This window comes from Pseudomonas sp. Mb7 (assembly GCF_054790525.1).
The window spans coordinates 5,831,721-5,946,121 of sequence record NZ_CP186501.1; the positions used below are offsets into that span (position 1 = coordinate 5,831,721).

102 protein-coding genes, 1 tRNA gene and 1 pseudogene (2 of these 104 cut by a window edge) are annotated in these 114,401 nt (G+C 59.2%); 56 read left to right on the plus strand and 48 right to left on the minus strand.

Annotated elements, in window-relative coordinates:
• The 3 genes in view from pgaB to pgaD are tightly spaced (at most 1 nt apart) and all read left to right on the plus strand, a layout consistent with a single transcriptional unit that may run on beyond the window.
• Positions 1–1,785: the 3' portion of a poly-beta-1,6-N-acetyl-D-glucosamine N-deacetylase PgaB gene (gene pgaB, locus ACOYXH_RS26355; protein WP_460410047.1), read on the plus strand. Its footprint begins 213 nt before the window's first position; only the last 1,785 of its 1,998 coding nucleotides appear in the window; its start codon lies off the left edge, out of view; its stop codon occupies positions 1,783–1,785.
• 1 nt (position 1,786) lies between these two features.
• Positions 1,787–3,142, plus strand: coding sequence for a poly-beta-1,6-N-acetyl-D-glucosamine synthase (gene pgaC, locus ACOYXH_RS26360; protein ID WP_460410048.1), 1,356 nt, complete (start codon positions 1,787–1,789; stop codon positions 3,140–3,142).
• A complete protein-coding gene (gene pgaD / locus ACOYXH_RS26365; RefSeq protein WP_095047043.1) occupies positions 3,139–3,666 on the plus strand; it encodes a poly-beta-1,6-N-acetyl-D-glucosamine biosynthesis protein PgaD in 528 nt (175 codons plus the stop codon). The genes pgaC and pgaD overlap by 4 nt, the downstream gene beginning before the upstream one ends.
• A gap of 102 nt (positions 3,667–3,768) precedes the next feature.
• On the opposite strand, the gene ACOYXH_RS26370 is transcribed toward pgaD, so the two are convergent.
• Positions 3,769–5,298: an FAD-dependent oxidoreductase gene (locus ACOYXH_RS26370; RefSeq protein ID WP_460410049.1), complete on the minus strand. Its 1,530-nt coding sequence runs from the start codon at positions 5,296–5,298 to the stop codon at positions 3,769–3,771.
• A gap of 139 nt (positions 5,299–5,437) precedes the next feature.
• On the opposite strand from ACOYXH_RS26370, the gene ACOYXH_RS26375 reads away from it, so the two are divergent.
• From ACOYXH_RS26375 to ACOYXH_RS26395, 5 genes are all read left to right on the plus strand, one after another.
• Positions 5,438–5,998 (plus strand): YbhB/YbcL family Raf kinase inhibitor-like protein, encoded by a 561-nt coding sequence (locus tag ACOYXH_RS26375; protein WP_102899649.1) that lies wholly within the window; start codon positions 5,438–5,440, stop codon positions 5,996–5,998.
• A gap of 87 nt (positions 5,999–6,085) precedes the next feature.
• Positions 6,086–7,765, plus strand: a complete 1,680-nt coding sequence (locus ACOYXH_RS26380) for a vWA domain-containing protein (protein ID WP_095125237.1) — start codon at positions 6,086–6,088, stop codon at positions 7,763–7,765.
• 30 nt (positions 7,766–7,795) lie between these two features.
• Positions 7,796–8,377, plus strand: coding sequence for an RNA polymerase sigma factor (locus ACOYXH_RS26385; RefSeq protein WP_176471279.1), 582 nt, complete (start codon positions 7,796–7,798; stop codon positions 8,375–8,377).
• Positions 8,374–8,970 (plus strand): hypothetical protein, encoded by a 597-nt coding sequence (locus ACOYXH_RS26390; RefSeq protein WP_449123121.1) that lies wholly within the window; start codon positions 8,374–8,376, stop codon positions 8,968–8,970. Before ACOYXH_RS26385 ends, ACOYXH_RS26390 begins: the two co-directional genes overlap by 4 nt.
• 20 nt (positions 8,971–8,990) lie before the next feature.
• Positions 8,991–9,260 (plus strand): hypothetical protein, encoded by a 270-nt coding sequence (locus tag ACOYXH_RS26395; RefSeq protein ID WP_245398013.1) that lies wholly within the window; start codon positions 8,991–8,993, stop codon positions 9,258–9,260.
• A gap of 76 nt (positions 9,261–9,336) precedes the next feature.
• On the opposite strand, the gene ACOYXH_RS26400 is transcribed toward ACOYXH_RS26395, so the two are convergent.
• Positions 9,337–9,413 (minus strand) — tRNA-Arg (locus tag ACOYXH_RS26400).
• 442 nt (positions 9,414–9,855) lie between these two features.
• On the opposite strand from ACOYXH_RS26400, the gene gabD reads away from it, so the two are divergent.
• From gabD to ACOYXH_RS26415, 3 genes are all read left to right on the plus strand, one after another.
• The gene (gene gabD, locus ACOYXH_RS26405; RefSeq protein ID WP_007917688.1) at positions 9,856–11,298 is read left to right on the plus strand and encodes an NADP-dependent succinate-semialdehyde dehydrogenase; all 1,443 of its coding nucleotides are present in this window, start codon (positions 9,856–9,858) and stop codon (positions 11,296–11,298) included.
• Positions 11,299–11,483: 185 nt separating this feature from the next.
• A complete protein-coding gene (gabT, locus tag ACOYXH_RS26410) occupies positions 11,484–12,761 on the plus strand; it encodes a 4-aminobutyrate--2-oxoglutarate transaminase (protein ID WP_095047049.1) in 1,278 nt (425 codons plus the stop codon).
• A 140-nt stretch (positions 12,762–12,901) separates the two neighbouring features.
• Entirely contained in the window at positions 12,902–14,113 is a 1,212-nt protein-coding gene (locus tag ACOYXH_RS26415) for a response regulator (protein WP_095047050.1), read from the plus strand.
• A 136-nt stretch (positions 14,114–14,249) separates the two neighbouring features.
• Here the strand turns inward: ACOYXH_RS26415 and ACOYXH_RS26420 are convergent, their stop codons facing one another.
• Together ACOYXH_RS26420 and desA are read right to left on the minus strand one after the other, a co-directional pair.
• Positions 14,250–15,239: a GGDEF domain-containing protein gene (locus ACOYXH_RS26420; RefSeq protein WP_095047051.1), complete on the minus strand. Its 990-nt coding sequence runs from the start codon at positions 15,237–15,239 to the stop codon at positions 14,250–14,252.
• Positions 15,240–15,382: 143 nt separating this feature from the next.
• Positions 15,383–16,567: a delta-9 fatty acid desaturase DesA gene (desA, locus tag ACOYXH_RS26425; RefSeq protein ID WP_034151820.1), complete on the minus strand. Its 1,185-nt coding sequence runs from the start codon at positions 16,565–16,567 to the stop codon at positions 15,383–15,385.
• A 146-nt stretch (positions 16,568–16,713) separates the two neighbouring features.
• Between desA and dibA the strand changes: the two genes are divergently transcribed.
• The 6 genes from dibA (at position 16,714) to ACOYXH_RS26455 (ending at position 23,073) form a co-directional block, all read left to right on the plus strand.
• Positions 16,714–18,645: a phosphodiesterase DibA gene (dibA, locus tag ACOYXH_RS26430; RefSeq protein WP_460410050.1), complete on the plus strand. Its 1,932-nt coding sequence runs from the start codon at positions 16,714–16,716 to the stop codon at positions 18,643–18,645.
• 226 nt (positions 18,646–18,871) lie between these two features.
• Positions 18,872–19,054, plus strand: a complete 183-nt coding sequence (gene oscA / locus ACOYXH_RS26435) for a sulfur starvation response protein OscA (protein WP_034151822.1) — start codon at positions 18,872–18,874, stop codon at positions 19,052–19,054.
• A gap of 135 nt (positions 19,055–19,189) precedes the next feature.
• Positions 19,190–20,203 (plus strand): sulfate ABC transporter substrate-binding protein, encoded by a 1,014-nt coding sequence (locus tag ACOYXH_RS26440; RefSeq protein ID WP_320413729.1) that lies wholly within the window; start codon positions 19,190–19,192, stop codon positions 20,201–20,203.
• Positions 20,204–20,376: 173 nt separating this feature from the next.
• Positions 20,377–21,195 carry a sulfate ABC transporter permease subunit CysT gene (gene cysT, locus ACOYXH_RS26445; protein WP_038367238.1) on the plus strand — a complete coding sequence of 273 codons (819 nt, stop codon included), beginning with the start codon at positions 20,377–20,379 and terminating at the stop codon, positions 21,193–21,195.
• A 12-nt stretch (positions 21,196–21,207) separates the two neighbouring features.
• Entirely contained in the window at positions 21,208–22,080 is an 873-nt protein-coding gene (gene cysW / locus ACOYXH_RS26450) for a sulfate ABC transporter permease subunit CysW (protein ID WP_038367233.1), read from the plus strand.
• 3 nt (positions 22,081–22,083) lie between these two features.
• Entirely contained in the window at positions 22,084–23,073 is a 990-nt protein-coding gene (locus ACOYXH_RS26455) for a sulfate/molybdate ABC transporter ATP-binding protein (protein WP_034151825.1), read from the plus strand.
• Positions 23,074–23,190: 117 nt separating this feature from the next.
• Here ACOYXH_RS26455 and ACOYXH_RS26460 read toward each other — a convergent pair whose 3' ends face one another.
• Positions 23,191–23,715, minus strand: a complete 525-nt coding sequence (locus tag ACOYXH_RS26460; protein WP_220557281.1) for an Mpo1 family 2-hydroxy fatty acid dioxygenase — start codon at positions 23,713–23,715, stop codon at positions 23,191–23,193.
• Positions 23,716–23,799: 84 nt separating this feature from the next.
• Between ACOYXH_RS26460 and ACOYXH_RS26465 the strand changes: the two genes are divergently transcribed.
• On the plus strand, positions 23,800–24,477 hold the full coding sequence (locus ACOYXH_RS26465) for a Crp/Fnr family transcriptional regulator (protein ID WP_258709067.1): 678 nt from the start codon (positions 23,800–23,802) through the stop codon (positions 24,475–24,477).
• Between the two features lie 125 nt (positions 24,478–24,602).
• Here the strand turns inward: ACOYXH_RS26465 and uraH are convergent, their stop codons facing one another.
• Together uraH and ACOYXH_RS26475 are read right to left on the minus strand one after the other, a co-directional pair.
• Positions 24,603–25,013, minus strand: a complete 411-nt coding sequence (uraH, locus tag ACOYXH_RS26470) for a hydroxyisourate hydrolase (protein WP_093440416.1) — start codon at positions 25,011–25,013, stop codon at positions 24,603–24,605.
• Between the two features lie 12 nt (positions 25,014–25,025).
• Entirely contained in the window at positions 25,026–25,511 is a 486-nt protein-coding gene (locus ACOYXH_RS26475) for a GlcG/HbpS family heme-binding protein (protein ID WP_095125242.1), read from the minus strand.
• Positions 25,512–25,647: 136 nt separating this feature from the next.
• Between ACOYXH_RS26475 and ACOYXH_RS26480 the strand changes: the two genes are divergently transcribed.
• From ACOYXH_RS26480 to ACOYXH_RS26495, 4 genes are all read left to right on the plus strand, one after another.
• Entirely contained in the window at positions 25,648–26,328 is a 681-nt protein-coding gene (locus ACOYXH_RS26480; protein WP_320413731.1) for a heavy metal response regulator transcription factor, read from the plus strand.
• The gene (locus ACOYXH_RS26485) at positions 26,318–27,706 is read left to right on the plus strand and encodes a heavy metal sensor histidine kinase (RefSeq protein WP_460410051.1); all 1,389 of its coding nucleotides are present in this window, start codon (positions 26,318–26,320) and stop codon (positions 27,704–27,706) included. Before ACOYXH_RS26480 ends, ACOYXH_RS26485 begins: the two co-directional genes overlap by 11 nt.
• 110 nt (positions 27,707–27,816) lie before the next feature.
• A complete protein-coding gene (locus ACOYXH_RS26490; protein ID WP_095125245.1) occupies positions 27,817–28,065 on the plus strand; it encodes a helix-turn-helix domain-containing protein in 249 nt (82 codons plus the stop codon).
• Positions 28,058–29,281, plus strand: a complete 1,224-nt coding sequence (locus ACOYXH_RS26495; RefSeq protein ID WP_460410052.1) for a type II toxin-antitoxin system HipA family toxin — start codon at positions 28,058–28,060, stop codon at positions 29,279–29,281. Before ACOYXH_RS26490 ends, ACOYXH_RS26495 begins: the two co-directional genes overlap by 8 nt.
• Before the next feature lie 3 nt (positions 29,282–29,284).
• On the opposite strand, the gene ACOYXH_RS26500 is transcribed toward ACOYXH_RS26495, so the two are convergent.
• Positions 29,285–30,289, minus strand: a complete 1,005-nt coding sequence (locus ACOYXH_RS26500; protein WP_095125247.1) for an AraC family transcriptional regulator — start codon at positions 30,287–30,289, stop codon at positions 29,285–29,287.
• A gap of 100 nt (positions 30,290–30,389) precedes the next feature.
• Between ACOYXH_RS26500 and ACOYXH_RS26505 the strand changes: the two genes are divergently transcribed.
• Positions 30,390–31,460, plus strand: a complete 1,071-nt coding sequence (locus ACOYXH_RS26505) for a fatty acid desaturase (protein ID WP_095047059.1) — start codon at positions 30,390–30,392, stop codon at positions 31,458–31,460.
• A 216-nt stretch (positions 31,461–31,676) separates the two neighbouring features.
• On the opposite strand, the gene ACOYXH_RS26510 is transcribed toward ACOYXH_RS26505, so the two are convergent.
• The 3 genes and pseudogenes from ACOYXH_RS26510 to ACOYXH_RS26520 form a co-directional block, all read right to left on the minus strand.
• The gene (locus tag ACOYXH_RS26510; protein ID WP_220557284.1) at positions 31,677–33,287 is read right to left on the minus strand and encodes an arylsulfatase; all 1,611 of its coding nucleotides are present in this window, start codon (positions 33,285–33,287) and stop codon (positions 31,677–31,679) included.
• A 14-nt stretch (positions 33,288–33,301) separates the two neighbouring features.
• Positions 33,302–34,117, minus strand: a complete 816-nt coding sequence (locus ACOYXH_RS26515; RefSeq protein WP_038359705.1) for an ABC transporter ATP-binding protein — start codon at positions 34,115–34,117, stop codon at positions 33,302–33,304.
• Positions 34,114–35,713: pseudogene (locus ACOYXH_RS26520) on the minus strand (ABC transporter permease). The gene ACOYXH_RS26515 and the pseudogene ACOYXH_RS26520 overlap by 4 nt, the downstream one beginning before the upstream one ends.
• 396 nt (positions 35,714–36,109) lie before the next feature.
• Here ACOYXH_RS26520 and ACOYXH_RS26525 point away from each other — a divergent pair.
• On the plus strand, positions 36,110–37,123 hold the full coding sequence (locus ACOYXH_RS26525) for an ABC transporter substrate-binding protein (protein WP_095047062.1): 1,014 nt from the start codon (positions 36,110–36,112) through the stop codon (positions 37,121–37,123).
• A gap of 117 nt (positions 37,124–37,240) precedes the next feature.
• Here ACOYXH_RS26525 and ACOYXH_RS26530 read toward each other — a convergent pair whose 3' ends face one another.
• Positions 37,241–38,161 carry a LysR family transcriptional regulator gene (locus ACOYXH_RS26530; RefSeq protein WP_093440454.1) on the minus strand — a complete coding sequence of 307 codons (921 nt, stop codon included), beginning with the start codon at positions 38,159–38,161 and terminating at the stop codon, positions 37,241–37,243.
• Positions 38,162–38,344: 183 nt separating this feature from the next.
• Here ACOYXH_RS26530 and ACOYXH_RS26535 point away from each other — a divergent pair, with 183 nt between their 5' ends.
• Positions 38,345–39,253, plus strand: coding sequence for a TauD/TfdA dioxygenase family protein (locus ACOYXH_RS26535; RefSeq protein ID WP_095047063.1), 909 nt, complete (start codon positions 38,345–38,347; stop codon positions 39,251–39,253).
• Positions 39,254–39,464: 211 nt separating this feature from the next.
• Here ACOYXH_RS26535 and ACOYXH_RS26540 read toward each other — a convergent pair whose 3' ends face one another.
• Together ACOYXH_RS26540 and ACOYXH_RS26545 are read right to left on the minus strand one after the other, a co-directional pair.
• Positions 39,465–41,081 carry an alkaline phosphatase family protein gene (locus ACOYXH_RS26540; RefSeq protein ID WP_095047064.1) on the minus strand — a complete coding sequence of 539 codons (1,617 nt, stop codon included), beginning with the start codon at positions 41,079–41,081 and terminating at the stop codon, positions 39,465–39,467.
• A 215-nt stretch (positions 41,082–41,296) separates the two neighbouring features.
• Positions 41,297–42,241: a LysR family transcriptional regulator gene (locus tag ACOYXH_RS26545; protein ID WP_258709071.1), complete on the minus strand. Its 945-nt coding sequence runs from the start codon at positions 42,239–42,241 to the stop codon at positions 41,297–41,299.
• A gap of 165 nt (positions 42,242–42,406) precedes the next feature.
• Between ACOYXH_RS26545 and ACOYXH_RS26550 the strand changes: the two genes are divergently transcribed.
• The 13 genes from ACOYXH_RS26550 to ACOYXH_RS26610 all read left to right on the plus strand — a co-directional run bounded on the left by ACOYXH_RS26550 (position 42,407) and on the right by ACOYXH_RS26610 (position 55,525).
• Positions 42,407–44,767, plus strand: coding sequence for a TonB-dependent receptor (locus ACOYXH_RS26550; RefSeq protein ID WP_460410054.1), 2,361 nt, complete (start codon positions 42,407–42,409; stop codon positions 44,765–44,767).
• Between the two features lie 23 nt (positions 44,768–44,790).
• Positions 44,791–46,134 carry an aryl-sulfate sulfotransferase gene (locus tag ACOYXH_RS26555; protein WP_460410055.1) on the plus strand — a complete coding sequence of 448 codons (1,344 nt, stop codon included), beginning with the start codon at positions 44,791–44,793 and terminating at the stop codon, positions 46,132–46,134.
• A gap of 189 nt (positions 46,135–46,323) precedes the next feature.
• Positions 46,324–46,650 carry a hypothetical protein gene (locus ACOYXH_RS26560; protein ID WP_034151843.1) on the plus strand — a complete coding sequence of 109 codons (327 nt, stop codon included), beginning with the start codon at positions 46,324–46,326 and terminating at the stop codon, positions 46,648–46,650.
• A gap of 377 nt (positions 46,651–47,027) precedes the next feature.
• Entirely contained in the window at positions 47,028–47,837 is an 810-nt protein-coding gene (locus ACOYXH_RS26565; protein ID WP_449123108.1) for an energy transducer TonB, read from the plus strand.
• A gap of 44 nt (positions 47,838–47,881) precedes the next feature.
• Entirely contained in the window at positions 47,882–48,607 is a 726-nt protein-coding gene (locus tag ACOYXH_RS26570) for a MotA/TolQ/ExbB proton channel family protein (RefSeq protein WP_258709075.1), read from the plus strand.
• Between the two features lies 1 nt (position 48,608).
• Positions 48,609–49,010 carry an ExbD/TolR family protein gene (locus ACOYXH_RS26575; RefSeq protein WP_003220570.1) on the plus strand — a complete coding sequence of 134 codons (402 nt, stop codon included), beginning with the start codon at positions 48,609–48,611 and terminating at the stop codon, positions 49,008–49,010.
• Positions 49,011–49,365: 355 nt separating this feature from the next.
• On the plus strand, positions 49,366–49,947 hold the full coding sequence (locus tag ACOYXH_RS26580) for an alpha/beta hydrolase (RefSeq protein ID WP_095047070.1): 582 nt from the start codon (positions 49,366–49,368) through the stop codon (positions 49,945–49,947).
• 53 nt (positions 49,948–50,000) lie between these two features.
• On the plus strand, positions 50,001–50,933 hold the full coding sequence (locus tag ACOYXH_RS26585) for a sigma 54-interacting transcriptional regulator (RefSeq protein ID WP_460410056.1): 933 nt from the start codon (positions 50,001–50,003) through the stop codon (positions 50,931–50,933).
• Positions 50,934–51,099: 166 nt separating this feature from the next.
• Complete coding sequence (locus ACOYXH_RS26590) at positions 51,100–51,897, plus strand: MetQ/NlpA family ABC transporter substrate-binding protein (protein ID WP_007918708.1); 798 nt, start codon at positions 51,100–51,102, stop codon at positions 51,895–51,897.
• A gap of 674 nt (positions 51,898–52,571) precedes the next feature.
• A complete protein-coding gene (locus ACOYXH_RS26595; protein WP_095047072.1) occupies positions 52,572–53,237 on the plus strand; it encodes an amino acid ABC transporter permease in 666 nt (221 codons plus the stop codon).
• A complete protein-coding gene (locus ACOYXH_RS26600) occupies positions 53,218–53,877 on the plus strand; it encodes an amino acid ABC transporter permease (RefSeq protein ID WP_095047073.1) in 660 nt (219 codons plus the stop codon). The genes ACOYXH_RS26595 and ACOYXH_RS26600 overlap by 20 nt, the downstream gene beginning before the upstream one ends.
• Complete coding sequence (locus ACOYXH_RS26605; protein WP_095047074.1) at positions 53,874–54,656, plus strand: amino acid ABC transporter ATP-binding protein; 783 nt, start codon at positions 53,874–53,876, stop codon at positions 54,654–54,656. The genes ACOYXH_RS26600 and ACOYXH_RS26605 overlap by 4 nt, the downstream gene beginning before the upstream one ends.
• Positions 54,653–55,525, plus strand: coding sequence for a transporter substrate-binding domain-containing protein (locus ACOYXH_RS26610; protein WP_095047075.1), 873 nt, complete (start codon positions 54,653–54,655; stop codon positions 55,523–55,525). Before ACOYXH_RS26605 ends, ACOYXH_RS26610 begins: the two co-directional genes overlap by 4 nt.
• A gap of 378 nt (positions 55,526–55,903) precedes the next feature.
• Here ACOYXH_RS26610 and ACOYXH_RS26615 read toward each other — a convergent pair whose 3' ends face one another.
• Complete coding sequence (locus tag ACOYXH_RS26615) at positions 55,904–57,100, minus strand: AAA family ATPase (protein WP_414927310.1); 1,197 nt, start codon at positions 57,098–57,100, stop codon at positions 55,904–55,906.
• Between the two features lie 200 nt (positions 57,101–57,300).
• Here ACOYXH_RS26615 and ACOYXH_RS26620 point away from each other — a divergent pair, with 200 nt between their 5' ends.
• The 4 genes from ACOYXH_RS26620 to ACOYXH_RS26635 all read left to right on the plus strand — a co-directional run bounded on the left by ACOYXH_RS26620 (position 57,301) and on the right by ACOYXH_RS26635 (position 63,934).
• Positions 57,301–58,404 (plus strand): efflux RND transporter periplasmic adaptor subunit, encoded by a 1,104-nt coding sequence (locus tag ACOYXH_RS26620; protein ID WP_220557296.1) that lies wholly within the window; start codon positions 57,301–57,303, stop codon positions 58,402–58,404.
• On the plus strand, positions 58,401–59,465 hold the full coding sequence (locus ACOYXH_RS26625) for an efflux RND transporter periplasmic adaptor subunit (protein WP_095047077.1): 1,065 nt from the start codon (positions 58,401–58,403) through the stop codon (positions 59,463–59,465). The genes ACOYXH_RS26620 and ACOYXH_RS26625 overlap by 4 nt, the downstream gene beginning before the upstream one ends.
• Complete coding sequence (locus ACOYXH_RS26630; RefSeq protein ID WP_095125259.1) at positions 59,462–62,509, plus strand: efflux RND transporter permease subunit; 3,048 nt, start codon at positions 59,462–59,464, stop codon at positions 62,507–62,509. Before ACOYXH_RS26625 ends, ACOYXH_RS26630 begins: the two co-directional genes overlap by 4 nt.
• A gap of 279 nt (positions 62,510–62,788) precedes the next feature.
• Positions 62,789–63,934: an integrase core domain-containing protein gene (locus ACOYXH_RS26635; protein ID WP_460063314.1), complete on the plus strand. Its 1,146-nt coding sequence runs from the start codon at positions 62,789–62,791 to the stop codon at positions 63,932–63,934.
• Positions 63,935–64,013: 79 nt separating this feature from the next.
• On the opposite strand, the gene ACOYXH_RS26640 is transcribed toward ACOYXH_RS26635, so the two are convergent.
• From ACOYXH_RS26640 to ACOYXH_RS26695, 12 genes are all read right to left on the minus strand, one after another.
• Positions 64,014–64,640 carry a class I SAM-dependent methyltransferase gene (locus tag ACOYXH_RS26640; RefSeq protein ID WP_095047079.1) on the minus strand — a complete coding sequence of 209 codons (627 nt, stop codon included), beginning with the start codon at positions 64,638–64,640 and terminating at the stop codon, positions 64,014–64,016.
• 170 nt (positions 64,641–64,810) lie between these two features.
• Complete coding sequence (locus ACOYXH_RS26645) at positions 64,811–65,455, minus strand: methionine ABC transporter permease (RefSeq protein WP_034151854.1); 645 nt, start codon at positions 65,453–65,455, stop codon at positions 64,811–64,813.
• Positions 65,445–66,566 (minus strand): methionine ABC transporter ATP-binding protein, encoded by a 1,122-nt coding sequence (locus ACOYXH_RS26650; protein WP_460066687.1) that lies wholly within the window; start codon positions 66,564–66,566, stop codon positions 65,445–65,447. The genes ACOYXH_RS26645 and ACOYXH_RS26650 overlap by 11 nt, the downstream gene beginning before the upstream one ends.
• Positions 66,567–66,568: 2 nt before the next feature.
• On the minus strand, positions 66,569–67,378 hold the full coding sequence (locus tag ACOYXH_RS26655) for a MetQ/NlpA family ABC transporter substrate-binding protein (RefSeq protein WP_220557298.1): 810 nt from the start codon (positions 67,376–67,378) through the stop codon (positions 66,569–66,571).
• 126 nt (positions 67,379–67,504) lie between these two features.
• Entirely contained in the window at positions 67,505–68,863 is a 1,359-nt protein-coding gene (locus ACOYXH_RS26660; RefSeq protein WP_095047082.1) for an LLM class flavin-dependent oxidoreductase, read from the minus strand.
• Complete coding sequence (locus tag ACOYXH_RS26665) at positions 68,863–70,056, minus strand: SfnB family sulfur acquisition oxidoreductase (protein WP_460066691.1); 1,194 nt, start codon at positions 70,054–70,056, stop codon at positions 68,863–68,865. Before ACOYXH_RS26665 ends, ACOYXH_RS26660 begins: the two co-directional genes overlap by 1 nt.
• Positions 70,057–70,079: 23 nt before the next feature.
• On the minus strand, positions 70,080–71,321 hold the full coding sequence (locus tag ACOYXH_RS26670) for an SfnB family sulfur acquisition oxidoreductase (protein WP_095047084.1): 1,242 nt from the start codon (positions 71,319–71,321) through the stop codon (positions 70,080–70,082).
• Positions 71,322–71,611: 290 nt separating this feature from the next.
• Positions 71,612–72,376 carry a hypothetical protein gene (locus ACOYXH_RS26675; RefSeq protein WP_095047085.1) on the minus strand — a complete coding sequence of 255 codons (765 nt, stop codon included), beginning with the start codon at positions 72,374–72,376 and terminating at the stop codon, positions 71,612–71,614.
• A gap of 470 nt (positions 72,377–72,846) precedes the next feature.
• Entirely contained in the window at positions 72,847–73,596 is a 750-nt protein-coding gene (gene tcyN, locus ACOYXH_RS26680; protein WP_095125265.1) for an L-cystine ABC transporter ATP-binding protein TcyN, read from the minus strand.
• A gap of 4 nt (positions 73,597–73,600) precedes the next feature.
• Positions 73,601–74,266: a cystine ABC transporter permease gene (tcyL, locus tag ACOYXH_RS26685; RefSeq protein WP_095047087.1), complete on the minus strand. Its 666-nt coding sequence runs from the start codon at positions 74,264–74,266 to the stop codon at positions 73,601–73,603.
• Entirely contained in the window at positions 74,266–75,066 is an 801-nt protein-coding gene (tcyJ, locus tag ACOYXH_RS26690; protein ID WP_095047088.1) for a cystine ABC transporter substrate-binding protein, read from the minus strand. Before tcyJ ends, tcyL begins: the two co-directional genes overlap by 1 nt.
• A 273-nt stretch (positions 75,067–75,339) precedes the next feature.
• Entirely contained in the window at positions 75,340–76,332 is a 993-nt protein-coding gene (locus ACOYXH_RS26695) for a D-cysteine desulfhydrase (RefSeq protein ID WP_320413742.1), read from the minus strand.
• 190 nt (positions 76,333–76,522) lie between these two features.
• Here ACOYXH_RS26695 and epsC point away from each other — a divergent pair, with 190 nt between their 5' ends.
• Both epsC and betT read left to right on the plus strand, forming a co-directional pair.
• Entirely contained in the window at positions 76,523–77,449 is a 927-nt protein-coding gene (gene epsC, locus ACOYXH_RS26700; RefSeq protein ID WP_016983653.1) for a serine O-acetyltransferase EpsC, read from the plus strand.
• Between the two features lie 400 nt (positions 77,450–77,849).
• Positions 77,850–79,811, plus strand: coding sequence for a choline transporter BetT (gene betT / locus ACOYXH_RS26705; RefSeq protein WP_163030199.1), 1,962 nt, complete (start codon positions 77,850–77,852; stop codon positions 79,809–79,811).
• A 24-nt stretch (positions 79,812–79,835) separates the two neighbouring features.
• Here betT and ACOYXH_RS26710 read toward each other — a convergent pair whose 3' ends face one another.
• Positions 79,836–80,096, minus strand: a complete 261-nt coding sequence (locus tag ACOYXH_RS26710; RefSeq protein WP_095125269.1) for a hypothetical protein — start codon at positions 80,094–80,096, stop codon at positions 79,836–79,838.
• 189 nt (positions 80,097–80,285) lie between these two features.
• A complete protein-coding gene (locus ACOYXH_RS26715) occupies positions 80,286–81,323 on the minus strand; it encodes a LacI family DNA-binding transcriptional regulator (RefSeq protein WP_095047092.1) in 1,038 nt (345 codons plus the stop codon).
• Between the two features lie 205 nt (positions 81,324–81,528).
• Between ACOYXH_RS26715 and ACOYXH_RS26720 the strand changes: the two genes are divergently transcribed.
• From ACOYXH_RS26720 to mgrA, 3 genes are all read left to right on the plus strand, one after another.
• Positions 81,529–83,754, plus strand: coding sequence for a TonB-dependent receptor (locus tag ACOYXH_RS26720; RefSeq protein WP_460410057.1), 2,226 nt, complete (start codon positions 81,529–81,531; stop codon positions 83,752–83,754).
• A 1-nt stretch (position 83,755) separates the two neighbouring features.
• Positions 83,756–85,075, plus strand: a complete 1,320-nt coding sequence (locus tag ACOYXH_RS26725) for an LLM class flavin-dependent oxidoreductase (RefSeq protein WP_460410058.1) — start codon at positions 83,756–83,758, stop codon at positions 85,073–85,075.
• Between the two features lie 109 nt (positions 85,076–85,184).
• The gene (gene mgrA / locus ACOYXH_RS26730; RefSeq protein WP_095047095.1) at positions 85,185–86,222 is read left to right on the plus strand and encodes an L-glyceraldehyde 3-phosphate reductase; all 1,038 of its coding nucleotides are present in this window, start codon (positions 85,185–85,187) and stop codon (positions 86,220–86,222) included.
• Positions 86,223–86,439: 217 nt separating this feature from the next.
• Here mgrA and tauD read toward each other — a convergent pair whose 3' ends face one another.
• The 7 genes from tauD to ACOYXH_RS26765 all read right to left on the minus strand — a co-directional run bounded on the left by tauD (position 86,440) and on the right by ACOYXH_RS26765 (position 95,037).
• Positions 86,440–87,282, minus strand: coding sequence for a taurine dioxygenase (gene tauD, locus ACOYXH_RS26735; protein ID WP_095047096.1), 843 nt, complete (start codon positions 87,280–87,282; stop codon positions 86,440–86,442).
• A 143-nt stretch (positions 87,283–87,425) separates the two neighbouring features.
• Positions 87,426–88,265 carry a taurine ABC transporter permease TauC gene (gene tauC, locus ACOYXH_RS26740; RefSeq protein WP_095047097.1) on the minus strand — a complete coding sequence of 280 codons (840 nt, stop codon included), beginning with the start codon at positions 88,263–88,265 and terminating at the stop codon, positions 87,426–87,428.
• Positions 88,262–89,056 carry a taurine ABC transporter ATP-binding subunit gene (gene tauB, locus ACOYXH_RS26745; protein WP_095125274.1) on the minus strand — a complete coding sequence of 265 codons (795 nt, stop codon included), beginning with the start codon at positions 89,054–89,056 and terminating at the stop codon, positions 88,262–88,264. The genes tauC and tauB overlap by 4 nt, the downstream gene beginning before the upstream one ends.
• Positions 89,057–89,072: 16 nt before the next feature.
• The gene (tauA, locus tag ACOYXH_RS26750; protein WP_460066703.1) at positions 89,073–90,050 is read right to left on the minus strand and encodes a taurine ABC transporter substrate-binding protein; all 978 of its coding nucleotides are present in this window, start codon (positions 90,048–90,050) and stop codon (positions 89,073–89,075) included.
• Between the two features lie 449 nt (positions 90,051–90,499).
• On the minus strand, positions 90,500–92,083 hold the full coding sequence (gshA, locus tag ACOYXH_RS26755) for a glutamate--cysteine ligase (RefSeq protein ID WP_095047100.1): 1,584 nt from the start codon (positions 92,081–92,083) through the stop codon (positions 90,500–90,502).
• Between the two features lie 246 nt (positions 92,084–92,329).
• Positions 92,330–92,713, minus strand: a complete 384-nt coding sequence (locus ACOYXH_RS26760) for a PaaI family thioesterase (protein WP_053116527.1) — start codon at positions 92,711–92,713, stop codon at positions 92,330–92,332.
• The gene (locus tag ACOYXH_RS26765; protein WP_460410059.1) at positions 92,713–95,037 is read right to left on the minus strand and encodes a Tex family protein; all 2,325 of its coding nucleotides are present in this window, start codon (positions 95,035–95,037) and stop codon (positions 92,713–92,715) included. The genes ACOYXH_RS26760 and ACOYXH_RS26765 overlap by 1 nt, the downstream gene beginning before the upstream one ends.
• 358 nt (positions 95,038–95,395) lie before the next feature.
• Here ACOYXH_RS26765 and ompR point away from each other — a divergent pair, with 358 nt between their 5' ends.
• Together ompR and ACOYXH_RS26775 are read left to right on the plus strand one after the other, a co-directional pair.
• Positions 95,396–96,136 (plus strand): osmolarity response regulator transcription factor OmpR, encoded by a 741-nt coding sequence (ompR, locus tag ACOYXH_RS26770; protein ID WP_095047102.1) that lies wholly within the window; start codon positions 95,396–95,398, stop codon positions 96,134–96,136.
• A 113-nt stretch (positions 96,137–96,249) separates the two neighbouring features.
• On the plus strand, positions 96,250–97,563 hold the full coding sequence (locus ACOYXH_RS26775) for an ATP-binding protein (protein WP_095047103.1): 1,314 nt from the start codon (positions 96,250–96,252) through the stop codon (positions 97,561–97,563).
• 228 nt (positions 97,564–97,791) lie between these two features.
• On the opposite strand, the gene rimK is transcribed toward ACOYXH_RS26775, so the two are convergent.
• The 3 genes from rimK to rimA are packed head-to-tail and all read right to left on the minus strand — an operon-like array spanning position 97,792 to position 99,969.
• Positions 97,792–98,697 (minus strand): 30S ribosomal protein S6--L-glutamate ligase, encoded by a 906-nt coding sequence (gene rimK, locus ACOYXH_RS26780; protein WP_007949201.1) that lies wholly within the window; start codon positions 98,695–98,697, stop codon positions 97,792–97,794.
• A complete protein-coding gene (gene rimB / locus ACOYXH_RS26785; RefSeq protein ID WP_095047104.1) occupies positions 98,694–99,173 on the minus strand; it encodes a retropepsin-like aspartic endopeptidase RimB in 480 nt (159 codons plus the stop codon). Before rimB ends, rimK begins: the two co-directional genes overlap by 4 nt.
• 16 nt (positions 99,174–99,189) lie before the next feature.
• Positions 99,190–99,969 carry a S6 modification regulatory phosphodiesterase RimA gene (gene rimA, locus ACOYXH_RS26790; RefSeq protein ID WP_460410060.1) on the minus strand — a complete coding sequence of 260 codons (780 nt, stop codon included), beginning with the start codon at positions 99,967–99,969 and terminating at the stop codon, positions 99,190–99,192.
• A 117-nt stretch (positions 99,970–100,086) separates the two neighbouring features.
• Between rimA and ACOYXH_RS26795 the strand changes: the two genes are divergently transcribed.
• Positions 100,087–100,494 carry an RNA-binding S4 domain-containing protein gene (locus ACOYXH_RS26795; protein WP_007917939.1) on the plus strand — a complete coding sequence of 136 codons (408 nt, stop codon included), beginning with the start codon at positions 100,087–100,089 and terminating at the stop codon, positions 100,492–100,494.
• Between the two features lie 151 nt (positions 100,495–100,645).
• Here the strand turns inward: ACOYXH_RS26795 and ACOYXH_RS26800 are convergent, their stop codons facing one another.
• Entirely contained in the window at positions 100,646–101,446 is an 801-nt protein-coding gene (locus ACOYXH_RS26800) for a phosphatase PAP2 family protein (RefSeq protein ID WP_460410061.1), read from the minus strand.
• A 105-nt stretch (positions 101,447–101,551) separates the two neighbouring features.
• On the opposite strand from ACOYXH_RS26800, the gene hslO reads away from it, so the two are divergent.
• Both hslO and ACOYXH_RS26810 read left to right on the plus strand, forming a co-directional pair.
• Entirely contained in the window at positions 101,552–102,454 is a 903-nt protein-coding gene (gene hslO, locus ACOYXH_RS26805) for an Hsp33 family molecular chaperone HslO (protein ID WP_093429984.1), read from the plus strand.
• A 181-nt stretch (positions 102,455–102,635) separates the two neighbouring features.
• Positions 102,636–104,177: a phosphoenolpyruvate carboxykinase gene (locus ACOYXH_RS26810; RefSeq protein WP_025110978.1), complete on the plus strand. Its 1,542-nt coding sequence runs from the start codon at positions 102,636–102,638 to the stop codon at positions 104,175–104,177.
• Between the two features lie 56 nt (positions 104,178–104,233).
• On the opposite strand, the gene ACOYXH_RS26815 is transcribed toward ACOYXH_RS26810, so the two are convergent.
• The 6 genes from ACOYXH_RS26815 to ACOYXH_RS26840 form a co-directional block, all read right to left on the minus strand.
• Complete coding sequence (locus ACOYXH_RS26815) at positions 104,234–105,499, minus strand: type II toxin-antitoxin system HipA family toxin (protein ID WP_460410062.1); 1,266 nt, start codon at positions 105,497–105,499, stop codon at positions 104,234–104,236.
• Entirely contained in the window at positions 105,496–105,990 is a 495-nt protein-coding gene (locus ACOYXH_RS26820; protein WP_460410063.1) for a helix-turn-helix domain-containing protein, read from the minus strand. The genes ACOYXH_RS26815 and ACOYXH_RS26820 overlap by 4 nt, the downstream gene beginning before the upstream one ends.
• Before the next feature lie 171 nt (positions 105,991–106,161).
• The gene (locus ACOYXH_RS26825) at positions 106,162–106,323 is read right to left on the minus strand and encodes a YhfG family protein (protein ID WP_225919987.1); all 162 of its coding nucleotides are present in this window, start codon (positions 106,321–106,323) and stop codon (positions 106,162–106,164) included.
• Between the two features lie 176 nt (positions 106,324–106,499).
• On the minus strand, positions 106,500–106,799 hold the full coding sequence (locus ACOYXH_RS26830; RefSeq protein ID WP_116256372.1) for a hypothetical protein: 300 nt from the start codon (positions 106,797–106,799) through the stop codon (positions 106,500–106,502).
• 312 nt (positions 106,800–107,111) lie between these two features.
• Positions 107,112–107,294 carry an antitoxin PaaA2 family protein gene (locus ACOYXH_RS26835; protein ID WP_116256371.1) on the minus strand — a complete coding sequence of 61 codons (183 nt, stop codon included), beginning with the start codon at positions 107,292–107,294 and terminating at the stop codon, positions 107,112–107,114.
• Positions 107,295–107,339: 45 nt separating this feature from the next.
• Complete coding sequence (locus ACOYXH_RS26840) at positions 107,340–107,615, minus strand: hypothetical protein (RefSeq protein ID WP_116256370.1); 276 nt, start codon at positions 107,613–107,615, stop codon at positions 107,340–107,342.
• Between the two features lie 303 nt (positions 107,616–107,918).
• Here ACOYXH_RS26840 and ACOYXH_RS26845 point away from each other — a divergent pair, with 303 nt between their 5' ends.
• From ACOYXH_RS26845 to ACOYXH_RS26860, 4 genes are all read left to right on the plus strand, one after another.
• Positions 107,919–108,422, plus strand: coding sequence for a polysaccharide deacetylase (locus ACOYXH_RS26845; RefSeq protein ID WP_220557316.1), 504 nt, complete (start codon positions 107,919–107,921; stop codon positions 108,420–108,422).
• Between the two features lie 182 nt (positions 108,423–108,604).
• Positions 108,605–110,533, plus strand: coding sequence for a RecQ family ATP-dependent DNA helicase (locus ACOYXH_RS26850; RefSeq protein ID WP_258709090.1), 1,929 nt, complete (start codon positions 108,605–108,607; stop codon positions 110,531–110,533).
• Between the two features lie 212 nt (positions 110,534–110,745).
• Positions 110,746–111,972 (plus strand): 3-hydroxyacyl-CoA dehydrogenase, encoded by a 1,227-nt coding sequence (locus ACOYXH_RS26855; RefSeq protein ID WP_460410064.1) that lies wholly within the window; start codon positions 110,746–110,748, stop codon positions 111,970–111,972.
• 235 nt (positions 111,973–112,207) lie between these two features.
• Positions 112,208–112,633, plus strand: a complete 426-nt coding sequence (locus ACOYXH_RS26860) for an acyl-CoA thioesterase (RefSeq protein WP_220557320.1) — start codon at positions 112,208–112,210, stop codon at positions 112,631–112,633.
• A gap of 67 nt (positions 112,634–112,700) precedes the next feature.
• Here the strand turns inward: ACOYXH_RS26860 and ACOYXH_RS26865 are convergent, their stop codons facing one another.
• Positions 112,701–113,183: a glycine zipper domain-containing protein gene (locus ACOYXH_RS26865; RefSeq protein WP_095047118.1), complete on the minus strand. Its 483-nt coding sequence runs from the start codon at positions 113,181–113,183 to the stop codon at positions 112,701–112,703.
• Positions 113,184–113,473: 290 nt separating this feature from the next.
• On the minus strand, positions 113,474–114,401 hold the end of the coding sequence (locus ACOYXH_RS26870) for an FdhF/YdeP family oxidoreductase (RefSeq protein ID WP_095047119.1). 1,421 nt of this gene lie beyond the right edge of the window; the window shows 928 of its 2,349 coding nt (coding positions 1,422–2,349); its start codon lies off the right edge, out of view; the stop codon is at positions 113,474–113,476.

The following is a 114,401-nucleotide window of genomic DNA, read 5'->3' on the forward strand; positions in this document are numbered from 1 at the left end:
ATCGAGCAGCTCGCGTGGTTGCGCGAGAACGGCTACAAACCGGTCACCGTCGACCAGATCATGGCCGCGCGCAAGGGCGGCCCGGAGCTGCCGGCGAAAGCGATCCTGCTCAGCTTCGACGACGGCTATTCGAGCTTTTACACCCGCGTACTGCCGGTGCTGCGCGCCTATAACTGGCACGCGCTGCTGGCACCGGTCGGCAGCTGGATCGACACGCCGCTCAATCAACCGGTGGATTTTGCCGGTGCGCCGCGTGCGCGTTCCGACTTCCTGACCTGGGATCAGATTCGCGAAATCTCGCAATCCGGTCTGGTGGAAATTGCCGCGCACACCGACGCCAACCACAAAGGGATCCTGGCCAACCCGCAGGGCAACCTGCAGCCTGCTGCCGCGACCCGGCGCTATGATCCGCTGACCAAACGTTATGAGTCCGAGGCCGAATTCCAAGCACGGATTCGCACCGACGTGAACAACATCTCGGAAAAAATCCGCAAGGTCACCGGCAAGAAACCACGCGTCTGGGTCTGGCCGTATGGCGCGGCGGACGGCACATCGCTGACGGTGGTTGGCGAGGAGGGCTACGAAATGGCCCTGACCCTCGAAGACGGTCTCGACGCCCTCGACAACCTGATGAGCAGCCCGCGCTTTCTCGTTGCTTCGGATCCTGACGGCGAGCGTTTCGCCAACAGTATCGTCGACGTGCAGTCGGATTTCGTCATGCGCGTTGTGCATGTTGATCTGGACAACGTTTACGACCCGGATCCGGCGCAGCAGGACATCAACCTCGGAAAACTGGTGCAGCGCATCGCTGACTTGGGCGCCAACACGGTGTTCCTGCAAGCCTTCGCCGATCCCAAGGGCGATGGCCTGGTGCATTCGCTGTACTTCCCCAACCGTCACTTGCCGGTGCGTGCGGATATTTTTAACCGCGTCGCCTGGCAACTACGTACCCGCGCTAACGTGAAGGTCTTCGCGTGGATGCCGGTGCTGAGTTTTGGTCTCGACTCGAAACTGCCGCGCGTGACCCGTTGGGACCCGAAAACCGGCATCACCTCGGTGGATCCGGATCAGTACCAACGCTTGTCGCCGTTCGATCCTGAAGTGCGACGGATCATCGGTGAAATCTACGAAGACGTGGCGCGCCTGACCTCGGTCAACGGCATTCTTTACCACGACGACGCGGTACTGTCGGATTTCGAAGATGCCGGCCCTGAAGCCCTGAAAGCCTACGCTGCCCACGGCTTGCCGGGTTCGATTGCAGCATTGCGCGACGATCCGGCAGCGATGCAGCGCTGGACGCGCTTCAAGAGCCAATACCTCATTGACTTCACCAACGAGCTGACCGCCAAAGTCCGTGCGATCCGCGGCCCGCAGGTGCTGACCGCACGCAATATTTTCGCCGAGCCAATGCTCAATCCCGAGAGCGAAGCATGGTACGCACAGAACCTCGATGACTTCTTGCAGACCTACGACTGGACCGCGCCGATGGCCATGCCGCTGATGGAAAAACAGACCCAGGCAGAGTCCGGCCCGTGGCTGGAAGCGTTGGTGGCTACAGTCAGGAAACGCCCCGGCGCGCTGGATCGTACGGTGTTCGAATTGCAGGCACGCGACTGGACGAAAAAGGATCAGGCCGACATCGATGGCGCGCATCTGGCGGACTGGATGAGCCGCCTCAAGCGCCAGGGCGCGACCAGTTTCGGTTACTACCCGGACAACTTCCTCGACAACCTGCCGGACCTGAAAACCGTAAGGCCTGCACTCTCCAACAAATGGAATCCATAACATGCTGGATAGACTGTTAGCCCTGCTTGTTCTGGCGCTCGTCCTCGGCGTGCCGCTGGGGCTGATCTTCCTGGTCACCGGGCAGTTCCTGATGGACTTCGTGTTCTTCTACCCGCTGTTCATGTCCGGGTTGTGGATTGCCGGCGGCCTGTATTTCTGGCTGCACTGGGAGCGCCACTGGCCATGGCAGGACGACACCCTGCCGCCGCCACTGGAAGGCGAGCCGCTGATCTCGATCCTGATTCCTTGCTACAACGAAGGTGACAACGCTGCCGACACCATCCATGCGGCGCTGGCCCAGCATTATCCGAACATCGAAGTCATCGCGATCAACGACGGCTCGAAGGACAACACCGCGCAAGTGCTCGACGCGCTGGCCAAGGAAGATCCACGTTTGCGCGTGTTGCATCTGGCGGAAAACCAGGGCAAGGCTGTGGCCCTGCGTATGGGGGCGATCGCTGCGCGTAGTGAGTATCTGGTGTGCATCGATGGTGATGCGTTGCTGGCGCCGAACACCGCGGCGTATCTGGTCGCGCCGATGCTGGATAACGCACGCCTTGGCGCGGTGACCGGTAACCCGCGGATCCGAACGCGCTCGACGCTGGTCGGGCGGGTGCAGGTCGGTGAGTTCTCATCGATCATCGGCTTGATCAAGCGCACGCAACGGGTATTCGGGCGGATTTTTACCGTCTCCGGGGTGATCGTCGCGTTCCGCCGTACCGCGTTGAACCGCGTCGGTTACTGGAGCCCGGACATGATCACCGAAGACATCGATATCAGCTGGAAGCTGCAACTGGATCACTGGAGCATCTTCTACGAGCCACGCGCGCTGTGCTGGATCCTCATGCCGGAAACCCTCGGCGGTCTGTGGAAGCAACGACTGCGCTGGGCGCAGGGCGGCGCCGAAGTGCTGTTCAAGAATATTCGTGGCATCTGGCAGTACCGCCATCGTTACCTGTGGCCGCTGCTCTTCGAATACTGCCTGTCGACCGGTTGGGCGTTCACCTTCCTGTTGTCGGTGATCTTCTGGGCCGTTGGCAAATTTGTGGTCATGCCGGAGGCGATCGCGGTGGATCACCTGATGCCGCCGGCATTTACCGGGTTGCTGCTGGCCTTCGTCTGCCTGGTGCAGTTCGCGGTAAGCATCGTCATCGATCGGCGCTATGAGCCGGGATTGGGCCGCACGATGTTCTGGGTGGTCTGGTATCCGTTGGTGTTCTGGCTAATCAGCCTGCTGACCACGTTGGTCAGCTTCCCCAAAGTGCTGTTCGGTCAACATCAGAAACGTGCGCGTTGGGTCAGTCCTGATCGGGGCATCAAACCGATCGGCGACGACGAAGAGGAGGTCATCAAATGAAAATCATCCGGACTCGCCAGCGGCCCTTTCTGGTAGTGATCGATGTGATCCTCACCGTGGTGGCCTGGGTTGGCCTGCTGTTTCTGCTGATCCGTGGCTTATGGCCGCTGATCGAAACTCACGCGGGCGGGCCGCTGCTCGATAAATCGGCGTTCGACGCGCTGGGCACCCTGCAGATTTATCTGTGGATTGCCTTGGTCAACGCGGTGATTCTGATTTCCTGGGCGCGCTATCAGCAGCGCAAAAGCCGCAGCTTCGCCCAGCGCCGCTTGCCATCGCCGGTGATTGACGATGAAGGGCTGAGCAAGAGTTTCAAACTCTGCGATGACCGCTTTCAGAAGTTGCGCACGCCAGGGGTGATGACCATTCATAACGATCAGGAGGGTGACATCAGCCATGTGGTGACACATTTCTGGCCGGTTCAGCCGCAGGAACTGCCACCGCCGCTGGCACCACTGGAGCATCCGCGGGTGATCTTTCTGCATGCTGAAGATGACGATAATCGCGAACCCCTTCCCCGTTAACTAATCGTTCCCACGCTCCGCGTGGAAATGCCTCTAGGGACGCTCTGCGTCCAGTGACGCGGAGCGTCACGGGCTGCATTCCCACGCAGAGCGTGGGAACGATCAAGCGTAATCGCGGACCAGTGTCCAAGCCTCTTCCATTGCCAGCGGTTGCTTCATTCGCTCGGCCAGCAGCGCCATCGCCCGTTCCTTCTCGCAAGCGACTGCAGCGACCAGAATGCCGTTTCTGCCGAACAGACCAATAAATGGCGGATGTTCAGGCTCGCCGAGAAACTCGACCTCATCCCAGTGTTCGGCATGGCCGAGGTAGTCGTAATTCTTGCCGAAGTGCCAGGTCCAGAAAAACGGCACGTCGAGGTAATGCTCCTCGCCACCCAGCATATTGGCAGCCGCGATTCGCGCATGCTGCTGGGCCAGGCGCCAGTGTTCGATGCGTTGCGGCTGGCCGTGAAGCGGGAAAGTAGCGATGTCGCCGATCGCCCACAGGCCGTCCGTAACGCGCATACCGTCATCGACGCGCAATGACTGATCTTTTTCCCTCGGCAGTGACGCGAAGGCCTCGGTGGCCGGGTGCACACCGATCCCGGCCAGTACCAGATCCGCCGAAAGACGCAGGCCATTGTCCAGCAATACGGCCTCGACTTTGCCATCGCCGATGATCTCGGTGGCTGCGTGTTCGGTGATGAACTTCACCCCGTTCTGTTCGTGCAGCGCGCGGATCGCCTTGCCCACGGCTTCACCGAATTGCGCAGCGAAGGGCATCGCGTGGCGAGCCAGTACCGTGACGTCGAGGCCATATTGGCGTAGGGCCGATGCGCATTCGAGGGCGATGAAGCTGTCGCCGATGATCACCGCGCGTTGCTCCGGTCTGGCTGAGCTCATGATCTGCTCTGCCTGAGTTTTTGAGCGCAAAACGAACACCTGAGGCAGGTCGGCGCCGGGTAACTTCAGCGAGTTGGGCTCACCGCCAGTGGCCAGCACCGCGGCGTCATAACTCAGCGTCTGGCCGTCGATAAGGTGCAAGGTTTTGTTCGGCGCGTCGATTGCGCTAATTTCGCCTCGTTGACGTTCAATGCGCTGCTCTTTATAGAAGTCATCTTCACGCAGCGGCGGTGTTTCTTGCGGGGTCATCTCCCCGGCTAGGACAAATTTGCTCAACACGGTACGGTCGTAACCGGCATCCGCCTCGCGATCGATCATCACAATCCGCCCACCGAAACCCTTTTCCCGCAACGCCGCCGCGCACGCTGTACCTGCCGCGCCGGCACCGACAATCACGAAAGTGCGCGAATCGTCCGCCGGCGGCGTATGCGGGTCGGGCAACGGCTGATCATCGACCCAAACCTCGTCGCCACGCAGTTCCAGCGTATAGCGCTTGAGGCTGTCGAGCGCCGGGGGCTCGCACAGTGCGCCGTCCTCCGCGCGAAACGCAGCTTTATGCCACGGGCAGATCAGGCGTCCGTGACACAACGCACCATCAGCCAACGGCGCGCCGGCATGTGGGCATTCGCCCTGAAAGGCACGTAACTGGTCGTTGGTGCGCAACAGCACAATCTTGCATTCGCCGATTTCAACCTGCAGGCCACGGTCTTCAGGGACATCGGCGAATCGGGCGACACGGTGCAGGGGCATGATCGGCTTCCTCGCGGGCATTTCTCTTGTGAGTTTGCGCGGTAGTGCGAGGTTCAGCCATTTGCCACTGCCACGGCGCGAACGGTACAGCTATAGTTTGCAAGCCGACGACGGCCCCACTGCACAAGGTGCTCCCGGAATGACCCGATTGACCTCTCTCAACCCCTGGCTGGCGGCCCTCGCTGTCACCCTTTGCGTGCAGTTTCCGGCGCAGGCCCAGGAGCGTTTCACCCTGAGCATCCCGGGTGTTTCCGATAACCGCCTGTTCACCTCGGCAGCGGCCAGCGATGCGCCCGGTTGCGGTGGCAAGAACCAGTCGCCGGCCCTGAGCTGGAACGCCGGGCCTGCCGGCACCCAGAGTTACGCGATCGTCATGCACGACCCGGACGGCCAGAAAGGCCTGGGCGTCGATCACTGGATTCATTACGGCATCAAAGCCACCACGCACCAGATCGCGGCGGGCGTCGGCGCCAAATCCGCGTTCGAAGGTGTCGGCGGCACCAACAGCAAGGGCAACACCCATTACATGGGGCCGTGCCCGCCAGTGGGCGACAGTGCGCACCATTACATCATCCAGATCTACGCACTGGATCTGGCGCCGGACGCCTTGCCCGCCGGTCTGACCCGCGCCGAGCTGATGGAAAAAATCAAAGGCCATGTGCTGCGCAACAGCAGTGCGGTGCGCCGTTATCACCGCTGAAAATATTTTTAGCGGCGTTTAACCCTAACTGAAAGGGCTGCCCGTCTCAGGGGATGAATGATCAAATTCATCCCGAGGTCAGCCCCCATGTCTCATTCTCTCTTGCGTCCTGTTGCGGTTGGTGTGCTGCTGGCGCTCGCCGGTTGCGGTGCTTCGTCCACACCCGATTCCGCTGCTGTGCCAGCGCCGGCGCAGCCTGAGGTGCTGGTTCAACAGGAAGCCGTGATGGCTGACAGCTCAATGGCCAAACGCGCGCTGTACAGGATGCCCAATGCGGGCAGCGCGCCGATGCCGTTGAGTGAAAGTTATCCACAGAGCTATCGCGACGAGCAGCGCGAGCAGTATCAGACGTTGGCCGATAACCCGATCCACAGCGTCGCCGAGACACCGGTTTCGACTTTCAGTGCCGACGTCGATACGGGCGCTTATGCCAACGTCCGCCGCTTGCTCAATCAGGGCCGACTGCCGCCGGAAGGCGCGGTGAGGCTGGAGGAACTGGTCAATTACTTCCCCTACGACTACGCGCTGCCCAGTGATGGCTCGCCCTTCGGCGTGACCACCGAACTGGCCGCTTCACCGTGGAACCCGCACACGCGCTTGCTGCGCATCGGCATCAAGGCCTCGGACCGCGCCGTGGCGGAACTGGCCCCGGCCAATCTGGTATTTCTGGTCGACGTGTCCGGCTCGATGGATCGCCGCGAAGGCCTGCCGATGGTCAAAAGCACGCTGAAATTGCTGGTCGATCAGTTGCGCGATCAGGATCGCGTTTCGTTGGTGGTGTATGCCGGCGAATCGAGAGTGGTGCTGGAGCCGACTTCTGGACGTGAAAAAGCGAAAATTCGTACAGCCATTGAGCAATTGACTGCGGGCGGTTCGACCGCCGGCGCTTCAGGCATCGAATTGGCCTACCAAATGGCACAGCAAGCCTTCATCCCCAAAGGCATCAACCGCATCCTCCTGGCCACTGATGGTGACTTCAATGTCGGCGTCAGTGACTTCGACAGCCTCAAACAAATGGCTGTGGATAAACGCAAAACCGGGATTTCGCTGACGACCCTGGGTTTCGGTGTGGATAACTACAATGAACACTTGATGGAACAACTGGCCGACGCTGGCGATGGTAACTACGCCTATATCGACAACCTGCGCGAGGCACGCAAAGTATTGGTGGATCAGTTGAGTTCGACCCTCGCCGTGGTGGCGCAAAACGTCAAACTGCAGGTGGAATTCAACCCGGCGCAGGTCAGCGAATATCGCCTGCTCGGCTACGAGAACCGTGCGTTGAAGCGTGAGGATTTCAGCAATGACAAAGTCGATGCCGGCGAAATCGGCGCAGGACACACGGTGACCGCGCTGTACGAAATTGTTCCGGCGGGCGAGCAGGGCTGGCTGGAGCCGCTGCGTTACGGCAAATCCGACGCTGTTGTTTCGGCAAAGAGCGGAGAATTAGCAATGCTGCGTGTGCGTTATCAGCGTGCCGAAGGTGGGAAAAGTCTGCTGATCGAACGGCCCATCGCCAATCAGGTTGCAACCGCCAGCGAAGATCTGCGTTTTGCCGCCGCCGTGGCCGCGTTCTCCCAGCAGCTCAAAGACGGCCGTTATACCGGCGACTTCAGCTTGAAGGACACCGAGGCATTGGCCCGTGGCGCTCGCGGCGATGATCGCTTCGGTCTGCGCAACGAGTTCGTGCAACTGGTCGAACTGGCGCAGAGCTTGCGCAGCTCAACCGCATCGAACGCGTTGGCCACTGAACAACGGATCAAATAAGTGAGTCGTCTGAAAGGCTTCATCAGTCAGCTGTTTGCCTCGGCAGACAGCTCAACCGCCAGCAGCGATGAATCGTTGCTGGCGCGTTATCGCCAGGGCGACAGCGCGGCGTTCGAGACCTTGTACGCGCGCCATCGTCAGGGTTTGTACCGGTTTCTGCTCGGATTGAGCGGCAAACCGGAACTGGCCGACGAGGTGTTTCAGGAAACCTGGTTGAGCCTGATCCGCAGCAGCAGTCAGCCACAAGGGCTGGCGACATTTCGGACGTGGTTGTTCCAGATTGCCCGTAATCGCCTGATCGACCACTGGCGCAAACACGGCGCCCGGCAACCGTTGCACGACAGCTACGACGAGCAACATCACGCGGTCAGCGATGAAACCAACGATCCCGAACAACTGCTCAGCCTCAGTCGCGACAGCCAGCGCCTGGAAAGCGCCCTGCAAACCCTGCCCGCCGACCAGCGCGAGGTGTTCTTGCTGCGTGCCCACGGCGACCTCGACCTGGCACAAATCGCCAGCCTCACCGAAACACCGCTGGAAACCGTCAAAAGCCGCTTGCGCTATGCCCAGCAAAAACTGCGTCGGCTGCTGGCCGAGGAGGTACTGACATGACTGACGCCCGCCAGACACCGGAAGATTCGGTGATTAAACATGTTCGCGAACAGCACAACGCTGAACCGCCAGCGCATCTGGATGCGTTCATCCTCAACGCTGCGCAGCGTCAAACCCCTGCGCCGAAACCAAGCCTGTGGCAACGCTGGCTGGATGCTTGCCGTAAACCACGCTGGCAGGTTGCATTCGCCAGCCTCGTCGGCGTGGCATTGATGTTGTCACTGGTACAGCGCGCTCCTGAGCCGCTGCGTCATTACGACTACGCCCCAGCCCCCGAACTTGCCGTACCTATGACCGAAACGGACTCAGCGCAACTGCACCGATTGTCCGCCCCGGCCGGCGCCATGACTGCACCTGTGCCGATGATGGAAATGGCCGCACCGATGCAGGATCAAGCCATCAGCGCCGATGAAGCCAAATTCAGCAAACGCGCCGCCGCCCCGGCCAACGGCCTCGACGCACAACTGCGCGAAGTCCTGCGCCTTCGCGAATCCGGCCAATCGCAAGCCGCCGACAGCCTGTTCAACAACCTGCACAAACGCTACCCGAACGCCGATCTCGACGCCCAACTCGAACAGTTGCAGAAAAAATGACCGCCTGAACCCCCAGCCATTTGGCATTGCCCCGCAAAAACGCGCACTATCGGGCTATTGCCAATGCGCTGGAGGACAACGTGGCAGCAAAAATTGACCGCATCGCCCAACTGCTCAACTGCCCGGAGAAGGGCGAAGAGATGCGGCGAGCGATTACCGAGACGCGTAAGGAATTTCTGCTGAATCAGCCGGAAGAAGATGTCGTTGATGAAGACGACGTTTTCGAAGAGGAGGTTGAGGAGGAAGAAGACGACGATGATTACGACGAGTTCGACTGGACGACGGAGTGACGTCGTTCAGGTGCCTTTGCATCGTCCACAAAAAAGCCCCGGACCATGACAGTCCGGGGCTTTCTCGTTAAATCAATGGTGCACCAGGCGGGATTCGAACCCACGACCCCTGCCTTCGGAGGGCAGTACTCTATCCAGCTGAGCTACTGGTGCAGCGGGCGACATCATACCTAGGTCGACTCGGGGCGTCCATGCCGGGTTTTGGCGGGTATTGTCAGTGCGCATGTCCGCGCAAATCGCGGTATTCCATAAAGCGGTAACGTCCTGCAAAACCCTCGCTTGGCGCTTTCGTGGGACTGTTCTATGGTTTTGCTGCGGCTGAGGCTTTAGGCTCGTTGATCTGAAAAATTCCACAAACGCGGCGTTTTTGTTCTTTTTTTCGAACGACCTATTGTCCTTTAACCCCTTTGATCCTACGATCCGTTTGAGATTTCAAACGCTCGTTGACCGGGCGTTGAAGCGCCGGTGTTTCGAATCGTGCACTGTCGATGCGCCACACCCGGTCACTGATTTCCCTGACGGCAGCCTTGCGAGGCGCCTTTCTACAATCATAATTTGCTCCGCGCAGGCCGCGGTGCTGTTAAGGAAAGCCGACATGCAGCTTAAAGACACCCTGTTGTTCCGCCAGCAAGCCTTCATTGATGGCGCTTGGGTCGATGCGGACAACGGTCAGACGATCAAGGTCAACAACCCGGCCACCGGCGAAATCCTCGGTACCGTGCCAAAAATGGGCGCTGCCGAAACCCGCCGTGCCATCGAAGCCGCAGACAAAGCGCTGCCGGCCTGGCGTGCCCTGACCGCCAAAGAGCGTGCCGGCAAGCTGCGTCGCTGGTTCGAGCTGATGATCGAGAACCAGGACGACCTCGCGCGTCTGATGACCCTCGAGCAGGGCAAGCCGCTGGCCGAAGCCAAGGGCGAAATCGTTTACGCCGCGTCGTTCATCGAGTGGTTTGCCGAAGAAGCCAAGCGCATCTACGGTGACGTGATTCCGGGCCACCAGCCAGACAAGCGCCTGATCGTGATCAAGCAGCCAATCGGCGTGACCGCGGCGATTACCCCGTGGAACTTCCCGGCGGCGATGATCACCCGCAAGGCCGGTCCAGCACTGGCTGCCGGTTGCACCATGGTGCTCAAGCCAGCTTCGCAAACTCCGTTTTCCGCTTTCGCGTTGGCCGAACTGGCCCAGCGCGCGGGCATTCCTGCGGGCGTGTTCAGCGTGGTCTCCGGCAGCGCCGGCGACATCGGCAGCGAGCTGACCAGCAACCCGATCGTGCGCAAACTGTCCTTCACCGGTTCGACCGAAATCGGTCGTCAACTGATGTCGGAATGCGCCAAGGACATCAAGAAAGTCTCGCTGGAACTGGGCGGCAACGCGCCGTTTATCGTGTTCGACGACGCGGACCTGGATAAGGCCGTTGAAGGCGCGATCATTTCCAAATACCGCAACAACGGCCAGACCTGCGTCTGCGCCAACCGTCTGTACATTCAGGATTCGGTCTACGACGCATTCGCCGAGAAGCTGAAAGTGGCTGTGGCGAAACTGAAGATCGGCAACGGTCTGGAAGACGGCACCACCACTGGCCCGCTGATCGACGAAAAAGCCGTGGCAAAGGTGCAAGAACACATCGCTGACGCTGTAGCCAAAGGCGCCACCGTGCTGGCTGGCGGCAAGGCGATGGAAGGCAACTTCTTCGAGCCGACCATCCTGACCAACGTGCCGAAAAATGCCGCCGTGGCCAAGGAAGAAACCTTCGGTCCACTGGCGCCGCTGTTCCGCTTTAAAGACGAAGCCGAAGTGATCGCGATGTCCAACGACACCGAGTTCGGCCTGGCCTCCTACTTCTACGCTCGCGACCTCGGTCGTGTGTTCCGTGTCGCGGAAGCGCTGGAATACGGCATGGTTGGCGTCAACACTGGGCTGATCTCCAACGAAGTCGCGCCATTTGGTGGCATCAAGGCCTCGGGCCTGGGCCGTGAAGGCTCCAAGTACGGCATCGAAGATTACCTGGAAATCAAATACCTCTGCCTGGGCATCTAAGCTCGGACAAGGATTGCTGCAAACGCAAAGGGCACGAGAGCGCTGTCCCTTTGCGTGGTTTCAAACCGGAATTTTCTCTGCGGCCAGGAACGCCGTGGCAGTCGATCATCGCATGCTGCCACCGTCGATTTCTCCCGCTTAATCCTTGAACCACGCCGCCCGATGAGCGGCGAATGAGGACTGTAATGAGCAAGACTAACGCTGAACTGATGGCCCGTCGTACCGCAGCTGTTCCACGTGGTGTCGGCCAGATTCACCCGATCTTCGCTGAGTCGGCGAAGAACGCCACCGTGACGGACGTTGAAGGTCGCGAATTCATCGACTTCGCCGGCGGCATCGCGGTACTGAACACCGGCCACGTGCACCCGAAAATCATCGCCGCCGTGACCGAACAGCTGAACAAGCTGACCCACACCTGCTTCCAGGTGCTGGCTTACGAGCCGTACGTTGAGCTGTGCGAGAAAATCAACGCCAAGGTGCCAGGTGATTTCGCCAAGAAAACCCTGCTGGTCACCACCGGTTCCGAAGCCGTTGAAAACGCCGTGAAAATCGCCCGTGCCGCCACTGGCCGCGCTGGCGTGATCGCCTTCACCGGCGCTTACCACGGTCGCACCATGATGACCCTGGGCCTGACCGGTAAAGTCGTGCCGTACTCGGCCGGCATGGGCCTGATGCCAGGCGGCATCTTCCGCGCGCTGTACCCGAACGAACTGCACGGCGTGAGCATCGATGATTCGATCGCTTCCATCGAACGCATCTTCAAGAACGACGCTGAGCCGAAAGACATCGCCGCGATCATCATCGAACCTGTGCAGGGTGAAGGGGGTTTCTACGTTGCGCCGAAAGAGTTCATGAAGCGTCTGCGTGCCCTGTGCGACCAGCACGGCATCCTGCTGATCGCTGACGAAGTACAGACTGGCGCTGGCCGTACCGGCACCTTCTTCGCCATGGAGCAGATGGGCGTTTCTGCCGACTTGACCACCTTCGCCAAATCCATCGCAGGCGGCTTCCCGCTGGCCGGTGTGTGCGGCAAGGCCGAATACATGGACGCCATCGCCCCGGGTGGCCTGGGCGGCACTTACGCCGGTAGCCCGATCGCTTGCGCCGCTGCGCTGGCGGTGATGGAAGTGTTCGAAGAAGAGCAACTGCTGGACCGCTGCAAGGCTGTCGGCGAGCGTCTGGTTACTGGCTTGAAAGCTATCCAGGCCAAGTATCCGGTGATCGGCGAAGTCCGTGCTCTGGGCGCGATGATCGCGGTCGAGCTGTTCGAAAATGGCGACAGCCACAAGCCGAACGCCGCCGCTGTAGCGTCCGTTGTGGCCAAGGCGCGCGACAAGGGCCTGATCCTGCTGTCCTGCGGCACCTACGGCAACGTTCTGCGCGTCCTCGTACCGCTGACCTCGCCGGACGAGCAACTGGACAAAGGTCTGGCGATCATCGAAGAGTGCTTCTCGGAGCTGTAAGCCGCGCACTGTGTGATCGGATAGACAAAAGAACCCGCTTCGGCGGGTTTTTTTTCGCCCCGTGAACATATCAATTGCTTTAGCGCTGTATCGAATGGCCAGCATTGGCTAAGGTTCAGGCATTGCAAGGGAGAGCGCGCATGACTGCCGTTGATTTACCCGCCGTACCCCGAGTGCTGATTGCCGAGGCCGATCCGTGGTCCCGGGACCTGCTCAAACAAGTGCTCCTGAACGTGCGTTGCGATGCGCGGATAGACTTGTGCGCCGACGGGCAGCAAGCCCTGTCATTGCTCAGTGAAGTGCCGTATGACCTGGCGATCGTTGATTGGGAGTTGCCCGGCATCGATGGTTTGAGCGTGCTGCGCAGCGTGCGCCAGCGCAAACGCAACCCGCCGTTGCCGTTCATCCTGATGAGCAGCCGTAACGACAGCGCCAGCGTGCGCGAAGCGATTCCGTTGGCACCGACGGCCTATCTGACCAAACCACTGAACATGGAAAGCCTGACCGAGCGTTTGCAGGGTTTGCTGCTGAATGCCGGTGAAGAGGTTTTCTGTGACGTACCGGCATTGGCGCCGGGCATGACCTTGTCGGTGTTTCTCGAGCGACGTCGTGAGCAGGCTGACGGTGCGCCGTTGATGACCGATGTGCAGGTGGCGGTGAAGCGCAGCCTCAACCCCAATGGCCTCGATCTGAAGCTGTTGGAAGATGAGATCAAGACCGACCCACAAATCACGGCGGTGCTGATCGCTGCGGCCAACAGCGCGGCGCAGCACCATGGCGCGCCGGTGCAGACACTGGCGCAAGCCCTGCATCGGTTGGGCACCGGGCAGAGCATGAACCTGATTCTGGGGCTGGCACTCAAGCGCAGCGCAAGGCTCAGTGATCCGTGTCTGGCGGACTATGCCGAACGTTACTGGGGGTTGTCGCTGCACACCGCTGAATATGCGCGCACCCTCGCGCGGCTGCTCGATCTCGATCAGGAGCGCTGTTACTGCGCGGGTATGCTGCATCGCTTGGGCGATCTGGCGTTGCTGCGTTGTCTGCAGGAATGGCAGCAGGCGGGTGGTGAGCTGGATGAACTGGAGGAAGTCGGCGAGGCGTTGGCCGAGTTTGGCGCGGCTTATGGTTCGGCGTTGCGTACCCGATGGCGATTGCCGCTGGAATTGCGGGAGCTGATTGCGTCGGTCTACCAACTCGGCGGCGGGGTGTATTCCCGTGAGGCGCTGGTGATGAACATGGCGGCGCAGATGGCCCGCTTGACCGAGCATGAGGGCGTTGAGGAGTTGGCGAAGAGCCGCACGGCGCGGTTGCTGAAGATCGGGCTGCCGGAGTTGATGCGGATGCGCAAATAACCTGACTCACCCAATTCCAATGTAGGAGTGAGCCTGCTCGCGATAGCGGTATGTCAGTAAATTCTGTGTGTCCGACACACCGCTATCGCGAGCAGGCTCACTCCTACAATGGATCTCTGTGTAGCTGAGATACGGGTCAAGCAGAAATGATGCGGTTCTTGCCCTGTCGCTTGGCCTCATACATCGCCGCATCCGCGCGGGCGAACAGGCTGTCGAGGCTGTCGTCTGTCTCGTTCAGACTGGTCAACCCCTGGCTGACGGTGATGCCGAACGTCTGGCCATCATGGCTGAAACTCAACCGCTGAATCTCCTGCTGCAGCCGTTCCGCCACTTGCATGGCCATGTCCGGCGCACAACCGGGAAATACCGCTGCAAACTCTTCGCCGCCAATCCGCCCGAACAGATCCCCTCGACGTAATGACCCGCGCCCGCACTCGGCAATCCGCTGCAACACGTTGTCGCCTTCGGGATGACCGTAGGTGTCGTTGATCATTTTGAAGTCATCGATATCCAGCAGCAGAAAGGCCATTTGTGCGCCCTGTACACGCGCTACTTCGAACTCGCGATTGGCGCACTCGAAGAAGTGCCGGCGATTGCTGCTTTGTGTCAGCACGTCGGTAGTCGCCAAACGGTGCAGCTCGGTTTCCATCTGCTTCTTGTCGGTGATGTCCTCGGCGATGCCGACGATGATTACCGGCTGACCGGGCTCGTCCTGACGATTGATGAAGCATTTGTCGCTGAGCCAGCGCACCTGGCCGTCGGCGGCGATAATCCGGTATTCGCGATCTTCCACCGCGCCTTTGTGCAGGACTTCGGCAAGGCTGCGTTCGGCGTATTCCAGGTCGTCGGGGTAGATGCTGTCGCGCCACTGGTTGTAGTCGGCGAGTAGCAGGCCTGCAGAGCGGCCGAAAATCCGTTCGTAGGCGGGGCTGACGTACAGCACCTGCCGGGTTTCCCAGTTGAAGGCCCAGAGCACGGCGTTGACGCTGACCAGCAAGGAGCTGAACAGCTGTTCGCGTTCGCTCAAGCGGGCGACCTCGCCTTGAGCGTGCATCAACGCCATCAGGGTTTGCGCGGCCTCGGGCCACTGCGGGAAGGATGAGTCTTTTTGATTGTTGTTGACCATCGGCACAGATCTCAAAGGACGTGCCGCAATTCGACAACGGCCACAGTACAGCCCGCCGGGATGGCGAAGTGTCTTTGAGATAGGCGATTTTTAGCGAAGTTCCGAAGGGTGCACCCGGGAGCCGGGTGCACCGATCAACGGTCTCAGACCGCTGCAGGACGCAACGAGTAGGTTTTCAACTGATCAGCAAATTCGCGCAGGGACTGGATGCCGCTGGCTTCTGCCTCGTGAATCCACTCTTTGATGGCCGCGAGCATGTCGTGGCCATTTGCGCTGGTCTTGACCCAGATCTGCTGCAGTGCCAAGCGTTTTTCGTAAATTACCTTCAATGCCTGGCTGTGCTCGAGCATGGTCTGGATGCGCAAGTGATGGCGATCTTCCAGCAGGCTAGTCTCCCGCGACAACAAACGCTTGGCGCGGTGGAACTGGTGGCGCACCGAATGATCGACCTTGGCCAGCTCTTGCTTGACCAGCGGGCCGATCACTAATTTGCGGTACTGGGCCATGATCTGAAAGCGGTTGTTGAGGATGGCCATGGCGGTGTCCATGTCCAGATTGCCCTTGCCTTCAACGCGGTGGGCGATCGGCGCCACGCGCTGAACCTTGGCCAGACGCAGGAAGCAGAAGACTTTGATCCACGCCCAACCGAGGTCGAACTCCCACTTCTTCACCGATAGCTTGGCCGAGTTAGGGTAGGTGTGATGGTTGTTGTGCAGTTCTTCGCCGCCGATCAGGATGCCCCAAGGCACCAGATTGGTCGCCGCATCGCGGCATTCGAAGTTGCGATAGCCGACGGCATGGCCAAGGCCATTGATCACGCCAGCGGCCCACACCGGGATCCACATCATCTGGATCGCCCAGATGGTGATGCCGATGGTGCCGAACAGCAGCAGGTCGATAACGCCCATGATCGCCACGCCCAACAGCGGGTAGCGGCTGTAGACGTTGCGTTCGATCCAGTCTTCGGGGCAGTTCTTGCCGTAGATGCGCAGGGTTTCCGGGTTCTGCGCTTCGGCACGATACAGCTCGGCGCCGGTGCGAAGTACGGTGGAAAGGCCTTTGATGACCGGGCTGTGCGGGTCATCTTCGGTTTCGCACTTGGCGTGATGCTTACGGTGGATGGCGGTCCACTCGCGGGTGTTCTGCGCCGTGGTCAGCCACAGCCAGAAACGGAAAAAGTGCTTCAGGCCAGCATTCAGCTCCAGCGAGCGATGGGCCGAGTAACGGTGCAGATAGACCGTGACGGCAACAATCGTCACGTGGGTCATCAGCAGGGTGACCGCGACCAGAGACCAGGCCGACAAGCCAAGAAAACCTTCGTACCACATAGGCTATAGGGCCCTCGATAAAGATAAAAACAGCCGTTGCATTATCACCAAGCACACAGATAAAACCAGTCGCCCTTTCAGATAAGAGTCGCTGGATGTTTCTTGACCTATAATTCCAACCTTTTTGTAGGGACATGGACAGCCGAATGCGTGCCACTTACCGCGATGCTTTGCGTGCAGCGCTGCTCTATCTCGTGCTTGCCGCTGTCTGGCTGCAAGGTACTGATCATTTATTAAACAATTTCTTCGATAACTCCGTCGATCTTGCCCGATGGCAACTGATCAACGGTTACGTTTTAGCGGCGTTCAGCGCCGGGCTGATTTTCCTGGCGCGGGCGCGCTTGTGCGAGTTTCTCGGAATCGGTGCGCGGTTGCGCGAGCGCCACGCCGATCGCGAACGCCTGCGTCAAGCGGCGGCCGTCTTCGATTGCACCCGCGAAGGGGTGTTGGTCAGCAACCACCAAGGGTTGATCGTGCACGTCAATCGCGCGTTCATCGAGATCACCGGTTATCAGCGTGAAGAAGTCCTCGGGCAGCAGCCGAGCCTGTTCAAGTCCGGCCATCATCCGCCGGGTTTCTACCAAGCGATGTTCGCCACCCTGGAGTCGCAGGGCGAGTGGAGCGGCGAGATCTGGAACCGGCGTAAAAGCGGCGAGATTTATCCACAGTGGCAAACCATCCGGGTCATTCACGATGATCAGGGCCGGCTCAGCCATTACGTTGCGGTGTTTTCCGATATCAGCGCCATCAAGGATTCCGAGCATGAACTCAAACACTTGGCGCACCACGATCCACTGACCGATCTGCCCAATCGCCTGCTGTTCAGCGACCGCGCCGAACAGGCGCTGGCTTCGGCGCAGATCCACAAGCGCGGCTGCGCGTTACTGATGCTTGATCTCGATCATTTCAAAATGATCAACGACAGCCTTGGCCATAACGTCGGCGATCGCTTGCTCAAGGCAGTAGCGGCGCGCCTGCAAGAACTGTTTGGCCCCGGTATTACCCTGGCGCGCCTGGGCGGCGACGAGTTCGCGGTGTTGGCAGAGAGTTGTCCACAGCCGGTGCAGGCAGCGGCGCTGGCGCAACGGATTCTCGATGCGCTGAAGGAGCCGTTCAGCATTGATGGCAATCAGTTGTTCATCAACGCCAGTCTCGGCATCAGCCTGTTCCCCAGTGACGCGTTGAGCGCCGAGCAACTGTTGCGTAATGCCGACGCGGCGCTGTTCAAGGCCAAAAGTAGCGGTCGCAACGGTTACGCCTTGTATACCGAAGAACTCACCGCGCACGCTCAGCAACGGGTGGAAATCGCTTTCGAACTGCGCCGGGCGCTGGAGCAACGGGAACTGCGGGTGTTCTACCAACCTGTACATGACTTGAAGACCAGTCGCTTGATCGGTGTTGAAGCCTTGGTGCGTTGGCAGCATCCACAGCGCGGTCTGGTGTCGCCGGCGGAATTCATCCCGATTGCCGAGCGCACTGGGCTGATCGCCGAAATCGACGCGTGGGTGATGCAGCAGGCATGTCGGCAGATGTGTGAGTGGCAGCAGGCCGGGGTCGTGCTGTCGTTTGTCGCGGTGAATGTTTCGTCACGATTGTTCGCCCGGCGTGAGTTGTATCAACAAGTCGCGCAGGTGCTGCATGACACCGGTCTGGATCCGGCGTATCTGGAGCTGGAGGTGACGGAAAGCGCGGTGATGGATGATCCGGAGGTGGCGCTGGAGCAGATGCATCGTTTGCGTGAATTGGGCATTCGTCTGGCGATTGATGATTTCGGTACCGGTTATTCGTCGCTGTTGCGGCTCAAGCGCTTGCCGGTGCAGAAGCTGAAGATCGATCAGGGTTTTGTCGCAGGGTTGCCGTGGGATGAGGATGATGCGGCGATTGTCCGGGTGATTATCGCGCTGGCCCGGAGTATGGGCATGCAGGTGCATGCCGAGGGCATCGAGCAGGTTGAGCAGGCGGCGTTTTTGCTGGAGCAGGAATGTGATCTGGGGCAGGGGTATTGGTTTGGGCGGCCGGTTCCGGCACAGGAGATTGACTGGGCGAGAATTCCGGTGATTGGTTTAAAGATCAAATGATCGCAGCCTGCGGCAGCTCCTACACCGATCCCTGTAGGAGCTGCCGAAGGCTGCGATCTTTTGCTTCAACAGGCTGCAAGCCCTTGCCCCGCCACATAATGTTTTCTAGTTATATAAACATTCTTAAATAGTCTTTTTAAGAATATCCGCGCCTCTCTTATATTGCTCCCACGCCGAACGCAGTGCCGCCCACTGCCAGGCAAATCCCATTCAAAGGAGCAGCACCATGAGCGCATCCCTTCGCAGCGTTGACGGTCAGGACGAAACCACCATCTTGCGTGAAATCCAGAGCGCCCTGCGCGATCTGCGTTTCGGCGCGGTGGAGATCACTGTGCACAACGCCCAGGTTGTACAGATCGAACGCAAAGAGAAATTCCGTTTGCAGCAACCGGGCAAACAACCGGGCTAAAAGATCGCAGCCTGCGGCAGCTCCTACAGGGGGCTGTGCGTAGGAGCTGTCGAAGGCTGCGATCTTTGAACCGACAACACGATTCCCGAAATACATAAGAAAAAGCCACCACCCAGAATTCCAGGAGCTTTCACCATGTCGTCGATTCGCCGTTACGCTTTGGCCGCCCTGGCCAGTGCTGTGTTTGCCGGTTCCGCCGTTGCCAAGGATTACGAACTGCTCAACGTGTCGTATGACCCGACGCGCGAGCTGTATCAGGACTACAACGCTGAATTCATCAAGTTCTGGCAGAAAGATCACGCCGGCGACACCGTGAAAATCCAGCAATCCCACGGTGGTTCGGGCAAGCAGGGCCGTGCGGTGATCGACGGTCTGCGCGCTGACGTCGTGACCCTGGCCTTGGCTGGCGACATCGACGAAATCGCCAAACTCGGCAAGACCCTGCCCGCCGACTGGCAGAAGCGTCTGCCGGAAGCGAGCACGCCGTACACCTCGACCATCGTCTTCCTGGTGCGCAAGGGCAACCCGAAAGGCATCAAGGACTGGGGCGATCTGGTCAAGAACGACGTCTCGGTGATCACCCCGAACCCGAAAACCTCCGGCGGCGCCCGCTGGAACTTCCTCGCCGCCTGGGCCTACGGCCTGAAAGCCAACGGCGGTGACGAAGCCAAAGCCAAAGAATACGTACAGACCCTGTTCAAGCACGTGCCGATTCTCGACACCGGTGCACGCGGTTCGACCATCACCTTCGTCAACAACGGTCAGGGTGACGTGTTGCTGGCCTGGGAAAACGAAGCATTCCTGGCGCTGAAAGAAGATGGCGGCGCTGACAAGTTCGACATCGTCGTGCCTTCGCTGTCGATCCTCGCCGAGCCGCCAGTGGCCGTGGTCGACAAGAACGCCGAGAAGAAAGGCAACGAGCAGATCGCCGAAGCTTATCTGAAGCACCTGTACAGCCCGGCCGGCCAGGAAATTGCCGCGAAGAACTTCTACCGTCCGCGTGATAAGGACGTGGCTGCCAAGTACGCTCAGCAGTTCCCGAGACTGGAACTGGTGACCATCGACAAGGACTTCGGCGGCTGGAAAACCGCGCAGCCGAAATTCTTCAACGACGGTGGCGTGTTCGACCAGATTTATCAGGCGCAGTAATCTGACTTCGGCCACACATCAAGCCTGAAGCCAGGCGCAGAAAATGTGGGAGCGAGCTTGCTCGCGAAAGCGGAGTGTCAGACGACGTGGAGTTGGCTGATACTCCTTCTTCGCGAGCAAGCTCGCTCCCACATGGGTGCGTTCAGCGGATCGCTTTTTAACCAAGGACTTTTATGTCGCGTCGTATCTCCCCCGTCATACCCGGCTTCGGGCTGACGCTGGGCTACACCTTGGTGTACCTCAGCCTGATTGTGCTTATCCCGCTGGCGGCGATGTTCGTCCACGCCGCCCAACTCACCTGGGATCAGTTCTGGACGATCATTTCCGCACCACGGGTGCTGGCCGCGTTGAAGCTGAGCTTCGGCACCGCGCTGTGTGCGGCGATCATCAACGGCATCATCGGCACGCTGCTGGCCTGGGTGCTGGTGCGCTACACCTTCCCGGGGCGCAAGGTGATCGACGCGATGATCGATCTGCCGTTCGCCCTGCCGACCGCCGTGGCCGGTATCGCGTTGACTGCGCTTTACGCGCCGGCCGGTCTGGTCGGCCAATTCGCCGCTGACCTCGGTTTCAAAATCGCCTACACCCCGCTCGGTATCACTCTGGCGCTGACCTTCGTCACCCTGCCGTTCGTGGTGCGCACGGTGCAGCCGGTGCTGGCCGACATTCCCCGTGAAGTCGAGGAAGCCGCCGCGTGCCTCGGTGCTAAACCCTTGCAGGTGTTCCGCCACATCCTCGTTCCCGCATTGTTGCCCGCCTGGCTGACCGGTTTTGCCTTGGCCTTTGCCCGTGGTGTCGGCGAGTACGGTTCGGTGATTTTCATCGCCGGCAACATGCCGATGAAAACCGAGATCCTGCCGTTGCTGATCATGGTCAAACTCGACCAATACGATTACACCGGCGCTACCGCCATCGGCGTGCTGATGCTGGTGGTTTCCTTCGTCCTGTTGCTGCTGATCAACTTGCTGCAGCGGCGCATCGAAACCCCATAAGGAGGCGCGAACATGTCCCAATCGTCTATTGCGGCCGCCTCTTCGGCCAACGCCGCGCGCCGTGGCAGCGCCACCTCGCGCAGAATCCTGATCGGTCTTGGCTGGCTGGTCTTTTTCCTGTTTCTGCTGCTGCCGTTGTTCATCGTCGTATCGCAGGGCTTGAAGAATGGCCTCGGCGCATTTTTCACCGCGATCTTTGAGCCGGATGCGCTTTCGGCGCTGAAACTCACCGTATTCGCCGTGCTGATTTCGGTACCGCTGAACCTGGTGTTCGGGGTCAGCGCCGCGTGGTGCGTGAGTAAATACTCGTTCCGCGGCAAGAGCATGCTGGTGACCCTGATCGACCTGCCGTTCTCGGTGTCGCCGGTGATCGCTGGTCTGGTCTACGTGCTGATGTTCGGCGCACAAGGCTTGTTCGGGCCGTGGCTGCAGGATCACGACATCCAGATTGTCTTCGCCCTGCCGGGCATCGTACTGGCGACGATTTTCGTCACCGTGCCGTTCGTCGCTCGTGAGCTGATTCCACTGATGCAGGAACAAGGCACGCAGGAAGAGGAGGCCGCGCGTCTGCTAGGTGCCAATGGCTGGCAGATGTTCTGGCATGTCACTGTGCCGAACATCAAGTGGGGCCTGATCTATGGCGTGGTGCTATGTACCGCGCGGGCCATGGGTGAATTCGGTGCGGTGTCGGTGGTCTCCGGGCACATTCGCGGGGTGACCAACACCTTGCCGCTGCACGTCGAGATCCTCTACAACGAATACAACCACGTGGCCGCGTTCGCCGTGGCGAGCCTGTTGCTGATCCTGGCGCTCTTCATCCTGCTGCTCAAGCAGTGGAGCGAAAACCGTATCAACCGCCTGCGCGCCAGCGCCGCGGAGGAATAATTCATGTCGATCGAAGTGCGTAACGTCAGCAAGAATTTCAATGCGTTCAAGGCGCTGGACAACATTAGCCTGGACATCCACAGCGGTGAACTGGTCGCATTGCTCGGCCCGTCGGGCTGCGGCAAAACCACGTTGCTGCGGATTATCGCCGGCTTGGAAACCCCGGATAACGGCAACATTGTCTTCCACGGCGAAGACGTCTCCGGCCACGACGTGCGTGATCGCAACGTCGGTTTCGTGTTCCAGCACTACGCCTTGTTCCGTCACATGACCGTGTTCGATAACGTCGCGTTCGGTTTGCGCATGAAACCGAAAAACCAGCGTCCGAACGAAAGCCAGATCGCGGTCAAGGTGCATGAGCTGCTGAACATGGTGCAGTTGGACTGGCTGTCGGATCGTTATCCGGAGCAGTTGTCCGGCGGTCAGCGTCAGCGTATTGCTTTGGCCCGCGCACTGGCGGTGGAGCCGAAAGTGCTGCTGCTGGATGAGCCGTTCGGCGCCCTCGATGCCAAGGTGCGTAAGGAGCTGCGTCGCTGGCTCGCCCGCCTGCACGAAGACATCAACCTGACCTCGGTATTCGTGACCCACGACCAGGAAGAAGCGATGGAAGTCGCTGACCGCATCGTGGTGATGAACAAGGGTGTGATCGAGCAGATCGGCTCACCGGGCGACGTCTACGAAAACCCGGCCAGCGATTTCGTTTATCACTTCCTCGGCGATTCGAACCGCTTGCTGTTGAGCGACGACAACCACGTGCTGTTCCGCCCGCATGAGGTGTCGCTGTCCAAACATGAGCTGGAAGATCACCACGCTGCTGAGGTGCGTGACATTCGGCCGTTGGGCGCGACCACGCGGGTGACGCTTAAGGTCGAAGGGCAGACGGATCTGATCGAGGCCGAAGTGGTGAAAGACCACGACAGCCTGATCGGCTTGGCCAAGGGTGAAACTCTGTTCTTCAAGCCGAAGGTCTGGCAGAAAGTCGCTAGCCTCTAACTGATCGTTCCCACGCTCTGCGTGGGAATGCATCCCGTGACGCTCCGCGTCACAGTGGACGCGGAGCGTCCATGGCGGCGTTCCCACGCAGAGCGTGGGAACGAGCAGGGTTGAAGTCTAGATTGCCGCACGATTCGGATTAACTCGTACCACCCCCGCCCGCGCCTCGATCTGCTCTTTCAATTCATGCCGCATGCCGAGCATGAACGCCACCTCGGCCACGACAAACAACGGCCCGACAATCAGCCCCGAGACATCATCGACAAACGCCGGTTTGCGCCCTTCATAGTGATGCCCGACAAACTGGATCACCCAGCCGACCACAAACATCGCCAGACCACTACTCAGCCAGACCAGGGTGCTCTGCTGCGCCAGCACATGCCCGGCCCAGACTGACAGCCCCATCAGCAGCGTCATCAGCACCCCGAACTTCACCTCCAGACGCAGATAAAACCACGCCGAGGCCAGCGCCACGACAACGGCTGGAGATATCCACAAGCCGCCCAGCGACCATTCTGGCCGCGACAACAAAACCGCCACCGCCACCACGATCAGCGGAATGCCGATAAAGTGGCTGGCGATATTACGCGGATCACGGTGGTAGGCGGCGTATTGACTCAGATGGTCGACGAGGCTTTTCATTGTTGTTCCTCCGGTAGGGTTGATCGCATCATCCCTCGGGATCAGGGTTCGCTCTGTCAGGCAGGCGACAATCCAGGAGTGTTTATGCAAATACGTTCACGGCTGATGAGCGGCCAGTGGTTCAGTCATCTGCCGGCGTCCTTTCAGGATAGTCTGTTGGCTACGGCCCGGGAGCGGCGGCTGACGGCAGGGCAGCGGCTGTTCCAGCGCGGTGATCCACCGTGCGGTTTATACGCGGTGCTCGACGGCGCCGTGCGTATAGGCGCGGTGAGCGAGCAGGGCAAAGAGGCGTTGTTGAGTCTGGTCGAGGCGCCGCACTGGTTCGGCGAAATCTGCCTGTTCGATGGCCAGCCGCGCACCCATGACGCCTATGCAGTCGGGCCGTGCACCTTGCTCAATATCCCTCAGGCGACGTTGCTCAAACTGCTCGACGAACACCCGGTGTACTGGCGGCATCTGGCGCTGCTGATGAGCCATAAACTGCGCCTGACCTTCATCAATCTCGAACAACTGAGCCTGCTGCCAGCCCCGGCACGCTTGGCCCATCGCTTGCTGATGATTGCCGAAGGCTACGGCGAGCTCGATGCGCCACGCCGCGTTCTGCAACTGCCGCAGGAGCAGTTGGCATCGATGCTGTCGCTGTCGCGGCAGACCACCAACCAGATCCTCAAGGATTTCCAGGGGCAGGGGATTATCGGACTCGGGTATGGAGAGATCGAAATCCTTGATGCCATGCGATTGCGCGCTCTCGCCACGATCTAGGATCTAACACCGAACCATTGTAGGAGTGAGCCTGCTCGCGATAGCGGTCTGTCAGTCACAGATTGATCAACTGACAGATTGCTATCGCGGGCAGGCTCACTCCTACAGGGGCATTTGTGTAGGGCTCAGGAACCGCGATAGGTCGAGAAACCGTACGGGCTGAGCAGCAGCGGGATGTGGTAATGCTGATCGGTCTGCTTCACTTCGAAGATCACCGGAATCTCCGGGAAGAACGTGTCGTGCTTGACCTTCTTGAAGTACTCGCCGGTCTTGAATACCACCCGGTATTCACCCGCTTCAAAAGGCTGTTTGGCCGGGAACAATTCGGCAATTCGCCCCTGTTCATTGGTCGTGCCTTGAGCCAGTGGTTGCCAGTTCTGGCCAACGTGTTTCTCCAGTGTCACATTGATACCCGGCGACGGCAGGCCGTTTTCCAGGTTGAGCACGTGCACGCTCAACGGGTTGCCGGCGGCGAGGGCTAGACTTGAAAAAGCGCTCAGGCCGAGCGCGGCGAAGGTCATGCGCAAAGTGCTCATGGATGAATCTCCTTATTGGGAACGGGTAGTGGCCAGACCGGTTTTCTCGGCAGCCTTGATCGCACAGTTTTCGTCTTGCTCGCCGCCGCCGGAACCGGCCACGCCCATGGCGCCCACCAGTTCAGATCCGAGGAACAGCGGAATCCCACCGCCGAGCAAGAGCAGCTCGTCGAGGGTGTTGAGGTTGGCGGTTTCCGGATTGCTGCGGGCCCGTTCGGCAAACAACCGGGTCGCTGTTTTGGTCGACAGTGCGGTGTACGCCTTGCGCTGGCTGGCGGCGGTGTTGTGCGGGCCGACACCGTCGCCGCGCAGGGTTACCAGTAGATTGCCGCCACGGTCGAGCACCGACACCGTGCCGGTGCAGTTGACCATGGCGGTGTCGGCGAGCAGCCGTGCGGTTTTCAGGTCGAGATCAGCGTGACGCGGCAGCTCAGGACTGGCGGCAGCGACGCCACTGAGGCCGATCATCAGGCTGGCTACAAAGTATTTGATGGTCATGGACAGGCTCCAAAAGCGAAGGTCGCCACCTTAATCGCCGCTCTTCGTCAGAACCTCGTCAGTCTGATTACAAGTTTGTAATGGGCAACGCCTTCGAAGGCGCCTAGCCTGTGTGCCTGATCAATCGAGGTGTGCCATGCGTTTGCTGGTCGTAGAAGATGAAGCCAAAACCGCGAATTTCCTCGCCAAAGGCCTGGGCGAGTCGGGTTTTGCCGTGGACGTGGCGCTCAATGGCCTCGATGGGCGCTACTTTGTCGAGCAACAGGCATATGACCTGATCATCCTCGACGTGATGCTCCCCGGCCTCAATGGCTGGCAGCTGCTGCAACTGATCCGTCAGCGCGGCGCCACACCGGTGTTATTCCTCACCGCCAAGGACGCCATTGAAGACCGCGTACGCGGCCTCGAACTGGGCGCTGATGATTACTTGCTCAAGCCATTCGCCTTTGCCGAACTGCTCGCGCGGGTACGCACGTTGCTGCGCCGCGGGCCGATGCGCGAAGCCGAGTCCTACAACATTGCCGACCTTGAAATCGATGTATTGCGCCGCCGCGTCAGTCGCGGTGGCCAGCGCATCGCCCTGACCAACAAGGAATTCGCCCTGCTGCAATTGCTCGCCAGCCGTCAGGGTGAAGTGCTGTCGCGCACGCTGATCGCCTCGCAGGTGTGGAACCTGAATTTCGACAGCGACACCAACATGGTCGAAGTCGCGGTGCGGCGTTTGCGTGCGAAAGTCGATGACCCGTACATGCCGAAACTGATTCACACCGTGCGCGGCGTCGGTTATCAACTGGAAGCCCCCGACGATGCGCTCTAGATCGATCGCCTGGCGCCTGGCGCTGGCGTTCGCATTGGTTTGCGCCTTGGTGTTGAGTGCTATCGGTGTGTTTCTCTACCGTTCGCTGGCCTCGGAAATCGCCTACCGCGACGACCTCGCGTTGCTCGGTCGACTGGAGCAAGTGCGCGCGTTGCTCGCTGACAGCGACAGCCTCGATGCCTTGCAGGCGCGGCCACGGCTGTATCAGAACATGCTCGGTAATCTCGACAGCCTGTTGCTGGTGCGCCGCGCCGACGGATCGAGCGTGATCGCGATCAATCCACGGCAACGCGAGTTGCCCGCGCTGAGCGCGATCCCCCGCGAGCAAACGCCGCAGCGCCGTGATGTGTTGACGTGGCAAGCGCCGGACGGTGCCGAACTCGCGCTGTTGTCCGGCGAAGCGCAGGGGCCGAACGGCGAACCGCTGACCGTGATCGCCGGCAAAGTGCTTAGCGAGCGCGAACAGATGCTCGGCAGCTATCGCATGCGCTTGTACCTGTCGGTTGGCCTCGGTGCGTTGCTCGCCTTTGCCTTGGGCTTGCTGTTGCTACGCCGTGGCCTGCGACCGTTGCGGCAGTTGAGCGAAGCGGTACGCGGTATCGATCTGCGTAGCCTCGATCAACGCTTGCCCGCCACCGGCACGCCCGCCGAACTACTTGAGCCGGTGCAGGCGCTCAACGGCATGCTGGCGCGGCTGGACGACAGCGTGCAGCGCCTCTCGCAGTTTTCCGCCGACCTCGCCCACGAGATACGTACGCCGCTGCACACCTTGTTGGCGAGCAACGGTCAGGCGCTGAATCATCCGCGCAGCACCGAGGAGTATCAGGAAGTCCTCGCCTCGAACATGGAAGAGTTCGAACGGCTCAAGCGCATGGCGGAAAACCTGATGTTCCTTGCCCGCGCCGAGCAGGCCGAGCGCGCGCTCAATCTGCAAACTCTGGATTTGTGCAGCGTTGGTGGTGAGCTGTGTGATTATTTTGAAGCGTTGGCGGATGACCGCGACCTGCGGCTGGACAATCAACTGCATGGCGAACTGCGTGCCGATCAGCAGTTGCTGCAACGGGCGCTGGGCAACTTGCTGGCCAATGCCGTGCGTCATGCTGACTCCGAAACCGTGATCAGCCTGCGCCGGCGTGACGAGTCGGGCTGGTGCTGGTTACAAGTGCACAACCATGGCCCGGCCATTGCGTCGGAGCATCTGGGCAAACTGTTCGACCGTTTCTATCGCGTCGATCCTGCACGGGCAGAGCCGGGGGATTCCGGTGGGTTGGGGTTGGCGATTGTGCAGTCGATCATGCAGTTGCATGGTGGGCAGGTGCGGGTCAGCAGTGATGCTGACGGCACCGTTTTTGAGTTGGGGTTTATGGTGAGCAATTGAGTAGTTCTTGATCACTTGTAATTAGGCTAATCTTGTCGAATGGCCGCATCAAATTCGATGCAAAATAAACAAATATCTTAATTTGCACCGTATTTGATGCAGGAAATCGCATGGAACAGCTTGGCGAATTGATCAAAGCCCTGCGCAAGGCAAACAAAATGACCCAGCAGGCGCTGGCTCAGCAATACGGAATGAGCCGCGCGACGATTTCGGGGATCGAAAACAACACCATTGCCGAAATCGGCCTGCGCAAAGTCGAAGCGATCCTTAACGGGTTTGGCTATGAGCTGACAGCGGTTCCACGTCAGTCTCGCCGCCCGACACTCGATACGCTACAAAAGGTCAACTTCCATGAGTGAGTCGTCGGATCGATTAAACGTCTGTGTCGGCGGGCAAGCGGTGGGAACGTTGGCGCGCGGGAAAGATCGAGTCCACAGCGTCTTCAGTTACCGCGAAGAAACCAGTGCTGAAAATGCCGTGTCACTGACAATGCCGTCCCGGCTGGAAAGTTATGGTTGGGAGCATGGCATTCATCCGGTTTTCGAGATGAATCTGCCCGAAGGTGCCCTTCGTGATGAGCTGGTTCGGCGCTTCAGCAAAGCGGTTCGCGGCTTCGATGACTTTGCATTGCTGGCCATTGTCGGCCCCTATCAGCTCGGTCAGTTATCCATTGCCAGCGCATCGTTGACGGATCGCCCGCGTGAAACATCGCTGGCCGATCTGCTAGTGCACGATGGAGCGCAAGGCTTGTTCGAGGATCTGTTGCAAACCTATGGCCAGTATTCCGGAGTGTCTGGGGTGCAGCCCAAAGTGCTGGTGCGTGACAGTGCGGCTGCGATTGATCGTCTGACTCATCGCGGATCCACTCACTTGGTTAAAGCTTTTCGCGCCGATGAATATCCGCAGCTGGCAACCAACGAGTACTTTTGCATGCGTGCCGCGCAACACTGCGGGCTAGAAGTACCGAAGTTCGAGCTCAGCGAACATGGCAAGTTTCTGGTTATCGAGCGCTTTGATTTGAGCGCTTCGGGCTACCTGGGTTTTGAGGACTTTTGCGTGCTCAACGGTTGGCCGTCGAAAGCCAAATACGATGGTTCTTACGAAGGCGCAGCCCGGCAGATCAAAGCGTTTGTTTCACCCGCGCTGCTCAATCATGCGCTCGAAGCATTTTTCAAAATTGTGGCGTTGTCTGCAGGCCTGAAAAACGGCGACGCGCATTTAAAAAACTTCGGCGTGCTTTACGAAAGCTGCGGCGAGGAATCGTCAATCAGACTCGCGCCCGCATACGACATCATCACCACATCGGTCTACATAAAGAACGACAGTATGGCGTTGCTCTTGGGTGGCTCGAAGGCTTGGCCCAAGCACAAAATGCTGATGCGGTTCGGTCGTACGGCCTGCAATCTGACGGAGGCGCGTTGTAATCAATTACTGCAGCAAGTCGCTAACGGTATGCAGGTGGCAATGGGCGAAATGGCGGAGTACAGCGCCAGTCATCCGGCGTTCGCCGCAATGGGTGCTGCGATGATCGAACAATGGTCATCCGGTATGGAACGCAGTCTGGCTAAAGGCTGACGATCAGCGCAACCCATCACGAAACTGCCCCGGCGTCAGCCCCGTCCAGCGTTTGAACGCGCGGCTGAAACTGCTGGTGTCGGCGAACCCGAGCAAATAACTCACCTCACTCAACGAGCACTGCGGATCGCGCAGGTGCAGCAGCGCCAGATTCTCACGGCTCTCATTGAGCAATGTGTCGAAGCGACAACCCTCATCCGCCAAGTGCCTTTGCAGGCTGCGCAAACTCAGGTGCAAGGCCTGGGCAATGCGCTCTGCACTTGGTTCACCTTCCGGTAATTGTTCTTCAATCGCATCGCGCACTTTGCGTTCCCAGGTCAGCGGCTGGAGCTGGGCCATGGTGCGTTTGAGCACCGCTTCATTGTGTTCGGCGAGTTCCGGATTGGCGTCGTCGAGGTGGCTGTCGAAGTCGGCGAGGGCGAACTCCAGGCGATCCTCGAGGCAGCCGAAATGCACCGGAGCGCGAAAGACTTTGTGCCATTGGTGCGCATCGCTCGGTTCCGGGCGGCGCAGGTACACAGCCAACGGTGCGTAATCACGGCCAAGGCGATTACGGCAGGTGCGCACGTAGATCGCGGTGAAGGCGTCGATGGCTTCGAAGGCTGGCGCGGGATTGCCTGACGGAATTTTCAGACGAAATTGATAGCGGTCGTCGCCACGACTCAGCTCCAGTTCCAGCGCATCGCTGACCACCGGGTGATAGCGCACGATGCGCTCGAACACTTCACGCAGGCTACCGCTGGCCACCAGTGCATAACCGAGCGCGTGGAACGTAGTTGGACTGACGAAGCGTGACACGCGCAAGCCAATCGCCGGGTCGCCGCTGACCTGCACGGCAATTTCCCACAGGCGCGTGGTGCCGGACAGTGGATAGCGCGCGTTGGGATCATCCATCAAGCTCGGATCGAGCCCGGCCTGTTGACACAGGGCAATGCTGTCCAGCCCCAACGCATCGAGTTGCTTGCGCAAGGCACGGGTCCAGCTGGCGAGGGAGGTCGGTTCCTTCATGCTGATTGGCGCTTCCGGTCAACAGGTTGGCGTTCTCGGCTACCGCAATTGAAGCGTTGGCGAGGCACGATGCGAACATCATAAACCCGAGGATGGAAGCATGGACGGTACTTCTGCAAGTCCCCAACGACACAATGCGGCCCAGCGATCAGCGCATATTCGCCAAGTGGTGCTGGCCAAAGGCGTCGAACTGCGCGAACGCTACCCGATTCTCAAGCATCAGGATGCGCTGGGCGCGGGGATTCTGGCCTTTGCCCTGATCGGGATGATCGGCTCGGCGGCGCTGTACATCACCGGCCATATGGCGTGGTGGGTGTGCTTGTTGCTCAACGCGTTTTTTGCTTCGTTGACCCATGAGTTGGAGCACGACCTGATCCACAGCATGTATTTCCGCAAGCAACGCGTGCCGCACAACTTGATGATGGGGTTGGTGTGGCTGGCGCGACCGAGCACGATCAATCCGTGGATTCGTCGCCATCTGCACCTCAATCACCACAAGGTCTCCGGCACTGAAACCGACATGGAAGAGCGCGCGATCACCAACGGCGAACCGTGGGGTTTTGCACGTTTGCTGATGGTTGGCGACAACGTGATGTCGGCGTTCATCCGCATGCTGCGAGCCAAAACCTGGGCGCACAAGTTCAGCATCATCAAGCGCACGCTGAAGGTCTACGCGCCGCTGGCGCTGGTGCATTGGGGCGCGTGGTATGTGTTTCTCGGTTTTCATGCGGCCAATGGCATTGCGTATCTGCTGGGCGCGCCGATTGAATGGTCAGCGACGACGTTATCGGTGATGCAGGTAATCGATATCGCCGCCGTGGTGATCATCGGCCCGAACGTGTTGCGCACCTTTTGCCTGCACTTCATCAGCTCGAACATGCATTACTACGGCGATGTCGAGTTGGGTAATGTGTTGCAGCAGTGTCAGGTATTGAACCCTTGGTGGTTGTGGCCGTTGCAGGCGTTCTGCTTCAACTTTGGCAGCAGTCACGGGATTCATCATTTTGTCGTGAAGGAGCCGTTTTATATTCGCCAAATGACGGTGCCGGTGGCGCATAAGGTGATGCGTGAGATGGGTGTGCGGTTCAATGATTTCGGCACGTTTGGGCGGGCGAACCGGTTTGTTCGTCGGGATGAAGTTGCGGTGTCTGGTGAGGCGGTGGAGGCCTGACAGAAGGCGCCCTCACCCTAGCCCTCCCGAAACGTCGGACCGCCCAGAGGGAGAGGGGACCGATTGGGGGATATTGGGGAAGTACGCCGACCTGAATGTTCCTCAGTGAATCCATAATCGACCCGATTTTTCAGGTCGATGTATAGCGAAAGACACCTCGGTCGGCCCCCTCTCCCTCCGGGAGAGGGCTGGGGTGAGGGGCTTTTGATCTTCGCCTCAATCCGGCTGAAACGGCGACTCACTGAGAATCACCCCGGTCTCCTCGACATACTGCTGCCAATGCCCGATCAACGCGCTGAGCTTCTCCGGCCGACTCAACGCCAGATCATGAATTTCCCCCGGATCACTGCTCAAGTCATACAGCTGCCAGGTCGCCGGCCCGATCGGCCCGGGGATCCACACCGCTTTCCACGACCCCTGGCGAATCGCCCGACGCCCGAACAATTCCCACCCCGTCACCGTGTGCTCGTCATGCACCTGCGCAGTCTCACCCGACAAGAACCCCAGCCACGATTTGCCACGTAACGGTGCGACCGGTTTTCCGTGCCACAACTTGCCCGGATGCCGCACACCCGCCAGATCGAGAATCGTCGGTGTGACGTCCATCACCGTGCCGAAACCATGGCTGATCTGCCCTTTGATCGCCAATTGCGGATAGTGCAACAGCGCCGGCACGCGAATCCCGCCTTCAGTGGTAAACGCCTTGAACAACCGTGACGGTGCGGTCGCCACCTGTGCCCAGTTCGGCCCGTACCAGACATAGGAGTTAGCCCGGCCAATGTTGTCGAGGCTGTTGTCGTAATGCTGGCTGAGGTACGTCACCAGTTCCGGACCGAATTTGGGGAACGCTTCCAGCAGTGCACCTTCGGCACCGTTGTCGGACATGAACAGGATGAACGTGTTGTCGAGCTGCCCCTGCTGGCGCAGATAATCGACAACCCGACCGATGTTCCAGTCCATGCGCTCGACCATCGCCGCGTAGACTTCCATGGCCCGTGCGGAAATCTGTTTTTGCTCATCGCTCAACGCGTCCCACTGCTGGGTCAACTGAATCAGTGGATGCGGCTCGACGTCTGGTTCGATCAGGCCGAGGGCTTTGAGTTTTTCCAGGCGTTCCAGGCGCAGCACTTCAGGGCCGGCGTCATAGCGGCCACGGTATTTCTCGACGATGTCGGCGGGCGCCTGCAGCGGCCAGTGCGGCGCGGAGAACGGCAAATAGGCGAAGAACGGCCGGGTCTGGTCACGCTCCTTGAGGTACTGCAGCAACTTGTCGCCGAAGGCATCGGAGGAATAGAAATCCTTCGGCAATTCGTCGAGAAACGTGTCGTCCTCGATGTACAGCGCCGGAGTGGATTTCAGCAGGCCGGGTGTTTGCTCATCGTAGGTTGGCTCGAAACCGTAATGGTTGGCCGCGCCCGGCAGCAGCGAAAACGAACGCTCGAAACCTCGCGCATGCGGCGCCAATTCAGCCTTCAAACCGAGGTGCCATTTGCCGCTCATCAATGTTTGATAACCGGCCTCGCGCAGCAACTCCGGCAGCGCCACCACCCGATCGTTGAGATAGCCCTCATAACCCGGTTTACCGATCAGTTCCGGCGTCAGCGTTTCGGCCATGGTGCCGATCCCTGCGATGTGGTGGTCGGTGCCGGTCAGCAACATCGAACGCGTTGGCGAACAGGTCGGCGCAGTATGAAAATCGGTCAGGCGCAGGCCATTGTTGGCCAGGGCATCAAGGTGCGGCGTGGCGATTTCGCCGCCGAACGCACCGATGTCGGAGAAGCCTAAATCGTCGGCCAGAATTACCAGAAAGTTGGGACGTTGCGGCATCGCAAAACTCCTGTTCAGCAGGCAATGAACGTCAGCGGCAGATCGCGGATCTGCACCGGCACGCTCGGTTGGTAATGGTCGTCACTGGTCAGCTCGTGCAGCAGCTCTTCACGCAACTGATGGAAGTCGAAACTGCTGCGCTGGCGCGGATGGGGCAGGGCGATGTCGACCACCTGCTTGATCCGTCCCGGACGCGGCTCCATCACCACCACGCGGTCGGCGAGGAAGATCGCTTCTTCGACGTCATGGGTGACGAGGATCGTGGTGATTTTTGCGCGCTCGCGAATCGCCAACAGCTCGTCCTGCATCTGCTGGCGGGTCAGTGCATCAAGGGCACCGAAGGGTTCGTCGAGTAGCAGAATGCGCGGGCTGGCGACGAGGCCGCGAGCAATCGCCACACGCTGGGCCATGCCGCCGGAGAGCTGGTGCGGATAGGCGCGAGTGAAATCGCGCAGGCCGACCAGATCGATGAAGTCATTGATCCGTTGTTGCTTCTGCGCAGCGCTCAGCGGCTCGTTGACCAGACCCAGACCGATGTTGTCGGCGACGGTCAGCCACGGGAATAAACGGTGTTCCTGAAAGACAATGCCACGTTCGCCGCCGATGCCGCTGACGGCTTTGCCATCCACGGTAATCTGCCCGCGAAACTGCGTATCAAGGCCCACCAACAAGCGCAGCAAGGTCGATTTGCCACAGCCGCTGGAGCCGACAATGGCGACGAATTCGCCCTCGGCAATGTCGAGGTTGAATTCGCGAATCGCCTCCAGTTCGAAACCGTCGACGTCGAAGGATTTGCCTACGTGATTGAAGCTGACAATCGGTGCGTTCATGCGTGTCTCCAGCGGGTCGCGCGAATTTCCAGGCGTTGGCCAATGAGGTTGAGCAGGGCGCCGGTGAGACCGACGAAAAGCATGCCGGCCATGATCAGGTCCATGCGCAGCAGTTGTTGTGCGCCAATCATCTGGCTGCCGATGCCGCCATTGGACGGCATGAAATATTCGGCGCCGATGGTGCCGAGCCAGGCGTAGATCAGGCTCAGTCTGCAGCCCGGCGAAAATCCCCGGTGCGGCGCCCGGCAGTACCAGTCGACGCAGACGCTGGCCGAGGCTCAGGCGCAGCACTTGTGCGGCTTCGTTGAGTTGCGGTGAGAGATTGGCGACGCTGCGTTGCGTGGCGATAAACAGCGGGAAGAAGGCGGCAAGGGCGACGAACACCCACTTGGCCAATTCGCCGAGACCGAACCATGCGGTGAGCAGCGGCACCCAGGCGAAAATGGCGATCTGGCGGATGGCCGCGAGGGTCGGGCCGAGCAGGCGTTCGCTGATGTTCGACAGACCCAGCAGCAGGCCCAAGGCAAATCCGAGACCGCCGCCGAGCAACAGGCCACCAAGTGTGCGGCCGAGACTGAGGGCCATGCCGCTGATCAACGTGCCGTCGAGCACGCCAGCCCAAGCCGTGCTCAAAACGGCCAATGGGCTGACCAGAATATTGGCGTCGACCCACTGTTGGTCACTTGCCAATTGCCACAGTGCCAACAAGCCCAGCGGTAGCAGCCACGGTTGCAGCCGCTGCCAGCCGTCATAACGCGGGCCGCGACGAATTTCGGCGGTGGCCGGATGCGGCCAGTGCACCAGTTTCTTGTCCCGCAGACCGATGCCGCGATCCATCGCCACGCCGATCAAACCGATGACGACGATGCAGACGAAAACGATGTCGAGCATGAACAGTTGTCGCGCCCAGACCATCAGGTAGCCGATGCCTTCACTGGAAGCCAGCAGTTCGACGGCCAGCAACGACGTCCAGCCGGCGGCCAGCGCCAGGCGCACGCCAGCCATGAACGCGGGGAGGGCGGCGGGCAATACCAGGCGCCGAATCAGCAGGCGTGGTGGCAGGCGCAGAACAGCGGCGGCTTCACGCAATTTCGGCTGGGCATCTCTTACGCCGACCAATGTGTGCAGGGTCACCGGCACCACGATCGCTTTGATCAGCACCACCAGTTTCAGCACTTCGCCGATGCCGAAAAACACCATGAACAATGGAATCCACGCCAGCGTCGGTATTTGCGACAGGCCGGCGAAGGTCGGGAAGATCAAACGTTCAAGACGCTGACTGAAGCCCAGTGCTGCGCCGAGCAATGCACCGGCCGAAACCCCGGCAAGCAGGCCCCAGAACAAACGCTGCAGGCTGATCCACAAATGGCTCCATAACTCGCCTTGAGACAGCTCGACAGCGCTGTTCCAGACCAGCGACGGCGCCGGCAAGATCTGCTCGCTCATCCATTCATTGCGTGCGGCCAGCCACCATAGGGCGAACAAGCTGAGCGGCAGCAGCCATGGCAACAGGCGCTGGTTCAGGCTGGGCCAGGTACGGCGGCTTTTCAGCGGCGGCGCGGGGAGTGGAAGACTGAGCAAGGATTGGCGGGCCATGGGTGACCTCCGTTGTCGGGTTGGCTCAAGATCAAGATCAAAAGATCGCAGCCTTCGGCAGCTCCCACGGGGGAATGCGTCCTTGAATTGACCCCTGTAGGAGCTGCCGAAGGCTGCGATCTCTTGCGGTATTAACTAAGAGCTAATGGTTATAAATAATCTTCAATAAGTTGTTTTTAGAGATAAGCAGCGCCATTTAAGGCCTCCAGCCCACACGCATCCAATGCATTCGAAGAATATTTTCGATGCTGTTAATGCATACGCCGCTGCGAGCCCCGGCGCTGCTCGCTTAGCGCTAAAAGCTATAAAAATGTGCATTTATAGTATTTAAGCGTAGGTAGTCATTCGGCCTACTTTCGGCTCCTCAACGCCCGTCGTGATCAAGGAGCAGCACCCATGAACCTCCCCTTCAAACGTGTTTTCAGTCTGTTTGCCGTTCCTGCTCTGGTGGGCCTGCTGGCGTTTACCGCGCATGCCGACGAACTCAAGGAAATCAGAATCGCCGTGCCCGACCTGAGCGCGGGGACTCAACACAGTGGCGGCGGTGTGGTCGACGTGCTGCGTGATCAGCAGATCTTCGAAAAGGCCTTTGCCGATCAGGGCATCAAGATTCAGTGGAGTTTCTTCAAAGGTGCGGGACCGGTGATCAATGAGGCGTTTGCCAACGGTCAGGTTGATCTGGCGTATCTCGGCGATCTGGCGGCAATCATCGGCAAGTCCAATGGCCTGGATACTCGCTTGCTCAGCGCCAGTGCGCGTGGGGTGAAGCAGTATTTGGGGGTGGTACCGGGTTCGGGGATCAAGACTTTGCAGGATCTCAAGGGCAAGCGCGTGGCGATCTTCCGTGGCACCGCGACGCAGTTGTCGTTTGATGCGGCGCTGGCAAGCCAGGGCCTGAGCGAGAAGGATCTGAAAGTCATCAATCTGGATTTCAATGCAGCGGTCGCGGCGTTGGCAGCCAAGCAGATCGATGCGTCATGGGGCAGCTCCGGGTTGACCGCATTGCAGGCCAAGGGGCTGGCCGAGTTGCCGCTGAACACTAAGGATCTCGGTGGCGCAGGCAGCGTGCAGTCGGTATTGGTCGGCACGGGCAAGTTTGTCGACGCGCACCCGGAGGCGGTGGCCAAGTTGCTCAAGGCGCAACAGCAGGCCGTGGAGTGGCTGACGCAGGACGGCAACAAGGCCGCTTACGTGCAACTGGTCTCGGGTTTGGCCAGCTATCCGCCGGTGATCCTGACCCAGGATCTGCAGGATCAGAGGTTGAGCGAAGTGTTCCCGTCGACGCTGGATCCGGTGTTCCTTGGCAGCCTGCAGGACAAAGTGGATCTGGCGGCGCAGCAGAAGCTGATTCGCAAGCCGTTCAAGGTGAATGATTGGGTGGCGCCTGAGCTGGCAGCGGCCAAGCTCTAACGTACACCGATCGTTCCCACGCTCTGCGTGGGAACGCATCAATGGACGCTCTGCGTCCACTTTGGGACGCGGAGCGTCCCGGGCTGCATTCCCACGCAGAGCGTGGGAACGATCCCCTTAAACAGCGACGCTGATTTCCTGCCGATCCACCGCCACCAATGTCTCGATCATCGCCCGTGCCGCCGGCGACAGGCGAAACCCGGTACGACTGACAATCCCGCAACGCGCATTCATGCTCTCCAGGTTCTGCGGCAAATTACGCCAGTGCAGCAACACCAGCGAACCCTTGGCAATGTCCTCGACAAACGCCTCTTCCGTACCGACGCCAATCGCATTCGATTGCAGCACCACCTTCACCAGCGCCGGAAAATGCTCGGTCTCGATGGTCGGGGAAAAATCGATGCGGCCGCTGAGGTTCGCCAATAATTTGCGAATCCCCGGCGGGATCAGCGTGGTCGCCAGCGGATAGTCGAACATGTCGTTGGTCGACAGGCTTTCCTTGGCCAGCAACGGGTGTCCCGGGCGGCAGAAAAATACCCCGCGTTTGGGTGTCAGTGCCTGGGTCTGGAAGTTCGGATCGGACTCGAAATGGCGAATGTCGGCGATAAAGAATTCGATCTCTTCACGGCTCAACGCGCGGCTGAGTTTTTCCCAGTTATCCACCTGAAAACAGGTGCGCACTTTCGGGTGCGCGTTGATGAATTGCGCCACGGCGTCCGGCACCAGTTTCACTGCTGGCGCCGGGCCGCAACCGAAGTGCACTTCACCGGCATCGAGCTTGGTCATCTGCGTCACTTCGGCACTGAGCAGCGCCGCGCCTTGCACCAAGCTCAGGGCGTGTTGCAGCACCACTTGGCCCTCGGGTGTAGGGCGCAAATCCTTGTTGCCGCGATCCACCAGCACGCAGCCGAACTCCTGCTCGAGCCCTTGAATACTGCGGCTGAACGCCGGTTGAGTGATGCCCATCGCGTCGGCCGCGCGGACAAAACTGCGGTGTTCGTTGAGGGCGATGAAGTAACGCAACTGGCGAAGATCCATATGCTTTTCCGGCATCCTAAAAATAGCTCGAAGGCATTTGCGACGAGGGTTGCTAGAGGTTTTAAATGCAAGCTCTTATTCCGTCAACGAAGCATGTGAATATCTATTAGATGTAAATGGAATATAGATAGAGCGTTGTTTCGCTGCCGTTAAAAACCGTAAGCAGTCGATGAGGGTCTACCCATGAGCAATGCCGCACTCGCAGTAAAACCCGCTGTCCACGCGCTGGAGATTCATCCGGTCGCCGGTCGTATCGGCGCCGAGATCCGTGGCGTGCACCTGTCCGGTGAGCTGGGCGCCGCCACCGTCGAAGCCATTCAACAGGCGCTGGTTCAGTACAAAGTCGTGTTCTTCCGTGAGCAGACCCAACTCGATGATCAGCGTCAGGAAGCCTTCGCCCATTTGCTCGGCGAGCCGGTGGCGCACCCTACCGTGCCGTCGCGCGAAGGCACGCGTTATCTGCTGGAGCTGGACGGTGCCGAGGGCCAGCGCGCCAACTCCTGGCACACCGACGTGACTTTCGTCGACGCCTACCCGAAAGCCTCGATCCTGCGCTCGGTCGTCGCGCCGGCATTCGGCGGCGACACCCTGTGGGCCAACACCGCGACGGCGTACAACGGCTTGCCGACCGAACTGCGTGAACTGGCCGACAAACTGGTCGCCGTGCACAGCAACGAATATGACTACGCCAGCGCCAAGCCGGACGTCTCGGCGGAGAAGCTTGAGCGCTATCGCAAGGTCTTCACGTCGACCGTTTACGAGACTGAGCATCCGGTGGTGCGCGTGCACCCGATCAGCGGTGAGAAGAGCTTGCTGCTGGGGCATTTCGTCAAACGCATCAAGGGTTACTCGCAAGCGGATTCGGCGCATCTGTTCGGGCTGTTGCAGAGCCATGTGATTCGCCAGGAAAACATCGTGCGCTGGCGCTGGAAGGCCGGTGATGTGGCGATCTGGGATAACCGCTCGACGCAGCATTATGCGATTGATGATTACGGCACGCAGGATCGGGTGGTGCGTCGGGTGACGTTGAAGGGTGAAGTGCCGGTGGGCGCGAATGGGCAGCGTAGCCAGACCATCAAGGGTCGTGATTAAAGATCAAAAGCCCCTCATCGGAACGCCGCCCGCCCAGCCCTCTCCCCGAGGGAGAGGGAGCCGACCGAGTTGTCTCGCGTTATGCATCGACCTGAAAGACCCTATCGATTATGGATTCGATGAAGCTGGATCAGGTCGGTGTACCTCTGAAATATCCCCCATTCAGTCCCCTCTCCCTCTGGGAGAGGGTTAGGGTGAGGGGCTCTTCCCGCTACCAGACACCAATCTGAACAACCTTCTCCGACTCCGGCTCACCATAACGAAACCGCTGCCCGCGCAAATCAATTTCCTGATGACTGATGGTCGTGCGCCGCTTCAACCCCCGCACCCACTCAAACAAATACCCTGCATGCTCCTCGCGCACCGCCGCATACGCCGGATCCTCGCCCAAATCCCGCAACTCCTGCGGATCATTCAACAGATCAAACAGCTGCGGCCGAAAGCCGTCGTACGCCAGGTATTTCCAGCGCTCGCTGCGCACCATGGTCATCCGGCAACGATCGATCGGCTGGCCCAGACGCTCCCGCGCCGGCGCCTGGAAGGCATAGTCGTATTCGCTGATTGCATAGCGGCGCCAGTGCGGATTTTCGCCGTGCAGAAGCGGGATTAACGAACGCCCTTCAAGCCGATGCTCCGCCCCCGGCAATCCCAGTGCTTCAAGAAAGGTCGGCAATGCATCGATGGTTTCCGCCAGTCGATCTTCCACCGTGCCGCGCGTGACATCCGCCGCCGCCCGAGGATCACGCACGATCAACGGCACGCCCACCGCCTGCTCCAGCAAAAACTCCTTCTCGCCCAACCAGTGATCACCGAGAAAGTCGCCGTGATCGCTGGTGAACACGATCAATGTGTCATCCCAGCGACCGTTGCTCTGCAAAAAGTCGAACAGCCGTCCGAGTTGATCATCCACCTGCTTGATCAGACCCATGTACGTAGGGATTACAGTCAATCGTACTGAATCGCGGGAAAAGTTGAGGCTTTCCTCATGCTGGCGAAAGGCAGTGTATACGGGGTGTTTGCTGGCTTCGGAGGGTGTCGCGCGGATCGCTTCGAGAATCGATTTCGTACTGTACAAGGCGTGGTACGGCGCTGGTACGATGTAGGGCCAGTGCGGTTTGATATAGGAAAGGTGTAAACACCACGATTTCTCGCCTTGCTCGGTGATGAAGTCGATGGCTCGATTTGTAGTGTAGACAGTCTCTGAGTGTTGCTCGGGAATTCGTGCTGGCAAATTCGAATGACGCATTTGCCAGCCGCTGAGGATTTCACCGTGCTCGCCTTCGGCGGCGTTGGCCCAGTCGTGCCAGGGGTTTTTGCCGTCGAAACCCTGCTCGCGCAGGTAATGGGTGTAGGGCGCGGATTCGCGTTTGTCGTCGAACAGCGGGTCGTCGGGGTAGATGCCGTCGTGGCGCATGTAAGGTTCGAAACCGACTTCGTTGAGGATTTCGGCCTGTTCGCTTTCGGGATTGATTGCCAGGCGTTGCAAGGCATCGACATTCGCCGTGGCGTGGGTCTTGCCGACCAGCGCAGTACGAATGCCGTGCGGGCGCAGGTAATCGCCGATGGTCAGTTCTTCCAGCGGCAACGGCACGGCGTTCCACGCCACTTGATGGCTGCTGACATAGCGTCCGGTGTAGGCCGACATCCGCGACGGGCCGCAAATCGTGCCTTGGGTGTAGGCGCGGCTGAAACGCACGCCGGCAGCGGCGAGGCGATCGATATTCGGTGTGTGCAGATGCGGATGGCCGTAGCAGGACAGGTAATCGCGGCGCAGTTGATCGCACATGATGTACAGCACGTTGTGCACGGTGTTTGGCGGGGTGGGCATGGGGTTCACCGGTCAATGGGACAGGCGAGGGTTTTCGCTTTCGGTGGGGGTGTTCGGCAAGTGCATTTGGGGAATGGGTTTTATGCAGGAAATGCATCGGCGCCTGCACTGCCGCTATCGCTGGCAAGCCAGCTCCCACAAGTATTAGGGGTGTTCACATGGTTTGTGCTCGGCGCGAATCATGTGGGAGCTGGCTTGCCAGCGATAGCGCTGGATCAGACAGCGAGATTCTGCAGCGAGCAAACCTCCTCATCCTGCTGATCAATCTCTTTTATCTGCTCGATCATTGCCTCGGCCAACGGCGACAACCGATACCCCGCGCGGCTGACAATCCCATAGCGGGTGTACAACTCCTCAAGATCATCCGCCAACCCTTCAATGCGCAAACACACCAACTCTCCCTTGGCTTGATGCAGCGCATCGGAATATGCCCCGACAATCCCGATCGCATCCGAGCGCAGCACCACACTGAGCAGACTCGAACTGTTTTCACATTCGACATTCGGGGTGAAATCCGGCCGCCCACTGAGGTCAACGATGACCTTGCGCAAGTTCGGCGGGCGAATGCTCACAGCCAGCGGATAGCTCATCAATTGCTCGGCGCTGACCTTATCGAAACCCGCCAGCGGATGCCCCGCACGGCAACAGAAATGCCATTTACGCGGCCGCAAGCGGTGCGTCAGATAATCCGGATCCGCCTCGAAGTAGCGTGTGTCCGCGACAAAGAACTCGAACTCCTCGCTCATCAGTCGCTTGCTCAGGCTCTGCCAGTCATCGACCTGAAACTGCACCCGCGCTTTCGGATAGCGGCCGATGAAGCTGCCAATCGCCCGAGGGATCAAACCCGCCGCTGGCGCCGGCCCACAACCGAAGCGTAATTCCCCCGCCTCCAGCCCATTGAACTGACTGATCTCGTTGGCCATCTGCTGCGCGCCACTGACCAGTCGCCGCGCGTGTTCGAGCAATACCTGGCCCTGTTTGGTCGGCGGCAATTCCTTGCGTCCGCGATCGACCAACTGACAGCCAACGCCGTGCTCGAGTGCCTGAATGCTGCGGCTGAACGCCGACTGCGACAGGTTCACCGCCTGCGCGCCAGCCACAAAGCTGCGTTGTTCAGCCAGGGCGATGAAGTGACGAAGTTGACGCAAGTCGATATGCATTTTTCACATAAAAAATATCCGGGAAATGCATTGGATATGCATTAGGTCGACTCCTTATAAAGGCAATCTCTTATGCAGTAAATATCTGTAAATACATAAATAAATAACTTAAAAGAATATGCAGCGCTAAAGATGTCTGTGTGTTTTTTGACCAGGAGCCGCGCCATGAGTCCGTTGAACCTTGCGTCACCCCTAACGCCACGACGGCTCAAACGCCTGCCTCTGGCCCTGTTGCTGGCAGGGAGCGCGAGCTGGACTCACGGTTACGCCGCCGACTCCGAAACCCCGGCGCCGGTGCCGGCCGGCAAGCCTGCCGCCAACAGTTCGCAACTGGAAACCGTGACCGTCACCACCCGCCGCCGCGAAGAAAGCTCGCAAGATGTACCAACGCCAATGAGCGTGGTCAGCGGGCAGAATCTGGAGACGCAGCGGGTCTACCGGATTCAGGATTTGCAGCAACTGGTGCCCAGCGTCAACGTCGCCTACATGCACGCACGGCAGTCCAGCGTATCGATCCGCGGCCTCGGTAATAACCCGGCCAGCGATGGCCTGGAAGGCAGCGTTGGCCTGTACATCGACAACGTCTATCTGGGCCGCCCGGGGATGGCGGTGTTTGACCTGATGGATATCGAACAGCTCGAAGTCTTGCGTGGGCCGCAGGGCACGTTGTTCGGCAAAAACACCACCGCCGGGGTGATCAACATCAGCACCCGCGCGCCAACCTTCACCCCTGAGCGCAGCATCGAAACCTCGGTCGGCGAGGACGGTTATTTCCAGACCAAGGGCACCATTTCCGGCCCGCTCAACGATCAATTGGCTGGGCGTTTTTCGGCCTATCGCACACGCAGTGACGGTGATATCAAAAACGAATACGACGGCCATGATTTGAATGGCGGCTCGCGCGAGGGCTTCCGCGCGCAACTGCTGTTCAAGCCCAATGAAGATTTCAATCTGCGCTGGATCGGTGACTACAACGAGGAGGATTCCAGCGCCGGCACCCGCGTGCTCTACAACACCGGGCCGACCATCAATGGCGTCAATCTCTATCAGTCGCGCGCCAACGCGGCCGGCGCAACATTGGTCAACGGCTCACACCGCAAGGTCAATCTGGACAACGACCAGCACGTTACCGTGCATCAGGGTGGCACGTCGGTGGAAGCCAACTGGACGCTTCCGAGCGACTTCACGCTGACTTCGATCAGCTCCTATCGCTTCTGGAATTTCACTCCGCGCAACGACGACGGCCTCAACGTGCCGGCGAGCTACAACGCCGGGGTGTCGGTGGAGGACAAACAGTACTCGCAGGAATTTCGCCTGGCCTCGCCCAAGGGTGAGTTCTTCGATTACGTCGTAGGCGCGTACTACTTCGGCTCGGATCTGGACAATAAATCCTTCGCCCATTACGGCCCGCAAGCCGATATCTGGAATGGTACGGCGCCCGGTGCGCTGGCCAACGTCACCAGTGTCGGCAACGGCCATATCAAGACCGACAGTTTTGCATTGTTCGCCCAAGGCACCTGGCACCTCACCGAACGGCTGGATTTCACTGCCGGGGTGCGTGGCACTTATGAAGAGAAATCCGCTTGGGTCACGCGCGATGCGCCGATTGGTGGCGCTGCCGTAACGGGCGCTGCGGCCACGGCGCGACGCGGTCGTGCCGGCGCTTACGATTCCGGCGACTTGAATCAGTACAGCTCCAGTCCCTCCGGGCTGCTCAATCTCAGCTACCGGATCACCGACGATGTGCTCGGCTACGCCACGTTATCCCACGGCGAGAAATCCGGCGGGGTCAACCTCGCCGTCGGTTCCGCTCCGGTAGCGGGTGCCGATTCGCTGCTGATCGGCACCGAACGCGCGAACAACGCCGAACTCGGCTTCAAGAGCACGCTGTGGGACCACCGTCTGCAACTCAACGCCAACGTCTTCTGGACTCAGGTCAACGCTTACCAGACCAACGCCTACGACGCGGAAAATCGCGTGCAGTACCTGACTAACGCCGGTTCCGTGCGCTCGCGCGGGGTCGAGTTCGAAAGCACGGTGATCCCGCTGCGCGGCCTGACCCTGAACATCAATGGCTCCTACAACGACGTCAGCTACCTCTCGTACAAAGATGCCCCGTGCCCGCCGGAAGTCAGCCAGGCGCCGGGTGCTCCAGCGTCTTGCGACCTCAGCGGCCATCAAGTGGTCGGCGCCTCGAAATGGATCGGCAACGCCAACGGCGAATACAAATGGAATCTGGATAACGGCTTCGAACCTTACGTCACCGCGAGCTACGCGTTTCGCTCGAAAGCCGTCGGTACCGTCGAGGATTCCGACTACGGACAGATCCCGAGTTACGCCGTGGTCAACTTTTCCACCGGCCTGCGCGGCGATTTCAATCAGGGCCAGTGGGACGTGTCCCTGTGGTTGAAAAACGCTTTCGACAAAACCTACTACACGACCCTGTGGACGGGCGGCAACGGCGGCTATGAAGGCCTGCTCGGCACACCGCGCACCCTCGGCGTCACCGGTCGCTACGACTTCTGATTCGTCACTCAAGGAGCTGCATCATGTTGCGTATCAAAACGGCTTTGCCGGTGTTGCTGTCCGGCGCAGTGCTCAGTGCCGGCGCCTTCGCCGCACCGAGTGTTTACCCGACCGGCGTGACCCGTTATGACCCGAACAAGGCCTTCAATCAGTACGTGATTTTCAGCGGCGCGGACAAACAGACGCACCTGATCGACATGAACGGCAACGAGGTGAAAACCTGGCCACAGGCAGGTTTTCCGTCGGCGATCATCGACCCAAAACTGGTTGGCGGTGAGCGCGGCCATGTGCTGCTGCAATTGAGTGAAAAGGATCCCGGCAAACTCGGTTCGGCCGGCAATGGTCTGGGCAATCAGAGCGTTGGCGAGCTGGACTGGAATGGCAAAGTCGTCTGGCAGTGGGGCGACAAGGCGCCCGGTGGCGCCGCGCAACAGCATCATGATCAGCGCCGTTTGAGCAACGGCAACACCGTGGTGCTGGCGAACAAGGTGCACAAGGTCAAAGGCTTCAAAGTGCCCGAGGTGATCGATGATGCGATCTATGAAGTCAGCCCCGACGGTGCGGTGAAATGGCAGTGGCTGGCCTCGGAGCATCTCAATGAATTCGGCTTCACCGCCGAGCAGTTGAAGCTGGTGCGCGCCAGTGAAAATCCGGACTACCTGCATATCAACAACCTCAGCCTGGTCGGGCCGAACAAGTGGTTCGATTCCGGTGACAAGCGCTTCAATCCGGACAACCTGCTGATCGATTCACGCAACGCCAACTTCATCGCGATCATCGATAAAAACAGCGGCAAAGTGGTCTGGCGTCTTGGCCCGAATTTGCCGCTGATCAACCCGAAAACCGCGCAGAAACTGCCGCGTCCGGTGGATCAGTTTGTCGGTCAGCATGATGCCCACATCATTCCGGCCGGATTGCCTGGCGCGGGCAATTTGCTGGTATTCGATAACCAGGGGGCGGCGGGTTATCCGAACGTCACCCTCGGGCTGATTTCCGGTTCGCGCGTATTGGAAATCGATCCGCTGAAAAACCAGATCGTCTGGCAGTACAGCGCGGCGAATTCGAAGCAGCCGGGGTGGGCGTTCTACAGCTCGTTCATCAGCAGCGCGCGGCGTTTGCCCAATGGCAACACGTTGATCGACGAAGGCATGAACGGACGTTTTTTCCAGGTGACGGCCAACGGTGAAAACGTCTGGGAGTACGTCAGCCCCTATCTCGGCAAAGCGCCGGGCAGCGACGCGATCAGCAACTGGGTGTATCGGGCGCTGCCTGTGAGTTATGACTGGGTGCCAACGGACACACCACGCTCCGAGACCGCCGTTAATGCGCCAGTTATCGGTGTGCAGCAAACCAATGCCAGCCGTTAGTTGAATTGGAATTAATGCTCGATCGAACGGCGATAAGTTATGAGCGGGTTGAATAGTGCTTATTGCAATTTCGTTAGTAGCTCGCGTGGACAATAATTGAATGTGCAACCATTCTGACTGTCGTGAGTTTCCAGGAGGAAACTTGCTCTCATCGGAAGACACTTATCCAACGATAAAGGAAATCTCGTTATGTCGAGCATTAATGGCAATTATGTAAACGCTAACGCTGGCGCCAAACTGACGATTACCGATGGCAACGATTCCAACGGCACCTTCAGCGGTAAATTCAGTCAGAACGGCGTGAATTACGACATTGCTTACGGGCACTACCATTTCCAGAACAGCACCGGGCAGCCTACGATCATCACGTTCACGGCTCTGAATGACGGCACTGGTTATCAGTCCTGGACATTGTTCTCGCCGGATCACAATTATTCAAAAGTTCGTGCGGTTGGTTCGCGCACAAACTTTGATGGTGATGTTGTTGGCGTGGCAGGGGAGTTCGTCAAGCAATAAAAGCTGATTGAACAAAAAGGCCGGCGCACGAAAGTGCCCGGCCTTTTTTTGTTTTTAGAAAATAATAATCAACTATCTACTTGGTATTAGTCGTCCTGCAAAACCGGGTCAGGTGAATTTGATGCGTTGCATGAATACTTTTAATGCCTGAAAAGCATGCATTTTTTCATGCATCGCTGCAGCCCGCGTAGCACGCGGCTTTGGCGGAATTGATCATTTTTCATATTCCATAAAGGCCTATGCATAACGTTAAAGATTACTTTCGGAGATAAGCGCCAAGCCCAATGATTCATCCATCGATTCGCCGTGGGGGATTCAACAAACGGTTGATCGGCAGTTTTTGTAGAGAACGCAAAAAGACCGCAGGGAGTGAATCAATGGGCAATGTCCAGACCGCCGCCAGCGCAGAGGAATTGCTGTGGCGTCAGACGCCGGGTGGCGAGTTGGTCGATCTCGGCCGGCCGCATCGTGTGCCGTTGGGACAGCTGCGTTTGCAGCGTGCGCCCAAAGGTATTTTGAGTCGGCGCGAAATCCTTCTGCTCGGCGTGCTCGCATTGGTGGTGCATGGCGCGGTGATCTACTGGATCAGCCAGAAGCCGACGCCGGTGCTGCCGATCGTGCCGCCGGAAATTCCGCCGATGACTATCGAATTCTCGCGCCCGGCACCACCAGCACCACCGGTTGTCGAGCTGCCCCCACCTGCGCCTGTGGTTGAGCCACCGCCGCCGGTAGAAGACGAACTGGCGGTAAAACCACCGCCGCCAAAACCCGTTTCGAAACCCAAACCGGTGATTAAACAGGCCCCCAAGCCAGCGCCGAAAGCCGTCGAGCAACCACCCGCGCCGCCACAACCGGCAGCCCCGGTTGCAGCGCCAGCGCCACCTGCTCCCCCCGCGCCGGCACCGGTAACCCCGGCCTCAGCGAACGCCGCATACCTGAAAAACCCGGCACCGGAATACCCGTCGCTGGCTCAGCGTCGCGGTTGGGAAGGCACGGTGTTGCTGCGTGTGCATGTGTTGGCCAGCGGCAAACCGGGTGAGATCCAGATAGCCAAAAGCAGTGGCCGGCAACAGCTCGACGACGCGGCGCTGAACGCCGTCAAACGTTGGAGTTTCGTCCCGGCCAAGCAGGGTGATGTCGCCCAGGACGGCTGGGTCAGCGTGCCCATCGATTTCAAGATTCATTAAACCGAAACCAAATTCGCGCGAAACGTTTACACGAGGGAATCATCATGACGTTACTGGCATCTCCACTGGAATCCATCGAAAGCGCGGTGATCTGGCTGCTGGTGGTTTTTTCCGTCGCTACCTGGGGCCTGGCACTGCTCAAGGCTGTGCAGTTCGGGCGGCTGAAGGCGCAGGATCGGCGTTTTCATAAGCGTTTCTGGGCGGCGTCGAGTCTCGATTCAGCCGCTGAATTGAGCGAGACCCATCCCGGCGCTGCAGCGCGGGTGGCACAGGCCGGTTACGCGGCGATTCAGGTGGGCGAGACGCCACAGGCCAATGATTTGAGCCAGGCGATCAACCATCAGGATCGCCTCGAGCGCGCATTGCGTCAGCAGATCGTTCGCGAACGCCGTTCGCTGGAAACGGGCCTGGCGGTGGTCGCGAGTATTGGCAGTACGTCGCCGTTCATTGGTTTGTTCGGCACGGTGTGGGGAATCATGGAAGCGTTGAAAGGCATCAGCGCCGCAGGTTCGGCGAGCCTGGAAACGGTCGCCGGGCCGATTGGTGCAGCATTGGTCGCCACGGGTGTGGGGATCGCCGTCGCGGTGCCGGCGGTGCTGGTTTACAACTACTTTTTGCGTCGGTTGAAACTGACGGCGGCGGATCTGGATGACTTCGCCCACGACTTCTACAGCCTGGCGCAGAAGAGTGCGTTCCGCGTGTTGATCCACCCGACGGCGCACAAGGTCGCAACGCCGGGCAACGCAGCAAAAGTGAAGGAGGCGTCCTGATATGGCCTTCTCCACGCAAGACAGTGATGAGGTACTCAGCGAGATCAACGTGACCCCGCTGGTGGACGTGATGCTGGTGCTGCTGGTGGTGTTTATCGTCACAGCGCCGCTGCTGACCAACGCGATTCCGATCAACCTGCCGAAGACCGAAGCGGTGGCGCCGGTCGAGCAGAAGGACCCGCTGGTGGTGAGCATCGATGGCGCCGGCAAGCTGTTTATCAACAAGGACGAGATTCAGCCTGACTTGCTCGAATTCAACCTCAAGTCGGCCAAGGCCAAGGACCCGGAAGTGCGCGTGCAATTGCAGGCCGATGACGGGGTGAACTACGGCGAAGTGGCGCGAGCGATGGCTTCGATTGAACGCGCGGGGATTACCAAGCTGTCGGTGATTACTGCGCGGTAACAGATTCAACGTTTTTCCGGGGCCGTCTCCTTGGCAGGGTGCGGCCCTTTTTTATTTCTGGCATTAAAAGCAGAGCCCTCTCCCAGAGGGAGAGGGGACTGACCGAGGTGATTGTTCGAGATACGCCGACCTGAGATTTCGAGCCGAACTCAAGATTTGAACGGCATGAAGATCGGCTCCCTTTCCCCCTCGCCCCCCGTGGGGGAGAGGGCTGGGGTGAGGGGGAAAAGATTTCCAGCCATGCACACATCTCATATTCAATTCAGGTCTTAATAAATAGCTTCTTATTCCTTAACGAATATAAATCCCCTCCCTATACTCGTCCAGGAACAGACACGACGCAGGAGAGCTCCCCATGCGCAACGAATCAATCCGCTACCTGATTGTGCCGGGCTGGCAAGGATCGCCAGAAGATCATTGGCAAAGCCACTGGCAGAACAGCCTGCCGAACAGCGCGCGGGTCGAGCAGGCCGACTGGCTGACGCCGCGTCGTGAAGACTGGGTGGCGGCACTGGCCGAGGCGATTGCCGCTGACAGCACGCCTGTCATTCTTATCGCCCACAGCCTCGGCTGCATCACCGTTGCCCATTGGGCAGCCACTGCGCCGCTGCAATACCTGCGTCAGGTGCGTGGCGCCTTGTTGGTCGCGCCGGCAGATGTCGAGCGTCCGGCGTGTGCACCGGCGCTGCGCAATTTCGCGCCGATTCCGACTGATCTGCTGCCGTTTCCGAGCCAGGTCGTCAGCTCCGACAACGACGCCGCCGTGAGTGCGCCGCGCGCACTGGAGCTGGCGCGCAACTGGGGTGCCGAGGCGGGAATTCTCGCCGGTGCCGGACACATCAACGTCAAGTCCGGGCATCAGCGTTGGGAGCAGGGTTTTGCTTATCTCTATCGCCTGCAAAACCGTATGGAACACCACGCCCGCCGCCGCGCCTGACCTTTTTTCTTTCAACGCCCCCGTCTGCCGGCGGTTTTGGGCGGGAGCCTGCCATGAGTTTCGAAACCTTCGGTCAGCCGTTGCTGACCTTTCCCGATGCGGAAAAAAGCCCCCTGAGCATTCGCGCCAAGGCGCTGGTGTTCGTCGATCCGCGCTCGCGTCAACTGCGTGAGGAGCTAGAGCAACTGGCGCCGCGCTCAACTTCGGTATTGATCCGTGGCGAGACCGGTACGGGTAAAGAACTGCTCGCCCGGCACATCCATCGCGCCAGTGACCGCAGCGGTCTGTTCGTTTCGGTCAATTGCGGGGCGATCAGCCCGACCTACGCTGATGCCGAGCTGTTCGGCTACGCTGCCGGCAGTTACAGCGGCTCGGCCAGCAGCCGTGCAGGCTGGTTCGGTTCGGCCAACGGCGGCACCTTGTATCTGGATGAAATCGGCGATCTGCCGCTGCCGATTCAAATCAAATTGCTCGCTGCCCTGGAGAATCACGAAGTCACCCGTGTCGGTGCGCATCAGCCGAGTCCGGTGGATGTGCGGCTGGTCGCGGCCACCAGCATCGATCTGGCGCAAGCGGTGGACGCCGGGAAATTCCACGAGCGCCTTTATCACTACCTCAGCGAGGGCCACCTCGAATTGCCGGCGTTACGTGCGCGTACCGGCGATATCCTGTCGCTGGCCGAGTATTTCCTCGGTATCTACAGCCAGCGTCTCGACCTTCCCGTACCGCTGATCAGCGAAGCGGCGCAGCACGTGCTCGAACAACACAGTTGGCCGGGCAACACCCGCGAGCTGGAAAACGTCATTCATTTTGCGTTGCTGGTGAGCACGGGCGACGAGATTCTTCCGGAGCACCTGAATCTGCCCGAAGCGTCTGGGCCGCAGCTTCAGATCGAACGGCTGGTTGCACAAGTCAACATCGGCGGCAGCGTCGCCGAGCGTAAGGCATTGAAAGATTTGCTGATTCGTTTGAGTGAGGGGTTGTAACCGTTTCGTTCAACATGAACAAAATGGAATATGAAGCTGAATAAACGTTATTGTCCGGGAATAAAAAATCCCGGTATTGTCCGCCCCACGCCAGCGATATCACTTCACTGGCACACGTATTAATGCCGTCGTCGATGACGACCGTGATTTTCGATAAGGACACTGCATGAAAAAGGTTCTGTTGTTTACCGCATTGGCGGCTGCTTTGACTGCTTCCCTGGCCAATGCTGGCGAAAAACTGGTGGTTGCCGCGACCCCGGTTCCGCACGCTGAAATCCTTGAGCTGATTAAACCGACCTTGGCCAAAGAAGGCGTGGATCTGGAAATCAAAGTGTTCACCGACTACGTTCAGCCGAACGTACAGGTTGGCGAGAAGCGTCTGGACGCCAACTACTTCCAAACCCTGCCGTACCTGAACAGCTTCAACCAGGGCAAATACAAGGACGACAAGTCCAAGTACCTGGTGACCGTGCAGGGCGTGCACGTTGAACCGTTCGGTGGTTACTCGAGCAAGTACAAGACCCTGGCTGAACTGCCGGACGGCGCCACCATCGCCATCCCGAACGAAGGTAGCAACAGCGGCCGCGCACTGATCCTGCTGCAGAAGGCTGGCCTGATCGAGCTGAAAGACCCGAAGAACGCTCTGGCAACGCCAAAAGACATCGCCAAGAACCCGCACAACTTCAAGTTCAAGGAACTGGAGTCGGCCCTGCTGCCACGCGTTCTGAAAGAAGTTGATCTGGACATGATCAACACCAACTACGCGCTGGAAGCCAAGTTGAACCCGCAGAAAGATGCGCTGGTGATTGAAGGTGCTGATTCGCCGTACGTGAACTTCCTGGTGGCCCGTGAGGACAACAAGAACAGCGACGCGATCCAGAAACTGGCCAAAGCCCTGACCAGCCCGGAAGTCAAAGCGTTCATCGAGAAGAAGTACAACGGCGCGGTACTGCCGGCGTTCTGATCTGACGCTTGAACCACCCCCTTCAAGGTGTGAAAACGCCGATGGCCAGTGATGGGCATCGGCGTTTTTGTGTGTGCGTTGAAAAGCCCCTCACCCTAGCCCTCCCGAAACGTCGGACCGCCCAGAGGGAGAGGGGACTGATTGGGGGGATGCTGTAGAGGTACGCCGATGTGAAAGATCTCTGCCGAATCCATAATCGACTCGGTCTTTCAGGTCGATGTATGACGCCAGACACCTCGGTCGGCCCCCTCTCCCTCGGGGGAGAGGGCTGGGCGGGCGGCGTTCCGATGAGGGGCTTTTGACTTACGCTGCAGCCTTCAACGCCCGCCTCAACGCCACCAACAATTTCACAATCTCCTGCGGATCCAGTCGCTGCGGCACTTTTACGTCCATGTTCTCTTCCTTGTTATGAGGTTGGCCGGGGGAGTCTGGCCAAAAGCTGTTCGTCCTTGGAGGGCTTTCATGAAAAAAAGATCCTTCCTACAGCGCAAAGAAAAATAGCCTTCTTATTCCTTCCCGGCAAACCCACAAGATAGTTTTTTGGGTGATATCAATATGCTTTAACGGTATTTAAATTCTTGTTTTTATACCTATAAAGTCGGTGTCTGCCGGACAGCCACCCGCTGTCCATGGACTGCACCACCGTCGCTTACCGAGCGGCGTCAGGACGCTTCATGACTTTCGATTACGCATTCATCCTCAGCACCCTGCCGGCGTTTCTCAAAGCCGTGGGTGTGACGCTGCAGGTCGGTTTTATCGCCATTGGCACCTCGCTGCTGGTGGCGCTGCTCAACGCGACGATTCTGGTGTTCCGCACGCCGTACCTGCAAAGACTGGTGAGCCTGTATGTGGAGCTGGCACGCAACACGCCGTTGCTGATTCAGTTGTTCTTCGTCTACTTCGCCTTGCCGGCGTTGGGGATCAAAGTCTCTGGTTTCACTGCCGCGATCATCACCATGACCTTTCTCGGCGGCGCTTACCTCACCGAAGTGCTGCGCGCCGGCGTCGATGCGGTGCCCCAAGCGCAACTGGAATCAGGGCGCTCAATCGGCCTGTCCCATGGCCAGTTGCTGCGCTACGTGATCCTGCCGCAAGCGGGGATTCTCAGCCTGCCGTCGTTGTTCGCCAATTTCATTTTCCTGCTCAAGGAAACCACCGTGGTTTCGGCGGTGGCCGTGCCGGAAATCCTCTACACCACCAAGAGCTACATCGCGCTCTACTACAAAACCTACGAAATGCTCGCCGTGCTGACGCTGATCTGCGTGCTGCTGTTCTTGCCGCTGTCGCTGCTGCTCAGCCGTCTGGAAAGGAGGCTCCAGCATGGCCAGTTCGGGTCTTGAACTGCTCTGGGTGTCGTTGCCGCAACTGGCCAAAGGCGCCGGGCAAACTTTGTCGATCTCGTTCCTGAGCATCGCCATCAGCACTGTCGGCGGCGTGCTCTACGGTGTGCTGCGAACGCTCAACGTGAGGTGGCTGAACGCGATCCTGCGGGTCTATCTGGAGTTGTTCCGGGCGATTCCGGTGCTGGTCTGGTTGTACCTGTTGTTCTTCGGCTTGCCGATTTTCTTCGGACTGAGCCTGCCAAGTTTCTGGTGCGCGGTGCTGGTGCTGTCGCTGTGGGGCGCCAGCGAGGTGGGCGAAGTGGCGCGCGGTGCGCTGCATTCGTTGCCGCGCGGGCAGCGTGAAGCGGGGCTGTCGATCGGCCTAAACGCCGCACAACTTTATGGCTACGTACTGCTGCCGCAAGCGTTGAAGCGCATGACGCCGCCGACCATCAACGTCTATACGCGGATCATCAAGACCAGCTCATTGGCGGTACTGATCGGTGTGGTCGATGTGATCAAGGTCGGCCAGCAGATCATCGAGCGCACTTACGAATCGGTGCTGATCTACGGCGCGCTGTTCCTGTTTTTCTTTTTTATCTGCTACCCGCTCTCGGCCGCTTCGCGCGTGCTGGAGCGGCGCTGGACGCAAGCATGAGCGCATTGATCGAGTTTCACGGTTTCAACAAATTCTACGGCGAGCAGCAGGTGCTCAACGGCATCGACCTGCAAGTGCAGAGTGGCGAAGTGATCGTCATCCTCGGCCCCAGCGGTTGCGGCAAAAGCACCTTGCTGCGTTGCCTCAATGGTCTGGAGGAAGCCCACAGCGGCAGCCTGAAATTTGTCGGCCGCGAGCTGCTGGACAAGTCCACCGACTGGCGCGAGATCCGCCAGCAGATCGGCATGGTGTTCCAGAGTTATCACCTGTTCCCGCACATGAGTGTGCTCGACAATTTGCTGCTCGGTCCGCTGAAGGTGCAAAAACGTCAGCGCCGCGAAGCGCAGCAGCAAGCCGAAGCGCTGCTCGAACGCGTTGGCCTGGCGGACAAGCGCGATGCCTTCCCGCGTCAGCTCTCTGGCGGCCAGCAGCAACGCATCGCCATCGTCCGCTCGCTGTGCATGAACCCACGGGTGATGCTCTTCGACGAAGTCACCGCCGCCCTCGACCCGGAAATGGTCAAGGAAGTTTTGCAGGTCATTCAGGGCCTGGCCCGCGAAGGCATGACCCTGTTGATCGTCACCCATGAAATGGCCTTCGCTCGCGCGGTGGCCGATCGCATCGTGTTCATGGATGCCGGGCGCATCCTTGAACAGAACCCGCCCGAGATTTTCTTTACGAACCCGCAAACCGCACGCGCGCAGCAGTTTCTGGAGAAGTTCTCCTTCGTGGCAACACTGCCAAAAACGAATCCGACAAAGGAACTGGAACTGTTATGAAAACTGCCGCTTTTTTACTGCCCCTACTGAGCCTCGCCTTACTTGCCGGTTGCAGCAAGACCGAAGAACCGCCAAAGCCGAAAGTCGCCAGCGAAAGCACCGCGCCGGCTGGTTACCTGGAGAAGATCAAGGCTCGCGACAAGTTGATTGTCGGTGTCTTCACCGATAAACCACCATTCGGTTTTGTCGACGAAGCGGGGCGCTACGTCGGTTTCGATACCGACATCGGCCGCCGTTTCGCCAAGGATCTGCTTGGCGATGAAAACAAGGTCGAGTTCGTCGCCGTCGAGCCGGCGAGTCGCATCCCTTTCCTGCAAAGCGACAAGGTCGACCTGATCCTCGCCAACATGACTGTGACCCCTGAGCGTAAGGAAGCGGTGGAGTTTACTAACCCGAATCTCAAGGTCGCGGTGCAGGCGCTGGTGCCGCAAAGCAGCGCGGTGAAAAACCTCGATGATCTGGCGACCCGCACTACCATCGTCACTACGGGCACGACTGCTGATATCTGGCTGACCAAGAATCACCCGGACTGGAAATTGCTCAAGTTCGAGAAAAACTCCGAGTCGCTGCAAGCTCTGGCCAATGGTCGTGGCGATGCGTACGCACAGGACAATCTGGTGTTGTTCAGCTGGGCCAAGCAGAACCCGGGCTATCGCGTGCTGGATGAAAAACTTGGCGCCGAAGCACCGATTGCGCCAGCGGTGAAGAAGGGCAATATCGAGCTGCGTGACTGGGTGAATACCGAGCTGACCAAGCTGGGTGAGGAGAAGTATCTGCTCAAGCTGTACGACCAATATGTGCGTAAAGAGCTGAGTGATGACACCAAACCTGAGAGCGTGATTGTCGAGGGTGGCAAGTGGCAGGGGTGATTGCCTGTCAGGTCGGTGGTGAGGCTTGCCCCTCACCCCAGCCCTCTCCCGGAGGGAGAGGGGGCCGACCGAGGTGTCTTGCATCAGACATCGACCTGACAAACCGAGTCGATTATGGATTCACAGACGCATTTCGTGTCGGTGTCACTTCGATTTTGGATTCACAGATGCATTTTCACGTCGGCGTCACTCTTGAGCATCCCCCAATCAGTCCCTCACCCCAGCTTACTCCCGGTGGGAGAGGGAGCCGATCTCTGGGCTTTTCAAAACCTGCGTTCAACTCGAGACTTTCATGTCGGCGTAACTCGAAAGAACAACTCGGTCAGTCCCCTCTCCCTTTGGGAGAGGGTTAGGGTGAGGGGCTTTTGCCTGAATCACTCAATCCGGCCAGTTCCACGCCGGCTCATCCAGCACCCGCTGACCGACAATCCCGGTCTGCCCCAGGGTTTTCTCCAGCACGATGCAATTGCATTCCGGGTCTTCCTGCAACGCCGAAATCAACCGCCGCGCATGCGACACCACCCACACCTGACACTGCTCCGAGGCACGGATAATCAACCGCGCCAACGCTGGCAGCAGATCCGGGTGCAGGCTGGTCTCCGGTTCGTTCAGCACCATCAGCGACGGCGGCCTCGGCGTCAGTAGCGCCGCAACCAACAGCAAATAACGCAACGTGCCGTCCGACAGCTCCGCCGCCGATAACGGCCGCAACAAACCTTCCTGATAAAACTCGATGGCAAAACGTCCACCGGCCTGCGCTTCGATATGCACCCGCGCGCCAGGAAACGCATCGGTAATCGCCGCACGCATCGCATCGCCATCACCAATCTCGATGATGGTCTGCAACGCCGCCGCCAGATCCCGGCCGTCGTGATGCAGCACTGGCGTGCGCGTACCCAATTGCGGTTGGCGCACCGGTGCATCGGCATCGCTGCGAAAGTGATCATAAAAGCGCCAGCGGCGAATAAACTCGCGCATCTGAAACACTTCCGGCGAGCTGCGCAGGCTGCCAACCTGATCAAACAAACTGTCGAAATTCGGCGTGTGTTGCGCCAGTACATCCCATTTGCGCTCGGCGCGTGCGCGGATCATCGGGCCGTCGCGATCCACCAGCAAGCTGGCGGGGCGGTAAAGCGGGCCGGCCCAGATGCATTCGCGCTTGATCTGCGGGTCGAGGCTGAATCGCGAAGGAATGGGGCGCGACTGCTCGGGCAGCATGAAGTGGCCGTTCGAGTCGGGAAGCCCCAGGCTGATCGAGTAGCTGAAATCTTCCCCGGCGAACCCCAGGCGCAGTCGCTTCACGCCTTGGCGTACCGTCGACTGGATCGGCACCTCACCATTGCGCATGCGCCGGCTGATGGTTTCCGGCCCGGCCCAGAAGGTCGACTCCAGTCCGCCTTCACGGGCCAGCGCATTGACTACGCCACCCTGAGCGGTTTCCGCCAACAGGCGCAAGGCTCGGTAGAGATTGGATTTGCCGCTGCCATTGGGGCCAGTGATCAGGTTCAGACGGCCGAGCGGAATCACCAATTTGTTGATCGAACGGTAATTGCCCACCGCGAGAGTATTGAGCATGGAATTCCTTCTCTTCAGGCGCCTATTGTAGGAGCTGCCGAAGGTTGCGATCTTTTGATGTTGTTTTTAAAAGATCAAAAGATCGCAGCCTACGGCAGCTCCTTCAGGAAATATGGGGGACGAACGGGCGAACGTTGAACCCTGTTCTAAGCTCACAGTCGTATCGTCACTTGCACGTTCGTACACAGGAAGGAGTCTGCATGGCGAGTCCCGGTTTGAAAACAGCGGTCATGCTGAGTCTGCTCACTTTGCTGACCGCCTGCGGCGAGAAAAAAGCCCCTGAGGAATACCTGCCCAGGGTCTTTGTACAGGAAGTCAAACCCACGGATTACGCCGCTGCGGTGACATTGACCGGTGACGTGCAGGCGCGCGTGCAGACCGAGCTGTCGTTCCGCGTCGGCGGCAAGATCATCCAGCGTATGGTTGATGTCGGCGACCGGGTCACCGCCAAACAAGTGCTGGCCAAGCTCGACCCCAAGGATTTGCAGACCAACGTCGATTCGGCCCAGGCCCAAGTCGTCGCTGAACAAGCCCGGGTGAAACAAAGTGCGGCCGCCTTCGTGCGCCAGCAAAAACTCCTGCCCAAGGGTTACACCAGCCAGAGCGAATACGATTCCGCCCAAGCCGCGTTGCGCAGCAGCCAGAGCGCCTTGAGCGCGGCGCAGGCGCAATTGGCCAACGCTAAAGATCAGCTCAGCTACACCGCACTGATCGCCGACGCCCCGGGCGTGATCACTGAGCGTCAGGCCGAAGTCGGCCAGGTGGTACAGGCCACGGCACCGATTTTTTCGTTGGCCCGCGATGGCGACCGTGACGCGGTGTTCAATGTCTACGAATCACTGCTGGCCGAGCGCCCTGCGGATCCCTCGATCGTCGTCAGTCTGCTCGATAACCCTGCCATCAAAACCACCGGCACGGTGCGTGAAATCACCCCGGCGGTGTCGGCGCAGTCCGGCACGGTGCAAGTCAAAGTCAGCCTCGACAGCCTGCCACAAGGGATGCAGCTGGGCTCGGTGGTCAGCGCCACCGCCAAGGGCAGCGGCAAGTCGGCAGTCGAATTGCCATGGTCGGCGCTGACTAAAAACATCAGTGATCCGGCGGTGTGGATGGTCGACGATAAAGGTGAAGCGCAGTTGCACAACGTGACCGTCGGCCGCTACCTGATCGGCAAGGTCATCATCAGCGAAGGCCTCAAGGGCGGGGAGAAAGTCATTGTCGCCGGAGGACAGTTGTTGCATCCCGGCATGAAAGTCGAAATCGCTGAAAACACCTACAAGGATCTGCAACCGGGAGCACAGCCATGAAGCGTCTGGGGCTGTTATCCGTGGGTGTGTTGCTGGCGGCCTGCTCGAAAAGCGAGCCACCTCCGGAGCCGGTACGTCCGGTGCTATCGGTCAAAGTTCAAGCGTTGAGCGAGGAAAGCCTCGGGCGTTTCGCCGGCAGCATCCAGGCGCGTTATGAAAGCAACACCGGTTTCCGCGTCGGTGGCCGCATCGCCAGCCGCAACGTCGATGTCGGAACCGAAGTGCAAAAGGGCACGCTGCTCGCCACCCTCGATCCGTCTGATCAGCAGAACCAATTGCGTTCGGCCCAGGGCGACCTGGCCAGAGTTCAGGCGCAACTGATCAATGCCCAGGCCAATGCCCGCCGTCAGCAGGCGCTGTTTGATCGTGGCGTAGGGGCGCAGGCACAACTGGACATCGCCACCACAGACTTGAAAACCACCCAGGCCTCGCTGGACCAGGCACGGGCGGCGGTCAATCAAAGCAAGGACCAGCTCGGCTATACCGAACTGCGTTCCGACCATAAAGCCGTGGTCACCGCGTGGAACGCCGAAGCTGGGCAAGTGGTGACGGCGGGCCAGCAGGTCGTGACTCTGGCGCAACCGGACATCAAGGAAGCGGTGATCGATCTGCCCGACACCCTGGTCGATCAGATTCCTTCCGACGTGGTGTTTCTGGTGGCCGGGCAACTCGACCCGAGCATCAACACCACGGCAACCCTTCGCGAGATCGAACCGCAGGCGCAAAGCGCCACGCGTACTCGTCGGGCACGCCTGACTCTGGCCGAGACACCGGACGGTTTCCGCCTCGGCACGGCGATCAGCGTGACCCTCAGTTCGGCGATCAAACCGCGCATCGAATTGCCGGCTACCGCTTTGCAGGAGGTCGACGGCAAACTACGGATCTGGGTCATCGACACTCAGAGCAAAACCGTCAGCCCCCGCGACGTCAGCGTGATCAGCCGCACCGACAGCAGCGTAGTGCTCGCGGGCGGCGTGAAGAACGGCGAGCGCGTGGTCAGCGCCGGCGTCAACAGCCTCAAACCCGGACAATCGGTAAAACTTGACGAGGACAGTCAATGAAAGGCTCTTTCAACCTCTCCGAATGGGCCCTCAAGCATCAGTCATTCGTCTGGTACCTGATGTTCGTCGCGTTGCTGATGGGCGTGTTCTCGTACTTCAATCTGGGCCGCGAAGAAGATCCGTCGTTCACCATCAAGACCATGGTGATCCAGACCAAATGGCCGGGCGCGACCCAGGAAGAAACCCTCGCGCAGGTCACCGACCGCATCGAGAAAAAACTCGAAGAACTCGACTCCCTCGACTACGTGAAAAGTTACACGCGCCCCGGCGAATCGACGGTGTACGTGTACCTGCGCGATACCACCAGCGCCAAGGACATCCCGGAAATCTGGTACCAGGTGCGCAAGAAGATCGACGACATTCGCGGGCAGTTCCCCAAAGGTATTCAAGGGCCCGGGTTCAACGACGAGTTCGGTGATGTGTTCGGCTCGGTCTACGCCTTCACCGCCGACGGCCTGACCATGCGCCAGTTGCGCGATTACGTAGAACAGGCGCGGGCCGAGATCCGCAATGTACCGGGGCTGGGCAAGATCGAAATGATCGGCCAGCAGGACGAAGTGATTTATCTGAACTTCTCTACTCGCAAACTGGCGGCGTTGGGTATCGATCAGCGTCAGGTTGTGCAGAGTCTGCAATCGCAGAACGCCGTGACCCCGGCCGGTGTGATCGAGGCCGGCCCTGAGCGGATTTCCGTGCGCACCTCGGGGCAGTTCGCCTCGGAGAAAGATCTGGCCGAGGTCAATCTCAAGCTCAACGACCGTTTCTATCGATTGGCTGACATCGCCGACATCACTCGCGGTTACACCGATCCGGCTACCCCGGAATTCCGCTTCGACGGCAAACCGGCCATTGGTCTGGCGATTGCCATGCAGAAGGGCGGCAACGTTCAGGAGTTCGGCAAGGCGTTGCACCAACGCATCGATGAACTGACCGCAGACTTGCCGGTTGGCGTGGGTGTGCACACCGTGTCCGATCAGGCGGTGGTGGTGGAAGAAGCGGTCGGTGGCTTTACCAGTGCCCTGTTCGAGGCGGTGATCATCGTGCTGGTGGTCAGCTTCATCAGCCTCGGCGTACGCGCCGGCCTGGTGGTGGCGTGCTCGATTCCGCTGGTGCTGGCGATGGTGTTTGTATTCATGGAATACAGTGGCATCACCATGCAGCGGATTTCGCTCGGTGCCTTGATCATCGCCCTCGGTCTGTTGGTGGACGACGCGATGATCACCGTGGAGATGATGGTCACGCGCCTGGAAATGGGCGAGAGCAAGGAGGAGGCAGCGACGTTCGCCTACACCTCGACGGCGTTCCCGATGCTCACCGGGACGCTGGTGACGGTCGCCGGTTTCGTGCCCATCGGCCTCAACGCCAGTTCCGCCGGTGAGTACACCTACACGCTGTTTGCGGTGATTGCTGTGGCGATGCTGGTTTCGTGGGTGGTGGCGGTGTTCTTCGCTCCGGTGATCGGCGTGCACATTCTCAGCGCCAACGTGAAACCCCATGAAGCCGAGCCGGGCCGCGTCGGGCGTGCGTTCAATGGCGGTCTATTGTGGGCGATGCGCAATCGCTGGTGGGCCATCGGCATTACCGTGCTGCTGTTCGTGCTGGCAGTGTTTTGCATGCGCTTTGTGCAGAACCAGTTCTTCCCTTCCTCGGACCGGCCGGAAATTCTCGTCGACCTGAACCTGCCGCAAAACGCCTCGATTGACGAAACCCGCAAAGCCGTCGACAAGTTGGAAGAAACCCTCAAAGGCGACGCGGACATTGTGCGTTGGAGCACCTACATCGGTCAGGGCGCGATCCGTTTCTACCTGCCGCTCGACCAGCAATTGCAAAACCCGTACTACGCACAACTGGTGATCGTCAGCAAAGACTTCGAAGCCCGCGAGGCCCTGAGTCAACGCCTGCGTGAGCGCTTGCACAAAGACTTCGTCGGCATCGGCAGTTACGTCCAGGCGCTGGAAATGGGCCCGCCGGTGGGGCGTCCGATCCAGTACCGGGTCAGTGGCAAGGACATCGATCAGGTGCGCAAGCACGCCATCGACCTGGCCACCGAACTGGACAAGAACCCGCACATCGGCGAGATCATTTACGACTGGAACGAGCCGGGCAAAGTTCTGCGCATCGACATCGCCCAGGACAAGGCGCGGCAACTCGGGTTGTCCTCCGAAGACGTGGCGAACCTGATGAACAGCATCGTCAGCGGCGCGCCTCTGACCCAGGTCAACGACGACATCTACCTGATCAATGTGGTCGGCCGGGCGGTGAATTCGGAGCGCGGTACGCCGGAAACCCTGCAGAATCTGCAGATCGTTACGCCCAACGGCACGTCGATCCCGCTGCTGGCGTTCGCCACCGTGCGTTATGAACTGGAGCAGCCGCTGGTGTGGCGTCGTGACCGCTTGCCGACCATCACCATCAAGGCCTCGGTGCGCGACGAGATCCAGCCGACCGATTTGGTGAAACTGCTCAAGCCGTCGATTGATGCCTTCGCTGACAAACTGCCAGTGGGCTACAAGGTCGCCACCGGCGGTACGGTCGAGGAAAGCGGCAAGGCCCAAGGGCCGATTGCCAAGGTTTTGCCGTTGATGCTGTTTTTGATGGCGACCTTCCTGATGATCCAGTTGCACAGCGTGCAGAAGATGTTCCTCGTCGCCAGTGTCGCGCCGCTGGGGCTGATCGGCGTAGTGCTGGCGCTGGTGCCGACCGGCACGCCGATGGGCTTCGTGGCGATCCTGGGGATTCTCGCGCTGATCGGCATCATCATCCGTAACTCGGTGATCCTCGTGACGCAGATCGATGAGTTCGAGCAGAAAGGCTATGCGCCGTGGGATGCGGTGGTGGAAGCGACCGAGCACCGGCGCCGGCCGATCCTGTTGACCGCGGCAGCGGCGAGCATGGGCATGATCCCGATTGCCCGGGAAGTGTTCTGGGGACCGATGGCTTACGCAATGATTGGCGGGATTGTGGTGGCGACGTTGCTGACGCTGCTGTTCCTGCCGGCGCTGTATGTGGCCTGGTACAAGATTCGCGAACCAAAGAAGGATTGAGTCAACAGCGCCCCTCACCCTAACCCTCCCGAAACGTCGGACCGCCCAAAGGGAGAGGGGACTGACCTAGGTGTCTGACGCTATCCATCGACCTGAAGGATCGGGTCGATTATGGGTTCAGCTAAGTTAGATCCGGTCGGCGTACTGCTTAAATATCCCCCAATCGGCTCCCTCTCCCTCCGGGAGAGGGCTGGGGGTGGTAAAGACCGGGTACATCCTTTACGTTTGAGACCGGGGACATGGTTTACAGGTATTAATCATGGTCAGGAGGTGCTGACCATGCCCTGGAATCAAGAGTCCCCAATGGATCAACGAGTGAAGTTAGTCAGCGACTGGCTTGGCGGCAGTTACACCAAGAGCCAATTAAGCCGGCGCTATGGTGTCAGCCGTCCAACCATCGACAAGTGGCTGGAACGATACGCAGCGTTAGGCGTAGATGGCTTGAAAGAGCAATCGCGCAAGCCGTTGAACTGTCCTCATCAAACGCCCGACGAAATCATTGCCACGCTGCTGGCCAAGAAAAACGAACATCCCGATCGGGGACCCAAGCAGATCATTGATCGCCTGCGCGATTCCGATCCGCATATCCAATGGCCGGCGGCGAGTACCGCCGGGGAGTGGTTGAAGAAAGCTGGTTTGGTGGTGGCGCGACGGCCCTATCCCCCGCGTCCCCGTGCTCCAACGCATTTGCGTCCGGTCGACGCGCCCAACCAGACTTGGTGTGCTGATTACAAAGGGCAGTTCAAAATGCAGGACGGCAATTGGTGCTATCCGCTGACCATTACCGATCAGATGAGCCGCTTTTTATTCGTCTGTCGCGCTTTGCCCAGTACGCACGGAGCGCCGACGCGGGAAGGCTTCGAGTGGGCTTTTCGAGAATATGGGCTGCCGGATGTGATCCGCACTGACAATGGCGCTCCTTTCGCATCGACAGGTCTGGCGCGACTTTCGAAGTTATCGGTTTGGTTCATCAGGCTTGGAATCCATGTCGAAACGATTACGCCTGGCCGTCCCGACCAAAATGGTCGACATGAACGGATGCATCGAACGCTAAAGGCAGCAGTGCCACCGGCGGAAAACCTGGTGCGCCAGCAGTTGGCTTTTCAGGAATTCATCCAAGACTTCAACCACCACCGACCGCACACCGCGCTGGGTATGAAACCGCCGGCATCTGTCTATAGCCCATCGACACGCGCTTATCCTGGTTACTTGCCTGCGCTTGAATACAGTTCCGACGTTGAAGTACGCAAGGTTCGGTCAAATGGGGAAATCAAATGGAAAGGACAGCTGATTTTTCTAGGAGAGGCTCTAATTGGAGAGGACATCGCGTTGAAGGAAGTGGCTGATGACGCTTGGGAACTGTACCTTTGCAGCCACTGTTTAGGCAGGCTTGAAAGAGGCGCCAAACGCGTTTCAAGCCTGTAAAGGTGTAAACGATGTCCCCGGTCTAATTTGTAAAGGATGTACCGGTCTCTACAGGTGAGGGGCTTTTCTCTGACTCGACTCAAGCCTTACGCCAAACGCTGGCCAACCAAGGCTGCTGCTCACGCGGCAGCCCGGCCGGCCGATAGTAATGCTCAAGCTCGACAAACCCTGCCGCCGTCAGCAACCCTTGCCACGCCTCAAGATCGTGATACGAGCCATAGCGCGGCCCGTTCCAGCCCTCACGGTTATCCCCGCGTGGATTCGAGCTGAACAGCACGCCACCGGGCTTCAGGGCGCCATGCAATTGCTTGAGCACCCGCGACAACTCCTGCAGCGGCACATGAAACAGCACCGCATTGGCGAAGATCCCGTCGAAGCGTTCGGCCGGCAGATCCAGCTTCAGAAAGTCCTGTTGCAGCACCTCGCAGCCACTGTCCTCACGGGCCATTCGGGCAAACTCTTGCGAACCGTCGAGACCCACAGCGACATGCCCCATGCGCGTAAACGTTTGCAGATCCCGCCCTGGGCCGCAGCCAAAATCCAGAATCGTGAATGGCGCCGTGCCCTGAATATGCCGTAGCAACGCATCAATGTTCTGGCTGACATCGTGATCGCGGGTGCCTTCACGGAAGTCTTCGGCCACTGAGTTGTAATGGCCGAGGGTGGTCGCGGTGATCTGTTCGAGATCGGTGGGGGTCTGCTTCATGGTCGGGATACGCGGGCAATTGGGATTTGCCGAATATACGCCATCGGGTTCGGGGCTGCTGCGCAGCCATTCGCGAGCAGGCTCGCTCCCACAGGGAAACACATTCCAAATGTGGGAGCGAGCCTGCTCGCGAAAGCGGGTTCAGAGGCGCCGCATGAGCTCGGCCAGACTCACCGCTTGTTCAACCCCCGCGCCAAGCGATCCCCACCCAACTGAATCACCGCGACCAACGCCACCAGCAACACAATCACCGTCAACATGATCTGGCTGTCAAAGCGCTGATAGCCGTAGCGATAAGCGATATCCCCCAAGCCACCGGCACCAATCGCCCCGGCCATGGCCGAGGAGTTGATCATCGTCACTAGCGTAATCGTGAAACCGCCGACAATCCCCGGCAGCGCCTCGGGCAACAGCACATGCCAGACAATGTGCCAACGTCGGCAACCCATCGCCTGCGCGGCTTCGATCAAACCATGATCGACCTCACGCAGGCTCACTTCGGCAATCCGCGCAAAGAACGGCGTCGCCGCAATCGTCAGCGGCACCACGGCCGCCCAGACACCGTAGGTGGTGCCGACAATCAACCGGGTAAACGGAATCAGCGCGACCATCAGAATCAGAAACGGGATCGAGCGGAACAGGTTCACGAACGCGCCCAAGGCACGGTTCAACACCGGCGCTTCATAGATGCCGCCCTTGTCGCTGGTGACCAGGATCACCGCCATGGGAATCCCCACCAGCAAGGCGATCAGCGACGACACGCCGACCATCAGAAACGTGTCGATAAAACCCTGCAACAAGCGATCAAACCACATAACCCAGTACCTCCACCCGTTGCGCCCAAGGCGTGGCGCGCTCGCGCAGTTGCTCGGCGCTGAACGAAGAGCCGCTCACCGCCAGCAATAGTTGCCCCAGCGCATGCCCCTGAATCCGTTCGACGCCGCCCTGAAGCAGCTTCACCCGGCCACCCAATGCAGCGAACAGTGCCGCCAGATCCGGCTCGTCACTGGCGCTGCCGGTGAACTGCAAACGCAGCACCACAGCGGCCTCGGAGGAGGGCGCTTGAGCTTGCAAGCGGCTCTGCAACTCCTCCGGCAACGCGTGTTGCAGCGGCGCGAGCAAGGTCTGGCTGACCTCATGCTGTGGATTGCCGAACACTTCCCAGACCGGGCCTTGCTCGACAACTCGCCCGTGTTCAAGCACGACAACGCGGGCGCAGATTTCGCGGATCACTGCCATCTCATGGGTAATCAATACGATGGTCAGGCCCAGGCGTTGGTTGATCTCACGCAGCAAGCCGAGGATCGACTGCGTGGTTTCCGGATCAAGGGCCGAAGTCGCTTCGTCGCAGAGCAAAATATCCGGGTCGTGCACCAGCGCACGGGCGATGCCGACGCGTTGTTTCTGCCCACCGGAAAGCTGCGCCGGATAAGCCTTGTGCTTGCTTTGCAGACCGACCAGTTCGAGCAATTCACGGACTTTTTTGTCGCGCTGCTCTTTTGCTACGCCCGCGACTTTCAGCGGCAATTCGACGTTCTGCCAAACGGTCTTGGCCGACATCAGATTGAAGTGCTGAAAAATCATGCCGATGCGCCGGCGAAGGGCGACCAGACGGTCTTCATCGAACTCGCCGATGTCGACCTGATCGATCAGAACGCGCCCGGACGTCGGCTGTTCCAAACGATTGATCGTCCGAATCAGCGACGACTTGCCGGCACCGCTGCGGCCGATGATGCCGAACACTTCCCCGCGCTGAATCGCCAGATCGATGCCTTGCAACGCGGCGACCGGGCCCTGCCGGCCGTTGTAGGTTTTGCCCAGGCCGATGAAGCGTACATGGGCGCGATTCAGCTCGGGGTGCAGCTCGGTTTTTTCAGCATGGTGTGGCTCTGGAATCTCCAGTCGCCGTTGGATCGCGGCCGTCATGCTCAGCTTTCCCAACCGGCTTGATACAGCTTGCCGTGGGCCTTATCCAGCGCCGCGCGAACAACCGGCGAATGCTGGTAAATGTCGACGAATTTGATCAGGCGCGGGTCGGTTTTGCTTTTCGGCTGGATGACGAACTGGATCACGTATTCCTTGTGGTCGAGACCGTCGAACAGCAGTGCCGAACCGGCATCGAAAGTCTTCGCCAGACGAATGTAGGCCGGGTAGCCCTGGACCAGATCGGCGTCGTCATAGGCGCGTACCAATTGCACGGCTTCGACTTGGAGGATTTTGATTTTCTTCGGGTTGGCGACGATATCGTCTTCAGTAGCCTTGTAGCCGACGCCCGGCTTCAGCGTGATCAAACCGGCCTTGGCCAGCAATTGCAAACCACGCCCGCTGTTGATCGGGTCGTTGGCGATGGCGACGCTGGCGCCTTCGGGCAACTCATCAAAGCTTTTGTATTTTTTCGAATAGAGACCGACGTTGTTGATGATCCCCGGTGCGAACGGCACCAGATCAAAACCCGAGGCGGCTTTGGCGTTTTCGAGGAACGGGATGTGCTGGAAGTAGTTCACGTCGATGTCGCCGGCGGCGAGGCTGACGTTGGGTGCGATCCAGTCAGTGAACTCCACCAGCTCGACGTTCAGGCCTTGTCTGGAGGCTTCTTCTACAGCGGCTTCCAGCGGGATGGCGAAGGCTGCGGTGGTGCCGATTTTCAGCGGAGCGTCGGCCGCGAAAACGGCCGAGCTGAACAGGCCGAGGGCCAGGGCCAGTGCTTTGACTGGGTGGGACAGGCGTTTCTTGGTCATGATGGTTTTTCCAGTCAGTGCATTAATTTTGTGGTGTCGGGTCGGGCCTCATCGCTGGCAAGCCAGCTCCCACAGGTTTTGTGAGCGCCACAGACCCTTGTGGGAGCTGGCTTGCCAGCGATGCTTTTAGCGGCGGAACGCTGCGCCGGTGTGTTGCTCGGGCAACTGCGCTTCGCTGTGAAACAGCTTCTCGCGCAAGCTGCCGCTGTCATACGCGGTCTTGTACGACCCACGCCGCTGCAGCTCCGGAACCACCAGCTCGATAAAATCGACATAGCTTTCCGGCGTAACAATCCGGGTCAGGTTGAAACCATCCAGGCCGGTCTCGGCGATCCACGATTCCAGCTCATCTGCCACTTGATCAACCGAACCGACCACGGTGATGTAGCGGCCACCGAGGGCATGCTGGTCGAGCAATTTGCGCCGGGTCCAGTCGTTGTTCTGCAGGTTTTTGGTCGCCGACTGAATGGCGTTGCTCTTCACGTATTGGATCGGTTCGTCGATCTCGTATTGGGAAAAGTCGATGCCGGTGGAGGCGGAAAAATGCGCCACGCCGGCTTCGGCGCTGGCGTAGCTCAGATACTCGGCGTGCTTGGCCCACGCGGCTTCTTCGGTCGCGCCGACGATCACGTTGAGGCCCATGAACACCTTGATGTCCTCAGGATTGCGCCCGGCCTCGACGGCGCTGGCGCGCACCTTGTCGACCTGAACCTTGGTCGACGGTTTGTTCTGGCCGCTGATGAACACGCACTCGGCGTGACGCCCGGCGAACAGCAAACCGCGCTCAGAACTGCCGGCCTGAAACAGCACCGGTGTGCGCTGTGGCGACGGCTCACAGAGGTGATAGCCCTCGACCTGATAGAACTCGCCCTTGTGCTCGACCTTGTGCACTTTTTCCGGGTTGGCGTAGATCCGCTGCTCACGGTTATTCAGTACCGCGCCGTTTTCCCAACTGCCTTCCCAGAGTTTGTAGAGCACCTCCAGGTACTCGTCGGCCTGGTCATAACGACGGTCATGCTCGACCTGCTCGCTCAGTCCCATGGCTTTCGCGGCGCTGTCGAGATAGCCGGTGACAATGTTCCAGCCCACTCGACCACGGCTCAAATGATCGAGCGTCGACATGCGCCGGGCGAACAGATACGGCGGTTCGTAGGTGAGGTTGGCGGTCAAGCCGAAACCGAGGTTTTTGGTCACGGCAGCCATCGCTGAAACCAGCAATAACGGATCGTTGACCGGTAACTGGATCGACTCTTTCAACGTCACGTCCACCGAGTTCTGATAGACGTCATACACGCCGACGATGTCAGCGATGAACAAGCCGTCGAACAGTCCGCGCTCCAGCAGTTGCGCCAGTTCGGTCCAGTATTCAATGGTGTTGTAGCGCGTTGAGGTATCGCGCGGATGCGTCCACAGGCCATGGTTGATGTGGCCGATGCAGTTCATGTTGAACGCATTGAGCAGGATCTTCTTTTTCGCCGCGCTCATCAGATCGTCCCTCGCAACGGAGGGTTTTCATCGTTGAGGTAGTAGTTGCCCACCGCGTGATATTTCCAGCGCACCGGGTCGTGCAAGGTGTGCACGCGGGCGTTGCGCCAGTGGCGGTCGAGGCCGTGTTCGATCAGTGTCGCCTGGCTGCCGGCCAGTTCGAACAGCGTGCTGCCGGCGGCCAAAGAGATTTCAGTGCTGATCGCCCGTGCTTCGGCGACGGCAATCGAAGCGGCAGCGACGGTTTCTGCGCTGGTCCCGGCTTGCGCTGCGTCGAGGAGTTCGCCGGCGCGTTCAAGCAACGCCTCCGTGGCGTGCAGGCGAATGCTCAAGTGGCCGAAGCTCCTCAACGTCAGCGGGTCTTCGGTGGCTTTGTCGTTGCCGGAATCGATCCACGGCCGCGTCTTGCTGCGCACAAAGTGCAGGGTGTCTTCGTAAGCGGCGCGGGCAATACCGGTGTCGATGGCGGCGTGAAGGATCTGCGCCAGCGGGCCGACGGTGGTTGGACGTTCAAAGGCGCTTTGAAACGGCAGCACGTCTTCAGCCGCGACGTACACATCTTCGAACACCACCGAACCGCTGCCGGTGGTGCGCTGGCCGAAGCCGCTCCAGTCGTCGATCACGGTCAGGCCTTTGCTGTCACGCGGAACGAAGGCCAGTTGCTGCACACCGTTTTCATCGACAACGGAAGTTGGAATGCGCTGAGCATAAATCGCGCCGGTCGCATAGAACTTGCGGCCGTTGATGCGATAGCCGTCACCATCACGCTTGAGGCTGGTGACGCGGTCGTGAGCGGTTTTCGTACCTAGTTCCGCCAAGGCGTTGCCGAAGCGTTGCCCGGCCAGCACTTCGGCATAAAGCCGTTGTTTCTGCTGGTGACTGCCGTTAACCCGCAGCACTTCCAGCGCGTAAAAATGATTTTGCGGAATCTGCCCGAGCGAGCCGTCGGCTTGAGCGATCAGCGCGATGACTTTGGCCAAAGTCACGTTGGACACGCCAGCGCCGCCGTATTCCTTCGGTACGCTGATGCCCCACAGACCCGAGCGGGAAAACACGTCGAGTTCCGGCAGAGGCAGGCGGCGTTCACGGTCGCGCAGGGCGCTGTCGCGTTTGAAATCTTCGGCCAGGTCGCTGGCGACGATCAGGGCTTGCTCATCGCTGGTGATGACCGCGACGTGATGGGAAAGCGTCATGTTTTTCTCCAGATGTCTGGTCGTCAGATCCAGGAATGGCGAGCAGGCAAAGTGCCGTTGAGGCGATAGGCGCCGACCGCGTGATATTTCCAGCGCACCGGGTCGTGCAACGTGTGCACGCGGGCGTTGCGCCAGTGACGGTCGAGGTTGAATTCGGCGAGGGTGGCGCGGCTGCCGGCCAGTTCGAAAAGCTTTTCACTGGCCAACAGCGAGATCTCGGTAGTCAGCACTTTCGCCTCCGCCACGGCGATAGAAGCGCGTGCGGCGGACTCGGCGGTGATCGGCGCGGCGTGCACTTGATCGAGCACTTTGCCGGCCTTGCGCAGCAGCGCTTCGGCGGCGTGCAGTTCGATTTTGAGTTTGCCGATATCGGCGATGACATAAAGATCATCGCTGGCGCGATCAACCTTGGCGTCGATCCACGGCCGTGCGCGGGTTTTGATGAACTCAATGGCGTCATCAATGGCGCCACGGGCGATGCCGGCGTCGATCGCGGCTTGAATCAGCTGCGACACCGCGCCTTGGGTGTTCGGGGTTTCGTTGATCTTCCAGTTGTCGACCACCAGGCTCGATTCGACACGCACGTTGTTCAGCAGAATCGTACCGCTGGCGGTGGTGCGTTGACCGAAGCCCGACCAGTCATCAACGATGCGCAGCCCCGGCGTGCCGCGACGGACGAAGGCCAGTACTTGCTTGCCGTCATCGTTGAGCGCTTTCACCGCAACCCAATGCGCGAACAGTGCGCCAGTGGAGTAGAACTTCTGGCCGTTGATCACGTAATCATCGCCATCGGCGGTGATCCGCGCTTTCAGTTCCAGGGTGTTTTTGGTGCCGCGCTCAGGACCGGCGTTGCCGATGCGCCAGCCTTCCAGAACGCTCTGGAATAGCTGTTGTTTCTGCGCTTCGGTGGCGCTGCCGAGTACCAGATTGATGATGCCGAACTGGTTCTGCGGGATCTGCCCCAACGCCGGGTCGGCGGCGGAGATGATCGCGAACACTTCGGCCAGAGTGACGAATGAAACCTGCGGGCCACCGTATTCGCGCGGAATGGCGATGCTGCCTAATCCGCTGCGGGTGAACTGTTCGATTTCCGACCACGGCAGCTTGCGCTGACGGTCGCGTTTCGCGGCCTGCACGCGGGCGACTTGTGCCAGCTCTTGGGCGGCGTTGATGGCTTGGGCGTCGTTGCGCAAGACCTGCGCAGGCAACAACAACGGGGCGATGTCCAGATCAGACTGGACGTTTGCATCTGCCAGACTGGACATCAGTGCCGCTCCTTGGCTGCACGCAATGCCCTGGCGATCTGCACTGGGGTGATTGTGTTCCGGACCATGCTACCTACCTCACATCTCATGAAAAACGCCGCAAAAGTGCGGCGAACGAATGAATGTCCGGTGGTCCGGTTTATATACCCTAAACGTGTATAAATATTAAATAAACTAACTTTTAGGAATATGCATAGAAGAGGTGATGGTCGGGTTGGTTAAGAATTTTTTTGCGGCTGGAATGATCCGGTGGCGAGGGCGCTTGCTCTCTCGCCACAGGGGCATTGTGTTCAGGGCTTGCGGGATTCGGCGGCTTTGAGTTCGGGCATGAGCGGGACTTTCAGATAAGGATTTGCGCAGCCGATTTTCAATGTGCGGGGCGGTGCCCAGCGGGAGTTGTTGCCGACCCGATCGAGAATGCAATACGTCACGTCCAGGCGCAGATCCTCGCCTGCTTCGACGATCACCGACGGCGGTACCCAGACCTGAATCGGCAAGCCGATATCTGCGGCGGTGACCGGTGCCAGATCCATGCGCACGTCACCCCAGCGCAAGGTGATGGCGTCATCCTCGGCCATGTTCAGGTACGGCTCGATGGTCAGCGGCACACCGCGTTTAATCTGGTTCGGATTGACGCCCTGACGGCGTATGGCGTCGGGGATGGCAACCGGGGCCAGTTGCTGATTTTCGTCTGCGCTCAGCGCCGTGGGTTGCCCGCCGGGGCAGTCCAGTTTGACCTGTACGCGCGTCGCCGCCGAAAACGCCGGCCCCTGACCGACCTGCATCACCCGGTAGTGGATGCGCGCGGTGCCGTTGGTGATGAAGCTTTCCGGCACCCTTAGGCTGACGGCTGTGCCGACGTCATCCGCCGTCAGCACTTTGGAAGCGACATAGCATTTGTTCCAGAACAGCTCGATGAGATCGCCGCTGTCCATATCAGGGTAGGGCGACACCTCGATCAAGAGGTGTGCGGCGGCAGCCAGATTGATGCCGGTTTTTTGCGCTGGCGCGAGGGTCGGCGCTGCCAGTTCGGGGGTGTGCGAAGTGCGGGTCATCGATTTCTCTCCTTGAAGCCTTGCAGCGAAGTCCGTTTCTGAAAGAACAAAAAGCGTGAATAAACTGGCAATAAAGCTTTGGGCTTTTATTCAAGTTGAAGACGGGGTGGTTAAACTAGTTGATGCCGGTTGCCGACTAGATAAGAGTCTGCGGGATGGGGTGTCAATAGACGATATTAGTTAATCCGTGAATTACGAATTAATCAGAAGTTTCCTACGCTGTCGCGGCCATATGCCTAAGTGATCAGGCGAAATGAGCCACGGGACACAGGGCTTTCTCGGCGTTTTATGCGCGGATTTATTTGAGCACTATCATTTCAGGTGGCAGGGGAGGAGGCGGGTGTTATCTGTTGCAGAACATATATATGTACTGTTTGGGATATGTTTTGTTTGAATGAGACTGAAGGGGGTAAATGTTTTATAAAGGAAACTTCCGTCCGTGGAAGTTATCGGTGATGCAATAAAAGTTCTCAGGCGTGATTCAGGAACTTGCTGAGAAACTGTTTAGTGCGTTCTTCTTTCGGATTGGCAAACAATGCCTTCGCTTCACCTTGTTCGACGATCACGCCTTTATCGAAAAACACCACACGGTTGGCCACGTCACGAGCAAAACCCATCTCGTGGGTGACGATCACCATAGTGCGTTTTTCTTCAGCCAGGCCACGAATCGTCGCCAGCACTTCGCCGACCAGCTCCGGGTCAAGCGCCGAAGTCGGCTCGTCGAAGAGGATCACTTCCGGTTCCATCGCCAGCGCCCGGGCGATCGCTATGCGCTGTTGCTGACCACCAGAGAGACGACGTGGATAAGCGTCTTCTTTGCCGGCGAGTCCGACTTTGGCCATGAGCTTTTTGCCCAAGGCAATGGCGGCTTCGCGTGGCATCTTCTTGACCACAACCGGGCCTTCGATGACGTTTTCCAGTGCGGTGCGATGGGGGAACAGGTTGAAGTTCTGGAACACGAAGCCCACGTGCTGGCGCAGGTTGCGCACCAGACTTTGCTGCTGGTTCAGCGGGCGGCCGGTATCGATTTCGATATCGCCGACCTTGATCCGGCCGCTTGTGGGTTGTTCAAGGAAGTTCAGGCAGCGCAGGAACGTCGTTTTCCCCGAACCGCTGGGGCCGATGATTGCGACGACTTCGCCTTCCTTCACCTCGAGGTCAATGCCGTTGAGCACGACCTGACCCTTGAATTGCTTGGTCAGTTTTTCCACGACAATCATGGGGTCAGGACTCCTGGTCGTGCCGATTGACCCGCTCTTCCAGCTTGTTTTGCAGGTGCGCGAGCACCGAGGCCAGAATCCAGTAGAGCAGTGCGGCACTAAGGTACATGGTGAAAATTTCGAAGTTACGTGCGCTGATCAACTGCGCCTGACGTAACAACTCCGGCACCTGGATAGTGGCGGCCTGTGCAGTGTCCTTGACCAGTGAAATGAAGCTGTTGCCGAGCGCCGGTAATGCCGTACGCATCGCTTGCGGCAAGATGGCCCGCCGCAGGGTTTGCGCGCGGGTCATGCCAATGCTCGCGGCGGCTTCCCACTGACCGCGTTCGATCGAGCTGATCGAAGATCGCAGGATTTCACAAATGTAGGCCGCCATGTTCAGCGAAAGGCCGATCAGGGCAGCCGGGATCGGATCGAGTTCGATCCCCACCTGTGGCAAGCCGAAATAGATCACGAACAGTTGCACCAGCAACGGCGTGCCGCGAAAAAACGACACGTAGATGCGGGCAATCCAGTTCGCCACTTTGAAGCGCGACAGACGCATCAACGCCAGGCTGAAGCCGAGCAGGAAGCCGAAGAACATGCCACCGAGGCTGAGGATGACCGTGAAGTACATGCCCTTGAGCAAAAAGGGCATGGCCTCCCGTACGATTTGGAAAGTTGCTTCCATTATTTAGTGACGTCAGCGCTGAAGTATTTTTCCGAAAGCTTGGCCAGCGTGCCATCGGCGCGCAGCTTTTCGATAGCCTTGTTCACTGCAGCCAACAGTTCAGGCTCGCCTTTACGCAAGGTAACGCCAGCTTCCTGACGAGAGAACGGTTCGCCTGCGGCAGTGGTGTCCTTGGCTTTGCGGGCGTATTCCAGTGCGGCCAGACGGTCGATCAGGATGGCGTCGATACGGCCGACACGCAGGTCCTGGAATTTAGTCGGATCATCTTCATAAGTGCGCACGTCAGCGGTCGGCACGTTGGCTTTGACCCACTGCTCGTAGTTGGTGCCCAGGCCCACGCCGACTTTCTTGCCACCCAGATCGGCAGCGGATTTGATGTTCAGGTCGGCGGCTTTCTTGGTCAGCACCAGCGCCTGAATCCCGGAAACTGTGTACGGCTCGGAGAAGTCATACTTCTTCTTGCGCTCTTCGGAAATGGTCACCTGGTTGATCACTGCATCCAGACGCTTGGACTCAAGCGCCGCGAGGATGCCGTCCCACTTGGTGGTCTGCAGTTTGACCTTCACACCCAGCTCTTTGGCCAGCGCCTCAGAGAATTCAACTTCGAAACCGGACAGCTTGCCGTCGGCATCAACGAAGCTGAACGGTGGGTAAGTGCCTTCCAGGCCGACGTTGATAACGCCTTTGTCCTTGATCTGTTGCAACTGTTCACCGGCCACTGCCTGGCCGATCAGGCCGGCGCTCAGCGCAAGGCCCAGCGAACCCACCAGCAGATTGCGACGTAGTGCGGAAAAATTCATGACAAGCCCCTGTGTTTTCTTATGGAAGACGCTTAAGGAAAGTTGGCGAATTGGTGATTCGGACGACAGCGCTATCCTGCCTTAAAGCAGCTTATGCGTCTCTCGCGAAATTCGCCTGCGGCGAGACTATAAGATGCCTGCGTTAGACTTGAAAATACTTAATATTTGAAATGTTATTCTTTATTGGAATATATATTGTCTGTGGAAAAAGATCGCAGCCCGCGGCAGCTCCTACATGAGATCACTTGTAGGAGCTGCCGTTTTGATCTTCTGTTACAGGAAATCCTTGTAGGCAAACAACGCTGGCGCGCCACCGGTGTGCAGGAAGATGATCGGGCCTTCATCAAAGCGCTGACGACCAATCCCGTCGAGTAAACCTGCCATGGCCTTGCCGGTGTACACCGGATCGAGCAACAACGCTTCCTGACTCGCCAGCAGCTTCAGCGCCGCCAGCGTCCCGGCATTCGGCTCGCCATAACGCGGGCCGAAATATTCGTCCCACAACTCGACCTTGAAGCTGGCCGGCAGTTCGACGCCGAGCAGCGCCGCCGTGCGTTCGGCAAGTCCCTGAACCTTCGGTCGCTGATCTTCTTCACTGCGCGAAACCGTCACGCCAATCACCGGCAATTGCGGCAACACTTCGCTCAACGCCAATGCCAGACCGCTGTGCGTCCCGGCACTGCCCGAGGCCAACACCACGGCGGCGAAATTCAGGCCGGTGTCGTTGATCTGCTCGGCCAGTTCCAGACCGGCGCGCACATAGCCCAACGCACCGAGCGCATTGGAGCCACCAATTGGCACCAGATACGGCTTCTTGCCGTTGCTGCGCAGGCGGGCGGCGAGGGCGGTCAGTTGTTCGTCGGCGTTGTCGAGGTTGTCGACCAGTTCGACTTTGGTGTCGAACAGATCCAGCAGCAGGCGGTTGCCGTTGCCGGTGTAATTGCTGTCGTCAGTGCCCAGCGGATTTTCCAGCAGCGCCACGCAACCCAGGCCCAATTTGGCGGCCAGTGCGGCGGTCTGGCGAACGTGGTTCGATTGCAGCGCGCCGGCGGTGATCAGCGTGTCGGCGCCTTGCGCGAGAGCGTCGGCAGCGAGGTATTCGAGTTTGCGCAATTTGTTGCCGCCCATGGCCAGCGGCGTCAGGTCATCGCGCTTGATGTACACCTCGCGGCCAAGCCAGGTGGACAGGCGTTCGAGTTTTTCCAGCGGCGTAGGGTGGTTGAGCAGGTCGAGGCGGGCAAAGCGGTCCAGCTGTTGTTTGATCATGGGTCCGTACTGGCGGAGGAAGATGAAAGGACTATAGGCACGCGCTTTTGCAGGGGCAACCGTGAATCGCTTATAGCCAAATGAACTGAGGCCAGCACTATCGGTTCTTAATTCGCCCTCGTAAGCATGCCGTAAAGTAGGCGCCGTTGACGCGGCCAGACAGTCCGGCCGCCCGTGAGGAGTCTTTACCGTGAGCGAGCGTTCCAGCCATTGGCAATTGCAGACCATCGTCAGTCAACTGCGCAGCGCGCGGGATCAGTGGCGGGCACAGAACGGCCGGGCGTCCGGCGAGCAGGGCGGTCGCGAGTTGCCGTCCCGTGCAGCGATGGCGGAGATTCTTGAAGCATTGTGTGGCGCGTTGTTCCCGATGCGCCTGGGCCCGGTTGACCTGCGCGAAGAGAGTGAAGATTTCTACGTCGGCCACACCCTCGATGTCGCGCTGAATGCGTTGCTGGCGCAGACCCGCCTGGAGTTGCGTTACGTCGCCCGCCACAGCGCGCAGGCTGACACCGAAGTCGAAGCCCGCGCGATTCAGATCGTGCAGGATTTCGCCCTCGCACTGCCGGGCCTGCGCACGCTGCTCGACACCGATGTGCTGGCGGCCTATCACGGTGATCCGGCGGCACGCAGTGTCGACGAAGTGCTGCTGTGCTACCCGGGGATTCTCGCGGTGATTCACCATCGCCTCGCGCACCATTTGTATCGCGCCGGTTTGCCGTTGCTGGCGCGGATCAGCGCGGAAATCGCCCATTCGGCGACCGGTATCGATATCCATCCGGGTGCGCAGATCGGCCGTAGCTTCTTTATCGATCACGGCACGGGCGTGGTGATCGGCGAGACGGCGATCATTGGTGAGCGCGTGCGGATTTATCAGGCGGTGACGTTGGGCGCCAAGCGTTTCCCGGCAGATGAAGACGGGCAGTTGCAGAAGGGCCATCCGCGCCATCCAATTGTTGAAGACGATGTGGTGATTTATGCCGGGGCGACGATTCTCGGGCGGATCACCATTGGCAAGGGGTCGACCATTGGCGGCAATGTGTGGCTGACGCGCAGTGTGCCGGCGGGGTGCAATTTGACTCAGGCCAATTTGCAGCATGATGACGGGACGCAGAAGTAGGCTCTGAAATTGCGTTGCGGCATCTGGCCTCTTCGCGAGCAGGCTCGCTCCCACACTGGAATGCGTTTCAAATGTGGGAGCGAGCCTGCTCGCGAATGATTTTCAGACCAAATCAAGATAATGGCAATCAGCCAATTCTCCAGTGAACGAATACCCTCAAACCCACGTCATACCCATCCTTGAGCTAGCGTAGGAAAACTACCGCCTAGCCGTACGATTAGTCCTTGCCACCCTATCCATGTTTAACTTGAACGTTCATTCAAGTTAAACCGGTGGTTCGCTGCCCGCTCACAACAGGAGGCTTGCCTTTGCTGAGTCCGATCATTTCAGCCACGTTTCAACCCCTCGAGGTGCACGTTTCATGAGTGCATCGTCTACCCCCGCCAGCGGTCTGGTACGCATGAATCCGCCGGTGTTCTACTTCGCCGCGACGGTCATTCTGCTGTTTGGTCTCGTTGTCATCGCCATGCCGGAGCAGGCAGGCGCCTGGCTGCTGGAAGCGCAAAACTGGGCGGCCAATACGGTCGGCTGGTACTACATGCTCGCGATGACCCTGTATCTGGTCTTCGTGGTGGTCACCGCCTTATCCGGCTACGGCAAGATAAAACTCGGTGCCGACCACGACGAGCCCGAATTCAGTTACTTGTCCTGGGCCGGCATGCTGTTCGCCGCCGGGATCAGCATCACGCTGTTCTTCTTCTGCGTCTCTGAACCGCTGACCCATATGCTCCAGCCGCCGCAAGGCGAGGCGGGCACCGCGGATGCGGCACGTCAGGCGATGCAGATTCTGTTTCTGCACTGGGGCCTGCATGGCTGGGGCGTGTTTGCCTTCGTCGGCATGGCGCTGGCCTACTTCGCCTACCGCCACAACCTGCCGCTGGCGCTGCGCTCGGCGTTGTATCCGCTGATTGGCAAACGCATCAACGGCCCGATTGGTTACGCAGTGGACGGCTTCGGCATCATCGCCACGGTGTTCGGTCTGGGCGCCGACATGGGTTTTGGTGTGCTGCACCTCAACTCCGGTCTCGACTACCTGTTCGGCATCGCTCACACCCAGTGGATTCAAGTCGGTCTGATCACGCTGATGATGGGCGCGGCGATCATCGTTGCCGTCTCCGGCGTCGATAAAGGCGTGCGTGTGATGTCCGACATCAACATGCTGCTGGCCTGTGCGCTGCTGCTGTTCGTGTTGTTCGCCGGGCCTACCCAGCACCTGCTCAACACCTTGATCCAGAATCTTGGCGACTACCTCGGCGCCTTGCCGATGAAGAGTTTCGACCTCTACGCCTACGACAAACCGAGCGACTGGCTCGGCGGCTGGACAGTGTTTTACTGGGCCTGGTGGATTGCATGGTCGCCGTTCGTGGGCCTGTTCATCGCCCGGATTTCCCGTGGCCGGACCATCCGTGAATTCGTTTTCGGCGTGCTGCTGATTCCGCTCGGTTTCACCCTCGCGTGGATGTCGATTTTCGGCAACAGCGCGCTGGATCAAGTGCTCAACCACGGCATGAGCGCGCTGGGCATGTCGGCCATCGACAATCCGTCGATGAGCATTTACCTGCTGCTGGAAACCTACCCGTGGAGCAAAACCGTCATCGCCGTGACGGTGTTTATCAGCTTCGTGTTCTTCGTGACGTCTGCCGACTCCGGCACCGTGGTGCTCTCGACCCTGTCGGCCAAGGGTGGCAACCCAGACGAAGACGGGCCGAAATGGCTGCGAGTGTTCTGGGGCGCGATGACGGCGCTGATCACCAGTGCGTTGCTGTTCTCCGGCAGTATCGATGCGCTGAAATCAGCGGTAGTGCTGACCTCGTTGCCGTTCTCGTTGATCCTGCTGTTGATGATGTGGGGCTTGCACAAGGCGTTCTATCTGGAGTCGCAGAAGCAGATCGCGCAGTTGCACTCGCTGGCACCGGTCTCCGGTTCACGGCGCGGTACGGGCGGCTGGCGTCAGCGGCTGAGTCAGGCGGTGCACTTCCCGTCGCGTGACGAGGTGTACCGCTTCATGGACACCACGGTACGCCCGGCAATTGAAGAAGTGACGGCGGTGTTCGTTGAAAAAGGCCTCAACGTGGTCACCCAGCCGGATCCGGCGAATGACAGCGTCAGCCTCGAAATCGGCCATGGTGATGCGCATCCGTTCATCTATCAGGTGCAGATGCGCGGCTACTTCACGCCGTCGTTCGCGCGTGGCGGGATGGGCTCGAAGCAGCTCAACAATCGTCGCTATTACCGCGCCGAAGTGCATTTGAGCGAGGGCAGTCAGGACTACGATCTGGTCGGCTACACCAAAGAGCAGATCATCAACGACATCCTCGACCAGTACGAACGGCACATGCAGTTCCTGCACTTGGTCCGTTGATCGGCGCCTGAGCGTCGGGTCCGTTCAGGACTCGGCGCTTAGCACCATGAACAACACCATCGCCGCCATCGGTATGCCGAACACCGCACTGCCAATCGCAATTTCCGAACCTAGCGGCTGGCCCGCATGCACCACTCCCACGGCGCCATTAATCATCGTCAATGCCAGCCACAGGGCGGCGAAGCCGTAGGCCATGGTCTGGCGGCTGAAGCCGATGCGCTCGCCGATGTAGAGCATCAGAGCGAGCAGGACCAGGCCGAAGAAAATGATGATGGCAGTGTGCATGGCGGGTTCTGTCTGGTGAAGGTGCATTGCCTGAATAATCGCTTTCGCGAGCAGGCTCGCTCCCACAATGGATCTCGGCTGGACATAAATTTTACGTACACAGGAAATCCCTGTGGGAGCGAGCCTGCTCGCGATAGGGCCACCTCGGTGTTCTTTAGAGCATAGCCAATCCAGCCCCCACCATATTCATCAGGTGCTTTCGCGCTCGATGACCTGGCATTGCAGCAGGTTCAGCCGTTGCACCTCGTCGCTCGGCAACACGCCAAGACTTTCCAATACGCGTGTTGCGGCCAGTACGCCGATCTCCAGCGCCGGTGGTTTGATCGTGCTCAGGCTCGGCAAAAGCATCTCGGCGAACGGGTAATCGCCGAAGCCAAGAACGGCACAGTCTTCGGGGATTTTGAAACCGGCGCGTTGCCCGGCGAGCAGGCCGCCGGCGGCGAGGTTGTCGTTGGCGAAAATGATTGCGTCGGGGCGCGGTGAGGCATTCATCAGCGCATCCATCGCCTGTTTGCCGGCCTCGAATGGCGCACGATCAGCGTCAGGGGCGTAGACCCAAGGATCCAGGCCGGATTTACGCAAGGTCGCCGCGTAACCATCGCGGCGTTCCAGGGCGCTGAAGTCCCCCGGCGCACTGTTCTGCACGAAGGCGATACGTTGGTAGCCTTTTTCCAGCAGATATCTGGCGGCTGTCACGCCCACCTCGAAATGCGAAAAGCCGATCTGCATCGGCTCACGCGCCGGCTGGTAATCCCACGTCTCGATCACCGGAACATCCGCCTCGGCGATCATCTTTTCCGTGCCCGCACTGTGAAAGTGACTGGTCAGCACCAGCGCCGCTGGCGACCAGCCGAGAAACGCACGCACGGCGTTTTCTTCTTGTTCAGTGCTGAAGTAACTCGACGCCAGCAACAGCTGATAGCCATAACGACTGAGCGTATCGCTGAAGCCTTGAATGGTATTGGCGAAGATCGGCCCGGAGATATTCGGGATCACCATGCCGACGATTTTCCCCCGCGCCGAGGCCAGCCCGCCGGCCACCAGATTCGGCACGTAACCCAACTCGGCCACCACCGCCGCAATCCGCTCGCGACGCTCGGGCGAAACCTGCTCAGGCTGGTTGAAATAGCGTGACACGGTGATCGCCGAAACCCCGGCCTCACGCGCCACGGCATTCAGCGTTACACGTCCGGCGCCACGGCGTTTGCGGGGTTTTTCTTCGCTCAAGGTTCGATCCTTCTTAAAAACCAAATCGCATATAAAAGTAATTTTTCAGTATTGGACGCTCTATGTGCGGCTTGCCAATACTGTCGATGGTAGCGCTAACAAAGCGCGCTGTCTGCTACTCGCTCGAGCGAATGCCCAAGACACCGATTCAGGCGCTGTCGTCGCAGAACGGCAGCGGTTAAGGGCCAATTTCGAGCGGGCAAACATGCACAACATTCCTGGGGCGACAAACAAACTGGCGCAATCGATCCGCGCCGCTGGTTGGTTATTTACGGGGTTGGCGGCGCTGCCGTTGCCCAACGCATTCGCTACCGAGAGCAGTGATCAGGAGCCGACACTCAAATCCGTGACCGTCACCGCCACGCGCCGCGAAGAATCGCTGCAAAAGGTGCCGGTCGCGGTCTCGGTGATCGACGGCGAACAACTTGAGCGCGACAACCGCAACGGCGTGGCGAGTATCGTGCAGCAAGTGCCGTCGCTGAATTTCCGCACCGGCGCATCGAACAAGGACACCTCGTTGTTCGTGCGCGGCGTCGGTACGATTTCCACCTCGCCGGGCGTCGAGCCGACCGTGGCGACGGTAATCGATGGTGTGGTCTACGCGCGTCCCGGCCAATCCACTCTCGACTTGCTGGATCTGGAGCGCGTCGAAGTGCTGCGCGGCCCGCAAGGTACGCTGTTCGGCAAGAACGCCTCGGCCGGTGTACTCAACATCACCAGCAAGGCGCCAACCGCCGAGACCCACGGTTACATCGATCAGTCGTATTACAGCGGCAACGAAAGCCGCACCCGATTCGGCATTGGCGGCAGCCTGATTCCGGACACGTTGAAAGGCTCGATCAGCACGCTATTCGGGACCTACGATGGCAACGTCGACAACCAGCACAATGGCCAGGAGGTCAACGGTTACAACCATCGTGGCGTGCGCGGCAAACTCGAATTCACCCCGAATGACGACGTCACCTTCACCTTGATCGCCGACTACATGCAGTCCCACGACGACGGTCCAAACGGCGTGGTCAGCAAGTCGCTGACCCCGGCCTTCGCCAACGCGCTGAGTCCGGTCAATGCAAGCAGCCACAACCGCGACATCAACACCGACACCCGCTCACACGTTGAGGACACCAACAAAGGTCTGTCCGGCCAGCTCGACTGGCAACTGGGCGATTACACCCTGACGTCGATCACCGCATGGCGCGGCTGGGACAACACCCAATATCAGGACGGCGACCGTCTCGGCACAGTGACCGCAGCGTTTCCCGGCACGGCGGACAAGGGCGATCTGGCTTTCGATCAATACTCGCAAGAGCTGCGTCTGGCTTCGCCGAAGGGTGAATTTCTCGAGTACGTCGGCGGCCTGTTCTACATGCACGGCAAGGACGACGAGACGTATCAGCGCACGCTGACAACGACCACACGCACCGATCGCGGCGTCGCTGATTACAGCACCACCAGCGACAGCTACGCAGCGTTCGGCGAGGCCACCCTGAACTTCACCTCGGACTTTCGCGGCATCGCTGGCCTGCGCTACACCCACGATGATCTCGAATACGATCACCGCCGCGTTTCGACTTCAGCAACCACCGTCAGCGGCATTCAACCGGCCACCAGCAGTTCCGGTTCGGTGGACGAAGATGGCTGGTCCGGTCGCCTCGGCGTGCAGTACGACCTCAGCGATACCGTCACTACTTACCTGACCTACTCGCGCGGCTACAAAGGCCCGGCCTACAACGTGTTCTTCAACATGCAGCCGCGCGACACCGAGGCGCTCAAACCGGAAACCTCCAACACCTGGGAAGCGGGGATCAAAGCGACGAGCTGGAACAATCGCCTGACCACCAACCTCGCGATATTCCACAGCGAGTACGACAACTATCAGGCGAACTTCTTCGACACCGTCGCCGGGCAAGTGGTGACGCGCCTGATCAACGCTGGCAGTGTCAGCACCGAAGGTGTCGAACTCGATTACGCCTTGCAGGCGACCCAGCAATTGAAGCTGTCCGGCGCACTCGCCTACACCCGCGCGCGCATCTACGAATTCGCCTGCCCGGCAGGCGCAGCGGCGTCGTGCAACGTCAACGGCAAACCGCTGCCGTTCAGTCCGGACTGGAAAAGCTACGTGCGCGCCGACTACAGCATCCCGCTGGATAACGGTCTGGATATCGAACTCGGCACCGACTACAGCTGGCAGAGCGAAGTGCAGTACGACATCAGCCAGAACGTCGACACCAAGCAGGGCGCCTACGGTCTGTGGAACGCCAGTGTCGCGCTCGCCGACTACAGCAACGGCTGGCGCATCGCGTTGCTCGGCAAGAACCTCACCGACAAATCCTATTCGCCGTTGCTTGCCAGCGGCGGCAATTACATCTATCGCGCTGTGCCACGGGATGACGAGCGCTACTTCGGCGTGCAACTGCGCAAGGATTTCTGAGATGAGCAGACAGTTGAAACTCGGCGCATTCCTCATGGCCACCGGGCACCACGTGGCGGCGTGGCGTCATCCGGATGTGCCGGCGAATGCGGGTCTGGATTTCGCCCATTACAAACGTCTGGCGCAGATTGCCGAGGCGGCAAAATTCGATGCGTTGTTTGTCGCCGACAGCGTCGCCGCGCCAACTCAGGACATCGCCAGCCGCATGACGCGTTCCGATCACTTTGAGCCGCTGACGTTGCTCTCTGCCCTGAGTGCGGTGACCGAGCGCATCGGCCTGATCGCCACGGCGACCACCAGTTACAACGAGCCGTATCATGTGGCGCGCAAATTCGCTTCGCTCGATCACCTTTCCGGTGGGCGTGCGGGGTGGAATCTGGTGACGTCGGACAATGCTGCCGAAGCGCTGAACTTCGGGCGAGACGAACATATCGGTCACGCCGAGCGCTACAGCCGCGCTCGTGAATTTCATCAGGTCGTGACCGGACTTTGGGACAGTTGGGAGGACGATGCCTTCATTCGCGACAAGGCCAGTGGCGAGTATTACAACCCTGCGAAATTGCATGTGCTGGATCACGCAGGTGAGCACTTCCGGGTCAAAGGCCCGCTGAACCTCGCGCGTTCGCCGCAAGGGCACCCGGTGATTGTTCAGGCCGGTTCTTCCGAGACTGGGCGTGAATTGGCGGCGCAGACCGCTGAGGTGGTGTTCACCGCGCAGACCTCTCTGGCCAACGCTCAGGCGTTCTACGCCGACCTCAAAGCACGTTTGCCCAAGTACGGTCGCAGCGCCGATTCGCTGAAAGTCATGCCCGGGGTTTTTGTCGTGGTCGGCGGCACCGAAGCCGAAGCACAGGAAAAATGTGAAACGTTTCAGCAATTAGTCGAACCCGAGGTTGGCGTTGCCTTGCTTGGGCGTATGCTGGGTAACTTCGATTTGTCGAAGTACCCGCTGGACGGGCCGTTGCCGGAGTTGCCGCTGACGGAAAGCGGTCAGCAGAGCCGGCAGAAATTGCTCACTGAGCTGGCGGGGCGCGAGAACCTGAGCCTTGCCGATCTGGGGCGCAAGATTGCGGGCGGGCGCGGGCATTACAGCCTGGTCGGTACGCCGGAGCAGATCGCTGATCGCTTGCAGGAATGGTTCGAACAGGGCGCGGCGGACGGTTTCAACGTGCTGGTGCCGCACTTGCCCGGCGGGCTCGAAGACTTCGCCAATGGCGTGGTCCCGGAACTGCAACGGCGCGGGCTGTTCAGAACCGAGTATGAAGGCCGGACGTTGCGCCAGAACCTGGGTCTGGCCCGACCCGGCAATCGATTTGTGTAACACCCTTCGCTAGCAGGCTAGCTCCCACAGGGAAATGCATTCCAATGTGGGAGCTAGCCTGCTAGCGATGAAGTCGACACCCATTTCAAGACAGACAAGAGAGGATTCGATGACTTACACCGCTGCCGAAAACCGCTATGACTCCATCCCTTACCGCCGCGTCGGCCGCAGCGGTCTGGTGCTGCCGGCGCTGTCGCTGGGCCTGTGGCACAACTTCGGCGACAGCACGCCGATCGACACCCAGCGTGCCTTACTGCGCACCGCGTTCGACTTGGGGATCAACCACTTCGACCTGGCCAACAACTATGGCCCGCCGTACGGCAGCGCCGAGATCAATTTCGGCCGCCTGCTGCGCGAAGATTTCAAGCAGTATCGTGATGAGCTGATCATCTCCAGCAAGGCCGGTTGGGACATGTGGCCCGGCCCTTACGGCCAGGGCGGCGGCTCGCGCAAATATGTGCTGGCCAGCCTCGACCAGAGCCTGCAGCGCCTCGGTCTGGACTATGTGGATATCTTCTATTCGCACCGTTTCGACCCGGATACCCCGCTGGAAGAGACCGCCAGCGCCCTCGCCACTGCCGTGCAACAGGGCAAGGCGTTGTACATCGGTATCTCGTCGTATTCCGGGGTGAAAACCCGCGAGATCGCGGCGCTGTTGAACGAGTGGAAAGTGCCGCTGCTGATTCATCAACCAGCGTACAACCTGCTCAATCGCTGGGTGGAAAAGGATCTGCTGGATACCACCGATGAACTCGGTACTGGCGTGATTGCTTTCACTCCGTTGGCGCAAGGTCTGCTCACCGACAAATACCTCAACGGCGTGCCGGCGGATGCGCGGGTCAATCGTCCGGGCGGTGGTTCGTTGCAGGCTTCGCATCTGTCCGAGGCCAACATCGCTCATGTGCGGGCGTTGAATGAAATTGCCAAGCGTCGTGGTCAGAGTCTGGCGCAACTGGCACTGGCGTGGACGTTGCGGGATTCACGGGTGACCTCGGCGCTGATTGGTGCGAGCCGGCCGGAGCAGATTATCGAGAACGTCGGGGCGTTGAAGAATTTGAGCTTCAGTGCTGAGGAGCTGGCGGAGATTGACCGGTTTGCCCAAGAGGGCGGGATCAATCTTTGGGAGAAGCCTTCGACGGCGGAGTGAGTCAGCCTCACCCCAGCCCTCCCGAAACGTCGGACCGCCCAGAGGGAGAGGGGCCGACCGAGGTGTCTGTAGCCATACATCGACCTGAAAAACCGAGTCGACTATGGATTCAGCAAAGCAATATCAGGTCGGCGTACCTCTAAAACATCCCCCCTCACCCTAACCCTCTCCCTCCGGGAGAGGGTTAGGGTGAGGGGCTTTTGGCTGTTAAAACGGCTCAACGAAAAAACGGCACATCCCCCAACACCGTCGCCCGCTGCATCACCCGCCGCGCCGGCCGATAATCATCCACCGCGTAATGCTGAGTCACGCGGTTATCCCAGAACGCAATGTCGTCCTGCTGCCAACGCCAGCGAATGGTGAATTCCGGCCGCGTCGCATGGGCGAACAGAAACTTCAGAATCGCCTCGCTCTCGGTTTCCGACAGCTCATTGATCTTCGACGTGAAGCCTTCATTGACGAACAACGAACGCCGCCCGCTGACCGGATGCGTACGGATCACCGGGTGCGACAGCGGTGGATTCTTGCGCCGTGCCTCTTCCCACTGCGCCAACGCTTCAGGCGTATTGCCATAACGCTCCAGTGGAAACGAGCGAGTGAAATCGTGGGTCGCGGTCAGCCCTTCGAGCAAGGCTTTCATTGACGCCGACAGCGCTTCGTACGCAGCAATCCCGCTGGCCCACAGCGTGTCGCCACCGAACTCCGGCAGCAACTTGGCGCTGAGCACCGCGCCCATCGCCGGCGTCGGCAGGAAGGTCACGTCGGTGTGCCAGATCGCGTTGTCACGCACGTCGGTGACGGCGGTGTCGAGGATCAACACTTCCGGTTGTTCCGGCACGTTCGGGTAGATCGGGTGAATGTGCAGATCACCGAAGTACGCGGCGAAACGCGCTTGTTGTGGCGGTTCGATTGGCTGTTTGCGGAAGAACAACACTTGATACTTGAGCAGCGCTTGTTCGATGGCGTCGCGGTGTTCCAGGCTCAGCGGCTGACTGATGTCGACGCCGCTGATCTGCGCGCCGAGGGCCGAGCTTAATGGGGTGATGTTGAGGCTGCTCATGGTCTTTCTCTTCGAATTCGAGTGTCATGCTTTTGTGGGAGCGAGCCTGCTCGCGAATGCGGAGTGTCAGGCGACAGTGCAGTGACTGATCCGACGCTTTCGCGAGCAGGCTCGCTCCCACAGGGGAAGTTTCACAAGGCGATTTAGTGGGCCTGGCCGTGCCACGGCACCAGTTTGCGTTGCAGGGCGCGCAGGCCCATTTCCATGGCGAAGGCGATCAGGGCGATAACCAGAATCCCCAGCACCACCACATCGGTGACCAGGAATTGCGCGGCCGACTGCACCATGAAGCCCAAGCCACTGGTGGCTGCGATTAATTCAGCGGCGACCAACGTCGACCAACCAACCCCCAGACCAATGCGCACGCCAGTCAAAATATCCGGTAACGCGCTCGGCAAAATTACATGACGAATCAGCTGCAAACGCGTCGCGCCCAGCGACTGCGCAGCACGCAATTTCGCCGGATCAACCGTGCGCACACCGGTCGCGGTGGCAATGGCAATCGGCGCGAAAATCGCCAGATAGATCAGCAGCACTTTCGACAACTCGCCGATGCCGCACCAGATCACGATCAGCGGCAAATAGGCCAGCGGTGGGATAGGGCGGTAGAACTCGATCAGCGGATCGAGCACGCCACGGGCGATGCGATTGGCCCCGATGGCAATGCCCACCGGCACGGCGGTCAGGATCGCAAAACCGAGGCCCAGACCGATGCGGCTCAGGCTGGCGCCCAAGTGCTGCCACAACGTCGAATCCATGTAACCAGTAGTCGCCAGCAACCAGCCTTTTTGCAGCACGGCGGACGGTGGCGGCAGGAACAGCGGCTCGATCAATCCAGTGGCTGTTACGGCCCACCAGATTGCCAACAACGCGAACAGCGTCAGCAGGCTGATCCAGCGCGTGCTGAGGCTGCGGCGTACGGGAATCGCCACGGATGGTTTCGCGGGTTTTACCGCAGCCGAGGAAACGTCGTAACTGCTCATGCGCGCTCCTGCCGTTGTGCGGCGCTGCGTTGCGAGAACACTTTGCTCAGCACGTGTTCACGGGTTTCGATAAAACGCGGATCGGATTTGATCGCACGGGCGGACTCGCCAGTGGCGTAACGCTGACCGAAATCCAGGTGCAGACGCTCAACGATCTGCCCCGGATTCGGCGCGAGCAGAATCAGGTCAGTGGCGAGGAACACCGCTTCTTCAATGTCGTGGGTAATCAGGAAAACCGGTTTGGCCGTGCGCTGCCAGACTTGCAGCAACAGCTCCTGCATCTGTTCGCGAGTGAACGCGTCGAGGGCACCGAAAGGCTCGTCCATCAGCAACACGCGCGGATCAGCGGCGAGCGCGCGGGCGAGGCCGACACGTTGCTTCTGGCCACCGGAGAGTTGCCAGATGCGGCGACTTTCGAACCCTGAGAGATCAACCAGCGCGAGCATTTCACGGGCGATTTTTTCGCGCTTGTCCTTGGCGATACCGGCCAGCTCCAGACCGAATGCAACGTTGGCCAACACGTCCTGCCAAGGCAGCAAAGCGTCGTCCTGGAACACCACGCCACGTTCGGCGCTCGGGCCTTTGACCGGCACACCGTCGAGGGTGATGCGCCCGGCGCTCGGCTCGACGAAACCGGCAATCAGGTTCAACAGCGAAGTCTTGCCACTGCCGGACGGGCCGAGGGCCACCAGCAATTGCTGAGGCCCCAGGGTCAGAGAAATATCCGCCAGCACCGGTGTCGGGCTGCCCGGGTACTGTGCGCTGATGCGCTCCAGCTGTAGCAAGGCCATCGCAGTTAACTCCCGGTCAGTTGGTGATGTATTTGGCGCTGACGTACGGCGCGTAGTCCGGCAGAACCGCTTCGACCTTGCCCTGCTCCTTGAGGAACGCGGCGGTGTCGGTGATGGCTTTGGTGGTCGGCGCGCCTAGGGTGACGACTTGATCAGCCGCCAGCGGGTAGACGTTGCCTTGCAGCAGCAGCGGAATGTCGCTGGCCTTGGCGCCGGAGAGTTTCACCAGTTTGTCGACGTTGGACTGTTTGGCGAGCCAGGCTTTCGGGTCTTTGCGGTAGTCGGCGTAGGCGTCGAGGGTGACCTTGGCGAACGCGGTGACGATTTCCGGGTGCTTCTCGGCGAAGTCTTTGCGCACGATCCACGCATCGAACGTCGGCGCGCCAAACTTGGCCAGTTCGCCGGAGGTGATCAGCACTTTGCCGTTTTCCTTGGCGACACCGAGTGCCGGATCCCACACGTAGGTGGCGTCGATGTCACCGCGTTTCCACGCGGCAATGATCGCTGGCGGGGCGAGGTTGAGCACGGTGACTTTCGACGGATCAATGTTCCAGTGCTTCAGCGCCGCGAGCAGGCTGTAGTGACCGGTGGATACGAACGGCACGGCGATTTTTTTGCCGATCAGGTCTTGCGGGGTCTTGATCCCGGAACCGTCGCGAGCGACCAGTGCTTCGGCGGCGCCGATCTGGGTGGCGATTAGGAAGGTTTCGACCGGGACTTTGCGCGTGATCGCGGCGGTCAGCGGGCTCGAACCGAGGTAGCCGATCTGCACGTCACCGGAGGCGATGGCAGCGATGATGTCGGCGCCGTTGTCGAACTTGCGCCAGGCGATGTCGGCTTTGGTGGCTTTTTCGTAGGCGCCGTCGGCCTGGGCGACTTTCGCCGGGTCAACGGTGGTTTGGTAGGCGACGGTAAGGTCGGCGGCCTGGGCCAGAAAACTCGCGGCAGCCAGAGAGGCCGCGGCCAGTAGGCGAAGCGGGAAATTCAGTTTCATTGAACAGCTCCATATCAGGCGACCGAGCGTCGGCGTGAAAGGAGACTAAATGATCTAAGAATCAGTAAATAAATAACTTTTTAGAATGAGCTTATGAGCGGAAAAATCTAAGGCTTGGTGGGATTGGGGGGGTAGATCGTTCCCACGCTCTGCGTGGGAATGCAGCCGGTGACGCTCCGCGTCACCTGGACGCAGAGCGTCCCTTGAGGCGTTACCACGCGGAGCGTGGGAACGATCAGAATTGTGGATATTTCGGATCTTGCGTTCGACGTTAGATCTTTGCCCCCTCACCCCAGCCCTCTCCCCCAAGAGGGGCGAGGGGGAAAGGGAGCCGATCTTTGTGCTTTTCAAGGCCTGAGTTCGGCTCGGTATTTCACGTCAGCGTACTTCGCACCAACAACCCGGTCAGTCCCCTCTCCCTCCGGGAGAGGGTTAGGGGGAGGGGCTCTTCAGTTGCTGATCGCCAAAATACTCGCCTGATACGACCCGACGAATACGTCGAAATCACCGACTTCGTTCTGCTCCAGCTCAGCCTGCGCTGCCAGAGAAGTACGCGCCAGCTCCTCAAACTTCGCCTGCTCATCCGCCGCCAAAGGCTCGCTACGGAAAAACTCGGCATGCGCCTGACTCTGACGCAACGAAAACTGCGCAAAGCTTTCCTTGTGCTCCGCCATCGCCGCCAACACTTGCGCGGATGGCGTAAGGGACGGATCGCTGACCTTGGCCAGTTGCGCATCCAGCGCCTTGCTGTGCGCATCGCCGCCATGGCTCTGATCCAGCAGCGCCGCCAGCGGGGCGATTTGCTCCAGCAGTTCTGCCGCCCAGGTCTTCATCTCGACCGGTTCACCGTCACGCTGCAATTGCAGGCCTGGACGACGACCTTCCTTGACCACGCTGAGGAAGTTCGACGTCGCATTGCCGCACGAGGTGTTGGTCAGCAACGGGCTGTCGTTCAGCGCGCAGTACAGCAGGAACGCGTCGAGGAAGCGCGACTCGGTGAGGTCGATGCCCATCGGCAGGAACGGGTTGATGTCCAGGCAACGCACTTCAACGTACTGAATGCCACGGGCCACCAGTGCCTGAATCGGCCGCTCGCCGGTATAGGTCACGCGTTTCGGGCGGATGTTGGAGTAGTACTCGTTTTCGATCTGCAGGATGTTGGTGTTGAGCTGCACCCACTCACCATCCTGGTGCGTGCCGACTTCAACGTACGGCGCGTACGGCGTGGCCACGGCTTTGCGCAGGCTGTCGGTGTAGCTCGCCAGATCGTTGTAGCAAGGCGTCAGACCGGCCTGGGCGTTGCTCTGGTAACCAAGGTCGCTCATGCGCAGGCTGGTCGCGTACGGCAGATACAGCGTGTCTGGATCGAGCTGTTCCAACTGATGCGAACGGCCACGCAGGAAACCGGCGTCCAGCGCTGGCGAAGCACCGAACAGGTACATCAGGAGCCAGCTGTAACGACGGAAATTACGGATCAGTGCGATGTAGGAAAACGACTGGTAATCGCGATCGGTGCCGACAAAACCTTCGGTTTCGCGCAGCAGTGGCCAGAGCTTTTCCGGCAGGGAGAAATTGTAGTGAATCCCGGCGATGCACTGCATGGTCTTGCCGTACCGCAGGGCCAGGCCCTTGCGGTAGACGTACTTGAGCTGACCGATGTTGGAGGTGCCGTAGTAGGCGATCGGGATGTCTTCCTCGGCCGGCAACGGGCACGGCATCGATGGACTCCACAGGTACTCGTTGCCGAGCTTGCTGTAGGCAAAGCGGTGAATCTTGTCCAGGCTCGCCAACGTGTCGGCCGGATCCGGCAGAGCGGGCGTGATGAATTCCAGCAGCGACTCGGAGTAGTCGGTGGTGATTTGTTCGTTGGTCAGCGCGGAACCCAAGGCTTCGGGGTGCGGCGTTTGCGCCAGGCGACCTTCGCTGGTCACGCGCAGGCATTCACGTTCGATACCGTGCAGGCACTGCTCGAGCAGAGAGAGGTTAGCGCGCTCGCCGAGCAGAGCCAGGCGGCGGTTGAGAAGTTCGCTCAATTTGGATTCCTTCACGCGTCAGTCGCCCCAATATGGGGGTGGGCAAGACGGTCTACAAGGGTGAAGTTGAAACTGGCGTTTTCGCCTGGTTTTTCTAGCCGGTCAGCCGCACACATACCTGTAGGAGCTGCCGCAGGCTGCGATCTTTTGATCTTGCTATTGAAAAACAAAATCAAAAGATCGCAGCCTGCGGCAGCTCCTACAGGATTCGTTGAGCCGAAATTAACTCAAAATGATGACCGGTAGCTACAGGACAGCGAACGTGCCTTGCGCTTTTGCGACCAGTTTGTCGCCCTGCATCACGTCGGCTTCGACCACCAAAGTACGTCGGCCCGGGTGAATCACCCGCGCCGTGCACATGACCTCACCGTCGGAAACGGCGCGGATATAGTTGATCTTGCATTCGATGGTCGCGCTCTGCTGATCGAAGCCATGAGTGCTGGAACAGGCCAGCCCCATGGCGATATCGACCAGACTGAACAGCGCGCCACCGTGCAATTTGCCGCCGCGATTGCGCAGTTCCGGTTCCAGCACCAGGGCGACTTGCGCCACCCCGGTTTCCAGGCTGTGCAGGCGGCAGCCCAACAGCTTGAAAAACGCGCTCTCGACGAGCCCGGCCGGAATTTCCATCAGCGTTTCTTCAACTGCTTGGCGTTGGCGAACAGCGAGGCCATCGCGTTGTTCACTGGCGCTGCGGTGGCGGTTTCCTTGCGCGGCGCGTTGTTCGAAGGCTGGCGTTGCGCCGAGCCTGGACGCGAGCCACGGGCGCCGTCGATCTTCTCGCCCGGGGTGTCGCCCATGCGCATCGACAGACCGACGCGTTTGCGCGGAATGTCGACTTCCATGACCTTCACTTTCACCACATCGCCGGCCTTCACCGCTTCACGCGGGTCCTTGATGAACTTCTCCGACAGCGCCGAGATGTGCACCAGACCGTCCTGATGCACGCCGATGTCGACGAAGGCACCGAATGCGGTCACGTTGGTGACAACGCCTTCGAGGATCATCCCCAATTGCAGGTCTTTGAGGTCTTCAACGCCTTCCTGGAACTCGGCAGTCTTGAACTCCGGACGCGGGTCGCGGCCCGGTTTTTCCAGCTCTTGCAGGATGTCGGTGACGGTTGGCAGACCGAACGTCTCGTCGGTGAATTTCTTCGGATCCAGACGCTTGAGGAACCCGGCATCGCCGATCAGCGAGCGAATGTCGCGGTCGGTTTCAGCGGCAATGCGCTGCACTAGCGGGTAGGCTTCCGGGTGAACGGCCGACGAATCCAGCGGGTTGTCGCCGTTCATCACGCGTAAGAAACCGGCCGCCTGTTCGAAGGTTTTTTCGCCCAGACGCGCGACTTTCTTCAGCGCTGCGCGGGTTTTGAACGCACCGTGTTCGTCGCGGTGCGTGACGATGTTTTGCGCCAGCGTCGCGTTGAGGCCGGAGATCCGCGCCAGCAGCGCCACCGAAGCGGTGTTCACGTCAACGCCGACGGCGTTCACGCAGTCCTCGACCACAGCGTCCAGGCCGCGCGCCAGTTTCAACTGCGAAACGTCGTGCTGATACTGGCCGACACCGATGGATTTCGGATCGATTTTCACCAGCTCAGCCAGTGGATCCTGCAGACGACGGGCGATGGACACCGCGCCGCGGATCGACACATCCAGATCCGGGAATTCCTTGGCCGCCAGTTCCGACGCCGAGTACACCGATGCACCGGCTTCGGAGACCATGACTTTGGTCATCTTCATCGCTGGATATTTTTTGATCAGCTCGATCGCCAGTTTGTCGGTCTCGCGGCTGGCGGTGCCGTTGCCGATGGCGATCAGATCAACTGAATGCTTGGCGCACAGGGCGGCCAGAATGGCGATGGTCTGATCCCATTTGTTGTGCGGCACGTGCGGGTAAACCGTGGCGTGATCAAGCAGTTTGCCGGTCGAGTCGACCACGGCGACCTTGCAGCCGGTACGCAGGCCCGGGTCGAGACCCAGTGTTGCACGCGGGCCGGCCGGGGCGGCCAGCAGCAAGTCGTGCAGGTTGTGGGCGAAGACGTTGATCGCTTCGGTTTCGGCGCCGTCACGCAGCTCGCCGAGCAGGTCGGTTTCCAGGTGGGTGTAGAGCTTGACCTTCCAGGTCCAGCGCACCACTTCACCGAGCCACTTGTCGGCCGGGCGGTTCTGGTTCTGGATGCCGAATTGCTGGCCGATCATGCCTTCGCACGGGTGCATGGTGCCCGGCAGTTCGTCGCCGACTTTCAGCGCGGAGCTGAGGATGCCTTCGTTGCGTCCACGGAAAATGGCGAGCGCGCGGTGCGACGGCATGCTTTTCAGCGGTTCGTCGTGTTCGAAGTAATCGCGGAACTTGGCGCCGTCCTCTTCCTTGCCAGCGATGACGCGGGCACTGAGGGTCGCTTCCTGTTTCAGGTAGTTACGCAGTTTCTCCAGCAGGCTGGCGTCTTCTGCGAAGCGTTCCATGAGGATGTATTTGGCGCCTTCGAGCGCAGCCTTCACGTCGGCCACGCCTTTTTCGGCATCGACGAAGCGTGCGGCTTCGGTTTCCGGGGTCAGGTTCGGGTCGTTGAACAGGCCATCGGCCAAGTCGCCGAGGCCGGCTTCCAGGGCGATCTGGCCCTTGGTACGGCGCTTCTGCTTGTACGGCAGGTACAAGTCTTCGAGGCGAGTCTTGGTGTCAGCAAGTTTGATGTCGCGCTCAAGGGCAGGGGTGAGTTTGCCTTGCTCTTCGATGCTGGCGAGGATGCTGATGCGCCGTTCGTCGAGTTCTTGCAGGTAGCGCAGGCGCTCTTCCAGATGACGCAACTGGGTGTCATCGAGGCTGCCGGTGACTTCTTTCCGGTAACGGGCGATGAAGGGAACGGTAGAGCCTTCATCGAGTAGCGCGACGGCCGCTTCGACCTGTTGTGGGCGTACGCCGAGTTCCTCGGCAATGCGGCTGTTGATGCTGTCCATAAAACCACCTGACATATTGTGAAATCAGGCTCGCAGGCACGGAAATAAAGGCCCGGAGTCTGGTTGAGCGGCTAGAAAATTGCCGCTGCCTGGGTCAAAAGGCAGCCCATTGACCCGTGAAATCGAACAATTACTGCGCGCGGCAGGAAAAAAAGCCTGCCACCTGCGGTAACGATTCAGACGTTGCCTGGCACAAAACGCCGCGCATTATAACCAGCGTTCTGTCATTCGGGGGCGTCGCAGTCTGTAGGCATAAACCCCGGTTTTCTGGCAGTGAAGGAAAAATCTGCTAACAATGCACACGGTGCGTATAACGGCAGCTACGCCATAATGCGCGCCGAGCTAAAAGGAGCATCCAATGAGCAGCACTGCACAAACTGCTGAAGGCGAAAAAATTCTCATCGTTGACGACGATCCGGGCTTAAGCAGCCTGCTGGAACGTTTTTTCGTCAGCAAGGGCTACCGTGCCCGCACCGTACCGAACACCGAGCAGATGGATCGTCTGCTGTCGCGTGAAGTTTTCAATCTGGTGGTCCTCGACCTGATGTTGCCTGGCGAAGACGGTCTGACCGCGTGCCGCCGTCTGCGGGCCGCGAACAATCAGATTCCGATCATCATGCTCACCGCCAAGGGCGATGAGATGAGCCGCATCAAAGGCCTGGAACTGGGCGCCGACGACTATCTGGCCAAGCCGTTCAACCCGGATGAGCTGATGGCCCGTGTCAAAGCTGTCCTGCGTCGTCAGGCCGCACCGGTACCGGGCGCGCCGGGCAGCGAAGACGAAAACGTCACCTTCGGTGATTACGTCTTGTCGCTGGCCACTCGAGAATTGAAGCGCGGCGAAGAAGTGCACATGCTCACCACCGGTGAGTTTGCGGTACTCAAGGCTTTGGTAATGAACGCGCGTCAGCCACTGACCCGTGACAAACTGATGAACCTGGCCCGTGGCCGCGAGTGGGATGCCCTCGAGCGTTCCATCGATGTGCAGATTTCCCGTCTGCGTCGCATGATCGAGCCTGATCCGTCGAAGCCGCGCTATATCCAGACTGTCTGGGGCGTGGGCTACGTGTTCGTACCGGATGGTGCCGCCACCAAGTGATCGGTGATTTGTAGGAGCGGGTCTGCAGGTTTTGGTCGAACGGCCATGCCCGCAGACTCGCAATCCGCAATATGCGAGCATTGCTCGCTCCTGCAAGTGTGTAGCGGTTATAGATGAAAACCCCTGTCTGGTTCCCCCAAAGTTTTTTCTCCCGCACCCTTTGGCTGGTGCTCATCGTCGTGCTGTTTTCCAAGGCGCTGACCCTGGTTTATCTGTTGATGAACGAGGACGTGCTGGTGGATCGCCAATACAGCCATGGCGTCGCCCTGACGCTGCGTGCCTATTGGGCTGCGGATGAAGAAAACCGCGCAAAGATTGCTGATGCGGCGACCCTGATCCGGGTGGTCGGCGCCGGTGTGCCGGAAGGCGAACAGCACTGGCCGTACAGCGAAATCTATCAGCGACAAATGCAGGCGGAGCTGGGCGCCGACACTGAAGTGCGTTTGCGCATGCACTCGCCGCCAGCGTTGTGGGTGCGCGCGCCGAGCCTCGGTGATGGCTGGTTGAAGGTGCCGTTGTATCCGCACCCGTTGCGTGGCCAGAAAATCTGGAACGTGCTCGGCTGGTTCCTCGCCATCGGCTTGCTCTCGACAGCCTCTGCATGGATTTTCGTCAGTCAGCTCAACCAGCCGTTGAAACGTCTGGTGTATGCCGCCCGGCAGCTTGGTCAGGGCCGTAGCGTGCGGCTGCCGATCAGCGATACACCGAGCGAGATGACCGAGGTCTATCGCGCTTTCAACCAGATGGCGGAAGACGTCGAACAGGCCGGTCGCGAGCGTGAATTGATGCTGGCCGGCGTATCCCATGATCTGCGCACACCGTTGACCCGCTTGCGCCTGTCGCTGGAGTTGATGGGCGACCGCAACGACCTGACCGACGACATGGTGCGCGACATCGAAGACATGGACGCGATTCTCGACCAGTTCCTCGCGTTTATTCGTGATGGTCGCGACGAGTCGGTGGAAGAGGTGGATCTGACTGATCTGGTGCGCGAGGTGGCGGCGCCATACAACCAGAATGAAGAGAAAGTGCGTTTGCGTCTGGAGCCGATTCAGCCGTTCCCGCTGCGTCGGGTCTCGATGAAGCGCTTGCTCAATAACCTGATCGGCAACGCCTTGAACCATGCCGGCGGTAGCGTGGAAGTCGCGGCTTATGTGTCCGGTGACGTCAATGCGCCTTATGTGGTGCTGAGCGTGATGGACCGCGGCGCGGGGATTGATCCTTCGGAACTTGAAGCGATTTTCAACCCGTTTACGCGAGGCGATCGTGCCCGGGGCGGTAAGGGCACCGGCTTGGGGTTGGCGATTGTGAAGCGGATTGCTTCGATGCATGGCGGCAATGTTGAATTGCGTAATCGGTCCGGGGGTGGACTGGAAGCGCGGGTGAGGTTGCCGTTGGGGCTAATGTTGCCTAGGGACGCTGTGTAGATCAAAAGCCCCTCACCCCAGCCCTCTCCCAGAGGGAGAGGGAGCCGACCGAGGTGTCTTGCGTCATACATCGACCTGCAAAATCAGGTCGATTATGGATTCAGCGGTACTCGTTCAAGTCGGCGTAGTTCTCCAATATCCCCCAATCAGTCCCCTCTCCCTTCGGGAGAGGGTTAGGCGGGCGGCGTTCCGATGAGGGGCTCTTGCTCTTAGCTCTAGCTCTTCGCTTTAGCCCTTGCCTTTGGTGCGGGTCATATTCGGCCCGCCATTCTTCTCAAGATGCTCAATGATGATCCCCGCCACATTCTTGCCGGTAGTGGTCTCGATCCCTTCCAGCCCCGGCGACGAGTTCACTTCCATAACCAGCGGCCCGTGATTGGAACGCAGGATATCCACACCCGCCACCGCCAGGCCCATGACCTTGGCTGCGCGCAACGCGGTCATGCGCTCTTCCGGGGTGATCTTGATCAGGCTGGCGCTGCCGCCACGATGCAGGTTGGAGCGGAACTCGCCCGGCTTGGCCTGACGCTTCATCGCTGCGATGACTTTGTCACCGACCACGAAGCAACGAATATCCGCACCGCCCGCTTCCTTGATGTACTCCTGAACCATGATGTTTTGCTTCAGGCCCATGAACGCCTCGATCACCGATTCGGCGGCGGTCGCGGTTTCGCATAACACCACGCCGATGCCCTGCGTGCCTTCCAGCACCTTGATTACCAGCGGCGCGCCGTTGACCATGTCGATCAAATCGGGAATGTCATCCGGCGAGTGAGCAAAACCCGTCACCGGCAGGCCGATGCCGCGCCGCGACAGCAGTTGCAGCGAACGCAACTTGTCCCGCGAACGGGCGATGGCCACCGATTCGTTGAGCGGGAATACCCCCATCATTTCGAACTGACGCAACACCGCGCAGCCATAAAACGTCACCGACGCACCGATCCGCGGAATCACCGCGTCGAAACCTTCCAGCGGTTTGCCGCGATAGTGGATCTGCGGCTTGTGGCTGGCGATGTTCATGTAGGCGCGCAAGGTGTCGATCACTACCATTTCATGCCCGCGCTCGGTTCCGGCTTCGACCAGACGGCGGGTGGAATACAGACGCGGGTTCCGCGACAGCACAGCGATCTTCATGCAACACCTGTGGAGGAGGTAGATACCGGGAACACCGGCTTGTCTTGTACATATTTGATGCCCGGATTGACCACCAACTGGCCATCGATCAGGGCTTTGGAGCCGAGCAACAGGCGATAGCGCATGGACTTGCGGCAGGCGAGGGTGAACTCGATCGGCCAGACACGATCACCCAGGGCCAGAGTGGTGCTAATCACATAGCGCTCCTGGGCATGGCCGTTGGAGCTTTTGATGGTTTTGCGCGTCACCAGTGGCGCTTCGCAGCGGCGGTGACGCAACTGCACCACCGTGCCCAGGTGCGCGGTGAAACGTACCCATTTCTGGCCGTCGCGTTCGAACGGCTCGATGTCGGTGGCATGCAGGCTGGAGGTGCTGGCGCCGGTGTCGATTTTCGCTCGCAGGCCTGCGACTCCCAGATCAGGGAGCGCCACCCACTCGCGCAGACCGACAACGGTCAAATGGTCAAATGTCTTCAATAGAAAAAACCAACGATTAACGCGTCCAGGCCTCAGGTGAAGCCCGGGCCAACGCTTTGAATGCAGGTTTGGCGAACCAGTAGCCCTGCATCAGAAATATTCCACAGTCGGCCAGGAAATCCCGTTCACCGGCGCTCTCAATGCCTTCGGCAATGACTGTAACGTCCAACTCCGCACAGATTGTGACAATCCCCCGAACGATCGCCTGACGAACACGGTCTTGATCGACATCGCGGATCAGCGCCATGTCGAGTTTGATCAGGTCCGGTTGGAAATCAGCCAGCAGATTGAGCCCCGAATAACCGGCACCGAAATCATCGATGGCGGTCTTGAAGCCGAATTCGCGGTATTCACGCAGAATATTGGTCAAATGGCGATAGTTATCTACGTGCTCGCTTTCCAGGGTTTCAAAAATCAGCCGGTCGAGAGGAAAACGGTGTTTTTTGGCCGCCTCGAGCGTACTGCGAATACACAGCTCTGGACGATAGACGGCGTTGGGCATGAAGTTGATCGACAAGTGTGTCTGCATATTAAGATTGGCCGCGCCTTCGATGGCGCGGGTTCGGCAGAGCTGGTCGAAACGGTAGCGGTTTTCTTCCGTAACCTGATTCAACACGGTGAATGCGCCTTCACCGTTCACACCGCGAACCAGCGCTTCGTGGGCGAAAACCGACTGGTCGCGCAGATCCACGATAGGTTGGTAGGCAAAGGCAAAATCGAAGCCCAGCGGTTCACTGTGCTGGCAGCCCTGGCAACCGGTGTGAGTCGAAGTCAATGAAGAGGGAAATTTAGTCACTTGAGCACCCCCATGCCGGTGCACCGGCCAAGATCACAGTCTATCTGGAGGGCCGAGTTGTTGCGCCCGACAGAAACGGTAGTACAGTTCCGACTACTGGCTGAACGAGGAATTCAAATGGCGCAAAAAAGCGAAGAGGACGACAAGGTTCGTCTCGACAAGTGGCTATGGGCCGCGCGTTTTTACAAAACCCGTGCCTTGGCCAAAGCGGCGATCGAAAGCGGCAAGGTGCATTGTCGCGGTGAGCGCTGCAAGCCTGGCAAAGAGCCGCGCATCGGCGATGAGTTCGAGATTCGTACTGGGTTCGAGGTGCGTACGGTGAAGGTCGAGGCGTTGTCGATTGTGCGGCGCGGCGCACCGGAGGCGCAGACGTTGTACGCGGAGACCGAGGCGAGTATTGCCAAACGTGAAGCGGCTGCGGCAATGCGCAAGGCGGGGGCGTTGGGTGTGAGTACCGACGGCAAGCCGAGCAAGAAGCAGCGGCGGGATTTGTTCAAGTTTCGGGGTAGCAGCAACGACGAGTAAGCGCGACGTTTCCGGGCTGTATGTGCTGGCCTCTTTGCGAGCAGGCTCGCTCCCACAGTAGATCCGGTTCCTCCAGTGGATACTTGATCAATTGTGGGAGCGAGCCTGCTCGCGAATCGAGGGCGCAGCCCTCGCCGAAAACAGCCCGGTATCAGGCGCTACGCACCACACTCATTCGCGAAACCAGCGGCAACTTGTTCAGCAGATTGAAAATCGGCGAAGTCACCTTCAACCAGAAGTTCGAGGCGTGATACGCAAACGGCGTGTAATAACCCCAGCCCAAGGCCCAAACCGCCAGCAGCAGACCGCCGATGTAATCGTCCTGACCCCAATGCGCACCGGCCACCAGTCGCGGCAGCATGAACAACAGCGCCAGACCCCAGATCGTCAGGAACTGGCCGACAGTACGACTGAACACGCCCATAAATAGCGCCCAAATCAGCAATACCGATGCATGATCCCCCGGGAAACTCTGGCCAGAACGATCCTTCAGCTCCCAGGTCTTCTCCATGTGCGGGAAGTAATCGCTGATATGCACCGCGCCTTCCAGCACCATCGACGGGCTGCTGTGCTGCCAGTCCATGTGGTCGGCGAATTTGGAAAACAGTGCGCGAATTACCACCATCAATAGCAGGATCGAGAAAAAACCGAAGAACGCACGACGCACATCAATCGCCTTGAAGACCCAGTCGCCCTTGATCAGCAGCGTCAGCAAGATCAGACCAACAACGATGTCGAACGGACGCAGACTTGCAATTGCCCAGATGTGGAGCCATATCGGGTTGCTGGCCAGCGGTGCATTGAGTGAGCGGAACAGCCACTCGTCGAAAATCACACACAGCGAGTTGCCCGTAGGCCATAACCAGAAAGCCAGTAGCGCCAGTGGCGCTACGTTGCACAGAACCAGCCGGCCGAGGTTCCACCTAGATTGGAACAAACCCGGATTGTTCATAAAATGCCTCCCATGGCAGAGCAGTCGGCACCAAAAAGAGTGCCAAGAAGCGCAAATTTTCACGTCTTGTAACCATTTTGTCACCACATTCAGATACCCAAAATTATGACCGAGCTAGCGGATACCGATTTCACTCAACGTTTCATCTTCGATGACAGCGACACGCGCGGCGAACTGGTTGCGCTTGAACGCAGCTACGCCGAAGTCCTCGCCAAGCACCCGTACCCGGAGCCGGTGGCGCAATTGCTGGGCGAATTGATGGCGGCCGCCTCCTTGCTGGTGGGCACGCTGAAGTTCGATGGCTTGCTGATTCTGCAGGCGCGTTCCGAAGGGCCGATCCCGCTGCTGATGATCGAATGCTCCAGCGAGCGCGAAATTCGTGGTCTGGCGCGTTATGACGCTGAGCGGATCAAGCCGGACGCGAGCCTTGCCGACCTGATGCCGGGCGGTGACCTGACCCTGACCGTCGACCCGACGATTGGCCAGCGTTACCAGGGCATCGTCGATCTTGATGGCGAAACCCTGTCTGAGTGCTTCACCAACTATTTCGTCATGTCGCAACAAGTCGGCACGCGCTTCAAGTTGTTCGCTGACGGCCGCCGCGCCCGCGGGATGCTGCTGCAACAACTGCCGGCCGATCGCCTGAAAGACGAAGAAGAGCGCGCCGCCAGCTGGCAGCACCTCACGGCACTGGCGAGCACGCTGACCGCCGATGAGTTGTTGAGCCTGGACAACGAAACCGTCCTGCATCGCCTCTACCATGAAGAGCAGGTGCGCCTGTTCGATGTGCAGAATCTGCGCTTCCGTTGCACCTGCTCACGCGAGCGTTCGGGCAACGCGCTGGTCAGTCTGGGTCTTGAGGATGCACAGCAATTGGTTCAAGAGAACGGCGGCACTGTCGAGATCGATTGCCAGTTCTGCAACCAGCAGTACCTGTTCGACGCAGCCGATATTGCTCAATTGTTCGCTGGCGCAGGCGTCGACACGCCGTCAGATACCCGGCACTAAAACGGTTCAGCGCAGGTAAATTCACTGCGTAACGACGGAATTTCGCCGTTACGACGGGAGGACCCTACTCTTTTTGGGCTTTTCTGGCATAATCCGGCCCACTTTTTTCGCGGTAGTAGTGCACGACTTTCTACTACAAAACGTTTGGAGCACACTCGGCCACTGGCCGACGGGGAACCTCATGACGCAAGCCAATAACGCCGTGTACACCGATCTGAGTGTTGATGATCTGGTTAAAGAAGCCCTGAACCGCGGTGAGGGCGAGCTTGCCGATACCGGCGCTCTGGTTGTTCGCACTGGTCACCGCACCGGTCGTTCGCCTGTTGACCGTTTCATCGTTGAAGAGCCTTCCACCCAGGCCGCTATCGCCTGGGGCCCGATCAACCGCAAGTTCCCGGCCGACAAGTTCGACGCGCTGTGGGCTCGCGTAGAAGCCTTCAACAACGCGCAAGAGCACTTTGTGTCCCACGTGCATGTAGGCGCGGCGGAAGATCACTACCTAGCCGTGAAAATGACCACCCAGACTGCCTGGCAGAATCTGTTCGGTCGTTGCCTGTTCATCAACCCGGCTCAGTACAACCCGGCCGGTCGTGAAGAGTGGCAAGTGCTCAACGTGGCCAACTTCGAATGCGTGCCTGAGCGTGACGGCACCAACTCCGACGGTTGCGTGATCCTCAACTTCGCACAGAAGAAAGTGCTGATCGCTGGCATGCGTTACGCCGGTGAGATGAAGAAAGCCATGTTCTCCGTGCAGAACTTCCTGCTGCCGGCCGCTGACGTGCTGCCAATGCACTGCGCTGCCAACATCGGCGAAGAAGGCGACGTGACCCTGTTCTTCGGTCTGTCGGGCACCGGTAAAACCACCCTGTCGGCCGACGAAAGCCGTTACCTGATCGGTGACGACGAACACGGTTGGGGCGAAGGCGTGGTGTTCAACATCGAAGGCGGTTGCTATGCCAAGTGCATCGACCTCTCCGAGAAGAACGAGCCGGTTATCTGGAAAGCCATCAAGCACGGCGCCGTGTTGGAAAACGTTGTCATCGACGACGCCAAGCACGCCGACTACGCCGATGTCAGCCTGACCCAGAACAGCCGCGCCGCGTACCCGCTGGAGCACGTTGCCAAGCGTTCCGAGAAGAACCTGGGCGGCGAGCCTAACGCGGTGATCTTCCTGACCTGCGACCTGACCGGTGTCCTGCCGCCAGTGTCGATCCTCAACGAAGAACAAGCGGCCTACCACTTCCTGTCCGGCTACACCGCACTGGTGGGCTCGACTGAAATGGGTTCGGGCAGCGGCATCAAGTCGACCTTCTCCACCTGCTTCGGCGCACCGTTCTTCCCGCGTCCGGCTGGCGAATACGCTGAGCTGCTGATCAAGCGCATCCGCGGCTTCGGCTCCAAGGTTTACCTGGTCAACACCGGCTGGACCGGCGGCGGCTACGGCGTCGGCAAACGCTTCAACATCCCGACCACCCGCGCGGTGATCGCAGCGATCCAGAGCGGCGCGCTGATCGGTGCAGCCACCGAACACCTCGACACCATCAACCTCGACGTGCCACTGGCCGTACCGGGCGTTGAAACCAACCTGCTCAACCCACGCAACACCTGGGCTGACAAGGCTGCGTACGACGAGGCTGCCAAGGCATTGGCCGGTCTGTTCATCGAGAACTTCAAGAAGTTCGAAGTGAGCGACGCGATCAAGGCTGCTGGGCCGAAGTTGTAAGATTGGTTTGTTGTGAATGAAAAAGCCGCCTTTTGAGGCGGCTTTTTTGTGGGTGATTAGAAGGTACGAAAAGCAAGCGCCATCCTTTCCTGCTCACTTCTGGACATCCCAAGCGCATTAGCGATCTCCGGCCAAAGACGGATCACGTCTTGAATGCGCTCAATGATGCCTGCTGAATCCTCACGGCTAACCCGAAAATAACCAGCGACTTCCCTCGCCAGCTCCAAGTCCAGCGCATTGTCAGAATCAGTGATGTTCAGCTTCAACCCATCCGCATGTGCCACCGGATTCATGTCGTAGGCTGCCGACAATCGCCATCCCCGACCAGGATCCAGAATAAAACCATGGTTTCGCAGGTGATCGTCGGTGTTGGAAACCAAGATGTTGAAGACGATTCGTGACCAGAGTTCACGGAGGTCGGTGTTAGGTTCCGAGCCGTGTTCCATGATTACTTCCGCCAACTCTAGATAGCTGGCGCCGGTTGAGGCGTCGTCGCCGTCGACGCGGTTGGTCATGGTCATGGCTGATGCGAAGTGATGTCGGCCGCCGCGCGCGGTTCGGTCGAAACGCTTCACCAGGAAGCAATGGTGATCGCTTGCGTAGCGTCGGGCCATACCGGTCGCAACACGCAGACCACAGTTGACCGCCAAAGCGTTTACTACAAATTCCCAACCACCAACATCGTAGTCATCTCTCGTACTTGGGAATTTGGCGATCCACAGTTGACCGAACTCGTCGACGACGCTGGCTTTCGGTCTTGCGCCGCCCAGTGAGCCGCCGGGTGCGATGAGCATTCTTAGCCATTCGCGGCCCTCGCTGGCTGTGTTGTCCCTATCGTTTTCCAGGGCGAGACTTGCCTGCTCTAACGCGCGTAGCTCGACAAAGGGTGGAGCTGCAACGCCGTCGCGGTCGTCGAGGAAGTTGCCTTCGTCATTGAGTTTGTAGCGAAGGGCGCCGACACGGAACAGGTCGTGGACGCCAAGCAGGTAATCGGATTCAAACAACTTGCTGTTGCTGGGAAGCAAGCCGTCGCGAATGTCCCTTTCCAAGCGGCGTTTCATCAGCAGTTGGCCCCAACGATCGGGGCTTGAGTCTGCAAAGACGCCAAAGCGGCTCTGATGTTCGCCGGGGAATTGGCGGCCTTCGAAGGGGCCGATGCGCGGGTCTAGAGTTATGGAACTCAACTCGGGATCGGCCAGCGCATTCGGGTCGTACTCAAATTCGAACACGTTGGTGTTGCGTGTTTTCCTTGCGTGTAGAAATCCGAGGCGTCTGGCGCCTTTCAAGGATTCCCAGTCTGCATAAACAGCAATCAGCGTCATTCTTCACCTGTTGGGGGGCTGGCCTTTTTCTTCTTGTTCAAAAGGCTGGAGAGTGAGTGTGTGTTGAATGGGAAGTCAGCCGGAATTTTCGTGGTAGTGGCGGCATCGATAACGTTTGAAGTCTCGACGTGTTCGGATGCGCCCTTTTTTGCCACACTGACTGCTCGTACTCGCTGGGGCTTTTTCGCTGCGGATCGTGTTGCAGGCATTAACTGCGCATCCTGCAATTGGCGACCCATTTCATCGGCTGCAGCCAGTTTGTTCAGATCCTTTTCCAATCCCAACACTTGCATGACCGAAAGGTAGGCGCCGATGGTCACGCCTGAGCCTCCGGACTCCAGATGGCGCAAGGTTGTCAGCGACATGCCTGATCTTTCGGCGACCTGCTTGGCCGTCAATTTGCGGCGTAGGCGAGCCAGCTTCAGTCGTTCACCAAGGTCGACCAAAAGTCGAGCAGTAGAGGGCAAGAGCGGTGCTGTTTTCTTGGCCATGTGGCAGTATTCCTTCATTTTTTAACCTTAACTGCCAGAATAATAGCACTTAAGATGAAGGATGCTGTTTGCCGTAAGACCCGTGAAAAACGAAGTTAAGTGGCATTATTCCATCTATTTTCGGTTCATATAGCTAGAATACTGCCACTTGAACGTTAGCGCTTCCTCTAGTCAGCCCGGTTTTTGCCGGTACTTTTCGAGAACCTGCATACGTGAGGAAAGTGGCTTTTCAGCATCGGCAGGGGTGGTTTCAAAACCTTCAATGCGTAGGCTGGCCAAATAGTTTGATCGGCGAACCTTGTCGTAATGGGCCTGCTTTTGCTGAAACGTCAAAACGCTCGTATCAGCATTCGAGTCTGAATCGCGATGCTTTTTGCGTAAGATCTCGTCCATCTCGATAACGCTTTCCATCAGCTCATCAAAGAATTTGCTCATGGTTGCTCCCATGTTTGATTACCGTTTTTTTGATCGCTCTCACAGAGTGCATAAGAGCGATACGATCACTCGATTCAGGCTGGAGCCTTCCAGTTGAGCATCTGCTGCTGTGCGACTTGCAGCAGGTCACAGCCATCCTGCGTCAGCAGATAGAGGGCGTGGGTGATGTGGGGGATGTCTTCGACGTCGGCTTGTTTGAAGTTGAGGCAGTAGAGGGTGCGTAGCAGGTCGCTTGAAGCGCGCAGGCGCTGGACGGCGCATTCGAGGATGTCTTGCGGGTTGGCGGCTGTATCGATGAGCAGAGGCTTGGTGTCGGTGAGATTGGATTCGAGTGGGCGGTAGCGTTCGGTAAGAAACTGATTCCATGTTTTCATTTTTAGATATCTCTGAAGGTATCGAAAAACCGCTGCTACCGTGACCAAGCGGTGGAGGCGGGCTGTGTTCAAGTTGGTCAAACCGGCAGAGATAACCCGGTACGCCGAAGCGTCCCAAACACAGCCGCCATAAAGCGTGCCGACAGAATGTGCTGGCAGCATACAAGGGCATGCATCAGTTATCTCTGTTTCAGGTGACCAAACCTGAGCCGCTGATTAGCAGCGACAGCCACGACTATAGAGATCAGCTACACGAAGCCGATAGAAGACAAGGAGTCTGTCTTTGTAGGAACGGGACGTAGATTTGATAGGTCATCGCCGCTGATCGACCTTCTGTTTTAAACGCGCGCGTTTATCAGCCATCAATGCTCTGGATACCTCATCGGGAATGCTGGGGCGAGGATCATCAAGGCTGGCTTGAACCTGTCGGATTAACCAAGCCGTGTAGGCATCCTCGTCATTCGGTGGATCGAACTCATCGTTCGTAACATTCATTGTTGGATTCCTGCCCAAGGAGATATAGCGCTGACCTGGAGTGATCTAGTTGTACACCGACTGCGCTGGCCTCTGTTTGGCCACTTCAAGCAAGTCGCAGCCATCCTGTATCAGCAAATAAAGCGCATTAACGATGTTGGGAATATCTTTCACATCAGCCTGTTTGAAACATAAGCAGTAGAGCGTTTCCAGCAAATCACCGGCCGCGCGCAGGCGTTGATCGGCGGCATTAATCAGGTCAGTCTGGCTGGAGTGGCTGTCGATAAGCAGTACCGGGTTTTCGCTGTAGCAGGTCTTGAGTGGGCGATAGCGGTTGATCATGGTGAGGCGTGTCCTGTTCTAAAGCGCTGGGGCGGGCCGGCAGCGGATTTGCAGCCGCGCCGGCCACTATAGAAGGGCGTTTCTCTGTGGGACAAGACAGCCGCAATGGACAGTATTCGTAGGGGTTTTTCCGTGTTTTGAGGAAATACCCTACGTGTTTTCGCAGCTTTTTCAGGCCAAAACCCTTAGGCGTAATAATTCCTACGTGATTGTCAGGCGATTCGCGGTAAACCGCTGTATCGTGCGCGCCAGAATCTGTAGGGCGTTTCCAAACGTCTGACACGCGCTTAAAGGGAATTAGGTATGCACTGGCTACGAATGGCCGCAATTTTATTGCTCGGGCTGAGCACTTGCCGTTTGACCATGGCCTCTGACATTGGCAATGCGTGGGTGCTGGATCGCCTCGATCGCACCGATTGGCCGGAGGCACTCATCAGCCAGGCGAGCATGGACACGGCGTCGCGCGGTGAAGTGTTGATGTTCGCCAAAGCCCTATTGGCCAGCGAAGCACTGGATGAAGAGGGGCTTGAGCAGCGACTCGGTGTGCCCCACGTGAAACTGAAGTCGATTCGCCATGTGCGCGACGGTCTCTGGGAGGGGTTGCTGAGCACCTATCGCAGCGCCAGTCAGAACTGTGATGAGCAACCGTTCTGCCCGCGTGTGCGCAGCGTCGCTGATTTGCGGCAGTTGGCGGCGGCATTCACCGGCGACATCAGCCCGGCCCATGCGCTGTGGGCGAGCAAGAGCCAAGGTGTGCATGAGCAGATGCTGAATGAGCAGTTGCGGGTGGCGGTTTTACGTCCCTGACTTTTTAAATTTTGTGGTGTGGCGGCTGGCCTCTTCGCGAGCAGGCTCGCTCCCACAGAGTCCCCCGGTGTTCGTGGCATCCGCTGTATCATTCCGAATCGATTTGGCCCCGACCTTTTCTCGACTCGCTGCGATCGCCCGCTAGGCTGTTGGCATGGCAGCAGTCAATGGAGTGACAGCGAATGCACAACACCCTGGAACAGGTTTTTGGTTTTCCACAGTTTCGACCCGGTCAAGAAACCGCGATCAGTGCGGTACTGGCCGGGCGCTCGGCGGCGGCGATTTTTCCTACCGGTTCCGGCAAGTCGATTTGCTACCAATTGCCGGCGCTGATGCTGCCGCACCTGACGTTGGTAGTCTCGCCGTTGCTGGCGTTGATGCAGGATCAACTGGCCTTTTTGCAGCGACACGGTATTTCCGCTGGCAGCATCGATTCGGCGCAGAGTCGCGATGATGCCAGTGACGTGATGGCCCGCGCCCGCTCGGGTGAATTGAAGATTTTGATGATCTCGGTGGAGCGCTTGAAAAACGAGCGCTTTCGCAACTTTCTGCAGCAGGTGCCAATCTCGCTGCTGGTGGTGGACGAGGCGCATTGCATCTCGGAGTGGGGCCATAACTTCCGCCCCGATTATCTCAAGCTGCCGGACTATCAGCGCCAGTTCAACATCCCGCAAACTTTGCTACTGACGGCCACCGCAACACCGAAAGTCATCGCCGACATGCAGGCCAAATTCGCTATCGCCGCTGACGATGTGGTGACCACCGGCTTCTACCGGCCCAACCTCAATCTGCTGGTCGAGCCGGTACGTGGCCAGGACAAGCGCCGGCGGCTGGTCGAGTGGATGACCGAGCGTGCGGGGCAGCCGAGCATCGTCTACGTGACCTTGCAGAAAACTGCTGAGCACATCGCTGAACACCTTGAGCGCAACGGCATTCAGGCCGAGGCGTATCACGCGGGTTTAGCCCACGACAAACGCGAGGCGATCCAGAAGCGCTTCATGGCCGGGCAATCCAATTGCATCGTCGCGACCATCGCATTCGGCATGGGCATCGACAAGAGTGACATCCGCAATGTCGTGCACTTCGACCTGCCCAAATCCATCGAAAACTACAGTCAGGAAATTGGCCGCGCCGGGCGCGACGGGCAGCCGTCGGATTGTCTGGTATTGGCTAATCGCGACAGCCTCAATGTGCTGGAAAACTTCGTCTACGGCGATACGCCGGAGCGCGATGGCATTCGCTATGTACTCGATGAGCTAAAGGCCTCGGTGCCGGAAGGGCAGTGGGAGTTTCTGCTCGGGCCATTGGCTGATCAAAGCAACATTCGTGCACTGCCGCTGAAGACCTTGCTGGTGCAACTGGAACTGCGCGGTTTGATCGCGCCGCGCTACGCCTATTACGCCGAATACCGTTTCAAATACCTGTTGGAACCCGAAGCGCTGCTTGAGCGCTTCGACGGTGAGCGCAGGGATTTTGTCGGCGCAATCATTCAGACCTCGGCGCGCGCGCGCACCTGGGCCACGGTGAATTTCGAGGCGATGTATTCGCAGTATTCCGCCGAGCGCAATCGAGTGGTGAAGGCGCTGGATTACTTCCAGGAGAAGGGTTGGGTCGAGCTTGAAAGCAAGCAGATGACCGAGGTCTACAGCCTGCTGCACAGCGACTTCGACAGCGATGCCCTGAGTGCCGAGCTGCATGAGTATTTCACCCGGCATGAGCAGGCCGAAGTGGCGCGCATCCACGCCATGCTTGAAGTGTTCGCCACCGAACGCTGCCTGGGCAATCGCCTGGCCAAGTATTTCGGTGATCACAATGCGCCCGAGCAATGCGGGCATTGCTCGGTGTGTCATGGCCAGGTGGCGCGGTTGCCGGCACCACCGGAGTTGCCAGCACTTGTGGATAAAAACTTCGCGGCGCTGTGTGGTGATTTTATCCACAGGCATGAGCAGTACACCGGGGTGATTCCAACGGCTGAGCGGTTGACGCGATTTTTGTGTGGGATCAGCGTGCCGCTGTTCACCAAGCTCAAGGCGCGGACGATTACCGGGTTTGCCGCATTGGAGGAGTATCCCTATGCCGAAGTCCGCAGCTGGGCGCAAGAGCACCTCTGATCCTTGTAGGAACTGCCGAAGGCTGCGATCTCTTGCTCTTGAAAAAATCAGCATCAAAAGATCGCGGCCTTCGGCAGCTCCTACATTAAGTGTCATCAGGGAAGGGGCTCTATCCATCCGCTGAATGTCGATCATCACGGTAATAAACTTCAAAAAACGTCGATGGCTGACTAAGGTGAGACCAGCCTTTGGATCGCCAACAAGAGAACAACATGAGCCAGACAACCTTCGATATTCAGCAAGCCGCGGTGATCGGCGCGGGCACCATGGGCCGGGGCATTGTCATGTGCCTGGCCAATGCCGGCGTGACGGTACAATGGGTGGATAACAATCCACAGATGCTTGAGCAGGCACTCGCCACTGTGGCCGAGACTTATGCACACAACGTGCGCCAGGGACGGATTGATCAGGCCGAGGCGGATGCGCGTCTGGCGCGGGTCAGTGCGGCGGCGGATTATGCGGCGATTCGCAATGTCGATCTGGTGATCGAGGCGGTGTACGAAAATCTTGAGCTGAAGCAGAAGATCTTTCGTGAGCTGGATGGTTTGCTCAAGCCTGAGGCACTGTTGGCAAGCAATACGTCGGCACTGGATATCGATGCGATAGCCGCAGCGACAAAGCGTCCGAATCAGGTGTTGGGCCTGCATTTCTTCAGTCCGGCGCACATCATGAAACTGCTGGAAATCGTTCGCGGCGCACAGACCTCTGCGGCGGTGCTGGAGGCGGCACTGGCACTGGGCAAACGCATGGGCAAGGTCAGTGTGGTGTCGGGCAACTGCCACGGTTTTATCGGCAATCGCATGTTGCATCCGTATGTCCTGGAGGCGCGCAAAATGTTGCTTGAGGGCGCTTATCCACAGCAGGTCGACGCAGCCTTGCAAGGTTTCGGTTTTGCCATGGGGCCGTTCCGCATGTACGACGTGGTCGGCATCGATCTGGAATGGCGTGCACGCGAGTTGACCGGAAAGGGCCAGGATGCGCCAGAGGTTCAGGTGGATAACCGTTTGTGCGAGATGGGACGGTTCGGGCAGAAGTCCGGCAATGGTTATTACCATTACGAGCCGGGCAGTCGTCAGGCTGAGCACGATCCTGAGGTCGATGCGCTGATATTGCAGGTCAGCGAAGGGTTAGGCTTCCAGCGCCGCGAGATCGGTCCTGAGGAGATCCTGGAGCGCAGTCTTCTGGCATTGGTCAACGAGGGTGCGAAGATTTTGCAGGAGGGCATTGCCGAGTCTGCACACGACATCGATCTGGTGTACCTGAATGGCTACGGCTTCCCGGCGGACAAGGGCGGGCCGATGGCCTGGGCGGATCAACAAGGGCTGGCGGATATTCATTCGCGGCTGTTGGCGCTGGAGACGCGGCAGGGTGATCAGTGGAAGCCGGCGCGGTTGATTGGTGAGTTGGCGGCAAAAGGGAAGGGGTTTGCTCAAATGTGATGTCGCCGCCAGAATCGATCCCCCTCACCCCAGCCCTCCCGAAACGTCGGACCGCCCCCAAAGGGGGCGAGGGGAAAGGGAGCCGATCTGCGTGGGTTTCAAAACTTGAGTTCGACTCGACAGTTCAGGTCGGTGTATTTCGAGAGAACACCTCGGTCAGTCCCCTCTACCTCTGGGAGAGGGCTAGGGTGAGGGCAAGCAGCCTCACTGAAAAAACAAGAGAACCAGCACAACCATGTCCACCCCTCAGCGCACCGACTACCCTCACTTCCAGTCCATCACCACACGCTGGCACGACAACGACGCTTACGGTCACGTCAACAACGTTACTTACTACAGCTTCTTCGACACGGCCGTGAACACCTACCTGATTCAAGTCGGTGGTCTGGATATCCATGACGGCGAGATAGTGGGGTTTGTCGTCAGTTCGGCGTGTGATTACTTCGCCTCGATCGCTTTCCCGGATCTGATCGAGATCGGTTTGCGGGTCGGCAAGCTGGGCAACAGTTCAGTGCAGTACGAATTGGCAGTGTTCAAGGTCGGCGAAAGCGAGGCGTGTGCGGCCGGGCGCTTCGTTCACGTATTCGTCGATCGGGCGACTAATCAGCCGGTGCCGATTCCTGCCGAACTGCGGCAGGCACTGGAATACCTGGTGGTGTAAACGGCAAAAAAAATCGCAGCCCTTGGGCTGCGATTTTGCTTTACCGGCCAGCAAGGTGTTTGAGGCCTCAGTCGCGATAATACTTGTGATGTTTGCGGTGGCCGTAAGCGTGGCCGCGGCCCGGGTGACGGTCGCGGTAATAACCACGGTCACGGTCACGACGGCGATCATAATGACGATCATCGTCATCGCTCTTGTTACCCATGTAGTTACCCAGCGCGCCACCGGCACCGCCACCTGCTGCGGAGCCGATCAGGCTGCCGGTGGTGCCGCCCATGCTGCGGCCGACCACGTTACCGCCGGCTGCGCCCAGCGCACCACCGATGGCGGCTTCGCCACGGCTGCGTTTGTCGGCGCCGACCGCACTGCCACCCGCGCCGCCGAGGGCTGCGCCGATGGTGGAACCTGTATTGCCGCCTAAGGACTGACCGACGACCGAGCCAAGAACCCCGCCCAATGCGCCGCCCACACCTGCTTCGGTGGTGCCGCCTGCGGAAGCAAAACCACTGACCAGGCCAAGGGACAACAAGAGAATCGAGGAGAACTTCATAGATGAGCCTCAAAGGGATGACGGCGCCGATCCTGAGGCTGTGTGACAAGCGTGACAATCGAAATCCGACGAATAACACGACCTGTATACAATTTTGCAAGTTGCTGTTTTTTCAGCGGAACTTAACCGATTTTCGCCGGTCTTTAGCTACTTCGGACAGGCCGCTTTTGTGAAAAAGCGGCCTTTTTTGTGGGCGTTTGAAAAGCAGAAGCGAAAAGATCGCAGCCTTCGGCAGCTCCTACAGGAATCGGCGTAGGAACTGCCGAAGGCTGCGATCTTTTGATTTTGGATTAAGCCGACTTGGCCATGATCAACCCAGTCTCACTCGCCGCTTCCAACCGAATCGCAATGAACTTCGACGTCGGGGTATGGCTGCCATCCCCAGTGCTCTCCAGCGGCACCAGCGGATTCACTTCCGGGTAATAAGCCGCCGCTTGGCCCGCTGGAATATCAAACGCCAGCAAGGTGAAGCCCTTCACCCGACGCTCGCGACCATCGTCCCACAGCGAAACGATGTCGGCCTTCTGCCCCGGCCGGAAGCCCAGACGAATGATGTCCGCCTCGTTGGCGAACAGCACATCACGCTGGCCCTTGACCCCGCGATAACGGTCGTCGAGGCCATAAATCGTCGTGTTGTACTGATCGTGGGAGCGCATCGATTGCAGGATCAGATCCGGCAGTTGTCCGGTCGCGCGGGTGCGTTCGTGCACGAGATCTTTCGGCAGCATATTGGCGCGGAAATTGGCCCGGCCCGACGGCGTGTTCCACTTGCGTGCGCCAGCGCTGTTACCGAGGTAGAAACCGCCCGGGTTCTTGATCTTCTCGTTGAACGCTTTGAAGTTGGGAATGGTGTCGGCGATCAGTTCGCGGATGCGCCCGTAATCAGCCACCAGCCAGTTCCAGTCCACCGGTTTACTGCCCAATGTGGCGGCAGCGATCCCGGCAATGATCGACGGCTCGGAACGCATCTGGTTCGACAGCGGCTGCAACTGACCGTTGGAAGCGTGAACCATGCTGAACGAGTCTTCCACGGTGACCGCTTGCGGGCCTTCGGTCTGGATATCGATGTCGGTACGACCGAGGCACGGCAGGATCAGCGCGTCTTTACCGTGAGCCAGGTGGCTGCGGTTGAGCTTGGTGCTGATCTGCACGGTCAGGTCGCAATTGCTCAGTGCGGCGAAGGTACGCGGGCTATCCGGCGTGGCTTGGGCGAAGTTG

Bases quoted from the DNA above. Each gene is read 5' to 3' on its own strand.
- pgaC (WP_460410048.1), top strand. From the start codon at position 1,787: ATGCTGGATAGACTGTTAGCCCTGCTTGTTCTGGCGCTCGTCCTCGGC.
- pgaD (WP_095047043.1), top strand. From the start codon at position 3,139: ATGAAAATCATCCGGACTCGCCAGCGGCCCTTTCTGGTAGTGATCGAT.
- ACOYXH_RS26370 (WP_460410049.1), bottom strand. From the start codon at position 5,298: ATGCCCCTGCACCGTGTCGCCCGATTCGCCGATGTCCCTGAAGACCGT.
- ACOYXH_RS26375 (WP_102899649.1), top strand. From the start codon at position 5,438: ATGACCCGATTGACCTCTCTCAACCCCTGGCTGGCGGCCCTCGCTGTC.
- ACOYXH_RS26380 (WP_095125237.1), top strand. From the start codon at position 6,086: ATGTCTCATTCTCTCTTGCGTCCTGTTGCGGTTGGTGTGCTGCTGGCG.
- ACOYXH_RS26390 (WP_449123121.1), top strand. From the start codon at position 8,374: ATGACTGACGCCCGCCAGACACCGGAAGATTCGGTGATTAAACATGTT.
- gabD (WP_007917688.1), top strand. From the start codon at position 9,856: ATGCAGCTTAAAGACACCCTGTTGTTCCGCCAGCAAGCCTTCATTGAT.
- gabT (WP_095047049.1), top strand. From the start codon at position 11,484: ATGAGCAAGACTAACGCTGAACTGATGGCCCGTCGTACCGCAGCTGTT.
- ACOYXH_RS26415 (WP_095047050.1), top strand. From the start codon at position 12,902: ATGACTGCCGTTGATTTACCCGCCGTACCCCGAGTGCTGATTGCCGAG.
- ACOYXH_RS26420 (WP_095047051.1), bottom strand. From the start codon at position 15,239: ATGGTCAACAACAATCAAAAAGACTCATCCTTCCCGCAGTGGCCCGAG.
- desA (WP_034151820.1), bottom strand. From the start codon at position 16,567: ATGTGGTACGAAGGTTTTCTTGGCTTGTCGGCCTGGTCTCTGGTCGCG.
- dibA (WP_460410050.1), top strand. From the start codon at position 16,714: ATGCGTGCCACTTACCGCGATGCTTTGCGTGCAGCGCTGCTCTATCTC.
- oscA (WP_034151822.1), top strand. From the start codon at position 18,872: ATGAGCGCATCCCTTCGCAGCGTTGACGGTCAGGACGAAACCACCATC.
- ACOYXH_RS26440 (WP_320413729.1), top strand. From the start codon at position 19,190: ATGTCGTCGATTCGCCGTTACGCTTTGGCCGCCCTGGCCAGTGCTGTG.
- cysT (WP_038367238.1), top strand. From the start codon at position 20,377: ATGTCGCGTCGTATCTCCCCCGTCATACCCGGCTTCGGGCTGACGCTG.
- cysW (WP_038367233.1), top strand. From the start codon at position 21,208: ATGTCCCAATCGTCTATTGCGGCCGCCTCTTCGGCCAACGCCGCGCGC.
- ACOYXH_RS26455 (WP_034151825.1), top strand. From the start codon at position 22,084: ATGTCGATCGAAGTGCGTAACGTCAGCAAGAATTTCAATGCGTTCAAG.
- ACOYXH_RS26460 (WP_220557281.1), bottom strand. From the start codon at position 23,715: ATGAAAAGCCTCGTCGACCATCTGAGTCAATACGCCGCCTACCACCGT.
- ACOYXH_RS26465 (WP_258709067.1), top strand. From the start codon at position 23,800: ATGCAAATACGTTCACGGCTGATGAGCGGCCAGTGGTTCAGTCATCTG.
- uraH (WP_093440416.1), bottom strand. From the start codon at position 25,013: ATGAGCACTTTGCGCATGACCTTCGCCGCGCTCGGCCTGAGCGCTTTT.
- ACOYXH_RS26475 (WP_095125242.1), bottom strand. From the start codon at position 25,511: ATGACCATCAAATACTTTGTAGCCAGCCTGATGATCGGCCTCAGTGGC.
- ACOYXH_RS26480 (WP_320413731.1), top strand. From the start codon at position 25,648: ATGCGTTTGCTGGTCGTAGAAGATGAAGCCAAAACCGCGAATTTCCTC.
- ACOYXH_RS26485 (WP_460410051.1), top strand. From the start codon at position 26,318: ATGCGCTCTAGATCGATCGCCTGGCGCCTGGCGCTGGCGTTCGCATTG.
- ACOYXH_RS26490 (WP_095125245.1), top strand. From the start codon at position 27,817: ATGGAACAGCTTGGCGAATTGATCAAAGCCCTGCGCAAGGCAAACAAA.
- ACOYXH_RS26495 (WP_460410052.1), top strand. From the start codon at position 28,058: ATGAGTGAGTCGTCGGATCGATTAAACGTCTGTGTCGGCGGGCAAGCG.
- ACOYXH_RS26500 (WP_095125247.1), bottom strand. From the start codon at position 30,289: ATGAAGGAACCGACCTCCCTCGCCAGCTGGACCCGTGCCTTGCGCAAG.
- ACOYXH_RS26505 (WP_095047059.1), top strand. From the start codon at position 30,390: ATGGACGGTACTTCTGCAAGTCCCCAACGACACAATGCGGCCCAGCGA.
- ACOYXH_RS26510 (WP_220557284.1), bottom strand. From the start codon at position 33,287: ATGCCGCAACGTCCCAACTTTCTGGTAATTCTGGCCGACGATTTAGGC.
- ACOYXH_RS26515 (WP_038359705.1), bottom strand. From the start codon at position 34,117: ATGAACGCACCGATTGTCAGCTTCAATCACGTAGGCAAATCCTTCGAC.
- ACOYXH_RS26525 (WP_095047062.1), top strand. From the start codon at position 36,110: ATGAACCTCCCCTTCAAACGTGTTTTCAGTCTGTTTGCCGTTCCTGCT.
- ACOYXH_RS26530 (WP_093440454.1), bottom strand. From the start codon at position 38,161: ATGGATCTTCGCCAGTTGCGTTACTTCATCGCCCTCAACGAACACCGC.
- ACOYXH_RS26535 (WP_095047063.1), top strand. From the start codon at position 38,345: ATGAGCAATGCCGCACTCGCAGTAAAACCCGCTGTCCACGCGCTGGAG.
- ACOYXH_RS26540 (WP_095047064.1), bottom strand. From the start codon at position 41,081: ATGCCCACCCCGCCAAACACCGTGCACAACGTGCTGTACATCATGTGC.
- ACOYXH_RS26545 (WP_258709071.1), bottom strand. From the start codon at position 42,241: ATGCATATCGACTTGCGTCAACTTCGTCACTTCATCGCCCTGGCTGAA.
- ACOYXH_RS26550 (WP_460410054.1), top strand. From the start codon at position 42,407: ATGAGTCCGTTGAACCTTGCGTCACCCCTAACGCCACGACGGCTCAAA.
- ACOYXH_RS26555 (WP_460410055.1), top strand. From the start codon at position 44,791: ATGTTGCGTATCAAAACGGCTTTGCCGGTGTTGCTGTCCGGCGCAGTG.
- ACOYXH_RS26560 (WP_034151843.1), top strand. From the start codon at position 46,324: ATGTCGAGCATTAATGGCAATTATGTAAACGCTAACGCTGGCGCCAAA.
- ACOYXH_RS26565 (WP_449123108.1), top strand. From the start codon at position 47,028: ATGGGCAATGTCCAGACCGCCGCCAGCGCAGAGGAATTGCTGTGGCGT.
- ACOYXH_RS26570 (WP_258709075.1), top strand. From the start codon at position 47,882: ATGACGTTACTGGCATCTCCACTGGAATCCATCGAAAGCGCGGTGATC.
- ACOYXH_RS26575 (WP_003220570.1), top strand. From the start codon at position 48,609: ATGGCCTTCTCCACGCAAGACAGTGATGAGGTACTCAGCGAGATCAAC.
- ACOYXH_RS26580 (WP_095047070.1), top strand. From the start codon at position 49,366: ATGCGCAACGAATCAATCCGCTACCTGATTGTGCCGGGCTGGCAAGGA.
- ACOYXH_RS26585 (WP_460410056.1), top strand. From the start codon at position 50,001: ATGAGTTTCGAAACCTTCGGTCAGCCGTTGCTGACCTTTCCCGATGCG.
- ACOYXH_RS26590 (WP_007918708.1), top strand. From the start codon at position 51,100: ATGAAAAAGGTTCTGTTGTTTACCGCATTGGCGGCTGCTTTGACTGCT.
- ACOYXH_RS26595 (WP_095047072.1), top strand. From the start codon at position 52,572: ATGACTTTCGATTACGCATTCATCCTCAGCACCCTGCCGGCGTTTCTC.
- ACOYXH_RS26600 (WP_095047073.1), top strand. From the start codon at position 53,218: ATGGCCAGTTCGGGTCTTGAACTGCTCTGGGTGTCGTTGCCGCAACTG.
- ACOYXH_RS26605 (WP_095047074.1), top strand. From the start codon at position 53,874: ATGAGCGCATTGATCGAGTTTCACGGTTTCAACAAATTCTACGGCGAG.
- ACOYXH_RS26610 (WP_095047075.1), top strand. From the start codon at position 54,653: ATGAAAACTGCCGCTTTTTTACTGCCCCTACTGAGCCTCGCCTTACTT.
- ACOYXH_RS26615 (WP_414927310.1), bottom strand. From the start codon at position 57,100: ATGCTCAATACTCTCGCGGTGGGCAATTACCGTTCGATCAACAAATTG.
- ACOYXH_RS26620 (WP_220557296.1), top strand. From the start codon at position 57,301: ATGGCGAGTCCCGGTTTGAAAACAGCGGTCATGCTGAGTCTGCTCACT.
- ACOYXH_RS26625 (WP_095047077.1), top strand. From the start codon at position 58,401: ATGAAGCGTCTGGGGCTGTTATCCGTGGGTGTGTTGCTGGCGGCCTGC.
- ACOYXH_RS26630 (WP_095125259.1), top strand. From the start codon at position 59,462: ATGAAAGGCTCTTTCAACCTCTCCGAATGGGCCCTCAAGCATCAGTCA.
- ACOYXH_RS26635 (WP_460063314.1), top strand. From the start codon at position 62,789: ATGCCCTGGAATCAAGAGTCCCCAATGGATCAACGAGTGAAGTTAGTC.
- ACOYXH_RS26640 (WP_095047079.1), bottom strand. From the start codon at position 64,640: ATGAAGCAGACCCCCACCGATCTCGAACAGATCACCGCGACCACCCTC.
- ACOYXH_RS26645 (WP_034151854.1), bottom strand. From the start codon at position 65,455: ATGTGGTTTGATCGCTTGTTGCAGGGTTTTATCGACACGTTTCTGATG.
- ACOYXH_RS26650 (WP_460066687.1), bottom strand. From the start codon at position 66,566: ATGACGGCCGCGATCCAACGGCGACTGGAGATTCCAGAGCCACACCAT.
- ACOYXH_RS26655 (WP_220557298.1), bottom strand. From the start codon at position 67,378: ATGACCAAGAAACGCCTGTCCCACCCAGTCAAAGCACTGGCCCTGGCC.
- ACOYXH_RS26660 (WP_095047082.1), bottom strand. From the start codon at position 68,863: ATGAGCGCGGCGAAAAAGAAGATCCTGCTCAATGCGTTCAACATGAAC.
- ACOYXH_RS26665 (WP_460066691.1), bottom strand. From the start codon at position 70,056: ATGACGCTTTCCCATCACGTCGCGGTCATCACCAGCGATGAGCAAGCC.
- ACOYXH_RS26670 (WP_095047084.1), bottom strand. From the start codon at position 71,321: ATGTCCAGTCTGGCAGATGCAAACGTCCAGTCTGATCTGGACATCGCC.
- ACOYXH_RS26675 (WP_095047085.1), bottom strand. From the start codon at position 72,376: ATGACCCGCACTTCGCACACCCCCGAACTGGCAGCGCCGACCCTCGCG.
- tcyN (WP_095125265.1), bottom strand. From the start codon at position 73,596: ATGATTGTCGTGGAAAAACTGACCAAGCAATTCAAGGGTCAGGTCGTG.
- tcyL (WP_095047087.1), bottom strand. From the start codon at position 74,266: ATGGAAGCAACTTTCCAAATCGTACGGGAGGCCATGCCCTTTTTGCTC.
- tcyJ (WP_095047088.1), bottom strand. From the start codon at position 75,066: ATGAATTTTTCCGCACTACGTCGCAATCTGCTGGTGGGTTCGCTGGGC.
- ACOYXH_RS26695 (WP_320413742.1), bottom strand. From the start codon at position 76,332: ATGATCAAACAACAGCTGGACCGCTTTGCCCGCCTCGACCTGCTCAAC.
- betT (WP_163030199.1), top strand. From the start codon at position 77,850: ATGAATCCGCCGGTGTTCTACTTCGCCGCGACGGTCATTCTGCTGTTT.
- ACOYXH_RS26710 (WP_095125269.1), bottom strand. From the start codon at position 80,096: ATGCACACTGCCATCATCATTTTCTTCGGCCTGGTCCTGCTCGCTCTG.
- ACOYXH_RS26720 (WP_460410057.1), top strand. From the start codon at position 81,529: ATGCACAACATTCCTGGGGCGACAAACAAACTGGCGCAATCGATCCGC.
- ACOYXH_RS26725 (WP_460410058.1), top strand. From the start codon at position 83,756: ATGAGCAGACAGTTGAAACTCGGCGCATTCCTCATGGCCACCGGGCAC.
- mgrA (WP_095047095.1), top strand. From the start codon at position 85,185: ATGACTTACACCGCTGCCGAAAACCGCTATGACTCCATCCCTTACCGC.
- tauD (WP_095047096.1), bottom strand. From the start codon at position 87,282: ATGAGCAGCCTCAACATCACCCCATTAAGCTCGGCCCTCGGCGCGCAG.
- tauC (WP_095047097.1), bottom strand. From the start codon at position 88,265: ATGAGCAGTTACGACGTTTCCTCGGCTGCGGTAAAACCCGCGAAACCA.
- tauB (WP_095125274.1), bottom strand. From the start codon at position 89,056: ATGGCCTTGCTACAGCTGGAGCGCATCAGCGCACAGTACCCGGGCAGC.
- tauA (WP_460066703.1), bottom strand. From the start codon at position 90,050: ATGAAACTGAATTTCCCGCTTCGCCTACTGGCCGCGGCCTCTCTGGCT.
- ACOYXH_RS26760 (WP_053116527.1), bottom strand. From the start codon at position 92,713: ATGGAAATTCCGGCCGGGCTCGTCGAGAGCGCGTTTTTCAAGCTGTTG.
- ACOYXH_RS26765 (WP_460410059.1), bottom strand. From the start codon at position 95,037: ATGGACAGCATCAACAGCCGCATTGCCGAGGAACTCGGCGTACGCCCA.
- ompR (WP_095047102.1), top strand. From the start codon at position 95,396: ATGAGCAGCACTGCACAAACTGCTGAAGGCGAAAAAATTCTCATCGTT.
- ACOYXH_RS26775 (WP_095047103.1), top strand. From the start codon at position 96,250: ATGAAAACCCCTGTCTGGTTCCCCCAAAGTTTTTTCTCCCGCACCCTT.
- rimK (WP_007949201.1), bottom strand. From the start codon at position 98,697: ATGAAGATCGCTGTGCTGTCGCGGAACCCGCGTCTGTATTCCACCCGC.
- ACOYXH_RS26795 (WP_007917939.1), top strand. From the start codon at position 100,087: ATGGCGCAAAAAAGCGAAGAGGACGACAAGGTTCGTCTCGACAAGTGG.
- ACOYXH_RS26800 (WP_460410061.1), bottom strand. From the start codon at position 101,446: ATGAACAATCCGGGTTTGTTCCAATCTAGGTGGAACCTCGGCCGGCTG.
- hslO (WP_093429984.1), top strand. From the start codon at position 101,552: ATGACCGAGCTAGCGGATACCGATTTCACTCAACGTTTCATCTTCGAT.
- ACOYXH_RS26810 (WP_025110978.1), top strand. From the start codon at position 102,636: ATGACGCAAGCCAATAACGCCGTGTACACCGATCTGAGTGTTGATGAT.
- ACOYXH_RS26815 (WP_460410062.1), bottom strand. From the start codon at position 105,499: ATGACGCTGATTGCTGTTTATGCAGACTGGGAATCCTTGAAAGGCGCC.
- ACOYXH_RS26820 (WP_460410063.1), bottom strand. From the start codon at position 105,990: ATGGCCAAGAAAACAGCACCGCTCTTGCCCTCTACTGCTCGACTTTTG.
- ACOYXH_RS26830 (WP_116256372.1), bottom strand. From the start codon at position 106,799: ATGAAAACATGGAATCAGTTTCTTACCGAACGCTACCGCCCACTCGAA.
- ACOYXH_RS26835 (WP_116256371.1), bottom strand. From the start codon at position 107,294: ATGAATGTTACGAACGATGAGTTCGATCCACCGAATGACGAGGATGCC.
- ACOYXH_RS26840 (WP_116256370.1), bottom strand. From the start codon at position 107,615: ATGATCAACCGCTATCGCCCACTCAAGACCTGCTACAGCGAAAACCCG.
- ACOYXH_RS26845 (WP_220557316.1), top strand. From the start codon at position 107,919: ATGCACTGGCTACGAATGGCCGCAATTTTATTGCTCGGGCTGAGCACT.
- ACOYXH_RS26850 (WP_258709090.1), top strand. From the start codon at position 108,605: ATGCACAACACCCTGGAACAGGTTTTTGGTTTTCCACAGTTTCGACCC.
- ACOYXH_RS26855 (WP_460410064.1), top strand. From the start codon at position 110,746: ATGAGCCAGACAACCTTCGATATTCAGCAAGCCGCGGTGATCGGCGCG.
- ACOYXH_RS26860 (WP_220557320.1), top strand. From the start codon at position 112,208: ATGTCCACCCCTCAGCGCACCGACTACCCTCACTTCCAGTCCATCACC.
- ACOYXH_RS26865 (WP_095047118.1), bottom strand. From the start codon at position 113,183: ATGAAGTTCTCCTCGATTCTCTTGTTGTCCCTTGGCCTGGTCAGTGGT.